At 62.1% G+C, this 114,647-nt stretch carries 112 protein-coding genes and 1 pseudogene (2 of these 113 cut by a window edge); 46 read left to right on the top strand and 67 right to left on the bottom strand.

Annotated features, from left to right (window positions below; genetic code table 11):
- The 5 genes from AC2ETI_RS07130 to AC2ETI_RS07110 all read left to right on the top strand — a co-directional run.
- Positions 1-1,641, top strand: the 3' portion of a protein-coding gene (locus tag AC2ETI_RS07130) for a serine hydrolase (RefSeq protein WP_483633715.1). The gene continues 1,719 nt to the left of window position 1, outside the view; only the last 1,641 of its 3,360 coding nucleotides appear in the window; its start codon lies off the left edge, out of view; it ends in the stop codon at positions 1,639-1,641.
- A complete protein-coding gene (locus AC2ETI_RS07125) occupies positions 1,638-2,801 on the top strand; it encodes a M20/M25/M40 family metallo-hydrolase (RefSeq protein WP_483633714.1) in 1,164 nt (387 codons plus the stop codon). Before AC2ETI_RS07130 ends, AC2ETI_RS07125 begins: the two co-directional genes overlap by 4 nt.
- Positions 2,779-3,600 (top strand): GNAT family N-acetyltransferase, encoded by an 822-nt coding sequence (locus AC2ETI_RS07120; RefSeq protein ID WP_029256203.1) that lies wholly within the window; start codon positions 2,779-2,781, stop codon positions 3,598-3,600. Before AC2ETI_RS07125 ends, AC2ETI_RS07120 begins: the two co-directional genes overlap by 23 nt.
- A complete protein-coding gene (gene menC / locus AC2ETI_RS07115; RefSeq protein WP_483633713.1) occupies positions 3,590-4,723 on the top strand; it encodes an o-succinylbenzoate synthase in 1,134 nt (377 codons plus the stop codon). The genes AC2ETI_RS07120 and menC overlap by 11 nt, the downstream gene beginning before the upstream one ends.
- A gap of 122 nt (positions 4,724-4,845) precedes the next feature.
- Positions 4,846-5,526, top strand: coding sequence for a 3'-5' exonuclease (locus AC2ETI_RS07110; protein WP_290286905.1), 681 nt, complete (start codon positions 4,846-4,848; stop codon positions 5,524-5,526).
- 2 nt (positions 5,527-5,528) lie between these two features.
- On the opposite strand, the gene AC2ETI_RS07105 is transcribed toward AC2ETI_RS07110, so the two are convergent.
- The 4 genes from AC2ETI_RS07105 to AC2ETI_RS07090 all read right to left on the bottom strand — a co-directional run bounded on the left by AC2ETI_RS07105 (position 5,529) and on the right by AC2ETI_RS07090 (position 9,500).
- A complete protein-coding gene (locus AC2ETI_RS07105; RefSeq protein ID WP_019745238.1) occupies positions 5,529-6,497 on the bottom strand; it encodes a TIGR00341 family protein in 969 nt (322 codons plus the stop codon).
- A gap of 13 nt (positions 6,498-6,510) precedes the next feature.
- Positions 6,511-6,966, bottom strand: a complete 456-nt coding sequence (locus AC2ETI_RS07100) for a DUF6069 family protein (RefSeq protein ID WP_019745239.1) — start codon at positions 6,964-6,966, stop codon at positions 6,511-6,513.
- A 125-nt stretch (positions 6,967-7,091) separates the two neighbouring features.
- Positions 7,092-8,519, bottom strand: coding sequence for an amidase (locus AC2ETI_RS07095; RefSeq protein WP_290286909.1), 1,428 nt, complete (start codon positions 8,517-8,519; stop codon positions 7,092-7,094).
- A 114-nt stretch (positions 8,520-8,633) separates the two neighbouring features.
- Positions 8,634-9,500: a helix-turn-helix transcriptional regulator gene (locus tag AC2ETI_RS07090; RefSeq protein ID WP_041815263.1), complete on the bottom strand. Its 867-nt coding sequence runs from the start codon at positions 9,498-9,500 to the stop codon at positions 8,634-8,636.
- 131 nt (positions 9,501-9,631) lie between these two features.
- Between AC2ETI_RS07090 and AC2ETI_RS07085 the strand changes: the two genes are divergently transcribed.
- Positions 9,632-11,236: an acyl--CoA ligase family protein gene (locus tag AC2ETI_RS07085; RefSeq protein ID WP_355329872.1), complete on the top strand. Its 1,605-nt coding sequence runs from the start codon at positions 9,632-9,634 to the stop codon at positions 11,234-11,236.
- Between the two features lie 15 nt (positions 11,237-11,251).
- Here AC2ETI_RS07085 and AC2ETI_RS07080 read toward each other — a convergent pair whose 3' ends face one another.
- Positions 11,252-12,619, bottom strand: coding sequence for a cytochrome P450 (locus AC2ETI_RS07080; protein ID WP_483633712.1), 1,368 nt, complete (start codon positions 12,617-12,619; stop codon positions 11,252-11,254).
- A 91-nt stretch (positions 12,620-12,710) separates the two neighbouring features.
- On the opposite strand from AC2ETI_RS07080, the gene AC2ETI_RS07075 reads away from it, so the two are divergent.
- The 6 genes from AC2ETI_RS07075 (at position 12,711) to AC2ETI_RS07050 (ending at position 17,811) form a co-directional block, all read left to right on the top strand.
- Positions 12,711-13,331, top strand: a complete 621-nt coding sequence (locus AC2ETI_RS07075; RefSeq protein ID WP_021345503.1) for a TetR/AcrR family transcriptional regulator — start codon at positions 12,711-12,713, stop codon at positions 13,329-13,331.
- A gap of 72 nt (positions 13,332-13,403) precedes the next feature.
- A complete protein-coding gene (locus tag AC2ETI_RS07070) occupies positions 13,404-14,096 on the top strand; it encodes a TetR family transcriptional regulator (RefSeq protein ID WP_355329877.1) in 693 nt (230 codons plus the stop codon).
- Positions 14,097-14,255: 159 nt separating this feature from the next.
- A complete protein-coding gene (locus AC2ETI_RS07065; protein ID WP_003939784.1) occupies positions 14,256-15,413 on the top strand; it encodes an acyl-CoA dehydrogenase in 1,158 nt (385 codons plus the stop codon).
- A gap of 92 nt (positions 15,414-15,505) precedes the next feature.
- Entirely contained in the window at positions 15,506-16,354 is an 849-nt protein-coding gene (locus AC2ETI_RS07060; RefSeq protein WP_020909078.1) for a 3-hydroxybutyryl-CoA dehydrogenase, read from the top strand.
- Positions 16,355-16,518: 164 nt separating this feature from the next.
- The gene (locus AC2ETI_RS07055; protein WP_060938011.1) at positions 16,519-17,394 is read left to right on the top strand and encodes an oxygenase MpaB family protein; all 876 of its coding nucleotides are present in this window, start codon (positions 16,519-16,521) and stop codon (positions 17,392-17,394) included.
- Between the two features lie 24 nt (positions 17,395-17,418).
- A complete protein-coding gene (locus AC2ETI_RS07050) occupies positions 17,419-17,811 on the top strand; it encodes an RNA-binding S4 domain-containing protein (protein WP_029256216.1) in 393 nt (130 codons plus the stop codon).
- A 17-nt stretch (positions 17,812-17,828) separates the two neighbouring features.
- Here AC2ETI_RS07050 and AC2ETI_RS07045 read toward each other — a convergent pair whose 3' ends face one another.
- The gene (locus tag AC2ETI_RS07045; RefSeq protein WP_211918818.1) at positions 17,829-18,461 is read right to left on the bottom strand and encodes a GyrI-like domain-containing protein; all 633 of its coding nucleotides are present in this window, start codon (positions 18,459-18,461) and stop codon (positions 17,829-17,831) included.
- 123 nt (positions 18,462-18,584) lie between these two features.
- On the opposite strand from AC2ETI_RS07045, the gene AC2ETI_RS07040 reads away from it, so the two are divergent.
- On the top strand, positions 18,585-19,769 hold the full coding sequence (locus tag AC2ETI_RS07040; protein WP_019745249.1) for a metallophosphoesterase: 1,185 nt from the start codon (positions 18,585-18,587) through the stop codon (positions 19,767-19,769).
- Between the two features lie 6 nt (positions 19,770-19,775).
- On the opposite strand, the gene AC2ETI_RS07035 is transcribed toward AC2ETI_RS07040, so the two are convergent.
- The 6 genes from AC2ETI_RS07035 to htpG all read right to left on the bottom strand — a co-directional run bounded on the left by AC2ETI_RS07035 (position 19,776) and on the right by htpG (position 26,596).
- Positions 19,776-20,462: a TetR/AcrR family transcriptional regulator gene (locus AC2ETI_RS07035; protein WP_021332017.1), complete on the bottom strand. Its 687-nt coding sequence runs from the start codon at positions 20,460-20,462 to the stop codon at positions 19,776-19,778.
- A 47-nt stretch (positions 20,463-20,509) separates the two neighbouring features.
- Entirely contained in the window at positions 20,510-21,337 is an 828-nt protein-coding gene (locus AC2ETI_RS07030) for a potassium channel family protein (RefSeq protein WP_031330822.1), read from the bottom strand.
- 46 nt (positions 21,338-21,383) lie between these two features.
- Entirely contained in the window at positions 21,384-22,301 is a 918-nt protein-coding gene (locus AC2ETI_RS07025; RefSeq protein ID WP_003940547.1) for a diacylglycerol kinase, read from the bottom strand.
- Positions 22,298-23,878: an FAD-binding oxidoreductase gene (locus AC2ETI_RS07020; RefSeq protein WP_031330818.1), complete on the bottom strand. Its 1,581-nt coding sequence runs from the start codon at positions 23,876-23,878 to the stop codon at positions 22,298-22,300. The genes AC2ETI_RS07025 and AC2ETI_RS07020 overlap by 4 nt, the downstream gene beginning before the upstream one ends.
- 92 nt (positions 23,879-23,970) lie before the next feature.
- The gene (locus AC2ETI_RS07015; RefSeq protein ID WP_019745253.1) at positions 23,971-24,510 is read right to left on the bottom strand and encodes a DinB family protein; all 540 of its coding nucleotides are present in this window, start codon (positions 24,508-24,510) and stop codon (positions 23,971-23,973) included.
- Between the two features lie 157 nt (positions 24,511-24,667).
- Positions 24,668-26,596 (bottom strand): molecular chaperone HtpG, encoded by a 1,929-nt coding sequence (gene htpG, locus AC2ETI_RS07010; protein WP_483633711.1) that lies wholly within the window; start codon positions 26,594-26,596, stop codon positions 24,668-24,670.
- 277 nt (positions 26,597-26,873) lie between these two features.
- On the opposite strand from htpG, the gene AC2ETI_RS07005 reads away from it, so the two are divergent.
- The 7 genes from AC2ETI_RS07005 to dacB are packed head-to-tail and all read left to right on the top strand — an operon-like array spanning position 26,874 to position 35,413.
- Positions 26,874-28,037 (top strand): UDP-N-acetylglucosamine--N-acetylmuramyl-(pentapeptide) pyrophosphoryl-undecaprenol N-acetylglucosamine transferase, encoded by a 1,164-nt coding sequence (locus AC2ETI_RS07005; RefSeq protein ID WP_283308274.1) that lies wholly within the window; start codon positions 26,874-26,876, stop codon positions 28,035-28,037.
- Positions 28,034-29,035 (top strand): GDP-mannose 4,6-dehydratase, encoded by a 1,002-nt coding sequence (locus tag AC2ETI_RS07000; RefSeq protein ID WP_259116760.1) that lies wholly within the window; start codon positions 28,034-28,036, stop codon positions 29,033-29,035. The genes AC2ETI_RS07005 and AC2ETI_RS07000 overlap by 4 nt, the downstream gene beginning before the upstream one ends.
- 57 nt (positions 29,036-29,092) lie before the next feature.
- Positions 29,093-29,758 carry a response regulator transcription factor gene (locus tag AC2ETI_RS06995; protein WP_133727074.1) on the top strand — a complete coding sequence of 222 codons (666 nt, stop codon included), beginning with the start codon at positions 29,093-29,095 and terminating at the stop codon, positions 29,756-29,758.
- Entirely contained in the window at positions 29,755-31,095 is a 1,341-nt protein-coding gene (locus tag AC2ETI_RS06990; protein WP_483633710.1) for a sensor histidine kinase, read from the top strand. The genes AC2ETI_RS06995 and AC2ETI_RS06990 overlap by 4 nt, the downstream gene beginning before the upstream one ends.
- Positions 31,096-31,140: 45 nt before the next feature.
- Entirely contained in the window at positions 31,141-33,063 is a 1,923-nt protein-coding gene (locus AC2ETI_RS06985; protein WP_378666878.1) for a glycoside hydrolase, read from the top strand.
- A complete protein-coding gene (locus AC2ETI_RS06980; RefSeq protein ID WP_259116755.1) occupies positions 33,060-34,052 on the top strand; it encodes a phosphatase PAP2 family protein in 993 nt (330 codons plus the stop codon). Before AC2ETI_RS06985 ends, AC2ETI_RS06980 begins: the two co-directional genes overlap by 4 nt.
- Complete coding sequence (gene dacB / locus AC2ETI_RS06975; protein WP_483633709.1) at positions 34,025-35,413, top strand: D-alanyl-D-alanine carboxypeptidase/D-alanyl-D-alanine endopeptidase; 1,389 nt, start codon at positions 34,025-34,027, stop codon at positions 35,411-35,413. The genes AC2ETI_RS06980 and dacB overlap by 28 nt, the downstream gene beginning before the upstream one ends.
- Before the next feature lie 93 nt (positions 35,414-35,506).
- Here dacB and bla read toward each other — a convergent pair whose 3' ends face one another.
- The 4 genes from bla to AC2ETI_RS06955 form a co-directional block, all read right to left on the bottom strand.
- A complete protein-coding gene (gene bla, locus AC2ETI_RS06970; RefSeq protein ID WP_054825264.1) occupies positions 35,507-36,412 on the bottom strand; it encodes a class A beta-lactamase in 906 nt (301 codons plus the stop codon).
- 416 nt (positions 36,413-36,828) lie between these two features.
- Positions 36,829-37,944, bottom strand: coding sequence for an acyl-CoA dehydrogenase family protein (locus tag AC2ETI_RS06965; RefSeq protein WP_133727077.1), 1,116 nt, complete (start codon positions 37,942-37,944; stop codon positions 36,829-36,831).
- Between the two features lie 9 nt (positions 37,945-37,953).
- The gene (locus AC2ETI_RS06960; protein WP_019745256.1) at positions 37,954-39,126 is read right to left on the bottom strand and encodes an acyl-CoA dehydrogenase family protein; all 1,173 of its coding nucleotides are present in this window, start codon (positions 39,124-39,126) and stop codon (positions 37,954-37,956) included.
- 28 nt (positions 39,127-39,154) lie between these two features.
- The gene (locus AC2ETI_RS06955) at positions 39,155-39,616 is read right to left on the bottom strand and encodes a MaoC family dehydratase (RefSeq protein ID WP_020909091.1); all 462 of its coding nucleotides are present in this window, start codon (positions 39,614-39,616) and stop codon (positions 39,155-39,157) included.
- Between the two features lie 93 nt (positions 39,617-39,709).
- Here AC2ETI_RS06955 and AC2ETI_RS06950 point away from each other — a divergent pair, with 93 nt between their 5' ends.
- A complete protein-coding gene (locus AC2ETI_RS06950; protein WP_483633708.1) occupies positions 39,710-40,363 on the top strand; it encodes a TetR/AcrR family transcriptional regulator in 654 nt (217 codons plus the stop codon).
- 6 nt (positions 40,364-40,369) lie between these two features.
- Here the strand turns inward: AC2ETI_RS06950 and AC2ETI_RS06945 are convergent, their stop codons facing one another.
- Positions 40,370-40,816: a MarR family winged helix-turn-helix transcriptional regulator gene (locus tag AC2ETI_RS06945; RefSeq protein WP_020970755.1), complete on the bottom strand. Its 447-nt coding sequence runs from the start codon at positions 40,814-40,816 to the stop codon at positions 40,370-40,372.
- Positions 40,817-40,828: 12 nt separating this feature from the next.
- Positions 40,829-41,233, bottom strand: a complete 405-nt coding sequence (locus AC2ETI_RS06940; RefSeq protein WP_019745260.1) for an EVE domain-containing protein — start codon at positions 41,231-41,233, stop codon at positions 40,829-40,831.
- Between the two features lie 142 nt (positions 41,234-41,375).
- On the opposite strand from AC2ETI_RS06940, the gene AC2ETI_RS06935 reads away from it, so the two are divergent.
- Together AC2ETI_RS06935 and AC2ETI_RS06930 are read left to right on the top strand one after the other, a co-directional pair.
- Positions 41,376-42,053, top strand: a complete 678-nt coding sequence (locus AC2ETI_RS06935; RefSeq protein ID WP_483633707.1) for a TetR/AcrR family transcriptional regulator — start codon at positions 41,376-41,378, stop codon at positions 42,051-42,053.
- Positions 42,050-42,970: a TIGR01777 family oxidoreductase gene (locus AC2ETI_RS06930; RefSeq protein ID WP_483633706.1), complete on the top strand. Its 921-nt coding sequence runs from the start codon at positions 42,050-42,052 to the stop codon at positions 42,968-42,970. Before AC2ETI_RS06935 ends, AC2ETI_RS06930 begins: the two co-directional genes overlap by 4 nt.
- Here AC2ETI_RS06930 and AC2ETI_RS06925 read toward each other — a convergent pair.
- From AC2ETI_RS06925 to prpD, 6 genes are all read right to left on the bottom strand, one after another.
- A complete protein-coding gene (locus AC2ETI_RS06925) occupies positions 42,928-43,443 on the bottom strand; it encodes a MerR family transcriptional regulator (RefSeq protein ID WP_483633705.1) in 516 nt (171 codons plus the stop codon). The genes AC2ETI_RS06930 and AC2ETI_RS06925 overlap by 43 nt on opposite strands.
- A 10-nt stretch (positions 43,444-43,453) precedes the next feature.
- A complete protein-coding gene (locus AC2ETI_RS06920) occupies positions 43,454-44,314 on the bottom strand; it encodes an SDR family NAD(P)-dependent oxidoreductase (protein WP_483633704.1) in 861 nt (286 codons plus the stop codon).
- Positions 44,315-44,374: 60 nt separating this feature from the next.
- Complete coding sequence (locus AC2ETI_RS06915; protein WP_029256232.1) at positions 44,375-45,157, bottom strand: enoyl-CoA hydratase; 783 nt, start codon at positions 45,155-45,157, stop codon at positions 44,375-44,377.
- A 189-nt stretch (positions 45,158-45,346) separates the two neighbouring features.
- A complete protein-coding gene (locus tag AC2ETI_RS06910) occupies positions 45,347-46,468 on the bottom strand; it encodes a bifunctional 2-methylcitrate synthase/citrate synthase (protein WP_047269777.1) in 1,122 nt (373 codons plus the stop codon).
- Entirely contained in the window at positions 46,465-47,382 is a 918-nt protein-coding gene (gene prpB / locus AC2ETI_RS06905; protein ID WP_317559358.1) for a methylisocitrate lyase, read from the bottom strand. The genes AC2ETI_RS06910 and prpB overlap by 4 nt, the downstream gene beginning before the upstream one ends.
- Positions 47,382-48,884, bottom strand: coding sequence for a 2-methylcitrate dehydratase PrpD (gene prpD, locus AC2ETI_RS06900; RefSeq protein ID WP_317559357.1), 1,503 nt, complete (start codon positions 48,882-48,884; stop codon positions 47,382-47,384). Before prpD ends, prpB begins: the two co-directional genes overlap by 1 nt.
- Before the next feature lie 167 nt (positions 48,885-49,051).
- Between prpD and AC2ETI_RS06895 the strand changes: the two genes are divergently transcribed.
- Both AC2ETI_RS06895 and AC2ETI_RS06890 read left to right on the top strand, forming a co-directional pair.
- Positions 49,052-50,473, top strand: a complete 1,422-nt coding sequence (locus AC2ETI_RS06895; protein WP_317559356.1) for a short-chain fatty acyl-CoA regulator family protein — start codon at positions 49,052-49,054, stop codon at positions 50,471-50,473.
- Between the two features lie 67 nt (positions 50,474-50,540).
- Positions 50,541-51,536, top strand: coding sequence for an endonuclease/exonuclease/phosphatase family protein (locus AC2ETI_RS06890; RefSeq protein WP_317830462.1), 996 nt, complete (start codon positions 50,541-50,543; stop codon positions 51,534-51,536).
- Between the two features lie 71 nt (positions 51,537-51,607).
- Here the strand turns inward: AC2ETI_RS06890 and AC2ETI_RS06885 are convergent.
- From AC2ETI_RS06885 to AC2ETI_RS06860, 6 genes and pseudogenes are all read right to left on the bottom strand, one after another.
- Positions 51,608-52,744 (bottom strand): annotated as a pseudogene (locus AC2ETI_RS06885) (HNH endonuclease signature motif containing protein).
- Between the two features lie 114 nt (positions 52,745-52,858).
- Positions 52,859-54,766, bottom strand: a complete 1,908-nt coding sequence (locus tag AC2ETI_RS06880; protein ID WP_483633703.1) for an alkyl/aryl-sulfatase — start codon at positions 54,764-54,766, stop codon at positions 52,859-52,861.
- A 68-nt stretch (positions 54,767-54,834) separates the two neighbouring features.
- A complete protein-coding gene (locus AC2ETI_RS06875; protein WP_019745273.1) occupies positions 54,835-55,155 on the bottom strand; it encodes an SHOCT domain-containing protein in 321 nt (106 codons plus the stop codon).
- A gap of 24 nt (positions 55,156-55,179) precedes the next feature.
- The gene (locus AC2ETI_RS06870) at positions 55,180-55,608 is read right to left on the bottom strand and encodes a DUF6325 family protein (protein WP_020909115.1); all 429 of its coding nucleotides are present in this window, start codon (positions 55,606-55,608) and stop codon (positions 55,180-55,182) included.
- A 70-nt stretch (positions 55,609-55,678) separates the two neighbouring features.
- Entirely contained in the window at positions 55,679-56,950 is a 1,272-nt protein-coding gene (locus tag AC2ETI_RS06865) for an MFS transporter (RefSeq protein ID WP_019745275.1), read from the bottom strand.
- 45 nt (positions 56,951-56,995) lie between these two features.
- Entirely contained in the window at positions 56,996-57,991 is a 996-nt protein-coding gene (locus AC2ETI_RS06860) for an aldo/keto reductase (RefSeq protein ID WP_069145608.1), read from the bottom strand.
- Positions 57,992-58,092: 101 nt separating this feature from the next.
- On the opposite strand from AC2ETI_RS06860, the gene AC2ETI_RS06855 reads away from it, so the two are divergent.
- Positions 58,093-58,650: a TIGR03086 family metal-binding protein gene (locus tag AC2ETI_RS06855; RefSeq protein ID WP_020970773.1), complete on the top strand. Its 558-nt coding sequence runs from the start codon at positions 58,093-58,095 to the stop codon at positions 58,648-58,650.
- Here AC2ETI_RS06855 and AC2ETI_RS06850 read toward each other — a convergent pair.
- From AC2ETI_RS06850 to AC2ETI_RS06840, 3 genes are all read right to left on the bottom strand, one after another.
- A complete protein-coding gene (locus AC2ETI_RS06850) occupies positions 58,647-59,921 on the bottom strand; it encodes an alkaline phosphatase family protein (RefSeq protein ID WP_021332002.1) in 1,275 nt (424 codons plus the stop codon). The genes AC2ETI_RS06855 and AC2ETI_RS06850 overlap by 4 nt on opposite strands.
- A complete protein-coding gene (locus tag AC2ETI_RS06845) occupies positions 59,918-61,606 on the bottom strand; it encodes an alkaline phosphatase D family protein (RefSeq protein ID WP_483633702.1) in 1,689 nt (562 codons plus the stop codon). The genes AC2ETI_RS06850 and AC2ETI_RS06845 overlap by 4 nt, the downstream gene beginning before the upstream one ends.
- Before the next feature lie 103 nt (positions 61,607-61,709).
- Complete coding sequence (locus AC2ETI_RS06840) at positions 61,710-62,051, bottom strand: hypothetical protein (protein WP_019745280.1); 342 nt, start codon at positions 62,049-62,051, stop codon at positions 61,710-61,712.
- A 143-nt stretch (positions 62,052-62,194) separates the two neighbouring features.
- On the opposite strand from AC2ETI_RS06840, the gene ilvD reads away from it, so the two are divergent.
- Positions 62,195-63,889 (top strand): dihydroxy-acid dehydratase, encoded by a 1,695-nt coding sequence (ilvD, locus tag AC2ETI_RS06835; RefSeq protein ID WP_003940201.1) that lies wholly within the window; start codon positions 62,195-62,197, stop codon positions 63,887-63,889.
- Positions 63,890-63,902: 13 nt separating this feature from the next.
- Here the strand turns inward: ilvD and AC2ETI_RS06830 are convergent, their stop codons facing one another.
- Positions 63,903-64,559, bottom strand: a complete 657-nt coding sequence (locus tag AC2ETI_RS06830; protein ID WP_007732621.1) for a S1 family peptidase — start codon at positions 64,557-64,559, stop codon at positions 63,903-63,905.
- A gap of 74 nt (positions 64,560-64,633) precedes the next feature.
- Positions 64,634-65,353 carry a DUF6319 family protein gene (locus AC2ETI_RS06825; protein ID WP_080909614.1) on the bottom strand — a complete coding sequence of 240 codons (720 nt, stop codon included), beginning with the start codon at positions 65,351-65,353 and terminating at the stop codon, positions 64,634-64,636.
- A gap of 206 nt (positions 65,354-65,559) precedes the next feature.
- Here AC2ETI_RS06825 and AC2ETI_RS06820 point away from each other — a divergent pair, with 206 nt between their 5' ends.
- The gene (locus AC2ETI_RS06820) at positions 65,560-66,660 is read left to right on the top strand and encodes an adenylate/guanylate cyclase domain-containing protein (RefSeq protein ID WP_020970778.1); all 1,101 of its coding nucleotides are present in this window, start codon (positions 65,560-65,562) and stop codon (positions 66,658-66,660) included.
- A 4-nt stretch (positions 66,661-66,664) separates the two neighbouring features.
- Here AC2ETI_RS06820 and AC2ETI_RS06815 read toward each other — a convergent pair whose 3' ends face one another.
- Complete coding sequence (locus AC2ETI_RS06815; protein ID WP_019745284.1) at positions 66,665-67,315, bottom strand: TetR/AcrR family transcriptional regulator; 651 nt, start codon at positions 67,313-67,315, stop codon at positions 66,665-66,667.
- A gap of 56 nt (positions 67,316-67,371) precedes the next feature.
- On the opposite strand from AC2ETI_RS06815, the gene AC2ETI_RS06810 reads away from it, so the two are divergent.
- Positions 67,372-68,916, top strand: a complete 1,545-nt coding sequence (locus tag AC2ETI_RS06810; RefSeq protein WP_483633701.1) for an MFS transporter — start codon at positions 67,372-67,374, stop codon at positions 68,914-68,916.
- On the opposite strand, the gene AC2ETI_RS06805 is transcribed toward AC2ETI_RS06810, so the two are convergent.
- Complete coding sequence (locus AC2ETI_RS06805; protein WP_003939810.1) at positions 68,904-69,416, bottom strand: Lrp/AsnC family transcriptional regulator; 513 nt, start codon at positions 69,414-69,416, stop codon at positions 68,904-68,906. The two genes, AC2ETI_RS06810 and AC2ETI_RS06805, sit on opposite strands and share 13 nt — an antisense overlap.
- A 195-nt stretch (positions 69,417-69,611) precedes the next feature.
- Here AC2ETI_RS06805 and hppD point away from each other — a divergent pair, with 195 nt between their 5' ends.
- A complete protein-coding gene (gene hppD / locus AC2ETI_RS06800; RefSeq protein ID WP_019745286.1) occupies positions 69,612-70,817 on the top strand; it encodes a 4-hydroxyphenylpyruvate dioxygenase in 1,206 nt (401 codons plus the stop codon).
- Between the two features lie 6 nt (positions 70,818-70,823).
- On the opposite strand, the gene AC2ETI_RS06795 is transcribed toward hppD, so the two are convergent.
- The 5 genes from AC2ETI_RS06795 to AC2ETI_RS06775 all read right to left on the bottom strand — a co-directional run bounded on the left by AC2ETI_RS06795 (position 70,824) and on the right by AC2ETI_RS06775 (position 75,777).
- Positions 70,824-71,474 carry an NUDIX hydrolase gene (locus tag AC2ETI_RS06795; protein WP_483633700.1) on the bottom strand — a complete coding sequence of 217 codons (651 nt, stop codon included), beginning with the start codon at positions 71,472-71,474 and terminating at the stop codon, positions 70,824-70,826.
- Positions 71,471-72,760: an adenylosuccinate synthetase gene (locus AC2ETI_RS06790; protein WP_483633699.1), complete on the bottom strand. Its 1,290-nt coding sequence runs from the start codon at positions 72,758-72,760 to the stop codon at positions 71,471-71,473. Before AC2ETI_RS06790 ends, AC2ETI_RS06795 begins: the two co-directional genes overlap by 4 nt.
- Before the next feature lie 9 nt (positions 72,761-72,769).
- Positions 72,770-73,756: a hypothetical protein gene (locus tag AC2ETI_RS06785; protein ID WP_483633698.1), complete on the bottom strand. Its 987-nt coding sequence runs from the start codon at positions 73,754-73,756 to the stop codon at positions 72,770-72,772.
- A gap of 5 nt (positions 73,757-73,761) precedes the next feature.
- Positions 73,762-74,793, bottom strand: a complete 1,032-nt coding sequence (locus AC2ETI_RS06780; protein WP_134999033.1) for a hypothetical protein — start codon at positions 74,791-74,793, stop codon at positions 73,762-73,764.
- A gap of 84 nt (positions 74,794-74,877) precedes the next feature.
- Positions 74,878-75,777, bottom strand: a complete 900-nt coding sequence (locus AC2ETI_RS06775; protein ID WP_020970785.1) for a LysR family transcriptional regulator — start codon at positions 75,775-75,777, stop codon at positions 74,878-74,880.
- Between the two features lie 188 nt (positions 75,778-75,965).
- On the opposite strand from AC2ETI_RS06775, the gene AC2ETI_RS06770 reads away from it, so the two are divergent.
- Positions 75,966-76,604 (top strand): hypothetical protein, encoded by a 639-nt coding sequence (locus AC2ETI_RS06770; RefSeq protein WP_021345538.1) that lies wholly within the window; start codon positions 75,966-75,968, stop codon positions 76,602-76,604.
- Complete coding sequence (locus AC2ETI_RS06765; RefSeq protein WP_483633697.1) at positions 76,601-77,377, top strand: SDR family NAD(P)-dependent oxidoreductase; 777 nt, start codon at positions 76,601-76,603, stop codon at positions 77,375-77,377. The genes AC2ETI_RS06770 and AC2ETI_RS06765 overlap by 4 nt, the downstream gene beginning before the upstream one ends.
- Positions 77,378-77,392: 15 nt before the next feature.
- Here the strand turns inward: AC2ETI_RS06765 and AC2ETI_RS06760 are convergent, their stop codons facing one another.
- Positions 77,393-78,154, bottom strand: a complete 762-nt coding sequence (locus AC2ETI_RS06760) for an SDR family NAD(P)-dependent oxidoreductase (RefSeq protein WP_020909130.1) — start codon at positions 78,152-78,154, stop codon at positions 77,393-77,395.
- Between the two features lie 198 nt (positions 78,155-78,352).
- Between AC2ETI_RS06760 and AC2ETI_RS06755 the strand changes: the two genes are divergently transcribed.
- Entirely contained in the window at positions 78,353-79,129 is a 777-nt protein-coding gene (locus tag AC2ETI_RS06755; RefSeq protein ID WP_483633696.1) for an SDR family oxidoreductase, read from the top strand.
- A 110-nt stretch (positions 79,130-79,239) separates the two neighbouring features.
- Here the strand turns inward: AC2ETI_RS06755 and AC2ETI_RS06750 are convergent, their stop codons facing one another.
- Genes AC2ETI_RS06750 through AC2ETI_RS06725 form a run of 6 tightly spaced genes read right to left on the bottom strand, consistent with a single transcriptional unit; the run spans position 79,240 to position 84,904 of the window.
- A complete protein-coding gene (locus tag AC2ETI_RS06750) occupies positions 79,240-80,061 on the bottom strand; it encodes a MaoC/PaaZ C-terminal domain-containing protein (RefSeq protein WP_483633695.1) in 822 nt (273 codons plus the stop codon).
- Positions 80,062-80,075: 14 nt separating this feature from the next.
- Positions 80,076-81,254 (bottom strand): lipid-transfer protein, encoded by a 1,179-nt coding sequence (locus tag AC2ETI_RS06745; RefSeq protein WP_483633694.1) that lies wholly within the window; start codon positions 81,252-81,254, stop codon positions 80,076-80,078.
- A complete protein-coding gene (locus tag AC2ETI_RS06740) occupies positions 81,254-81,682 on the bottom strand; it encodes a MaoC family dehydratase (RefSeq protein ID WP_003940399.1) in 429 nt (142 codons plus the stop codon). Before AC2ETI_RS06740 ends, AC2ETI_RS06745 begins: the two co-directional genes overlap by 1 nt.
- Complete coding sequence (locus AC2ETI_RS06735) at positions 81,679-82,794, bottom strand: acyl-CoA dehydrogenase family protein (RefSeq protein WP_483633693.1); 1,116 nt, start codon at positions 82,792-82,794, stop codon at positions 81,679-81,681. Before AC2ETI_RS06735 ends, AC2ETI_RS06740 begins: the two co-directional genes overlap by 4 nt.
- On the bottom strand, positions 82,794-83,741 hold the full coding sequence (locus AC2ETI_RS06730; RefSeq protein ID WP_483633692.1) for a bifunctional MaoC family dehydratase N-terminal/OB-fold nucleic acid binding domain-containing protein: 948 nt from the start codon (positions 83,739-83,741) through the stop codon (positions 82,794-82,796). Before AC2ETI_RS06730 ends, AC2ETI_RS06735 begins: the two co-directional genes overlap by 1 nt.
- Positions 83,738-84,904, bottom strand: coding sequence for an acyl-CoA dehydrogenase family protein (locus AC2ETI_RS06725; RefSeq protein WP_020970792.1), 1,167 nt, complete (start codon positions 84,902-84,904; stop codon positions 83,738-83,740). The genes AC2ETI_RS06730 and AC2ETI_RS06725 overlap by 4 nt, the downstream gene beginning before the upstream one ends.
- 130 nt (positions 84,905-85,034) lie before the next feature.
- Here AC2ETI_RS06725 and AC2ETI_RS06720 point away from each other — a divergent pair, with 130 nt between their 5' ends.
- The 4 genes from AC2ETI_RS06720 to AC2ETI_RS06705 all read left to right on the top strand — a co-directional run bounded on the left by AC2ETI_RS06720 (position 85,035) and on the right by AC2ETI_RS06705 (position 88,145).
- Positions 85,035-85,493, top strand: coding sequence for a nuclear transport factor 2 family protein (locus AC2ETI_RS06720; RefSeq protein WP_019745302.1), 459 nt, complete (start codon positions 85,035-85,037; stop codon positions 85,491-85,493).
- A gap of 115 nt (positions 85,494-85,608) precedes the next feature.
- Positions 85,609-86,466 (top strand): MetQ/NlpA family ABC transporter substrate-binding protein, encoded by an 858-nt coding sequence (locus tag AC2ETI_RS06715; protein ID WP_029256255.1) that lies wholly within the window; start codon positions 85,609-85,611, stop codon positions 86,464-86,466.
- A gap of 12 nt (positions 86,467-86,478) precedes the next feature.
- Positions 86,479-87,480 carry a methionine ABC transporter ATP-binding protein gene (locus tag AC2ETI_RS06710; RefSeq protein WP_020970795.1) on the top strand — a complete coding sequence of 334 codons (1,002 nt, stop codon included), beginning with the start codon at positions 86,479-86,481 and terminating at the stop codon, positions 87,478-87,480.
- Complete coding sequence (locus AC2ETI_RS06705; protein ID WP_021345548.1) at positions 87,477-88,145, top strand: methionine ABC transporter permease; 669 nt, start codon at positions 87,477-87,479, stop codon at positions 88,143-88,145. Before AC2ETI_RS06710 ends, AC2ETI_RS06705 begins: the two co-directional genes overlap by 4 nt.
- Positions 88,146-88,149: 4 nt before the next feature.
- Here AC2ETI_RS06705 and AC2ETI_RS06700 read toward each other — a convergent pair whose 3' ends face one another.
- Entirely contained in the window at positions 88,150-89,370 is a 1,221-nt protein-coding gene (locus AC2ETI_RS06700) for a fatty acid desaturase family protein (protein WP_003939858.1), read from the bottom strand.
- Positions 89,371-89,503: 133 nt separating this feature from the next.
- On the opposite strand from AC2ETI_RS06700, the gene AC2ETI_RS06695 reads away from it, so the two are divergent.
- Positions 89,504-90,709 (top strand): enhanced intracellular survival protein Eis, encoded by a 1,206-nt coding sequence (locus AC2ETI_RS06695; protein WP_029537021.1) that lies wholly within the window; start codon positions 89,504-89,506, stop codon positions 90,707-90,709.
- A gap of 65 nt (positions 90,710-90,774) precedes the next feature.
- On the top strand, positions 90,775-91,338 hold the full coding sequence (locus AC2ETI_RS06690) for a GtrA family protein (RefSeq protein WP_003939753.1): 564 nt from the start codon (positions 90,775-90,777) through the stop codon (positions 91,336-91,338).
- A gap of 86 nt (positions 91,339-91,424) precedes the next feature.
- Here AC2ETI_RS06690 and AC2ETI_RS06685 read toward each other — a convergent pair whose 3' ends face one another.
- From AC2ETI_RS06685 to casI, 3 genes are read right to left on the bottom strand one after another with little or no spacing between them, the layout of a single operon-like run.
- Positions 91,425-92,306, bottom strand: coding sequence for an LLM class F420-dependent oxidoreductase (locus AC2ETI_RS06685; RefSeq protein ID WP_019745306.1), 882 nt, complete (start codon positions 92,304-92,306; stop codon positions 91,425-91,427).
- Complete coding sequence (locus AC2ETI_RS06680) at positions 92,303-93,157, bottom strand: SDR family NAD(P)-dependent oxidoreductase (RefSeq protein WP_021331989.1); 855 nt, start codon at positions 93,155-93,157, stop codon at positions 92,303-92,305. Before AC2ETI_RS06680 ends, AC2ETI_RS06685 begins: the two co-directional genes overlap by 4 nt.
- On the bottom strand, positions 93,154-94,785 hold the full coding sequence (gene casI / locus AC2ETI_RS06675) for a steroid-22-oyl-CoA synthetase (RefSeq protein ID WP_483633843.1): 1,632 nt from the start codon (positions 94,783-94,785) through the stop codon (positions 93,154-93,156). The genes AC2ETI_RS06680 and casI overlap by 4 nt, the downstream gene beginning before the upstream one ends.
- Before the next feature lie 254 nt (positions 94,786-95,039).
- On the opposite strand from casI, the gene casG reads away from it, so the two are divergent.
- The 5 genes from casG to AC2ETI_RS06650 all read left to right on the top strand — a co-directional run bounded on the left by casG (position 95,040) and on the right by AC2ETI_RS06650 (position 100,167).
- Positions 95,040-96,701 (top strand): steroid-24-oyl-CoA synthetase, encoded by a 1,662-nt coding sequence (gene casG / locus AC2ETI_RS06670; protein ID WP_483633691.1) that lies wholly within the window; start codon positions 95,040-95,042, stop codon positions 96,699-96,701.
- Positions 96,698-97,168 (top strand): nuclear transport factor 2 family protein, encoded by a 471-nt coding sequence (locus tag AC2ETI_RS06665; RefSeq protein WP_483633690.1) that lies wholly within the window; start codon positions 96,698-96,700, stop codon positions 97,166-97,168. The genes casG and AC2ETI_RS06665 overlap by 4 nt, the downstream gene beginning before the upstream one ends.
- A gap of 10 nt (positions 97,169-97,178) precedes the next feature.
- A complete protein-coding gene (locus AC2ETI_RS06660; protein ID WP_069145598.1) occupies positions 97,179-98,075 on the top strand; it encodes a TIGR03619 family F420-dependent LLM class oxidoreductase in 897 nt (298 codons plus the stop codon).
- A gap of 1 nt (position 98,076) precedes the next feature.
- Positions 98,077-98,592: a nuclear transport factor 2 family protein gene (locus AC2ETI_RS06655; RefSeq protein ID WP_042952939.1), complete on the top strand. Its 516-nt coding sequence runs from the start codon at positions 98,077-98,079 to the stop codon at positions 98,590-98,592.
- Between the two features lie 78 nt (positions 98,593-98,670).
- On the top strand, positions 98,671-100,167 hold the full coding sequence (locus tag AC2ETI_RS06650) for a DUF222 domain-containing protein (RefSeq protein WP_483633689.1): 1,497 nt from the start codon (positions 98,671-98,673) through the stop codon (positions 100,165-100,167).
- Positions 100,168-100,207: 40 nt separating this feature from the next.
- Here the strand turns inward: AC2ETI_RS06650 and AC2ETI_RS06645 are convergent, their stop codons facing one another.
- Positions 100,208-100,390 carry a hypothetical protein gene (locus AC2ETI_RS06645; RefSeq protein WP_483633688.1) on the bottom strand — a complete coding sequence of 61 codons (183 nt, stop codon included), beginning with the start codon at positions 100,388-100,390 and terminating at the stop codon, positions 100,208-100,210.
- Positions 100,391-100,525: 135 nt separating this feature from the next.
- Between AC2ETI_RS06645 and AC2ETI_RS06640 the strand changes: the two genes are divergently transcribed.
- The gene (locus AC2ETI_RS06640; RefSeq protein WP_336503681.1) at positions 100,526-101,350 is read left to right on the top strand and encodes a mycofactocin-coupled SDR family oxidoreductase; all 825 of its coding nucleotides are present in this window, start codon (positions 100,526-100,528) and stop codon (positions 101,348-101,350) included.
- A gap of 31 nt (positions 101,351-101,381) precedes the next feature.
- On the opposite strand, the gene AC2ETI_RS06635 is transcribed toward AC2ETI_RS06640, so the two are convergent.
- The 7 genes from AC2ETI_RS06635 to AC2ETI_RS06605 form a co-directional block, all read right to left on the bottom strand.
- On the bottom strand, positions 101,382-102,170 hold the full coding sequence (locus AC2ETI_RS06635) for an SDR family NAD(P)-dependent oxidoreductase (protein ID WP_029256266.1): 789 nt from the start codon (positions 102,168-102,170) through the stop codon (positions 101,382-101,384).
- Positions 102,171-102,193: 23 nt separating this feature from the next.
- Positions 102,194-102,844 carry a PaaI family thioesterase gene (locus tag AC2ETI_RS06630; protein ID WP_019745318.1) on the bottom strand — a complete coding sequence of 217 codons (651 nt, stop codon included), beginning with the start codon at positions 102,842-102,844 and terminating at the stop codon, positions 102,194-102,196.
- Complete coding sequence (locus AC2ETI_RS06625; RefSeq protein ID WP_020909153.1) at positions 102,844-103,713, bottom strand: MaoC/PaaZ C-terminal domain-containing protein; 870 nt, start codon at positions 103,711-103,713, stop codon at positions 102,844-102,846. Before AC2ETI_RS06625 ends, AC2ETI_RS06630 begins: the two co-directional genes overlap by 1 nt.
- Entirely contained in the window at positions 103,713-104,915 is a 1,203-nt protein-coding gene (locus tag AC2ETI_RS06620; RefSeq protein WP_483633687.1) for a lipid-transfer protein, read from the bottom strand. Before AC2ETI_RS06620 ends, AC2ETI_RS06625 begins: the two co-directional genes overlap by 1 nt.
- Before the next feature lie 7 nt (positions 104,916-104,922).
- Positions 104,923-107,103, bottom strand: coding sequence for an acyl-CoA dehydrogenase family protein (locus AC2ETI_RS06615; RefSeq protein ID WP_483633686.1), 2,181 nt, complete (start codon positions 107,101-107,103; stop codon positions 104,923-104,925).
- Positions 107,104-107,137: 34 nt separating this feature from the next.
- The gene (locus AC2ETI_RS06610; protein WP_483633685.1) at positions 107,138-108,301 is read right to left on the bottom strand and encodes a steroid 3-ketoacyl-CoA thiolase; all 1,164 of its coding nucleotides are present in this window, start codon (positions 108,299-108,301) and stop codon (positions 107,138-107,140) included.
- 193 nt (positions 108,302-108,494) lie between these two features.
- Positions 108,495-109,121 carry a TetR/AcrR family transcriptional regulator gene (locus AC2ETI_RS06605; protein ID WP_019745323.1) on the bottom strand — a complete coding sequence of 209 codons (627 nt, stop codon included), beginning with the start codon at positions 109,119-109,121 and terminating at the stop codon, positions 108,495-108,497.
- Positions 109,122-109,274: 153 nt separating this feature from the next.
- Here AC2ETI_RS06605 and AC2ETI_RS06600 point away from each other — a divergent pair, with 153 nt between their 5' ends.
- Entirely contained in the window at positions 109,275-110,807 is a 1,533-nt protein-coding gene (locus tag AC2ETI_RS06600; protein ID WP_483633842.1) for an FAD-dependent oxidoreductase, read from the top strand.
- 79 nt (positions 110,808-110,886) lie between these two features.
- On the opposite strand, the gene AC2ETI_RS06595 is transcribed toward AC2ETI_RS06600, so the two are convergent.
- From AC2ETI_RS06595 to AC2ETI_RS06570, 6 genes are all read right to left on the bottom strand, one after another.
- Positions 110,887-111,438 carry a pyridoxamine 5'-phosphate oxidase family protein gene (locus AC2ETI_RS06595; protein ID WP_195790758.1) on the bottom strand — a complete coding sequence of 184 codons (552 nt, stop codon included), beginning with the start codon at positions 111,436-111,438 and terminating at the stop codon, positions 110,887-110,889.
- Positions 111,439-111,468: 30 nt separating this feature from the next.
- The gene (locus tag AC2ETI_RS06590) at positions 111,469-112,485 is read right to left on the bottom strand and encodes a TIGR03617 family F420-dependent LLM class oxidoreductase (RefSeq protein WP_483633684.1); all 1,017 of its coding nucleotides are present in this window, start codon (positions 112,483-112,485) and stop codon (positions 111,469-111,471) included.
- 1 nt (position 112,486) lies between these two features.
- The gene (locus tag AC2ETI_RS06585) at positions 112,487-113,368 is read right to left on the bottom strand and encodes an SMP-30/gluconolactonase/LRE family protein (protein WP_031330807.1); all 882 of its coding nucleotides are present in this window, start codon (positions 113,366-113,368) and stop codon (positions 112,487-112,489) included.
- A gap of 82 nt (positions 113,369-113,450) precedes the next feature.
- Positions 113,451-113,912: an SRPBCC family protein gene (locus tag AC2ETI_RS06580; protein ID WP_021345567.1), complete on the bottom strand. Its 462-nt coding sequence runs from the start codon at positions 113,910-113,912 to the stop codon at positions 113,451-113,453.
- The gene (locus AC2ETI_RS06575; RefSeq protein WP_003940373.1) at positions 113,905-114,264 is read right to left on the bottom strand and encodes an ArsR/SmtB family transcription factor; all 360 of its coding nucleotides are present in this window, start codon (positions 114,262-114,264) and stop codon (positions 113,905-113,907) included. The genes AC2ETI_RS06580 and AC2ETI_RS06575 overlap by 8 nt, the downstream gene beginning before the upstream one ends.
- A gap of 65 nt (positions 114,265-114,329) precedes the next feature.
- Positions 114,330-114,647: the 3' portion of a type I glutamate--ammonia ligase gene (locus AC2ETI_RS06570; protein ID WP_483633683.1), read on the bottom strand. The gene runs 975 nt beyond the window's last position; only the last 318 of its 1,293 coding nucleotides appear in the window; the start codon falls outside the window, past its right edge; the stop codon is at positions 114,330-114,332.

The following is a 114,647-nucleotide window of genomic DNA, read 5'->3' as shown; positions in this document are numbered from 1 at the left end:
GAACTTTCGCCGCTGGGGCGAGTCTCCCAGGTGACGACACCGACGCTGATACTTCACGGCGGTAGCGACGTCCGCTGCCCGGTCAACCAGGCAGAACAGTGGTTCGGTGGACTGCGTTTGGCCGGCACCCCGACCGAACTGGTGGTCTTCCCGGGCGCGTCGCATGCCTTTGTGCTGACGGGTCGACCCTCCCACCGTCTGGATTACAGCACCCGTCTCGTCGACTGGATCGAACGTCATCTCTCGCCTACGCCGGCACTGACCACGGTCGATCCCGACTACTGGCAGTACCGACTCGACACCCTGAGCGCGAAGTACGGGGTACCCGGTGCTTCGCTCGGAATTCTGACCACTACCCGCAGCGGTTTCGACCGCACCGTGGTGACGTCCGGTGTCGTCAGTACCCGCACCGGTGTCGCGGCCACTCCCGACACGTTGTTCCAGATGGGTTCGATCAGCAAGGTCTGGACGGCCACCCTGATCATGCAACTCGTCGAAGAAGGATTACTGGACCTCGACTCGCCTGTCCGGAACATTCTGCCGGGCTTCGCAGTTGCCGACGCGGTAGCCACTGAAACGGTCACCACTCGCCACCTGTTGACTCACACCAGTGGCATCGACGGTGACGTCTTCATCGACGGCGGACGCGGCGACGACTGCGTCGAGCGATACGTCGCAGCCCTGACATCGACGGTGCAGCTCTTCGCACCCGGTACCGATTGGTCGTACTGCAACACCGGCTTCGTCATCGCCGGACGAATCATCGAGGTTCTCCGAGGCAAGAGTTGGGACGCGGTTCTGCGTGAGCGGATCATCGAGCCTCTCGGCCTGACCAAGACCACGACCTTGCCCGAGGAGACGGCACTGCACCGCGCTGCGGTCGGGCATGTCGGCGGTGCCGACAATCTCGCGCAGACACCACAATTCCTCATCCCTCGCTCGATGGGCCCCGCCGGTCTCATCAACAGCACCGCCGAGGACCTTCTTCTGTTCGCGCAGGATTCGATGCGCGAGGATCCGATTCTGCTTCAGCGGTCCACCCATCTGGCGATGCTCGAGGAGCGCCGCCAGATCGGAGAGGTGTCATCTGCAGACATCATGGGAACCACGTGGCTGCTGCACAATTGGGACGGGGTGCTGGCGCATGGCCACAACGGTGGAACCCTCGGACAGCAGTCCTTCTTGCGGGTGGTCCCGTCCTGCGGCATTGCGGTAGTCCTGATGGCCAACGGCGGTGCGATGGACGCTCTCTCGGGCGACCTTCTCGCCGAGGTGATCGGTTCCATCGGCGGCGTCGCCGTGACACCGGCATTTTCGCCTGGAGACCCCGCCACCCGCACCACGTCCTCACCTGAGGAACTCGATGCGCTGTGCGGTCTGTACCGCGATGCTGCTGCCGATTTCGTCCTGGAAAGAACCGGGAGTTCCTTGACGGCCCGCCGCACTGACCACATCGACCCTTCGGTCAACGCCGAAAGCGCAGAGTCCGTCTCTCTCAGCCTGATCGAAGTTCAGCCTGGAGTATTCGCGACCCAACTACCTCAATCAGCGGGTTGGATCCGGATCACTTTCTCCGACAACGGGAGTACACAATTGCTACACGTCGGAAGCCGCGCGTATCCGCGAGTGAACAACCGATGACCATTCTCCGCGATCTGGCCGCGCGCCAACTTCCTCAGATCCTCGAGGACGCCATCGCGCTCATCGAAGTCGAGTCGCCGTCGCACGATCTCGAAGCTGTTGCCCGAAGCGCGAAGTGGACGTCAGACCTTGTCCACGATCGACTCGGAGTGACACCGGAGTCGATAGTGACGGAAGGCCGAACCCATCTGGTGACCCGTTTCGGCAGCTCACCGACGCGGCTGATGCTGCTCGGTCACCACGACACCGTGTGGCCGATCGGAACCCTGACGCGCCTACCCGCAGCGGTCACCGACGGCGCACTTCGAGGTCCGGGTGGCCTCGACATGAAACTTGGTGTCGTTCAGGCAATCCACGCCCTCGCCATCGTCCGAGAGTTGCACGGCGACGATGCACTCGACGGAATCACACTCCTGGTCACCGGTGACGAAGAAATCGGTTCGCCCACGTCGCGGTCACTGATCGAGGAACTCGCGGCGGGCGCGGTACTGGTTCTCGAGGCCGGCGGTGACGGCGGCGAACTGAAGACTGTCCGCAAGGGAGTGTCGCTGTATCGGATCCATGTTGCCGGTCGCGCCGCGCACGCCGGGCTGGAGCCGGAAAAGGGCATCAACGCTGCAGTAGAACTGGCTCGTCTCGTGATCGCGATCAACGACTTGTCCTCGCCTGCGCAGGCAACCACCGTCACCCCGACTGTCATTTCGGCCGGAACCACCACCAACACCGTTCCGGCAGAAGCCTTTGTCGATGTGGACGTGCGCGCAACCAGCGCTGCCGAGCAGGAACGGGTCGATGCGAATATCCGAGCCCTGCAGGCAATCCACCCCGAAGCCGTAGTCACGGTCTCGGGCGGCGTCAACCGTCCACCTCTCGAAGCGACGATGTCCGCACCGTTGCTGGCGTTGGCGGAACGTGTTGCGCTCGAGCATGATCTGACTCCTCCCGTCGGGCTCGCCGTAGGCGGAGCCTCGGACGGAAACTTCACTGCCGGTATCGGTATCCCCACCCTCGACGGCCTCGGTGGCGTCGGCGGCGGTGCACACGCCGAGACCGAGCATGCGCTCGTGTCCGCAATCGCTCCGAGGACGGCGTTGGTTGCGGGCCTTATTCGTTCGATCACGTCTGAAGGGGGCCCTCGTGTCGAAAAGCAAAGCGGTTGAGTTTCGAGAGCTGGTCGACAATCGCGAAATAGCCGATCTTTCCGCCGTTTTCGATGAGATCTGGGCTACCAGTCCCGGACCGGCTCATTTCGGCACGGCGATGTTGGTTGCGCTTCATCACGGTGGTCACTACGTGGTGGGAGCCTTTTCCGAAGGCGAAATGATCGGTGGTTGTGTCGGATTCTTCGTCGAGCCTCTCGGCGAGGTTCTGCACTCACACATCGCCGGAGTACTACCGGGACACGCAGGCAAGGGAATCGGCCGCGCCCTCAAGCATCATCAGCGAGACTGGTGCATCGAGCGCGGTGTCAGGACGATCCGGTGGACCTTCGATCCACTGGTCGCACGAAATGCTTATTTCAACATTCAGCGTCTCGGTGCCGCACCGACCGAATACAACCCGGATTTCTACGGTTCGATGGCAGACGGCATCAACGCAGGCGACGCCAGCGATCGTATGCTCGTCAGTTGGGATCTCGACGTCGATGGATCTCCGAGTTCTGCTGTGGCCGTGAATGATACATTCAAGGTGCTTCAACCCACCGAGGACGGTACGCCTCGAATGCTCCCGATCCCGCCCGACTGCATCGATATCGCAGTCGGAATACCCCGAGACATAGAGCATCTGAGAACAGTCGACCGCGCCTCTGCCTTTGCCTGGCGACACGCGCTTCGCGAGTACCTCGAACCATTGATCGCCTCGAAGGAATGGCAATCGACCGGCTTCGACCCCAGCGGCTATTACACGTTCACGAAAATCTGCGAGACAACCGGAGAAGAGCAAGTCCATGCACATTGAGTCCGTCGAATTGCGCGAACTGCGCATCCCTCTCGTCTCCCCCTTCACCACGTCATTCAGCACCCAGCTCGAGCGCAACACCCTCGTCCTGAAGGTGAGCGGCACCACCGACGGCCCCAACGGTCCGGTGGAGACTGTCGGCTGGGGCGAGTGCGGTTCGCTGAGCGATCCGTACTACAACTCGGAGTACACCGCTGGTGCGCGGGCGATGCTTCGCGAGTATCTCGTTCCGACGCTACGTAAGTCGCAGTCGGATCAGCCGCTCTCGGCCGAGACGGTCGGCAGCGTACTTCACCACATCGTGGGTCACCAGATGTCCAAGTCGGCTATCGAAATGGCAATTCTCGATGCTGAATTGTGCGCTCGCGGACAGTCTTTCGCTCGGTACCTCGGTGCCACTCGCACGCGAGTTCCCTCGGGAGTGTCCGTCGGCATCCAGGACAGCATCCCTCAGCTGCTCGAGACCGTCGGCAACTATCTGTCGCAGGGGTACGTGCGAATCAAGCTGAAGATCAAGCCGGGCTGGGACATCGCTCCCGTGGCTGCGGTGCGCAAGGAGTTCGGCTACGACGTTCCTCTGCAGGTCGACGCAAATGCCGCGTACACCCTCGTCGACGCGCAGTTGCTCCGTCGCCTGGACGAATTCGCACTGCTCCTCATCGAACAGCCGCTGGCCGAGGACGATTTGGTGCAGCACGCCAAGCTCGCCCAGTCCCTCTCGACTCCGATCTGCCTCGACGAGTCGGTCGAGTCGGCCAAGGATGCGGCGGATGCCATCACGCTCGGTGCCGCTTCGGTCATCAACATCAAGCCGAGCCGTGTCGGTGGATATCTGGAAGCCAAGCGCATCCACGATCTCGCCTCGGCACACGGTATCGCGGTGTGGTGCGGCGGAATGCTCGAGACCGGAATCGGCCGCGCCGCCAACGCGGCCCTCGCGGCGCTGGACGGGTTCACGCTGCCCGGCGACATCTCGGCGTCCGATCGCTTCTACAAGGAAGACATCACCGAACCGTTTGTCATCGAGGACGGCCACATCGCCGTGCCGCAGGGACCGGGCTTCGGTGTGACTCCACGTGAAGACGTCATGGATCGCTTCACGGTCGGAACCGAGACTCTGTAGGTCCACACAGTCACGCAGCAGCCACCTCCACCTTCACCCGGCGGAGGTGGCTGTTCGTCGTTTCTGTCGGTAGGGAGGTGCATAGTGATTCGGACATGACGTTCTGCACCGAAAGGCCCCCGATGAGTAGCTGGTCCGATCGCCCGATCTGCGCGTTCGACCTCGAGACCACGGGGCGGGATCCGTCGAATGCTCGCATCGTCAGTGCCTGCGTCGCGGTCATCGACGGTTCGGATGTCGAAACACGCACGTGGTTACTCGATCCCGGCGTCGATATCCCCGCCGACGCTTCGGCTATTCACGGAATCAGCACCGAGTACGCGGCGCGGCACGGCCAGAACTACGCCGAGGGCTACGAAGAGATTCGCGATGCTCTGCACAATTCCTGGGCGCGCGATCACGCCGTCGTGGCGTTCAATGCCTCCTATGATCTGACGGTCATGCATGCCGAGGGTCTGCGCATCGGCAAGCCCGCATTCGTTCCCGGGTTGGTGATTGATCCGTACGTGATCGATCGGGCGATGGATACGTTCCGCAAGGGCAAGCGAACGCTTGCGGCTGTGTGCGAGCACTACGGAATTTCATTGGAGTCGGCGCACGAAGCCGAGGCCGATGCCAAAGCGGCGGCGGCGTTGGCCCGCGAGTTGGCCGTGCGGTTCCCCGACCTCCTGGGGCTCGACCTCATGGTCGATCAAGCCGATTGGCACGCCGAGCGCCAGCGTGATTTCGCCGAGTACCTACTCAGCCAGGGCCGGGATGTGGGAGACGTCAACGGTCAGTGGCCGATTCGCGTTATCGCCTGACCTCACCCCGCCGCGATCCTCGTCCCGACGGTATGGACGATCTGCACGTCCGGGTTCCACGGAATCAGCGCGTCGATCGACGCCTCCAGTTCATCCAGTGGGGGAAGGGTTTCCGGGCCGAGCACGTCTATGGTGGCGGTGCTGCCCTGCCAGGTGACATCGGTGACCTCGGCTCCCGGAGTGTCTGCGAGCCACTGTTGCGCCGCGCTCCCGATCTGCCTCGCCCACAACGACGACAGGGAGTTGCCGACCATCGGAATCGCGACGACGATCAACAGAGCGGCAAGCACGAGGTATGCCCGCCGCCGCGACGTCTTCAAGATCCCGGCGTCGCGCGCGTACCCAGCTGCGACGAACACGCCTGTCGCAGTGATGATCATGGCAACCACGTTCGATGTGAACAGTACAAACGCGCCCACAGCCAAACTCGGTGACCCCGAGCCGAGACAGACACCTACCACCGCCAACGGTGGGACAAGCGAAATTGCAATGGCGACACCGGGAAGTACGTCGCCGACATCTTTGCGCGCGATCGCGATGGCCCCGACCAAACCGGTCGCAAGTGCCGCCGTCAAGTCCATCAACGTCGGCGAAGTACGCCCAAGCACTTGGGAATTGGTCAGCACGTTGGAGGGATTCGGCAATACCTGAGCGAACGCGACACCCAATACGACGACGAGGCAGATACCACCGACCACATAGACCAGGCTCCGCCCGACCAAAGCGCCTTGGCCAGTTGTGATACCCAGCCCGACCCCGAGAATCGGCGTCGACAAGGGAGCGACGATCATCGCCCCGATGACGGTTGCCGTGGAATCGCCCACGACACCGGCCACGGCGATCACGGCAGACAGCGTCAGCATCACCCAGAAGGCGGATCGCTTCGAATCTCGGTCCCCCACCGAAAAATTGAGCTTTTCGTCGAGCTCCGCCAATGTGCGCCGTTGTGCTTGCGGAACCACCCCGTTCACGGTCGATACTCCGTCACACGCCGATACGGCGAGTGGTCTGCGCTGACCCTGCGACCCCAGTGAGCAACGAGACGATCGCGATGCCGACGACGAAGTAGATTGCGGCGCTGGCGACTCGCGATGCGGTGGTCGCTGCGATCGTGAACGGCCACAGCGCGGTGGCGATCGTTGCGAGGATTCCGATCCACGCGAAGAAGTTCGACGCACGTGGCGTCGACACCATCAACGCATGCAGAAGTGCGGTAGCGACCAGCGCTGCGATCGCGGCGCTGAGAGCAAGCGAGCCGGCTTGGGAATTCCCCGGCATCCGCTCCGGTGTGATGACCGGAGTGTCGAGGATTCCCCGCACGATCAGTAGTCCGACGACCGCGGCCAGGGCCGCGACGAGCGCAGTTGCGGCCCCGCCCGCCCACAGTCGTTTTGCATTGACGGCGGGAGTCGCCGGACTGTCTGGTTGGAACTGGCTCATCGAGAGACTCCTTCACCGATACCGGATAGGGCTGTCCTTCCGAACTGTATGCGTTTCGGGACGGCCCACATTCACCCTCGACGGGTGAAAAGTACGGTGTTCTCGACTCTTCGACGGTGCCGGGGCTACGCCGGGACGGGCGGCCACACTGGGGCAATGCTCCACGGGCGCGCCACCTCGAGCTGCGACGCAACCCGGATCAGCAAATCTTCACGCCCGAACGCACCCACCAACTGCACGCCGATAGGAACGCCGGCCGTGTCATGACCCATCGGCAAGGAAATCGCGGGCTGACCTGAACTGTTGAACGGACTGGTCAAACCGCTGTACCCGGCCGAATGCTCCCAGATCGACATGGGATTTGCCGTATCGAGCAGACCGAGCGGAGCTGCCGGTCGAGCCATCGTCGGCGTCAGCAACAGGTCGTGATCGACAAAGAACGCACCGATCACCTGGGCGGCCCGCTCGAGTTCCTGCAATGCCTTGACTACGTTCGTCGCACTTTCGGACTTCGCGCGGTCGTAGATCATCCGAGCCATCGGCTCGAGGTCGTCGTCGCGGATTGCGCGGTTCAGGGCCTCGAGTCGTTCGTCGACCTCGATCGTCATCGGAATGCCCATCAACACGGAAAGCCCGGCAGTGAGCGCATCGAGCGGAAAGTTCGGGGCACTCTCGGTCACATCGTGACCGAGGTCTTCGAGCAGGCCGGCAACACTGGTTGTGACGGCCGAGCACTGCGGGTCCACCGGGGTGCCATCAGGAAGAGTGTTACTCAGACCGATCCGCAACCGTCCGGGATCCGCACCAACTTCCTCGACGTACGGCCGCTTCGGCGCCAGGATCACGTAAGGATCGCCGACAGTCGGTCCGGCGGAGAGATCGAGAAGCAGTGCAGTGTCGCGGACACTTCGGGTGAGTGCGTGATGAACACTCATCGGCGACGAGAACAGCGTGCGCGCCGGTGCCGTCGGAGTACGTCCACGGCTGGGCTTGAGGCCTACCAAGCCACAGGCCGATGCGGGAATACGGATCGATCCACCGCCGTCACTGGCATGGCCGCCGGGCACGATCCCGACGGCAACAGCTACAGCTGTGCCACCCGAAGATCCGCCGGGTGAACGATCAAGGGCATAAGGGTTGTGGGTAGGCCCGAACAGCGCAGGTTCGGTACTCGCATTCTTACCGAACTCCGGGGTGTTCGTCTTGCCGATGACAACCAGACCAGCCTCACGGTACCGCTCCACGAGCGTCGAATCTTTCTCTGCCACAGCATCGGCGAACAATCGAGATCCGTTGGTGCTCGGCAATCCTGCGACGTCCATGCCCAGGTCTTTGATCACGAACGGGACGCCGTGCAGTGGACCTTCCGGCAAGCCGCCTGATACCTCGTTGCGTGCCTCCTCGCGACGCTCACTGATCACCGCGTTGACTGCCGGGTTGCGCTCGTCGAGTCTGTCCAGGCTGAACTCGAGAACTTCCTTGGCGGAGACGTCGCCGCTCTTGATCGCTTCGGCCAGGCCGGTCATGTCGTTGTTGTCGAACAAATCCTGCATCGATGCCCTCATCACTCGTGTCGAACTCTGCCGATAGTGAGGTCCGTCATACCAACCATGGCGAAGGCGTAGCTTTGAAATTCCGCTTGGCGGGACCGGCCCACCGATTCAGCCTTACAGAATCAAGCCCTGCCGCCGCGCTTCCACAACTGCTTCGTGCCGACTGCGGACGTCGAGTTTTCCCATCAGATTCCGCATGTACGTCTTGATCGTTTCGACGCTCAGGGACAACCTCTCGGCGATCTCGGCATTGCGCAGTCCCAGAGCTACGTAGCCCATCACCTCCCGCTCGCGGGGCGACAGGACAACGGTGTTCGCGACTGGAGTGTTCGCGGAAGGGTTCGGCGACGCCAACGCCCGCAACTTTGCCTCGACGGCGAGGACCTGCGCGCTGAGAGCCATGTCCTCGAGGTTCGCCGCGATCTCGCCGAGCGCCAGGACGCTCTCGGTCAATCCTTCGGATATCTGGGCATCGCGATTCGAACCATGTTCCACCGCAGCGGTATCGAGCATCGCCACCCGACGATCCACTTCGTCGCGAATCTCGAATTCGCGGGCCAACGCGTACGACGATCGCATCATCGTCTCGGCGATCACGTCGCCGATCGGCAGGTTGGCGCGCAGTCCTCCGTAGATCGCTCCGCGAGTAACCCCGCGTACGACGATCGGGACTGCCATCAAGGATTCGATGGCTTCGGTGCCCACTTCGTAGTCGTAGTCGTGGGTGATGTGCGACGAGTTCGCGTAGTCCTGCACCGCGCCCGGTCGTTGTTCTGCGATCGCACGACCACCGAGTCCGCATTCGGCGTCGATCTTCAAATTTCGCAGGATGTTGCTACGAGTCCCGACGTAGCCGGTGATGGTCAGCGACCGGTCGTCGACACAACCGCCGAACAGAACCGGCAACTCGGTTCGGGGGTGCAGTCGACGCAGTTCGGCGCGCAACGCGTCGTCGTCGCTCGGTCTCAGTACCCTGCTCACTCTCACCTCCACATACCCAATTCAGAGGGTAGCGGCACCTTTGACTGGGCAATAGCGTGCATCCAGGCCATTTGTAGTGCCGATCACAACTACCGTGACACCAACCGTGTCACGTCGCCTTCGGAGGAACCGTGTCTGTCTCGACAGCTCTCGCAGCCAACAACACCCCGCTCAGTCCGCTGCGCTTTCTCGAGCGCAGCGCTGCGGTGTTCCCCGATCGTACCGCCGTCATTCACGGCGACCGGAGCTACACGTACCGAGAGTTCGGTGACGAGGTCGCAGCGCTGGCCCGCGTCCTGCGTCAACGCATTCAGCCCGGTGACCGCGTTGCGTACCTGGCGCCGAACGTTCCCGAGATGCTGTTCGCGCATTTTGCCGTCCCACTCGCCGGCGGAGTCCTGATCGCCCTGAACTCACGCCTCGCCGGTCCCGAACTCGAGTACATCCTCGATCACTCGGGAACCACGATCCTGTTCGTCGACTCCGAATTCGTCGGCTCGGTCACCTCGTCCAAGGCGAACGTGACGAGCCTGCGCGAGATCATCGAGATCCCGGACTCCACCGTGCCCTACCCGGAGGTCCCCACCGGAATCGTCACCGGGCAGTACGCCGATCTGATTGCCGAAGGTGAAGCTCTCGCCGATCAGCCACTGTACTGGGGCGTCGACGACGAGCAGCAGTGCATCGCCATCAACTACACCTCTGGCACCACCGGAAAACCCAAGGGCGTCATGTACTCCCACCGCGGGGCATACCTGAACTCGCTCGGCGAGACATTCCACAACGGCTTCGACGGAGCGACGAAGTATCTGTGGACACTGCCGATGTTCCACTGCAACGGGTGGTGCACGCCGTGGGCCGTCACTCAGGCCGCAGGCACACACATCTGCCTGCGCGCGGTCCGCGCCGACGCGATCTGGGACGCCATCGACAATCTGGGCGTGACGCATCTGTGCGGCGCTCCTACCGTCTGCTCCACCATCGCCGACGCGGACCAGGCCCACAAGGTCGACGCCCTGCACATCACCACCGCCGGCGCTCCCCCGTCACCGACGATCATCGGAAAACTCGAAGACATCGGTGTCACCGTCGTCCACGTCTACGGCCTCACCGAGGTATACGGCCCTTACACGATCTGCGAGTACCAGGAAGCCTGGGACGACAAGCCGCAGTCCGAGCGCGCCGCACTTCTCTCCCGTCAGGGAGTCGGCATGGTGCAGGCCGAAAATGCTCGCGTTGTCGATGCCGAGATGAACGACGTTCCCGCCGACGGCCAGACCATGGGTGAGATCGTGCTCCGCGGCAACAACGTGATGCTCGGTTACTACCGTGACGAGGCCGCGACCGCCGAAGCATTTGCCGGTGGTTGGTTCCATTCCGGCGACCTCGGCGTCATGCATCCCGACGGTTACGTCCAGCTCAAGGACCGCGCGAAGGACATCATCATCTCGGGCGGCGAGAACATCTCCACCGTCGAGGTGGAGCAGGCGATCATGAGTCATCCTGCCGTGATCGACGTGGCAGTCGTCGGCGTTCCCGACGAGAAGTGGGGCGAGCGCCCGAAGGCATTCGTGGTGCTGGGCAAGGGATTACAGGCTTCCGCCGAAGACATCGTCGAGCACACCCGTGCATTGCTGGCCGGGTACAAGGTTCCCCGCGACATCGTCTTTCCACTCGACCTTCCTCGCACCCCGACCGGCAAGGTTCTCAAGTTCCAATTGCGTGCGTCGAAGTAATTCGGCCGTAGGGTCTCAGCGCACCGAAGTGTGACGCCGGCGCAGATCGACAGGTTGCCCGTCCGAAGGGAACGGCAAGGACGTGAAGTCGAGCGGAGCGACGTAATCTGCGTCGACGTTCCAGTCGAAGCGCATGAGGAAGTGGTGCATGATTGCCTTGATCTCGGCGCCGGCGAAGTGCATTCCCAGGCATTTGTGCACTCCACCTCCGAACGGTTCCCACGCGTACCGATGAACCTTGTCTTCGCGTCGATTCTCGGCGAAACGTTCGGGATCGAAACGCTCGGGATCAGGCCAGTACTGCGCCATGTGGTGCGTGAAGTGAGGGGCGACAGAAACATACGTTCCCGCAGGCACGAAGTGACCCCGTACTTGAGTGTCGCGGACCGCTCGCCGCGCCATGACCGGTACGGGAGAGACGAGTCGGAGGCATTCCTTCATCACCAGGTCAAGGCTGCTTAGGCCGTCGAGATCTGCATAGCTGGGCGTCGAGGTCCCCAGAGCGAGCGACTCGGCACGGCACCTGTCCTGCCACTTCGGATGTTGACCTAGATATTGCATCATCGTGGAAAGGGTGATCGTCGAAGTGTCGTGTGCGGCCATCAGGAGGAAGATCATATGGTCGATCACTTCGTCGTCACTGAAGCGTTGTCCCGCTTCGGATTCGATGTGACAGAGCACGGAGAACAGATCATCGGTTGCGCGAGCTCGACGCGCCGGCAGGTAGCGACGAAAGAAGTCTTCCAGGACCCGGCGGCCGTCGAGTCCTCGCTTCCATCTGGTCCCCGGCACGCGGTAGCGGACCAGAGAAGTAGCCGCCTGCACACAATCCACGAAAGCCTTTTTCACCGAAGATATTTCGCTTTCGGTACTTCCTTCCGCACCGCCCATGAAGATGTCGGTGGCGAGATCGAGGGTGAGTGTCTTCAGTGCTGTGTATGCACGAAATCCGTCAGTGGGGGTCCATGTGTCGAGCGCCGAGTCGATTGCCGGATTGAGAACGTCGACAGACTTCTCGATCCGAGTCCGAGTGAACGCCTGCTGCATGATTCGACGATGCCGTAGATGTTCTTCCGAATCGAGAAGCATCAGCCCACCGTGAAAAAAGGGGCCGATAAGCACCGACCAGCCGTCGCTGTTCACAAAAGCCCGATCTTTGTTCTGCAGCACTTCCTGGCACGCGTCGGGTCCGAGAACAGCGATCCACTGCCGACCGACCATCGAGAACCAAGAGACCTCGCCGTATCGATCCCAGTTCTCTTGCATCAATGCGAGTGGATCGCGGATGTATGCAAGAGCGTGCCCGACGAGAGGCAGCCCGGAACGGCCCGAAATCGGGTGCAACTGCGAGTTCACGGGGGGACGAGCCAGGATCTTGGACACTGCGACCTCTACTCTCGCTCAATCTGACAGTGCATCCTGTCAGATGGACTGTAGTCTGCGTCACAGTGGTTGCGTCTGTCAATATCGACCTATGACTTCTCCGACGCCGCGGCGGTATGCCGGCCTCAGCGGCGACCAGCGCTCAGCATTGCGGCGCGAGAGCTTGCTAGAGGCAGGGCTGGAACTATTCGCTGTCGCAGGCAGTCGAGGCGCCACGATGACCGCGATCTGTGCGCGAGCCAAGTTGACGGAACGCTACTTTTACGAAAGTTTTTCCAGCAGAGACGAACTGCTGAAAACAATCCTGGACGGAATTGCCGACGAGGTTCGCGACGCCGGCCTGACCGCACTACGAGCGAGCGACGGAACGCTCGAGCAGCGCGTACGAGATGCCATCACGTCGTTCGTCACCCTCCTCACCGACGATCCCCGCAAGGGGCGTGTGGCAATGATCGAATCCGCTGCATACGAGCCCCTTCGCGCACACCGGCGCGCGGTACTGCACGGCTTCGCGCAAATGGTCGCGGACGAAGCCTCGCGAATGTACGGCGACCGAGCTTGGCCATCTCATCAAGGTCAGATCAACGGACTGCTCTTCGTCGGGGGCCTTGCCGAATTGGTCACCGCGTGGCTGAACGAGGAGATCGCTATTACCCCTGACGAGATCGTCGAGGCGGCAACCTACCAATTCACGTCCACCGCACACCGTTGAGATGGAACCGATCGGCATGCGGTTGCTGCCCGCCACACCGGGATGGCGCGAACAGGCGCAATACTTGTCCCCATGAGTGAACGCGCAGACCTGCCCGGAACTGACCCCGCACAGTTTCGGGTACACGTCGCGTCTCAAGCGATCCGGTTGTTCTCGGAGAACGGGTACGAAGCCACCACCGTCGAGCAGATCGCCGCTGCCGCCGGTGTGTCGCGCCGGACGTTCTTCCGGCAGTTCCGCTCCAAGGAAGACGTGATCTTCGCCGATCACGAGTCCCTCCTCGAACACGTGGCCGAGTTCCTCGCGTCCGATTCCGCCGACCCCTGGGCGTCGGTGTGCGAGGCCGCGGGACTGGTCTTCGATTTCTTCCGCCGGAACCGTGACCTTTCGATGCGGCGATACCGCGTCGTACAGCATGTTCCGGCTCTTCGCGACCGCGAACTCGTCACCGGATTCCGCTATGAGCGCCTATTCGTCGACTACCTGCGCAGCGCTGTTCCCCGCGAACCGGTCCTCGAGGTTGTCGGTTTTGCCGCAGCTGTCACCGCGTGCCACAACTACCTCTTGCGAAGCATGATCAAAGGCGACGAAGACGCCACAGCCGAAGCGCTGAGCCAGGCATTGCTCGACGTTCGGCGGACGTACGGCGTGGCACCCGGGTCCAAGACCAGCACGCCAGAATCGAAGTCTGTGCTGGTAGTGGCATTTCCCCCGGGCACCTCCGCCGATGAGATCAGCAGAAAAATCCACGAACAACTCGGCTGACACCGATCGTGCACCGGAACTTCACACGCCCATCCCTTGACCTGGCACTCAGTGCCGTGTTTGACTGGGGTCATTGGCACCGGTCTGTCCGCGAATCTCGTCGGTAACGCCGGAGCCGCACCAACCGCCTTCAAGCCACCTTCACCAAGGAGCGTTCCCATGGCAGGAAACCCGGATTTCAATCTCTTCGCGTTGAACGAAGAGCACGACGAACTGCGGGCTGCTATCCGCGGACTCTCCGAGAAGGAAATCGCGCCGTACGCCAAGGACGTCGACGAGAACGCACGCTTTCCCGAGGAAGCACTCACCGCTCTCAACGCGTCGGGCTTCAACGCAATCCACGTTCCCGAGGCTTACGACGGCCAGGGCGCCGACTCCGTCGCCACCTGCATCGTCATCGAGGAAGTCGCCCGCGTCTGTGGCTCCTCCTCGCTGATCCCCGCCGTGAACAAGCTCGGCACCATGGGCCTGATCCTCAAGGGTTCCGAAGAGCTCAAGTCCAAGGTGCTCCCGGACCTCGTGAACGGCGGAATGGCGTCGTACGCACTGTCCGAGCGTGAAGCCGGATCCGACGCCGCTTCGATGCGTACCCGCGCGAAGGCTGACGGCGACGACTGGATCCTCAACGGCTCCAAGTGCTGGATCACCAACGGCGGCAAGTCGACCTGGTACACCGTCATGGCTGTCACCGATCCCGACAAGGGCGCAAACGGCATCTCCTCCTTCATGGTCCACAAGGACGACGAGGGCTTTGTCGTCGGACCGAAGGAAAAGAAGCTCGGCATCAAGGGCTCCCCCACCGCTGAGCTGTACTTCGAGAACTGCCGCATCCCCGGTGACCGCATCATCGGCGAACCGGGCACCGGCTTCAAGACGGCACTCGAGACCCTCGACCACACGCGTCCCACCATCGGCGCTCAGGCTGTCGGCCTGGCCCAGGGCGCACTCGACGCAGCTCTGGCATACACCAAGGATCGCAAGCAGTTCGGCAAGTCCATCAGCGACTTCCAGGCTGTTCAGTTCATGCTCGCGGACATGGCAATGAAGGTCGAAGCCGCACGTCTGATGGTCTACACCTCCGCTGCTCGCGCCGAGCGCGGCGAGAAGAACCTCGGTTTCATCTCCGCTGCGGCGAAGTGCTTCGCTTCCGACGTTGCCATGGAGGTCACCACCGACGCCGTACAGCTGTTCGGTGGCGCCGGCTACACCACCGACTTCCCGGTCGAGCGCATGATGCGCGACGCCAAGATCACGCAGATCTACGAAGGCACAAACCAGATTCAGCGCGTCGTGATGTCGCGTGCGCTACTGAAGTAGGGCCTCCGGCCCTGTGCGCGGTCAGGCAGTCCATAGACTCCTTAACCGCGCACGGGGGCTTGACCCCTGTCTGAAGAATCTTGAGGAGAATCGTGGAACTCGTAGGCGTAATCGGCGGCGGCACCATGGGTGCCGGCATTGCCGAAGTTTGTGCAAAAGCCGGTAGCTCGGTACTGGTGCTCGAAACCAAGGAAGAATTTGCCGCCGCTGCTCGCGAACGGATCGCCAAGTCGATCAACCGCGGCGTAGCCAAGGGCAAGATCACGCAGGAAGACGCCGACGCCGCCATCGCACGCGTTCGCGTCACCCTGGACATGGAAGAGTTCGCCGATCGCGACCTGGTGATCGAGGCGGCTCCCGAGATCGAAGCTCTCAAGTACGAGATCTTCGGCAAGCTCGACAAGATCGTCAAGCCTGCAGGCATTCTGGCGACCAACACCTCGTCGATCCCCGTCATCAAGATCGCCAAGGCCACCTCGCGCCCCGGCCAGGTTGTGGGCGTTCACTTCTTCAACCCCGTGCCGGTCATGCCGCTCGTGGAGATCGTGGTCAGCCTCACGACGTCCGAAGAGACCGTCCTCGCCGTCACCGACTACGCCAAGAACACGTTGCGTAAGAAGACGGTTCGCGCGGGCGACCGCTCGGGCTTCATCGTCAACGCTCTGCTCATCCCTTACCTGTGCCAGGCAGTCCGGATGCTCGAATCCGGCTACGCCACAGCAGAAGACATCGACGAGGCCATGAAGGGCGGCTGCGGCTACCCGATGGGTCCGCTGACGCTGCTCGACACCGTCGGTCTCGACATTGCCCTCGCAGCGGCAGAGTCCCTGTACGCGGAATTCGCAGAACCGCACTACGCTCCGCCGGCGCTGCTTCGCCGCATGGTCGACGCCGGTCGTCTCGGCAAGAAGACCGGTCGCGGGTTCTACGAATACGCCTGAGTCCGACCGCTTCACTCTTCCGGCCCCTCACCTGTTGCAGGTGAGGGGCCGGAGTTGTTTTCGGACAGATCTTGTCGAATCGATTGACAAATTCGCGTAGCGCAGTAAAAGTCATCGTGTGACAACAACCGTTGTCACACGATGGCAGGCGGAGGGGCACCCAGATGAGCAGCGACGCAGACACGGGCACTCGTCGATCGAAGCCTCGAGAACTACTAGCCGATCCGATCGGCCCCGGTTCCCTGACATGGACACACTTCGGCGACGTTCGCGGCCTGCTGTACCTCGGACGCGCAGGCACCCTGCAGAACATGCACCCCGCGGTAAGCGGAGCGCTGCAAGATCATTCGAATTTCTTCGACAACCCGCTCGACCGCCTGTTCCGCTCACTGCCGCCCATCTACGGCGTCGTGTACGACCGGACCGAAGAGGGCACAGGCACGCTCGTTCGCAACTTCCACACCGATCTCAAAGGAATCGACGAAACCGGCGGGCGCTACCACGCCCTCACTCCTGACACTTTCTGGTGGACACACGTCACGTTCTTCGAGGTGATTCTCGATTTCAACGAGCGATTCGCGTACAAGAAGTTCACGCAGGAGCAGAAGGACCAACTTGTCCGTGAGGCCGTAACCTGGTGGCGCTGTTACGGACTCACCGATCGACCGGCTTTCGACGACTACGCCAGCTTCCGCACGTATTGGGAAGACATGCTCGACAACCACCTGATCAACACCCACACCACAAAATGGTCGACGCGCATCGCCGAGCACGACATCGCACCGGCTCCGAAGGTTCCGACGTGGCTGTGGCGTCTTAGCTCTCGCCCCACGATGGCCGTGGCGAACTGGATCGGCAAGGCACTGATGCCGGAGAAGGCACGCAAGACCCTTGAATGGGAATGGACGCCGCGCGACGAACGGATGTACTTCTGGTTCGCCCGCTTCCTGACATTGACAGATCGGTTCTGGCATCTGCTGCCGCTACGACTGCGGTATGCGCCGCGCGCCTACTCGGGCATCCGCGCGCAGGGTCTGTGAGCACTCGTCGGTAGGCTGGAGTGCGTGCCAGCCCAACTCCCCTCCGACGCGATCAGTGTCCGCGTGGACAGCTGGACGTGGGCGGTTCGGCTGTTCAAGACACGCTCGCAGGCGGCGACGGCCTGCCGATCGGGACACGTTCGGGTCAATGGAACGTCGGCAAAGGCGGCTCAGCAGGTGAAAGCCGGCGACGAGGTGCGGGTGCGTGTATCCGGCATCGAACGCATTGTCGTCGTGGTCAAGCCGATCACGAAGCGAGTCAGCGCGGTGCTGGCCGCCGATTGCCTGCAGGACAATTCGCCGCCCCCACCACCGCCCGAACTGATTGCGTCCATTCCGCGACGTGATCGCGGCGCCGGCAGACCGACCAAGCGCGAGCGACGTGACCTCGAGAAGTTGCGCGGCCTCGAGCCGTAACCACCGCCTCGAACGCGTCACGACCTCGAAACAGGCTGACGCAGAACCGTCTTCAGTTTCTCGGGCGGCGTCCGGCGCGCATCACTGAGGTAGATCTCGTGATGATCGCCGTTGAAACTGAAGCCGTTCGACGGGATGAACGTGTTGTGCAAGCGGTCCAAGGTGGGGGCCTCGTCGTCGTAAGAACCTACGTGAAGAATCTGGACGGACAGGCCCTCCTCCAATTCGAGGAACCGCACCTTGTCCAAAGCCGCCACGTTCTTCTTGGCGCGGACCGCTTTGGCTCGAACTGAGGCGATCGCCGCAGACAGTTCGGCCTGAGCGATCCATTCCGGTTGCGAGATCATCATCGTCCAATCCCAAGCCGCCTTGTCCCGTGTCACGAACACCTCGGGATCATCTGCCCGCCACAACCCTTCCAGCGGGCCAACGACGAAGTCGCGATCCAATTCCTTCTTGCTAGCGAATTTTGCCGAGTAGGACACCGAATACAGCGCTTCGAGCGCCTCGGAGTACTCGGTGGCAGTGTTGGGGTCGCCGTGACCGTCGACGGCGAAGTAGCCGAAGCGGGGAACGGTCACGAGGGCAAAATCGCGGCGCCCAGGCGAGTAGAGATCCTTGTATGCCTTCTTGACGTCGTACTTCTCCATGCGCCACCCACCTGATCACTGGCCGAGTTTCAACGTTCGGAAACCTATCCGAGAACACCGACATCCCGATAGCGGACCACTGTCCCCTTGTTAATAGACCAGTGGACCTTTACTCTGGACGGGGTGACTACACCCCAGGCGACCGACGTCGCTCGAGTTCCGCGCCGCAGACCGTTGCGGATCGTTGCCATATCCGCGATTGTCGCGTCGATCTTGGCTCTGTTGGTCGTGTACCCATGGTGGAGCTTGTTCATCCGGCCGGACTGGCCGACGGCGGTGGCAGTTTTCGGCACCGTTCTGTTTGCCGCCCTCTTGATCGCCCTGCCTGCGAGCATGGTGCTCAGCCACGGACACACCGACCGCGATCCAGTTCGCCTGATCGGCGACGCACTCCTCGGAATCATCTGGGTCGTGTTCGTGTGGACCCTACTCGGCGAAGTTCTGAGGCTCGGACTGCTCGTCGGCGGCGTGGATGACCCGCTTCGATCGAGAATTGTCGCCGTTGCCGCACTGATCATCTCGGCCCTTCTGCTGATCTGGGGCTACCGGGAAGCCATGAGACTGCCACGGATCAAGCAGGTCGACGTCACCATCCCCCGCCTTGGTGCGGGGATGGACAAACTTCGGGTAGTCGCGATCACCGACACTCACTTCGGGCCGATCAATCGCGAGAAGTGGTCCGAGCGCGTGATCGCGGCAGTCAACGATCTCGACGCCGACATCGTGGCCCACGTCGGTGACATCGCCGACGGAACGGTAGAGCAGCGCCTCGGCCAAGCGACCCCCCTCGCATCGGTCGAAGCCGGGCTCGCTCGCGTCTACGTGACCGGCAATCACGAGTACTTCCACGAGGCTCAGGAGTGGCTCGACTACATGACCTCGATCGGCTGGGACGCGCTGCACAACCGCCACCTCGTCGTCACCAAGGGCGGAGACAGACTGGTCATCGCCGGAGTCGACGATGCGACAGCGTTGGGATCGAAACTGGACGGGCACGGCGCGAACTTCGACATGGCCCTGGCCGGCTCCGACCCCGAATTGCCGATCCTGATGCTCGCCCACCAACCGAAGCAGGTTACTCAGTCCGCTTCCGCGGGAGTGGATCTGCAGCTCGCCGGTCATACCCACGGCGGACAGATCTGGCCCTTCAACTTTCTGGTGAAACTCGATCAACCGTCGGTGCACGGGCTTACCAGGCACGGAGAACGTACGCAGCTGTACACCAGCCGGGGAACCGGATTCTGGGGTCCGCCCTTCAGGGTGTTCGCACCGAGCGAGATAACCGTTCTGACGCTTCACAGCGCCTGATCGTTCTCAGCTCGTTCGGGTTGCCGCTCGCGCCGACAACCCGACGAGCTGGTTGATCAGACCTTCACGCAGGCCGACTGCGAACATGTCGGAGGCCGGGGGCGCCTGCATCTCGTTCAGTACGACGACCATGGATTCAGTCGGCTCGGCAGTCGGCCATAAGCCGGCAACGATCACCAGGGTTACCTTGGCGAATTGAGCGGCGTCGCCCTCCGAGAGATGGGGCAGTTGCGAATGAACCAGCGACGCAAACCTTCCCGAGTTGACCGTCGCCCGCTTCTTGAAGTCACGGGCGAAGTCGACGGAGATGTTTCTTTCGAGGACACCGGCCATGACACTCATCAACTCGCACAGTAACCGCTGTGAGACAAGCGATTCCGCAACCGCGGATGCCACATGAATTTCAGCGGCAAACGGTGAGTCGTCACTGGTCGGAGTCAACGACTCGGACAACCCGTCCAGCCACGCTACCCAGTTCTCGTCGAGCACTTCGAGAAAGATGGCCTCGCGACTGTCGAAGTACCGGAGCACGTTCGACTTCGCGAGGCCGACGCTCTCACTGAGCTCACGCAGACTGATGTCTGCGACTGGCTTGGACCCGAGCATCGCGCGAGCTGCGTCGAGAATCGCGCACCGACGTGCTTCGATCTGCTCGGGCCTGCGCGCGCGCTGGAATCCATGGGTCGCCACCATCACGCAAGATTATCAGACCATCGTTCTATTGTTTGCTGTACTGCGGGTCAATTGTCCGAAGGTGCATGCTGCGCCACGACTCCCCTCGACGCCAGTTCGCGACGCAGCGAATCGGTATCGACGGACGCGAGATCGACTCGGTGCGTGCGGGTGGCCAAAGCTCGGACCTCCACGGACAGATCTGCCACCTGCTTACGCGTCGCGGCCTGCCCTGCCTCGTCCTGTTCCGCCACTCGCTCGACCAACCAGGAAGCGAGTGTGGCAGTCACGATGCCCAGCAATGCAATTCCGCCGATCATCAACGCTCCGGCGATCAGGCGCCCGGTTGTAGTGACAGGAGCCATGTCTCCGTAACCGACGGTCGTAACCGTCTCCATCGCCCACCACAACGCCGTCCCGTACGACGTGATGGCGGCGCCCTCAGCGTGCCGCTCGGCGTCGAGCATGGCCAGTGCCGCGACACCGATCAGCAAGGCCGTAGCCCCGGTGGCGTAAACAACCACTCGTCCACGCAAGCTTTGCCCGCTCGAGCGGTGGACTATTGCAAGCAGGGTGACCAATCGAAGGAGGCGCAAGGGACGCAGCATGGGTAGCACCACCATCGCCAAATCCAAGAGATGCCTGACGAACCAGCGACCGCGTGCAGGAGCCAACCACAGGCGAACTGCGTAGTCGACGGCAAATACGAACCACGCGGCCCACATGATCCATTCGGTCAGGCGATGCGGGAAGTCAGTCGGTTGCGCCAGGACTTGGTACGCGTACGCCACCAAGAACAGGCAGGCCGCAGCGGTCAAGGGGATGTCGGTGGTGAGCTGCCACCGCTTCGACGTCCACGCAGTGCGGTGGTGCACCGACCTCCTTGATTCGTTCATCCGAGAAGTCTTACACCACTGCTACCGCGTGACCGGCAGAACCAACTCAGATCCGAGTGTGCGTCAAGATGTTGAGCGCCATGGGAACTGCCTCGATCGTGATGGGCAACGGCCCCACCCGATCGCCGTCCGCGTAGGCGATGATGCCCTCGGAGACCAACCGGACCTTCTTCGACCGATACGTCTGTACCGCATCCAAGGAGACGTGAGTTCCCTTGTACACCCGCGGAAACAGGCGCACCAGACGCAACCTCGAACCGTGCCCGACGACGGTCAGATCCAGCAACCCATCAGACTTCGACGCGCCCGGAGTGATGAGCATGCCGCCACCGTACGAGCGGCCGTTGCCGACAGCCACGAGCGTCGCGTCCACCGTGATGACCTCGTCGTCGAGTTCGATCCGGTACGGCAGCGGCTTCATCTTCGCCAACTCGGCGAGCATCGCCAAGTTGTAGCGCATCGGTCCCTTGGGCCACGACATCCGATTGGCCCGTTCACTGACCAGCGAATCGAATCCGCTCGCGATGATCGTTCCCGACCAGACGACGGAACCGTCGGCAAGCGTGATCTTCGCCAGGTCGGACTGCTGCACGACGCCGTCGGCGATCACATCGGCGGCTGCCTCGGGATCGCCTGTGGGAATGCCGAACTCACGGGCGTGATCGTTACCGGTGCCCGCCGGGATGAGTCCGATAGGAGTATCGGTCAACGCGGCAGCCTGCAATCCGATGCTGATGGCACCGTCACCGCCGACCACCACCAGCGCGTCGGTACCCTCCTCGATCGCACGACGCGCCAACTTCTTGGCGTCGTCGGCATCGGTTCCGATGATCTCGGTGACGGCAACTCCCCGAGCACGCAGTCGCGCAACACCTTTGCGTCCGGCCGCAGGCGCGTGACCATGTCCCGCCATCGGATTGATCAGGACGGTAACCTTCTCGATCTGACTGCGGGTTTCGGTCACGGAATCAGCTTTCCAGGATTGAGGATGCCGGCAGGGTCAACTGCATTCTTCACTGCGCGAAGGATATTCGCGCCCAAGTCGCCGATCTCGTCCTTCATCCACGGGCGATGGTCAGCTCCGACTGCGTGATGATGGGTGATCGTGCCACCGGCGGCGATGATCGCATCGCCAGCGGCAGTTTTCGCCTTGTGCCACTGAGCGATCGGATCCTCGGTCTGCGCGCTGACTACTGTGAAGTACAGCGAAGCGCCGGTCTTGTAGGTGTGAGAAATGTGGCACATGACGAGCGGCTGAGTCCCCTGCTCGACGAGAGCCTTGGTCAGCGCTTCGGTGACCGAGGAGCGCAGGTTCGCGAGGTTACCCCAGGTGGTTGCTGTCTCGAGGGTTTCACACAGTGCGCCGACGTCGAGAAGAGCGTCACGCAGATACGGCGCATCGAATCGCCCGTGTTCCCAACTGTTTCCGGGCTCCTCACCGAGCGAAGTCCCACCGTGAGCGGTGAGAATTGCTCGGGCCTCCGCCACCCGTTCAGCGGTGTGCGAAGCGGTGCCCTCGTAGGTGGTGATGCCGAGGCAACCACCGGTGAAGGCGTTCTCGCCGATCTTGTCGGTGGTCGCCAGATTCACGCCGCTCTCGGCCTCGTCGGACAATCGCAGTACGGTCGGAGCCGATCCTTCCTGGACCAGCTCACGCAATGCTGCTGCGCCGGTGGCGAAGTCGGGGAAGCTCCACCCTTCGCGCACGGTGGTCTCGGGCAGGCGGTGAACCCGCACACGCACGTGCGTGATGACGCCGAATGTCCCCTCGGAGCCGACAAAAAGCTCACCCAGATCGGGGCCTGCGGCAGAGGCCGGCGCACGCCCGGTCTCGACCACACCGCTCGGGGTGACAACGGTGAGGCCCTGGACCATGTCCTCGAAGCGTCCGTATCCAGCCGACGCCTGCCCCGAAGACCGGGTGGCGGCAAACCCGCCCAGAGTGGCGAACAGGAAGCTCTGCGGGAAGTGCCCGACCGAGAAACCGTGCTCACGCAGAAGCTCCTCGGCCCGTGGGCCGGTGGTTCCGCCGCCGAACGTCGCAATGCCCGATTCCTCGTCCAACCCGACGAGCTGATCGAACCTGCGCAGATCGAGAGATAGAACTGCGTCGAACCCGTCACGAATGGGATCGAGCCCGCCGACGACGCTGGTGCCACCACCGAACGGGACCACTGCGATCCGGTTGGCAGAGCAGTATCGGAGAACCTGCTCGACCTCTGCGTCTGTCCCTGGAGTGACGACTGCGTCCGGTGCGTCCTGCGGCTCGGCGCTACGACGGCGAAGCAGATCCGGGGTGCTCTTGCCACCGGCCCGAAGGATTCGATCCGAATCCTCGGTGCTGACGTACTCGGCCCCGACCAGCCCAGCCAGCGCCTCGACGTGCGACTGAACCAGGGCGGACGGAGTCACCTGAACGTCTTCGATGGCGAGGCGCGAGCGAGTCGGTGCGGACACACCGAGAAATCCGGTCAACAATGATGTGACTGCGTCCGACAGTTCACGCTTCTTGGCCGGATCGCCCCAGGCGTCCCACTGCATCGGCGGTTGCAAGGCAGACTTTTCGGTGCTCATAGACACTAGTGTTACATATTTGTGTGATGTGTAAACATCCCGGTTGATCGAGCTGTCGATCAACCCATCGTCTTCGAGCCGTCGATGGCTTCACGAAGCATGTCTGCGTGGCCCGCATGCTGGGCCGTCTCGGCGATGATGTGCAGCAATGCGCGCCGCGCTGACCAGCGAGCGCCGGCTTCGAACCACGGAGCGCTCGGAAGTGGATGAGAGATGTCGAGGCTGTCCAGCGAGGCCACCAACTGGTCGGTCCTGGCCGCGATCCCTTCGTACTCGGAAACGATGCTTGCCAAGGTTTCACCCTCGATCATGGCAAATTCGTTCGCCCGTTCCTGTTGCATCTCTTCCGACCACTGGGTCGGGTCGAAGTCCCCGCCAAGTCCGGCCGGGCCTTCCAGAATGAAGTCGACCCAACCCTTCTCCGCCTGACCCACATGCTTGATCAATCCGCCTAGGCACAGTTCGCTCACGGTCGGCCTCGAAGCAGCCTGCTCGTCGGTGAGGTCCTTGACCGTGAAGAGAAGGAATTCACGATGTTGACGCAGGCTCTGGAGGAGATCCGCGCGCTCGCCGGTGACGGTGGTGGTCGGTGCGTTCATGATGTTTTTCCTTCGCTCGTGGGTTATTTGCCCTGTGAGAACTACGTTAGAAGTCATTGCGGACAGAAACGGTCCTCAATAGAAAACGATCAAGAAAAAACTCCCGGCACCCACCGATGAAGGTGGATGCCGGGAGTTCGAGCCAGCTAGGACCAGATCAGACTGTGCGAGCCAAACGATCGGCCAGCAGACGCGTGAAGTGCGCCGGGTCGCTCAACTCGCCGCCCTCGGCAAGCAACGCCATGCCGTAGAGCAACTGAGCCGTCTCAGTCAGGTTCTCCGCATTGTCGTTGGCGGTCTGCGCCTCCCGAAGACCCGAGACAAGCGGGTGCTCCGGGTTGAGCTCGAGGATGCGCTTGCTGTGCGGAACAGGCTGACCCGAAGCCTTGTACATCTTCTCGAGCGTCGGAGACATGCTGAACGCGTCGCCGACGATGCAGGCAGCCGACGTGGTCAGGCGCGTCGAGAGACGCGTTTCCTTGATGTCGTCGGACAGGGTTTCGGTCAGCCACGTCAGCAGCTCGCCGAATTCCTTCTCCTTCTCTTCGCGCTCGGCCTCGGCCGCCTTCTTCTCGTCCTCGGTGTCCAGGTCGACCTCGCCCTTGGCGATCGACTGGAAGGTCTTGCCGTCGAAGTCCGAGACAGCGTCGACCCACATCTCGTCCACCGGGTCGGTGAGAACCAGAACCTCGAGGCCCTTGGCCTTGAAAGCCTCCATGTGCGGAGAGCTTTCGATCAGGTGACGAGATTCGCCCGTCATGAAGTAGATCTGTTCCTGGCCGTCCTTCATACGCTCCACGTACTCGGCGAGAGTGGTCACGCCCTCTTCGCTGTTGGTCGAGGCAAACGAAGAGATGTCGAGCAGCGTCTTGCGGTTGTCGGCATCGGCCATCAGGCCTTCCTTGAGCGCGCGTCCGAACTCGGTCCAGAAGGTCGAGTACTTCTCCGGCTCGTTCGCCTTCATGTCCTTGATGGTCGAGAGGACCTTCTTGGTCAGACGACGACGGATGGCAGCGATCTGCCGGTCCTGCTGCAGAATTTCACGAGAGACGTTGAGCGAGAGGTCTTGTGCGTCGACGACACCCTTGACGAAGCGCAGGTAATCGGGCACCAACTCTTCACAGTCGTCCATGATGAAGACGCGCTTGACGTAGAGGTGGATGCCGGCCTTGCGCTCACGCATGAAGAGATCGAACGGCGCCGTCGACGGAATGAACAGCAGCGCTTGGTATTCGAAAGTACCTTCGGCCTTCATCGGGATGACCTCGAGAGGCTCGTCCCAGGCGTGGCTGACGTGCTTGTAGAACTCCTTGTACTCGTCCTCGGACACCTCGTCCTTGGAACGAGTCCACAGAGCCTTCATCGAGTTGATCGTCTCGGTCTCGATGGTGACCTCGGGCTCCTCGCCCTCGGCCGGCGTCGACGTACGAGCGACATCCATGCGGATAGGCCACGCGATGAAGTCGGAGTACTTCTTGACCAGTTCCTTGATCTTCCATTCCGACGTGTAGTCGTGCAGGCCGTTCTCGGAATCCTCGGGCATCAGGTGCAGGGTCACGGAGCTACCCTGAGGCGCCTCGTTCACATGCTCGAGCGTGTACGTGCCTTCGCCGGTCGATTCCCAGCGCGTCGCGTGATCTTCACCGGCGCGGCGGGTCAGCAGCGTGACCTTGTCCGCGACCATGAACGTGGAGTAGAAGCCGATGCCGAACTGACCGATCAGTTCTTCGGATGCCGCTGCATCCTTGGCTTCCTTGAGCTTGCGACGGACCTCGGCGGTGCCGGACTTGGCGAGCGTGCCGATCAGGTCGACGACCTCGTCACGCGACATGCCGATGCCGTTGTCGCGGATGGTCAGGGTGCGTGCTGCCTTGTCGATGTCGATCTCGATATGCAGATCGGAGACGTCGACGTTGAGGTCTTTGTCCTGGTAAGACTCGAGGCGGAGCTTGTCCAGCGCGTCCGAAGCGTTGGAGATCAACTCACGAAGGAAGCTGTCCTTGTTCGTATAGATTGAATGAACCATCAGATCCAGCAGCTGACGTGTTTCTGCTTGGAACTCGAGCTGCTCGGTATGCGCGGTCACTTCGATCCCTTTCTCTTCTCGGACTGATCACAGGAATTTTACTTGACCTCGAATACCGAGGGTCGGCGCCCGCACGGACAAAGGGAGGTCACCCGAACCTGTTCGTCCAGTTGGATTCGAGTCGCGGCGATCTCGGCCCTTTCGGCGGTGAGTTTGCCGGGTTTCTCACATCCTGCCCTGCAGGCGGGGTCACTGTGAACCGCTGGACTCAACTCACCCTGACACACAGAGCGTCGGCGCTAACAGAGTTCTAATCTCGCTCACGCACAGTGCCGATATGACAAACGAACCGCGATCGACTCTGCGAGTCGCCATCGGAGCGGGTGGCACCGGTGGACATATTTATCCGGGACTCGCTGTAGCCGAGGCCTTGTGTCAGATTCCCGATGCCAATGTCGAGATCGACTTCTTCGGCGCGAAAGGCAGACTGGAAGAGAGAATTGTGCCCGCGGCCGGCTACCGACTGCACACAGCCGAGATCGAAGGCCTTACCGGTGTGCGCGGTAGCGCAAGAGCAGCGACACGACTCGCACGGTCCGGCATTCAGTGCGCCAGAACGATTCGTGAACTCGATATAGACGTCGTGTTCGGTACCGGCGGGTATCCCAGTCTGCCAATCGTGCTGGGTGCGCACCTCGCCGGAATACCGACACTGATCCACGAATCCAATGCCGTGGCAGGACGGGCAAACCGACTGTGCGCGAACTTGTCTTCCCGGGTCGCAGTAGCATTTGCCGAGGCTGCGCCGGCATTCAAGCGCAGTGAGGTTCGGGTAGTCGGAACCCCGCTGATGAGGGAGATCGCCGGCCTCGACAAACATGCGCTCCGTGATCAGGCACGTGCCAGTTTCGATGCGGCGGCAGGACAAGCCCTCGTCATCGTCTGCGGCGGCAGCCTCGGATCTCGCCGAATGACCGATACCGCACTGTCACTGGCGCGCGAGTGGCGCGGCCGCAACAACATCCGCCTGGTTGTGAAGGCTGGGCCCGAGTACTTCTCCGAGGCCTCCGCCGCTGTCGAAGACCTCGACAACGTGCTGGTGTTGCCGTACTTGGACCGGATGGATTTGGTATATGCGGGCGCCGACGTCTTTGTCGGGAGATCCGGAGCGATCACCGTCGCCGAGATTTCGCATGTAGAGGTGCCCAGCGTCCTCGTGCCTTACCCACACGCGATCGGTGACCATCAGCGACACAATGCTCGAGCTCTCGTAACTCGCGGCGGCGCCCGAATGCTGGGAGACGCGGATCTGACCACGGCAAACCTGGCGAGCGCGATTGACGACCTTCTCGGAGATTCCGCTGAACGTGCGACGGCGGCAACCGATCTCACTCCGGGACTGAGCGATTCCGCACGAACAGTAGCGAACTGGCTACGGGAGCTCGCCACCCGCAAACACGCGACGCCTGAAAACGTCAATACGAGAGAAGGAATCAAATGAGTGAAATTGTGCAAGTCAATGGATTCTGGTTCGGACGAAAGGTCTTGGTCACCGGCGGCGAAGGCTTCATCGGCAGCTCCCTGGTTGAGCAGTTACTCAGGCAAGGCGCGCACGTACGAGTTCTCGCGCACTACAAGCCCTACGCATCGGCCGGCTTTCTTTCGGATCACCTTCCCGATATCGAGATGATCGCAGGAGATGTCCGTGACAGCGGACAAGTCCTCGATGCGGCAGAGGGGATCGACACCATCTTCCACCTCGCGGCACTGATCGGAATCCCATACAGTTACCAGGCTCCACAAACGTATCTGGAGACGAATGTCCTTGGTACCCAGAATATTGTGGACGCCGCGCGCCGTCACGGCGCGCGGCGGGTGGTGCACACGTCAACCAGCGAGGTCTACGGAACTGCTCGGGAAGTACCTATATCCGAAACTCACCCGTTGCAACCCCAGTCTCCCTACTCCGCATCCAAGATTGCGGCGGACATGGTCGCGTTGTCCTATTTTCACTCGTTCGATACGCCGGTTTCGATCTGCCGACCGTTCAACACGTTCGGCCCGCGGCAATCGACACGCGCCGTGATTCCTGCGATCCTGCACCAGTTGCATTCCGGTGCAGGCGAGATCGCTGTCGGCGCGCTGACCCCGACTCGGGACTTCACCTACGTCGACGATACTGCCCGGGGCTTCATGGAGATCGCGGAATCCGAGCGAACGCTCGGATTGACCTTGAATCTCGGCACCGGCCACGAGATTTCGATCCGCGACCTGATTGACATGCTGATCGAGATCACGGGGTCTTCCGCATCTGTCACAACCGAAGACTCACGTAACCGTCCAGCAGGCAGCGAGGTTCACCGCCTGGTGTCCGACAACAGTCGAGTGCGTGAGTTGACGGACTGGAGCCCACAGGTCTCCCTGAAAGCAGGACTCACGCGCACCTCGGAGTGGATCAAAGCTCATCCGATCACCGATCCTCGCCGCTACCGTGTGTGATGCGAGACGTCGCACGGGTTGTATCCGTATCGGACTCATGTCAGGCACGATAAGTAGATGATCCTAGTCGTCGATGATGATCCGTCGGTCCGCGAAGCGGTAGTGACAACTCTCGAATCCGACGGGTACGAGGTGCAGGCGGTTTCCGACGGTTCGAGCGCTCTGGCCGCGGTCTCCGAGCATTCGTTCGATGCGATGGTGCTCGACGTCATGATGCCGGGAATCGACGGTCTCGCCGTATGTCGAATCTTGCGTGAGCAGGGCAATCGGATCCCCATCCTGGTTCTGACGGCACGCTCGGAGGTAGGCGATCGGATTGCGGGGCTCGATGCGGGGGCAGACGACTACCTGCCGAAGCCCTTTGACATCGACGAACTCGGCGCGCGGGTACGTGCCCTGCTACGGCGGGCAGCGCCACCGGAACCCGAGGTGCAGTTCGGGGATCTTTCTCTCGACCCGCAGACACGGCGCGGCGTCAGATCCGGCCGGAGCATGGACTTCACTGCAACCGAGTTCGCGCTGCTGGAACTACTCATCGCGAACTCCGGCCAGACGCTCACCCGTGAGGTGATCAGCGATCGGGTGTGGGGTCAAGATTTCGGGCCTCAGTCGAATTCCATTGCCGTATATATTAATTACCTGCGCACGAAACTAGAGGCGGGCGGCGAGTCACGCATTATTCATACGGTTCGCGGGATCGGATACCGGCTGGAGTTGCCGTGACGCGTACGCGATTGGCCATCCGAACGAGAATGGCCATCACCACGTCGATTGCCGTGGCTGCGGTGGTGCTGCTTTGCGCGGTGGGGGCGTACTGGATCTGGTCACGGGAGGTGTACCGAAGCCTCGACATCGGTCTCATCCGGGAAGCGACGGCGATCCAATTACGGATCGCCGGTGGCCAGGAGTTGGGCAGTGGCGCCGAGTGCGCCTATCTTTCCTCGCCGGCTTGCTTCGAGGTCCTCGATGCGACAGGCGAACCGAGTGCCACAGACGAACCCGCCACTATCCTGCCGAAGCCCCCTGCCCTCGATGCCGTCCTCGACGGCGAGTCAGGGCCTTTCCTCGCGAACATCGACCTCGCGGGTCTACCCGGACGGATGTATGTGACACCGCTCGAGGACGGTGGTGCGCTCCTTGTCGGAGTCCGTGCCGATCAGCAACACCGGGCGCTCGATCGGATTGCATGGTTGTTAGCGCTGTTGTGCGGTATCGGCATCATCATCAGCGCTATCCTCGGCTACGCAGTCGCCCGCTACACGCTGCGTCCCGTTGCCAGACTGTCCCGCGAGGCCGAAACTGTTGCAAAGGAACGGGATCCGAGCCGAAAGATCACAGTAGAGGGATCGGACGAGCTTGCCAGGCTCGGGGAATCGATCAACACCATGCTTGGTGCACTCGATGACTCCGTCCAATCGCAGAAACGGTTGGTTTCCGACGCCTCGCACGAGCTGCGGACGCCACTGACGGGGATCATCGCGAACGCGGAACTTCTGGCCCGAAGCGACACGCTGACAGACGAACAGCAGAAGAGGGTACGGGCTGCGCTCGCTCGCAGTACTGCAGATATGCGAAGGTTGATCGACGACATCGTAGATATCGCACGGGGCACCGAGCCGGACATCGAGAGGGAGGATGTCGCGTTCGAGCGCGTCGTCGAGCAGGTAGTCGAGGCGGCACGTGCCCATTGGCCGAAGATTGATTTCCACTGCGCGACGAATCCGTACACGGGAGGCGGTAACGATGTGCGGCTCGCGAAGATGGTGTCGAATCTGGTTGACAACGCGGCAAAATTCACTCCGCCGGGTGGGACGGTGAACGTGAGCCTGACAGGCGGTGTTCTCACCGTTTCGGACAACGGACCCGGCATAGACGAAGCGGATTTGCCTCGGATCTTCGAACGCTTCTATCGGTCACCCCGTAGTCGGGGCACCTCCGGCTCCGGACTGGGACTGGCTATGGCCCAACAGATCGCGCATGCCCACGGCGCCTCGATCAGCGTGGGCAACAACCCCGGCGGTGGAGCGGTGTTCACCGTGCGCCTGCCGGCCCGAGAGTAAGTCACTCTGATCTTGTTCTAATGTTCGGCGCTTACTTTTCGAACTATGAGAACACAGGCATTGACTTCTATCGCTGTGGGCACCGTGTTGGTCGCGCTTGCCTCCACGGGGTGTACCGCGAGTGCGGCGGACCCTGCGGTGCGGGTGGATGGAAGCACCATCACGGTGCAGATCGAGGGCGGCGAGGCCAGGATCGATGTGAACGACCTACGCGTGGACAGCGACGTCGAACTGTCAGCCGCCGCTGGGACAGACCTCGGAGTTCCCGGCCAGGTGTCAGTCGAGAACGACAGTGCCCGTTGGTCATACCCCGACCGCGGCCTCGACGTGACGGCGGTTGCTCAGGCCGGCCGCCTGGTGATCGACCTGACCAGTTCGCGAGATCAACTCGTGTCGTGGCCGGTCACCGGGGCCGGTGCACGAGATCTGCAACTGCCCCAAGGCGAGGGGCTGAGTATCCCGGTCGACGACGTATTCTGGAACAACCCCGATATCGGATTGGTCGGGGACGAGGGGCAACGATTGCAGGACCTGACGATGCCGTTCTGGGGGTTCAGCGCGGGCGCTGTAGGGGCGAGCTATCTGGTGCCGACCGACTTGGGTACCTCCCTGAACTTCGCCTCGGTTGAAGGCCGCCTGCGCAGCACTGCAACACACGAGTTCAGCCAGGAAAAGGGCACCGGCACCTACACGGTTGCCCTGTCAGTCACCGACGGGTCCCCGATTGCCCCTGCACTGGATTACCGCAGTCTGCTCGGGGAACAGGGCGGACTGCGCACACTGCAGCAGAAGATCGCGGAGAACCCGGACACTGCCAAGCTGATCGGTGCCTTTCACGCCTATCTGTGGGGAGATGCGCGTACTCCCGAAGCGATACGCCAACTCCATGACCTCGGCATCACCAAGATGTGGCTCGGCTACGACTCCGACGATCAGCCGATGACCCGCGAGGCCGTCGAAACTGCCACGAACTACGGCTTTCTCGTCGGGCCGTACGACACCTTCGCCAACGCGCAGGACCCGTCCGGCGAGGTCGACAATCCCTCGTCTTCGTGGCCCGACGGGATTTGGCCCGACGCCTGCGTCGTCGGCAAAAGTGGTGACCTTGAAGGCGGATTCAGCGGCCGTGGCTGTTACCTGAGCTCCGAGGCATTGGCTGCCGACCCGGAGCTTGTTGCCTCTCGCGTCGCCGCAAAGTTGGGTAACGGCGTGAACAGCTACTTCCTGGACGTCGATGCGACAGGCGAGGTATTCGACGACTACAACCCGGACCACCGGATGACCCAGTCCAAGGACCGGCAGAACCGCATCGACCGCATGAAGGTGATCGGCAAGGATCTGGTGCTGGGATCCGAGACAGCCGGGTCGTGGGCCAACAGCGTTGTGTCCTTCAGTCACGGATCGAGCACGCCGGTGATGAACGGCCTCTGGAAAGCGGAACGAGACAAGGCGAACTGGGGTGCGTACTGGGGGAAGAACGGCCCGGCTTTCTTCTTCAAGTCCGTCGCGCTTTCAGCAGAACTGAAAATTGGCATGTTCGATCCGAAATACCGTGTGCCGCTGTACGAGACGGTGCTGCACGATTCGGTAGTCAGCACGGATCGATGGGAGTTGTCCTTCAACAAGCTGCCGGCCGAGCAAACCGATCGCGCGTTGTTGGCAATGCTGTACAACACGCCACTGAACTACACCCTGAACGCGCAAATCATCGCGGAGGAAGGTCCGAGGATGGCGACCATGCAGAAGTTCTTCGCCACCCTGCAAGAAGCGGCTGGAACTGAGCCCATGACGGACTTTCAATGGTTGTCGGATGACAGAATGGTGCAGCAAACCAATTTCGGGGAAGGAAAGCTGTTGGTGACAGCCAACTTTGGCGACAGCACTTTCCATGACCCCGACGTCGGCGATATCGGCCCGGGCTGCGTCAGTGCATCCATCGACGCCGCGAGCACGACGCTGTGCCCGTGACCGAATCCGCCCCGATGACGCCCGCCGTACGCAACAGACCACGGTGGACAGTGATTGTCGTCGGCATGTCATTCGCCGCGGGTGCGGCGGCCGTATTCCTTCTGATTGTTGGTACCGCCGGCGGTCAACGACTCGACCGGCAAGTATTTCAGGCTGCGAAGTCGGCGCAGGACGGCATACCGGTGCCCGACGTCCTGCGGCTGGACATCATGACCAATCCGCTCATGTGGATCTCTGTCGCAGCCGCGATCCTGTTGACAGGAAATGTGGTTCGTCAGCCGCTCTTTACTGCGGCGACGCTTGCAGTTCCCGTCATGTGCATAGTGGCGGCGAGAACGCTTCGCCTCGAAGTTCTCGAGCGGCCTCAACTCGATCAGGATGTTCCCTGGCCGACGGCGAACACGTTTCCGAGCGGTCATGTCGCCGGCGCGATGGGTATTGCCCTCAGCCTGCTCCTGGTCGCACCGTCGTGGATGCGCCTGGTCGGAGTCGTGCCCTGCGCGGCGTGGGTGGCGCTGGTCAGCCGCGACATCATGGGCGAGGGATGGCACCGCCTCAGCGATGTCGCGGGATCCGTATTGCTCGCAGCCGCAATCGTCAGCCTCTTCGCAGCCGTCTTCGTAGTGGGTGGTCGCCGAATACGGGGGTTCACATTGGTGTCCACGCTGGTGGGCGGGCCGGTAGCGACGACGGTGATCGTTCTGGCCCTCGATTCACGACCATACGGTGTGCTCACCGGTGTACTCGCGGCAACGGTGGCGGTTCCAATGACTGTCTTCGTCTGCGCGATATCGCAAACTCCGAACTGCTCGCGTGACAGAGAGCGCCGGACAAGCCGATTTCGAGTCTGCCACGCCCATTGCTTAGAGTTGTCAGCCAGGGCGACAACACACGTCAGATCAATGATCACCACAATCAGATCGCCGAACCGTAAGAAGTGCGGCAACGAGGTTCACATCGAATGTCGAAGAAACGACACAGAACAATGACGAACAGACGGTCTGGATCCCTTCTCGTATGCGCAGCAGCAACGACAATGGCGGCGGTTTTCACTGCCGGGTGCAGTCAACACGACCCCACGTCCGCCCCTGCCCCGACCGTGACGGCCCCACAACTGATTACCCCGCACCCGAAAATCACGCCAGTGCCAGCGGATGCCCCCTCACCCAGCCCTGAAATACTCGCGGCAGTGCTCCAACCCGCACTCGACAACCCCGATCTCGGAAGTTTGACAGGTCACGTCACCGACGCCCAGACCGGCGCAACACTGTGGCAACAACAGACCGACACCCCGCAAGTGCCTGGTTCCATAGTCAAAGTTCTCACGACCGCCGCCGCACTACTGACACTGCCGGCCGATCACCGAACCACAACAACGGTCGTCCAAGGCGCCACCCCCGGCCAACTGGTGCTCGTCGGCGGCGGCGACCCGACACTGACCGCGAAACCTACCGGCACGCAAGGCTATTACACCGACGCACCGCATCTCGACGACCTGATCAGCCAGATCCACCGTTCCGGTATACACGTCAGCAGCCTCATGGTGGACAACACAATATTTGCGGGCCCGACAATCGCCCCCGGATGGGACACCGCCGACATCGCCGGCGGCAGTATCGCCCCCATCGAATCGGTCATGCTCGACGGCGGCCGCACAGACCCCTTGGCGGACTACTCCCCGCGCACCCACACCCCCGCACTGGACACCGGCCGAGCCCTCGCCGAACAACTCGGACTGGACCCGGCATCGGTCACCGAAGGCATCACACCTTCTACTGCCACACCAGCAACTCCCGTAGTGGCCTCGGTTCAATCTGCTCCGCTGAGCACACGCTTGCGCGACCTGATGGTGCACTCCGACGACGTACTCGCCGAGACCGTGGGGTTCGAAATTGCACTCGCCCGAGGGTTACCCGCAACTTTCGACGGAGCAGTCGACGCCATCACTCACACACTGCAAGAGAGCGGATTCGACACCACCGGAGCACAATTGCGAGACGCAAGCGGATTATCGACCGATGACCGCATCTCGGCACACCTCATCGATCAGGTGCTCACCGCGGCAGCAGGGCCCGACACCCCCGAACTTCGCCCACTGCTCGACACACTCCCCGTCGCCGGAGCGACAGGCACCTTGGTGGATCGATTCAACCCGCCCTCCCCGGCGGCAGGGTGGGTGCGCGCGAAAACTGGCTCCCTCTCCGGTGTAAGTTCACTGGCAGGTATCGTCGTCGACAACGACCGGCGAGTCCTGACATTCACGCTCATGTCCAACGGCACCGCACCCGAGGCAGCAAGACCCGCCCTCGACGCCGTAGCAACGGCGCTACGCGGTTGCGGGTGCCGATAAACCCCCGAGACCTCGGGATCGTTCATACAACGTGCGGCAAGACGCATGCCCACTCAGCTCACATCGTGGCGACGACGTTGTTGATCTACGACGTCAGGTGAGCGCTGAGACGACGAGACGTGTGGCGTCGGCGATGATCGCTTTGTCAGCGGCGTCGTCTCTATCCGACCGTGTAGTCAGGATAGAAATCGTCACCGCATCCGAAGTATCCGTCCACGCGACACCGACATCGTTGCTGGTTCCGTAGTCGCCGCTGCCAGTCTTGTCGGCGACCGTCCACCCTTGTGGAACACCGGCCCGTATCTGCTCCGCACCAGTGGTATTGCCTCGAAGCCAATCCGCGAGCACCTCACGCTTGTCCGGCGTCAGCGCATCGCCGAGGACAAGACGCTCATAGTCCGTACCAATCGCCCGCGGGGACGTCGTGTCACGATCATCGCCTGGAATGGCGGTATTGAGCTCGGGTTCGATCCGATCCAGCCGAGTCACATCATCACCGATACTGCGTAGATACGCATTGACGGCGGAAGGTCCGCCAAGCATCTGCAGCAGGAGGTTGGCGGCGGTATTGTCACTGTATTGCACTGCTGCGGAGCATAATTCACCAACCGTCATCCCGGTATCGAGCTTTTGCTCCGCGATCGGGGCGTACGACTGCAGATCAGCGGCAGTGTAGTGGACTACTGTATCGAGATAACTCAATGGATACTTACCCAATACAGCTGCGACAGCGAGGGTTTTGAATGTAGAGCAGAACGCGAACCGCTCGTCGGCGCGATACTCCACCACCCTCCCGGTGTTCGAACTACTCGCATACACACCCAGCCTCGCATCGTATCGGCCTTCGAGTTCGACCAGAAGATCACTCGGATCTCCCCCGCCAACTTTCGACGGCCCGGCATCTGCAATCTGATTACTCTTCGCCGAACATCCCACGACCGGAATCAACACCGCCGCAACCAAAAACGCACGTCGCGTGACTGCCCCACCCTCAACCATCACTGCCGACAACCCTTCACAAACAAACTGGTGGAAACCCAAAATCCATTCCACACAACAACATACGTGAGACGAAGAACGCTCGCCGACGCACGTTCGCTGTGTCTGAGCTCAGCGCGATGGCCACTCCCCGGCCCCGACGTTACTAGGTCCGCGGACGAGGTGCACGATTTCCTCGGCCCAAACGGCGCCAGAAAAGTCCACCACCATCCGAAGCCTCCTCGGCACCCATACGGGCCACCTCCGGCCAAACCCACTACTCGGGTTTCTTTCAGGATCCCTACTCCACTCGAGAACCCTTAAGGCAACGGCGGCAGTACGCGTCCGGCGACATCGGTGCTGACTCGGTGTCTGTCACCACAGTTGCATTCGTAGAATCCGCTGACCGGCCTTTCTGTCCCAGACGGTAGGCCTGCTCATCGACACTTCGAGACGCCGCCGGCCAGCACCCGAAGGTGATCGTCCGAGCCGCCCAAAGTGTGTTCGATGGCCACCAGCCGCGAGACGTAGTGCCCGACCGGATACTCGGCTGTCATTCCGATACCACCGTGCATCTGAATCGCTTCCTGTCCGATCTGATGCGCGGCGCGACCGACAGTCAGCTTCGCGCGCGACGCGATGGTCGGATCGATCACGCCGTCGGCGATGGACATGGTGGCGTACAGACTCATGCTGCTCGCCAGCTCGAGCGCCACGTACATGTCGGCAGCCCGATGCGTCAAAGTCTGGAACTTCGCGAGCGGAACGCCGAACTGCTTGCGCTGCTTCAGGTAATCCGTCGTCAGTCGCAGCGCTTCGGTCATGATCCCGATCGCCTCGGCGCACAGAGCTGCCTGCGCCCGGACCTCCGCTTCGACGATCGCGGCCGTGACATCGCCGCCCTCACCAAGTGGTTCGGCCGCGGCATCGGTGAACGTGAACTGCGCACCGCGACGGCCGTCGTGGGTGGCATACGTGCTCCGTGTGACACCTGAGCCCTCCGCATCCACCAGGAAGAGCCCGGTGCCGCCGCCTGGAAGTGTGGCGCTGACGACCACGACGTGCGCGCTGTCGCCCTGCAGGACCGGGTTCTTGACGCCGGTGATAGTCCACCCCGATCCCGACTGCGTCGCCGTGGTCGTGACGGTGGCGACCGGCCAGCGCGTGCCGGGTTCCGTATGCGCGAAGGCCGACAGAGTGGTCCCGTCGCTGAGCGCCGGCAGGAGCCGCGCCCGCTGATCTGCCGAACCGACAGCCGCGATCAAACCGCCGGGGATCAGAACACCACCCAAGTACGGCTCGGGTGCAAGCGCTCGGCCCAGTTCGGTCATCACGACCATGGTCTCGACCGGTCCAGCGCCCATTCCGCCGTCAGACTCCGCGAACGGCAGGCCGAGCAGCCCAAGCTCCGCGAACTGCTTCCACACCGCGGCATTCCATCCCTCGTCAGTAGCCGAGGTGGCGTTGCGCTTCTCCGCGTCGTAGCTGCGGTTGAGCAATTCACGCGTCGTGTCGCGAAGCATCGTCTGCTCGTCGTCGAGTTCGAAATTCATGTCAGATGCTCACAATCCGAGAATCGAGGAGGCAATGATGGAGCGCTGCACCTCACTTGATCCGCTGTAGATGGAAACCTTCCGGTAGTTCAGGTAGCGCGGCGCCGCTTGCTGCGCCCACTCCGGCGAGTCGATCTCGACCGTATTCACCGGCAACGAGTCCGGACCCGCAACATCCATCAGCAATTCCGTTGCTGCCTGCTGCAATTCGGAGCCGCGGAGCTTGAGCAGCGAGGACGCCGGGTTCGGCTTGCCGTCTGCCGAACTCGCCACAACTCGCAGTTGAGTCAGATCCAGCGCAAGCAAATCGTTTTCCAGCTCAGCCAACCGAGCCGCGAACAACGGATCATCGAGGAGGGTGCCGGTTCCGACGCGAACCTCCCGCGCCTTCTCTTTTGCCGTGGCGACAAGAGTTTTGGAGAACCCGACCCGCGTGACGCCCGTGCGTTCGTTGCCGAGCAGGAACTTGGCGTAGTCCCAGCCCTTGTTCTCCTCGCCGACAAGATTTTCCGCAGGAACACGGACGTTGTCGAAGAACACCTCGTTGACCTCGACGCTGCCGTCGATCAGTTTGATGGGACGAATCGTGATGCCGGGAGTCGCCAAATCGATGAGCAGGAACGAAATTCCTGCCTGACGCTTCTGGGCACTGGCATCTGTCCGAACCAGACAGAAGATCCACTCGGCGTGCTGCGCGAGAGTAGTCCACGTCTTCTGACCGTTGACGATGTAATCCGCGCCGTCACGGACAGCAGCCGTCTTGAGTGAAGCGAGATCCGAACCGGCTTCTGGTTCCGAAAAACCTTGGCACCACCAGATATCGGCGTTAGCCGTCGCCGGGAGAAACTTTTCCTTCTGCTCCTGCGAGCCGAAGGCTGCGATAACGGGCCCAACCATGCTCACGTTGAACGGCAACGGGTTGGGTACCGACGCCAACTGCATTTCCTCGGAATAGATGTGGCGCTGTACCGGAGTCCAGTCCTTGCCACCCCATTCGACCGGCCAGTGCGGAACCGCCAGTCCGTGTGCGTTCAGAATCTGTTGGCCCGCAACGATGTCTTCACGCGTCAGCTTTCCGAATCCCGCTGCACGTGCACGAAGTTCGGGCGAGAATTCGGTGGTGAAGAACTTTCGCATCTCCTCGCGGAACGCAACTTCCTCACCGGTCAATTCGAGATTCATATGGAGTCTGCTTTCTTCTGGCAGGATTTCAGAACAAGATTCGTGCGACGGTCTGCGCAACAACGGCTGGCTTGTCCACGCCTTCGATCTCGACGGTGTTGGTGATCTGACTCTGCAGCGAACCGTTCGGCAACTCTTCAATCGCGGAGAGCACTGCAGTGTTTCGAACCTTGGCTCCGACCGGCACCGGACTCGGGAATCGAACCTTGTCGGACCCGTAGTTGATGACCATCTTCGCCCCGTCGATGCGGTACACGGACTTCGACAGAAGCGGCAGGAGCGAGAGAGTCAGATACCCGTGGGCAATCGGACCGCCGAAAGGTGATTCACGCTTTGCCCTTTCGTCGTCGACGTGAATCCACTGATGGTCACCGGTCGCGTCGGCAAATTGATGGACCATCTCGCGGGTGACCTCGACCCACTCGCTCGAGCCCAGCGTTTCACCGACCGCCCCCAGGAGATCGGCCTTGTTCTCGAACACCCGCGTCATCTGATCCTCCACGTTCCCGAACACTGTTAGGTTAATTGGATAATAAACTCACGGTGTAAGGTTGTCCAGTACTTTCACACGAAAGGGTGTGCGATGGCGCGACCGCGGATTCCACTACTGAGCAAGCCGATCATCAGGGACACCGCCCTGAAATTGGTCGACGAGCACGGTTTGACCGACTTCTCGATGCGCAAACTCGCCACCGTTCTCGGCGTGCAAGCACCATCGCTGTACAGCCATTACGCCAACAAGGACGAGCTACTCGACGACGTCGCGAACGTCATCATGGAGTCCGTCGACGTGAGCGGCTTCGACTCTGACGATTGGCGCGGTGCGCTTCGCACGTGGGCGCGGTCCTACCACGCTGCCCTGGGCAAGCATCCCAATATCGTTCCCTGCTTGGCCTACGGTCCGAGCGTCAGGCCCATCGCCCTTGACCGCGCCAACGCCATCCACGGCGGGCTGGTGCGCGCCGGATGGCCGCAGCGCACGGCAACGCTGATCGGCGCTTCCGTCAAGTACGTGGTCATGGGTGCTGCGACAGCGACGTTCTCCGGCGGATTCGTAGACGATCCGGCGATCTACGCCGAGCGTTACCCGCACCTCACGCGAGCACATCTGTTGCGCGAGCGTGCTACGGAAATCGACGGCGCCAGTTTCGAACTCGCGCTGGAATCCCTGCTGGACGGGCTGGAAGCCAAATATGCACTGCTGCAGACCACTTCAGAGTTATCCCTTGAAAACTGAGGGTTGCTACTTTCGGTCAAGCACGCCGAGCATCGCAACAAAGGCCGCCTGACGATCCCCGAGAGCGGCAAAGAATTCCCGATCCGATGCTTCGACCGCACGATTTGCCTTGCCTGCCAGGGCCGCACCCGCCTGGGTCACCACCACCGAGCGTGCCCGAGCGTCCGTCGGGTGTGGACGTCGTTCGACTAGTTTCTTGGATTCGAGGGTCCGTATCACCTGTGACGTCATCATCGGATCAGTGCGCGCATACTCGGCAAGATCGCGTTGAGTTATCGGTGTTTCCGCGTCCAGCCACGTCAGCGCGGCGAGCAGAACGAACTGCACGTGAGTCAGGTCGAAAGGCCGCAGCGCCGCGCGAATCGAGGCCTGCCACGCGTTGGTGACACGCCACAACATCAGACCCGGACTGTCGCCAGCATCCTCGAAGTCGGTTTCCAGTTTCTTCACCACAGCGTCAGTGTGTCAGCTCGTTGTCGAGCGCAGAATCTCGACGTCGTTGCCATCCAACGGAATCAAGCCTCGGCGGAGCTGATACCCCCAGTTCGGTGTCGAGGTCAATGCCAATCGACTCCGTACGTCGCCGAGAGGAACGGGCGTGAACGGCTCGTATCGCACTCGACGCCGAAACGGCTTGAAGCACCCCTCGTCCGCCTGCCAGATCTCACCCTCTTCGATCACACCGAGGGCTGTGAACTCGCGCAACGGATCTCGATCACCAATGGACTCGACCGGCGAATAGTAGACAAGCACATCGCCCGCCTTCATCCGCGCCAATCCGGACCTCTTCCCGTGCCCGATCTGCGCGATCCCAAGATCCACTGCGCGACGCACATGTTCGGCCGAGACAACCCCTAACCAGGCGTTCATCGCCGACCACCTGGCGAACCGATCGCAAGTTCAATCATGAATTTAGTATGCGCGCTTATTATCTTCCTCGCAACAGATCAACTCTTGAACGTGTTCAACTTCAGGTACGCTGAACTTGAACACGTTCAAAGAAGGGGAGCCCATGAGCAGTCGCGGGATCGAAACCAGGGAAAAGCTGGTGGAAACAGCTTTGCGGCTCTTCCGCGACGAAGGCTTCGCAGCGACGACCATGCGCAAGATCGCGACTGAGGCAGGTGTCTCCCTCGGGAATGCCTACTACTACTTCGCCAGCAAAGACGAACTGGTTCACGAGCTGTATCTCGTCATCCAACGTGATCACCGAGAGCGTGCGCTCCCACTCCTACGCAAAGGTGGCTCACTCGCGGAAAATCTCGCGATCGTTCTGCACACCGGACTCGATGTCATGGGGCCCTATCACGGGTTCGGTAGCGCGTTTCTGCACGTCGCCCTGCCCACCGAATCGCCGTCCAGCCCGTTCTCGGCCGAGTCGAGTGATGCGAGATCGATGGCCGTCGAATTGATGCGCGAAGCACTGGCGGCGTCGAAGCAGAAGACGCCGGCGTCCTTGGAGACCCAGCTCCCCACACTCTTGTGGCTCAGCTATCTGGGCGTGACGCTGCACTGGGTCACCGACTCGTCTCCGGGGCAAACTCGTACCCGATCCCTGGTCGACGGCCTGGTCCCGATCATCGCGAAAACACTCGCCCTCGCCCGGCTACCGGTGGCCCGCGGCCTGGTCGGTGACGTCGCCGCCCTGATGACCAAAGTCGTTTCTCCAGAGGGGAACACAAAATCATGAAGACTGTCGTTGTATCCGGTGCGTCGGGCTACATAGGGCAATCTCTCGTTCGAGCGCTCGAACCCAACGGGGTGGACGTACGAACGATCGGCCGGGGAGGAACGAGCGATGCCACCTGGTCCGACGAGCAAGGTGTCGCCGACGTACTCAGCGGCGCGGATCTGCTGGTCAACCTCGCCGGACGCTCTGTGAGCTGCCGATACAACAAGCGCAATGCCGACGAAATCTTCTCCTCCCGCGTGGAAACGACCGCACTGTTGGGTCGCGCACTGGCCCGTACACCGCAGCCACCCTCGCTCTGGGCGAACGCCAGTACCGGCACGATCTACCGAGACGCGAGGGATCGACCGATGGACGAGAAGAACGGAGAACTGGGTAAGGGATTCTCCGTCGCTGTCGCGCGGGCGTGGGAGCACGAATTGTTCTCAGCCCCAACCCCCGTTCGCAAAGTCGCGTTACGAATGTCGATCGTTCTCGGCGCCGGCGGCGGAGCAATCAACCCCTTCGTGAACCTGGCCCGAACAGGCTTCGGCGGAAGAATGGGCGACGGACGACAAATGTTCAGTTGGATACATATCGCCGATGTCGTTCGCTCGGTCATCCACATCTACGAGCATCCGGAGATCTCAGGCCCGGTCAATATCGCATCCCCGTATCCGGTAACCAACACCGACATGATGCGGATGGTACGAGCGAAACTTGGCCGACAATGCGGGTTTCCGACGCCGGGCTGGATGCTCGAGTTCGGCGCACGAATCATCCGCACCGAGGCTGAACTGGTGACGAAGAGTCGCTGGGTTTTACCAGGGGTGCTCGCGGACAGCGGCTTCCAGTATCAATTTCCGACGTTGGAGTCTGCGCTGGAACAGATCGCTCAGGAGACCCCGCGAGGGCTGCTTCCGGTGACACTCGGCTGAGTATCCTGCTCTCCGGTCCGCCCGCCGTACGTCGCAATCTTGTACTCCGTCGCAGCCAAAGACAATGTGAGCTCCTTGATCTGCCGACGAACGGTGTCCCGGTGCTCGAGCAGCATGTCGAGCCTCTCCGGAACTGTCCCTTCACCGGCGTCGACCAGTTCAACGTAGTGCTGCAAGTCGCGAATCGCCATGCCCGAGATACGCATGCGGGTCAGAAACACCAACCTGCGAACAGTTTCCGGGCCGTATACACGATGTCCGCTCGAGTCACGATCGACCGTGACCAAGCCGATCTTCTCGTAATAGCGCAGGGTATGTGCCGAAACATCCAGCAGGTCTGACACTTCGGCGATCGACATCGGGTCCTGAACATCCCCTGGATCGACGAGTCGATGGATCACCTCGATCGACATGGGCCCGTCCACTTCCCCAAGTGCCTCGAGTGCCTTGCGCATCAAGTCTTCGGTAGCCATGCTTCTCAGCCTAGAACGGACGGACGGGTCCGGCAGCATCCGCGAAGTCGGCACTGCGAGCCAGATCAGCCCAGACTGCTACCTCGGCCAGATTCTTCCGATACGACGCGGATATCCGCTCCACGGCTTCCTTTCCCAGCAGCAGACGCAGTGGCACGTTCTCACTGTGTACCAGCGCATTGATGATTACCGCTGCTTTCTCCGGATCGCCCTCCTGAACACCGTCTGCCGCCGCCATGTCACGCAGAACCGGATCGAGCACTTCACGGTAGTCCGATGAAGATTCGGCGAAACTCAGAACGCCGGGGGTGTTGAATGCCGTGCGGAATCTGCTGGGCTCGACGATCATCACTCGGATGCCGAACTGCCCGACCTCACCGGCGAGAGCCTCCGACCAACCCTCGAGCGCGAACTTCGACGCCGAATACGCCCCGACGCCGGGAAACGACATGCGGCCGCCTTGACTGCTCATCTGCACGATCGTTCCACTGCCCTGCGCTCGCATCGAAGGGAGGACGGCGCGCACCAACGCGGCGGGTCCGATCAGGTGCAGTTCCATGAGATCCCGCAAGGTCGAATCGTCCACCATCTCCGCCGCGCCGACCATCCCGCGACCGGCATTGTTGACCAGCACGTCGACACGACCGAAATGCTCGAGCGCATGTTCGACGACGCTGGGTGCCGCCGCGGTGTCGCGGACGTCGAACGTCACCGCCGAGAACCGATCCGGATGCTCCGACGCGATATCTGCAACGGACTCGGGCCTACGAACTGCCGCGACTACCGCGTCCCCGGTTCGAAGTGCGGACACTGCAAGTTCGCGGCCGAAACCCTGAGAAACTCCAGTGATGATCCAGGTTTTTGTTGTCATGGTCGGCAACGCTAGGGGTTAGAGCGCGCTCCAACGCAAGCCTTTGGTTCTACAGCCGAGCTACACGCCGGCCCAAACCGGTCGCTCGCCGCGAAGGAAACCGTCGACACCGGCTTTGAAGTCGTCACTGCTGTAGATCATGCGCATCAGATCATCGTTGTCGGTGATCGATCGGGTCCTGATGCGGCGCAGGGACTCTCGAATCGTCCACACGGTCATCGGGGCAGCCGCAAGGAGTTCCCGCGATACCTGGGCAGTCAGGCTCGCGAACTCTGTCTCTGTTGCACAGTCGCTGAGGAAGCCGTTCCGCAGAGCCTCGTCGCTCGACATGACCCCCGCCCGAGCGACCAACGACATCAGACGCGAACTGCCGATCCTGTCCGCCAGCAACGCCACGGAATGGACCGACAACGAGTTTCCGAGCGTGCGCGCGATCGGGAGGCAGAAGCGGGACCCGTGCGTCGCGATCCGCACATCGCACGCTGCCGCTAACAACAGCCCGGCTCCCGCGCACACACCGTCGATGACCGCCAGCGTGGGAACCCGCACTTTCTCGAGTTCGGTCAGCACGCCGACGAACCGACTTTCGTAGTCGAGCCCGTCGTGAAAACTCGAGAAGGTCTGAAAATGGCCTATGTCGGAACCCGCCGAGAACGCCTCTCCCCCAGCACCTCGGAGAGTGAGTAACCGGATCTCGCGGTCGGAGTCGGCGCTTCGGCAGGCTCCGGCAATGGCGTCGTACATCTGAGGAGTCAATGCGTTGTGTTTTTCCGGCCGGTTGAACACGACGTCAAGCGTGTCGCCATGACGAATGATCGAGATGTCTTCGTGCGTTTCAGTCATGACACTGACGCTATTACCGGCAAGGAACAAACGAAACACATTGCACTCGAGTATCTTTGCGAATATTCGGTGCGAAGTTGCAGATAGTGCGAACGGAGAAGCGTCGACGAGGCCAGGAGACGGTGATGCCAGAACCGAACCTCGCCGACGCAGCATTAGTGGGGTGTCATGCCACGATTGTTGAAAGCGTTATGCCACAACGGTCCGCTGCGGCACACCGGAGTACTGACTCAGCGGCCTGATCAGTGCATTCGACTGCCCCTGCTCGATGATGTGCGCCGTCCATCCGGTGATGCGGCTCATCACGAAGATCGGCGTGAACATCTCGACGTCGAAGCCCATAAGGAAATACGCAGGGCCCGTGGGGAAATCGAGATTCGGCTTGATTCCGGTGGCACTGACCATCGTCTTCTCGAGGATCTCGTACATCTGCACCCACTTCTCGCCGTCCGTCGCTGCCGCTACGTCGAGGAGCGCCTGCTTCATGGTCGGAACACGCGAATCACCGTTCTTGTAGACACGGTGTCCGAAGCCCATGACCTTCTCCTTGGCGGCCAACTTCTCCGACATCCAGGCTTCCGCGCGGTCTGGGTCGTCGATCTCGAGCATGTCGTGCATGACGGCTTCGTTTGCGCCGCCGTGCAGTGGGCCCTTGAGCGTGCCGATCGCAGCCGTCACTGCGCTGTAGATGTCCGAAAGTGTGGACGTCACAACACGAGCGGCAAAGGTCGAGGCGTTGAAGGAGTGCTCCGCATACAGGATCAGCGAGACCTCGAAGGCCTTCACGATCGCCGACTCCGGAACAGCACCGAAGCACATGTTCAAGAAGTTTTCGGCGAAACCCAGGTCCGACTGCGGCGCGATGGGATCCTGACCACGCCGGCGGCGGAAATCGGCTGCGACGATGGTCGGCAGCACGGCCGTCATCCGCAGTGCCTTGGCTAGATTGGCCTTCTCGGAGTTGTCGTCCTCCGCCGGATCCTCGGCGCCGAGGTAGCTGATCGCCGTCCGGACCACGTCCATCGGGTGGCAGTTGTCGGGCATCTTGGTCAGGAGCGAGAGCAGTGAGCGATCGGCACGGCGAGCCGCACGCTCACGCAGACAGAGCAATTCGAGCTGCTCGGGTGTCGGCAGTTCGCCGTACCACAGCAGGTGCGCAACTTCTTCGAAGCTGCAATTCGCGGCGAGGTCCTGCACTGCGTAACCGCGATACGTCAACGAATTCGTCTCGGGCACTACCTTGGAGATAGCCGTCGTGTCGACGACAACTCCGGCCAAGCCCTTGTAGATCGTCGGAATCTGTTCGGTCATGTCCTACTCCCCTCCAAGCTGAAATTGAAAATGCCACTGTCGAATTCGTTGTAACGCTCGTACTCGAGAATCTCGTACAACCTGCTGCGGTGCTGCATCTCACCGAGCAGCCCTTCTTGCGTGCCCTCCGCAAAAATCTCGCGCAGGCCCTTTTCGATGGCGAACATCGCCAACCGAAGAGTGGTCACGGGGTAGATGACGGCGTTGAAACCGATCTCTTCCAACGTCTTCGCCGAAATGAGATTCGACTTCCCGAACTCGGTCATGTTGGCGAGCAACGGAGTGTCGACTGCTGCGCGGAACTTCTCGAAGTCTGCTTCGGTGGCAAGAGCTTCGGTGAAGATCAGATCGGCACCGGCATCCGCGTAGGCCTTTGCTCGCTCGATCGCTGCGTCGATACCGTCGATTCCGGCAGCATCGGTGCGCGCGCAGATGACGAAGTTCGGGTCGCGACGTGCCGAGACTGCAGCACGAACTCGGCGAACCATGTCTTCGGTGGGCACGATCGCTTTGCCGTCGAGGTGCCCACAGCGCTTGGGGTTGATCTGATCCTCGAGGTGCAGGCCGGCTATACCGTCGTCCTCGAAGATCGTGACCGTGCGGGCAGCGCTCATGGGTTCACCGAAACCGGTGTCGGCGTCGATGAGCGTCGGGAGGTCGGTGACCCGCGCGATCTGCTTGCTGTGGGCGGCGACCTCGGTCAACGTGGTCAGCCCGATGTCGGGAAGCGCCAATCCGGCGGAATACGCACCACCCGAAACGTAGACACCTTCGAACCCGATTTCCTGAATGAGCCTGGCTGTCAACGGATTGATCGCACCGGGGAGTCGTTGAATCTTTCCGGACGTCAGCCCGGCCCGGAAGGCTATCCGCTTGTCGGCTGCAGACGTCGATGCGGCAATGAGGCCCGTCATCAGAAGAGTCCCTTGGCGACCTTGGGGGCCCGAGCGAGAACGTCTTCGGAAACGGTGAAGGTCAGCTGATCGAGTTCGCCTGCCTTCAATTCGGCGGTGCGCTGTGCCGCGTCGAGGAAGCGATCCTGTTCGCTCGGCTCGATGACGCCCTCGGCGAGGGTGCGGAACTTCGCGACGTACTGATCGCGAGCGAACGGACGTGCGCCGAGCGGGTGCGCATCGGCCACCGCAAGCTCGTCGACGATGACCTCGCCGCTCTTCAAGGTGATCTCGGCGCGGGCACCGAAAGCCTTCTCGTCCGGATCCGTCGAGTGGTAACGGCGTGTCCATTCGGGATCTTCGCGCGTGGAGATCTTGTTCCACAGCTCGATCGTGTCGGGGCGCTGTGCACGCTCGGGCGCGTAGGAATGCTCGTGGTGCCATGTACCGTCCTGCAGCGCAACGGCAAAGATGTACATCACCGAGTGATCGAGAGTTTCGCGTGATGCGGTGGGGTCGAACTTCTGCGGATCGCCGGAACCGGTGCCGATGACGACGTGGGTGTGGTGACTGGTATGCAAGACGATCGAGGCGATCTGGTCGAGATCGCCGACGCGAGAACGCATCCGGCGAGCGAGGTCGATCGGCGCCTGGCTCTGGTACTCCGCGGAGTGTTCCTTCGTGTACGAGTCGAGGATGGCGCGCTTCGCCTCACCAGAACCCGGAAGCGGAACGTGGTACTCCTTGTCCGGGCCACCGAGCAGCCAGGCGATCACGCCGTCTTCGCCTTCCCAGATCGGTGAAGGTGCACCTTCACCGCGCATCGCACGGTCGACTGCCTCGACGGCAACCTTGCCGGCCAGCGCCGGCGCGTATGCCTTCCAGCTGGAGATCTCGCCCTTGCGGGACTGCCGTGTAGCCGTCGTGAGGTGCAGCGCCTGGCCGATTGCCTGGTAGACCGTCTCGGTCTCCAGGCCGAGCAAGGTTCCGATACCTGCCGCGGCCGAAGGGCCGAGGTGTGCGACGTGATCGATCTTGTGCTCGTGCAGGCAGATAGCCCGAACCAGGTCGATCTGGATCTCGTAGCCAGTCGCCAGACCGCGAATCAGGTCTTGACCGTCACGCCCGGCGTGCTGAGCGACGGCAAGGATCGGCGGGATGTTGTCACCGGGGTGCGAGTACTCGGCGGCCAGGAACGTGTCGTGGAAATCGAGTTCACGAACCGCTACGCCGTTTGCCCAGGCGGCCCATTCAGGCGAGAAGGTACCCGAGATACCGAACACGGTGGAACCGGGCGTGTACGGATGAGACTGCGCCTGTGCACGCGCATTCACTACGGGGCGGCGCACCAGGGAAGCTGCGGCAACTGCCGCGTTGTCGATGATCCGGTTGACGATCATGTCGGACGTGGCGTCGGTGACCTCGACGGAATCCGTCGCAACTTCCGCGATCTTCCACGCGAGGTGGTCTTCCTTGGGGAACTCTTCGGCAGAGCGGTGGGTGCGTACGAGATGCGTCTTCATCGATCCTCTTCTCACGTGCTTCGGTATCTATTTGCACGCTACGCAGCTCGTTCACCTCGGGATAGGTCCTCGCAATTGCCTATTTGTGCAATAACAATCCTGCAATGTTGCGAATGTTGCGAATGGCTTCTCGGTAGGGTGAACCCGATCGGCACCGAGGAGATTCGATGAAGAAGATGTACGCGGGAGCGCGGCTGCGACGACTGCGGGAAGAACGAAACCTGTCACAGTCCGCACTGGCGAAGGCGCTCGAACTCTCCCCCAGTTATGTCAATCAGCTCGAGAACGATCAACGACCGCTGACCGTCCCCGTCCTTCTCAAGCTCAACGCCGAGTTCGATCTCGACGTGCAATTCTTCGCTTCCGATTCCGACGCACGACTCGTTGCGGACGTTCATCACGCCTTGGCTGAAACCTCGGAATCCGGGGACGTATCGCTGGCAGAGGTGGACGAATTGGTGGCCCGAATGCCGGCGGTCGGACGCACCCTCGTGATGTTGCACCGCCGCCTTCACGCCGCAACAGAGCAATTGGACCAGTTCTCGACGCAATTGTCCGGCGAGGCAGCATCTGACGTGTCGCTGGTGCCCATGCCTTACGAAGAAGTTCGGGACTTCTTCTACGACCGAAAGAACCACATCGCCGTTCTCGACGACGCTGCCGAGCGGATGTTCGTGGACAACGGGTTGTCCGTGGGAGCAGTGGATCTGCAGCTGGCACGACTGCTTCGCGATCAGCACGGCGTCACCGTGACGATCCGCACGGACGAACCAGACAAGCTCGGGCCCAAGCGCTTCTACGATCGGGAGAAGTCGATCCTGACCCTGGCGCGGCGTCTGTCGGCAGGCCAACGCGCATTCCAGATCGCGATGCAGTTGGCCTTCTTCACGCAGGCCGACGTGATCGATTCCCTTGTCGCCGAGGACGAATCGTTGAGTGCCGAGTCCGCGGCACTGGCTCGAATCGGACTCGCGCACTACTTCGCCGGCGCACTGCTACTCCCGTACACCCAATTCCTGGAATCGGCCGAGGCTCTGCGGTACGACATCGATCTGCTCAGCCTCAAATTCGAGGTCGGCTTCGAAACAGTTTGTCACCGGCTGTCCACTCTCCAGCGTCATGGCCAACGCGGCATCCCCTTCTTCTTCGTCCGAACCGATCGCGCCGGAAACATCTCGAAGCGTCAGTCTGCTACCGCTTTTCACTTCTCCAGAGTCGGCGGCAGTTGCCCACTGTGGGTCATCCACGAGGCATTCGCGAGCCCTGGACGCATCCTCACCCAGGTCGCGAAGATGCCTGACGGCCGGACGTACCTGTGGGTGGCGCGCACCACCCACAGCGGCGGACTCGGGTACCTCGCGCCCGAGCGGAACTTCGCCGTCGGACTCGGTTGCGACATCGGCTACGCCGATCGCATGGTCTACTCCCACGGAATCCAGACCGACGACCCCGCGACCATCGTGCCGATCGGCGCGGGGTGCAAAGTCTGTGACAGACCAGCGTGCTCTCAACGCGCCTTCCCCCAACTCGGCCGCTCGATCTCCGTCAGTGAGAACAGCAGCAGCCATCTGCCGTATCCGCAACAATAGGACGCAAACAATAGGGCGCACCGACTCCACCTGCGGTTCCTCTGCGCTACGACGCTCTTCTGCTTCCATGGACGTCATGCACCCCGATACCGTGACCCCTCGTCGACTGGTTCTTCGCCGCCTTTCGGCCGTGGTCGGCGTGGCCGGAATCGTGACTGGTGTGGTTGCCTTGATCGCAACTCAGCTGGACGTCGATCACAACATCGTGATCGTTCTGGCATCAGTGGCACCCTTGTTGATGATTGCTCCGCTGATCGGTGCCGTCGTCTCGGGTATCGGGCGTCAGTGGATCGTATGCGCCGCATCCCTTGTCGTCCTTGCACTGTTCGGATGGTCCGTGAGCCCGCTGTACATCAGCGGAACTGGCGAGTCGACGTCTGCGAACGGCCCGTCGATTCGGATGATGCAGGCCAACTTGATGATCGGTACAGCGGATCCGGAGTCGCTTGTGGCGATGGTCCGCGAAAGCAACGTCGACGTGGTGACGGTCCAGGAGTTGACGTACCAGGAAGTCGACGCGCTCGAAGCCGCCGGGCTCGAAGAGGTTTTGAGCCACCAGTTCCTGGTCCCCTACGCCGACGGCGGTGGCGGGGCCGGAATCTACAGTCGCTTTCCTCTCTCCAATCCACGTAGCCTCGACGGGTTCTCACCCGAAACGCTCTCGGCAGAGCTGAATGTCGGCTTGGCGCGGCCAGTTACATTGTTCGCCGTGCATCCGGCACCGGCGTACATCTCGCCGGCTTCGGTGTGGGCGGCCGAGCAGCAAAGGCTTGGGTCTTACATGAACGAAGCCGCCGGGATGGACAATGTGATAGTCAGCGGCGATTTCAATGCGTCGTACTCGAACAAGCAGTTTCGGAATCTCCTCAGAAACGGATATACCAGCGCCGCCGATCAATTGGGTTCCGGTCTGATCCCGACCTACCCGACCGACAAGTCGTATCCGGCGATGGTCGGTATCGACCACATCATCACCAAAGGCGCTGTGGCGACGTCCCTCGAACGGATCGAGATCAAGGGATCCGATCATCACGGACTGATCGCCGACATCACGTTGTCTTGAGTAAATACTGGATTGAGCACGCACCGGGGGCATGGTTATGCCCCGGTGCTCACGTCTTCAGTTGTCGCGGTTCACGCCGCTGTGGGTGGGCTGTTCCCGCCGATCGGCTGCTGATACGGGTCGATCGACATCGGCGGATAAAACGTCACTCCGTGTGGTGCAACGTCCGATGATGATGACCACACAACAAGATCAGATTATCGAGATCCGTTGGGCCACCATCATTCCAATGAACAATATGATGAGCATCGCACCACCCCGACGCCGTCCCACACCCCGGAAACGCACACCCACCATCCCGAACCGCCAACGCCCGCCGCTGCGGCACCGTCGCCGTTCTCGCTTCCTTACCGCACTCGAGCGGAACACCATTCTCATCCAACAAGATCCGCGTGATCGTGCAGTCGCACGCCAACATCCGGGCAGTGTCGATACTGATCGGACCTACCCAATCCGTCCACGCGAACCCCAACTCCTCAGTGGACGGCAACAGATCCTTCAAGGCTTTGAGGTCGGTCATGTCCTTCGCCGACGCTGTCACCGTGATGTGCGGTTTCACCCCACCCTCGATCGGACCCAACCCCGCCCGCTCGTACCGGCGCAACAACTCGCAAAACCCGTCCGCGCGCCGTAAAGCCGGAGTACGCGTGTCCTTGGCGCCGTCCTTCTCCGGTGTTGGAGCCGACAGGCTCGACAACAACGTGATCAACCGCGCCCCGTTCACCGCATCCAAATCACCCTTCACGGTCACCCGCCCGTACAAGCCTTTCGAGGCATAGAACTCATTGCGCTCAGAGTCTTCCCCGACCGGAACACCGTCCTCACGGTTGCCGTACTGCTTCTCGATCCGCCGAATCGCCGCCCGCACCGCATCACAATCCGCAATATTCTTCGACGCCAGATCAAGCAGAATCCTGCGAGCCTTGTCCACATCGGCACGATGAAACGCATCGCCCACCACGGGTTCGAGCATCAACAACCGCGCCAACCCGACCCAGCAGACTGCACTCACCGATCTCCAGATTCGTCGACCCGTGCAACCACTGCGCGATCGCCCGAAAACCCCTCCCGCCGAGAACCTCCCGGGAAAACATCTCCACGATCAGCAACACCATCCGCGACTGCAATTCGTGCCGGACACGCACCAGATCCAGAACCTCCCCCTCGAGGTCCTCACCATCCAGCTGCCACGAGCCCCGACTGCCCATACCGAAAGCTTAATCGAACACACTTTCGGCAACCAGGGACATGACGGACAACTTCAGAAGCGCCCAGAACTCGAGACTCGTTGAAATACATCATCATTGAACTGTCTCACGCCGCTAGGTCGGCGTGACTATCGCAAAATTCGGATCAGGCTCGTCAAGGTGCCCCGCAAGTTCTGCGAGTTTCGCCGGGTCGCCGGCAACCGAGATACTGCCGTTCGCAATCTCGGCGCCCAGGTCCGCACCACCGAGCAGCACACCGAGTAAGCCGAGACGACTCACACTGAACGTCGCATCCACAGACCCAGCATCTGCAGACCCACCTTCCACGTCGAAGTGGATCAGCACGCCGTTGCTCAGTTCCGTTCGGTGCACGATGTTTTCGTCGGTGATGTTCCAGTCGATGACGATGTGGGAATTCGCTGCACTCACTCCGTCCACGCGGAGCGACACAGCGTCGAACACCTGCTTCACCGACAACGCTGCGGTGATATCAGGAGCTGCAGCAACTGTGGGCGTACCCACCGAACCGTTGCGCAGTTCGTATGCACCGGTGAGGTAGAAGTTTCGCCAGGTGCCGTTCTCTGCGCCGTACCCGAGCTGCTCGAAGGTATCGGCCTGCAGGGTCTTGGCCTCGGTGTTGCCCGGTTCAGCAAAGATGACGTAGTTCACCACCTGCGCGACCCACCGAAAGTCGCCGCTCTCGTATGATTCCCGAGCTTTTCGGAGCACCTCTGCCGATCCGCCCATGAACTCCACGTGACGTTTTGCCGATTCGACGGGTGGATGCTCCCACAGATGCGCAGGGTTACCGTCGAACCATCCCATGTAGCGCTGGTAGATGGCCTTGACGTTGTGACTGACGGAACCGTAGTACCCGTGCGTGTGCCATGCCTGCGCCAATGCAGGTGGCAGTTCGATCGATTCGGCGATCTCGAGACCGGTCCACCCCTGATTGATTCGACGAAGTGTCTGATCGTGAAGGTACCCGTAGAGGTCGCGCTGCAATGACATGAACTCGGTGAGCCGTTCGGTCCCCCACGTCGGCCAGTGGTGGGACGCAAACAGAACGTCGGATCGTGAGGCGTAACGATTGATCGATTCGGTCAGGTACGCAGACCAGACGTGAGGATCTCGTACCAGGGCACCCCGTAGCGTGAGCAGGTTGTGGAGAGTATGAGTTGCGTTCTCCGCCATGCACAGTGCACGCAACTCCGGGAAGTAGAAGTTCATCTCGGACGGGGCCTCGGTTCCGGGCGTCATCTGGAACTCGATCCGAACGCCGTCGATCGTCTCCGTGTGACCTGTCGTCGAGATCGACACCGTCGGCGAAATGAGCGTCGGGGTCCCGGTTGAGGTGGTCTGCCCCAGCCCGGCTCCGACGGCACCGCGAGGACCTCGGGGCAATGCAGCCCCGTACATATAGGCCGCACGTCGAGCCATTGCCGTTCCCGCATAGACGTTTTCCTCGACGGCATGCTCCACGAGTCCAGCGGGGGCGACGATTACGCATCGCCCGGCAGCGACATCGTCGTCGGTGGTCACCCCTTTGACCCCACCGAAATGGTCGATATGCGAATGCGTGTAGATCACCGCGACAACCGGTCGATCACCACGATGCTCCCGATACAACGCGAGACCAGCGGCCGCGGTTTCCCGAGAAATCAGTGGATCGACGACGATGATCCCGCTCTCCCCCTCGATCAACGTCATGTTCGACAGATCGAGGCCGCGTATCTGATAGATCGAATCCGTCACCGCAAAGAGTCCCTGCTTGGCGACCAACCTCGACTGACGCCACAAGCTCGGATTGACGGTCGGCGGGCACTCCTCATCCAGGAATGAGTAAGAGTCGTTGTCCCACAGCACTTTTCTGTCCGGACCGGATACCACGCCGGGATCGAGCGCGCCGATGAACCCCCGCTCGGCATCGGTGAAATCGGTCTTGTCGGAGAACGGCAGGGTCTCGGCGACTCGGGCGTTCGCCGCTTCGACTGCGGCCGATGCTGCGCGTGGATCGATCATAGATCAGCCTTTCATCTTCAATTGTCCAGTGTGGTAAACCCGTTCAAGACTCCAATAATCAGCGGGGACTAGCTCAACAGCTGCGACTTTGCCGCGGCGAACTCCGCGTCGGTCAACACGCCGGACTGATGAAGCTGACCCAGCTCCTGCAGCTTGGAGACCAGATCGTCCGCGCCAGAAGGGGGAACGGACTGCACGGGTGCGACCTGCGGCGGCGGCTGTTGCTGCTGGTACTCCTGCTGGTATTCCTGCTGCTGCTCGCTGGCCTTCCGTTGACTCCGTCTATCCATGGCGTTGGACGTCGCTTTTGCGGTTCCAGCCACTACCGCAGTGCGCGCCACCGTGCCGAGCAACCCCGGCCGCCCTCTGCGTCCACCTCGAAAAACCATGCCGAACTCCTTGGGTAATTGTCGCTACTGAAATGCTGCTTCGACCGCTGCGACGACTACCTCGCGCGGTATCTGAACGTGAAGGACTACATCGCCGCCGCCACCGCGAACCGTCGACGCGAGCTCACGCGCCCACGTCTGCTCGTAGACGATGACTGCGGCGGACGTTCCTGGTTCGAGTGACTCACGGACCACGTCCAGATCCTCGTCACTGATCAATGCCTTGGCTTCGATGGACAGAATCGCCAGTCCGATCTCTGTGAGATCTTCGTCGACGTCGATCTGCGACACCTGTCCGTCGGCGTCCTTGGCGATGTACACGAGGTCGAGCAGGGTGACAAAACCTCGTTCCACCACGTTTTGCAGCGCGGCGACGGCTTCAGGATCCACAGTGGAACCTGGGAATGCCAGCACCACGAGCTCGACCGGTCCGATGTTCATTGCGTCGTTCATCCATCAAGCCTGGTGGCTCGGACGCTTGGGAACCTCACCCGCAGGGGATGAATTACCCGATGCGATCGAGTTATTTGTTGCGACGAATGACTTCGCGAATCGGCCGTACGTGTACGCCTTCTGCCGCGAGGGCTCGCCGGGCTTTGCCTCGGGTGACGAGCACACCGACGATACCGAGAACCCAGACCGGATATTGCACCATCCAGGCGACGCGGAATCCGTCGAACGTGTACCCGCCCATGTGTCCGAGGATTACGCCCATCACTTGAATCACGATGAGGGAAGCGAGGAATCCCCCGATGTTGACCATGCCTTGCGCGGTGCCCATCGCCGAACTCGGGTTGGACGTACGCGCGTAGTCGAAGCCGATCACCGAACCCGGTCCACCCACCGAGATGACGACCACCAGGATCGTCAACAACCAGAGCGGAGACGGTTCGCTTCGTGAAAGCACGATCGTCCACATGAGCGCGCTGGCCACCATGATGGTGAGAACCAACCACGATCGACGCATGGGATAGCGACCGGTGAGAATGCCGAGGATCGGGCCGGCCACGATTGCCGAGATGACCGACAGCGTCAGCAGCGAGCCGACCGTCGTGGAGTCGAGGCCTTGAGCCGATTTCAGGTACGGCACACCCCACAGCAGCGCGAACGTCGTGATCGAGAACTGAGTCCCCATGTGGCTGAAGAACCCGAGGCGGGTGCCGGGCCGCATCCACACCGTCTTGATCTGTCGCCCGATCTCCTTGGCACCGGCCGGCACGGCGACCACGTCGGCACCGGGAGGAGCGTCGCGGATGACACTCAACGCCAGTGCAAACGCCAACAGTCCGACAGCGGCAGCGCTGCCGTAGGCAAAAGTCCAGCCCGGTCCGGACAACAGCAACATGAACGGGAGCGCAGACATCACCTGGCCCAGCTGACCGAGGATGCCCGTGAACTGCGAGACCAACGGCACCTGCCGGGGCGGGAACCACTGCGGTACCAACCGCAACACCGAGATGAACGTGAGTGCATCCCCGGCACCGACGGCAATACGTGCACCGATCGCGACGGGCAGCGATTCGGTGAAGGCGAGAGCCAACTGCGCGGACATCATGATGAACGCACCGACTGCGATCATGATCCGCGAACCGTAGCGGTCAAGGAGAACTCCCGCCGGAATCTGCATACCGGCGTACACGACGATCTGCAGCACGACGAAGCTCGACAGAACGCTGGGCGAGATCGAGAACCGATCAGCAGCAGACAGACCCGAGACACCGAACGAAGTGCGGTGAAGCACGGCGATCACGTAGGCAAAAACACCGACACCCCAGACCAACCACACTTTTTTCATCGGGTCTGTATGTTACTCCTGTCTTTCGCAAGGCTCAGGACATGATTATTCGCGGCCCTGAGAGACCCAATTCAAATCAGCCGAACGGAAGCCTTCGGTGATCGCGGCGAGGGAGTCGAGGCGAGCGATCTGGTCTTCGCTCAGAACGATGTCCAACGCTCCGGCGTTTTCCGTGACTCGTGCAGCGAACCGCGTGCCGGGAATCGAAACGGAAGGCAACCCGTACTGACGGCCCTTGGCATCGAGCCATGCCAGGGAAACCTGTGCAGGCGTCGCGCCGAGCTCCTCACCGACGGCGCGGACCACGTCGAGAACCTTCTGATTAGCAGGGAGCGCGGAGTCCGAGAAGCGTGGGAAGCGTCGGCGTAGGTCGTTGTCACCGAGCGTCTCCGCGTCGAACGATCCCGCCAGGAAGCCTCGGCCCACAGGTGAGAAGGGCACGAATCCGACTCCGAGTTCCGCGGCGGTGGGTACTACCTTGTTCTCGACGTCCCGACTCCAGATGCTCCATTCGGACTGGATCGCCGCGATCGGATGCACCCCGTACGCACGACGCAGTTCATCGCCGGTCGCCTCGGAGAGGCCGATGTTGCGGACCTTGCCCGCCTTCACCTGCTCTGCGATCGCGCCGACGGTGTCTTCGATCGGAACGTTCGGGTCGACCCGGTGCAAGTAGTAGAGGTCGACATGATCGACGCCGAGTCGTCCCAGAGATTCGTCGAGTGCCTGCGGTACGTAGGCCGGGTCTCCGTTGATCCCGCGCTGACCGTTGGCGATGTTGCCGACCAGACCGAACTTCGTCGCCAACTGCACTTCGTCCCGGCGGTCTTTGAGAAGCTTTCCCACCGCACGCTCGCTCGAGCCCTCGCCGTACACGTTGGCGGTGTCGATGAACGTGATCCCGATGTCCACCGCATGGTGCAATGTGGCAAGCGCCTCGGCCGGATCCACCGGGCCGTAGACAGGGGCGACGGACATCGCGCCGTATCCCTGGGCGCTGACAGTGAGACCTTCGGCCAGAGTGACGGTGGGGACGGTCATGAAAACTCCTCGATTCGACTAAGCGACAACCTCGACAGTCTTCACCGAATCGAAGCCTCACGCACCGATTAACGTCACGCTGATCGGGTTACCCTCGAGTGATGGCATTCGATTGGCTCGAACTCGTGCTCACCGCCCACCGCGAATTCGGTTCACGACTCGCCGCAGTCGAGGACTGGAACGCACCCACGCCCGACTCCGACTGGCACGTCGAACACCTCGTCCGCCACGTCATCGAGGAGCAGCAGTGGGTACCGCCGCTCCTGGCCGGGCTGACGGTCGGCGAGGCGACACCGGACATCGTTCCCGTCGGGGACGACTTGTGGACCGAATGGCAGAAGTACTCCGATGCCGCCATCAAAGCGTGGAAATCGACGGACCTCAGTGCCCACGTTCACCTCTCGTACGGCACGGTGAAGGTGGAACCCTATCTGCGCCAGCAGACCTCGGACGTCACCATCCACACCTGGGATCTCGCGCGAGCGGTCGGAGCAGACGAGCGACTCGATCCAGACCTCGTCGAGGCCGTCTGGTCCGACCTCGACGGGCAGCGCGACATGCTCGCCGAGAGCGGCCTGTTCTCCGCTCCCGTCGATCTTCCTGACGATGCGTCGTTGCAGGACAAGCTGATTGCCCTGACCGGCCGCGATCCTCGTTAGACGTTCAGCGTCACGCCCGTCGTGCGGGCGACGCCGTCCCAGCCGCCGGCAGGTGCACCGAGGCCGAGCAGAGCCGCAACCGTCGGCGCGACGTCGATCGTGCGAGCCTGCGTGTCGATCTTCCGTCCACCGTCGAGAGCGGGATGCCCGCCGCTGAGGAAGAACGGGATGGGCAGTGTCACGAAATGGCCGTGGTTGCCGGGAATCGGGTTGGACAGTGGAGTCGGATCACTGAACCGCCAGCCCTGAGCGCAAAACGCAACGACGTCACCGGCATTGGTGCCGAGATCGAATTCGGCGGGGAGGTGGCTGGATTCGACGCCGTCCACACCATCCACGATCTGCTGAATCCGGCTGACGGCTTCCGCCCGTTCGCCATCGGGTCCGACGAAGTAGATCAGGTCTGCGCCACCGTTCTGGGCGATTCGAATCTTGCCTGCCAGCAACGGGTCCGCGTTCAGCGGTCGATCGAGTCCGATGAGCCGCGCGGGCTCCGACCAGTCCATGGAGTGGTCGGCCAACACGATCAGAATGCTCCGATTCCAGCGACCCGTGTCATGAAGGAAGTCGACGAAGCGGCGAACCTGGTTGTCGGTGTTCTGAAGTGCGGCCGTGCGAGCGATCCGGATGGACGGACCGGACAGATCCAGGTGCCCAACCCGATCGACGTCACCGAGGTTGGTGAACGAGAGCCGCGGCGAGTTCCCGCCGACGATACGGATCAAGGCGTCGATCGTGAAGTTGTCCGGCGCGTGCTCCGTGCCGGGAACGAGCGGCTGGGGATCCCACACCAGTGAGGCGCGGTCACCGAACAACCCGTGAAGGTAGCGCTTCGACAGCACACTCGCAGTGGTCAATCCGAGTTCGGCGCGCACCCGATCCAGAACCGTCGATGCCTGCAGGTCGGAAGGCCGATCGAGGTCACGCTTCTTGTCGATGGACGGATCGTAGACGGAGTTTGCAGGCACTCCCGAACGCGCCGGCAGCACTCCCGTCATCATCGCCGTGTGATTCGGCAGCGTCTCCGCGATCGTGATGGCGCTGGCGTCCGGGTAGTGAATACCGCCGGCCGCAAGCCCGGTCAGCGTCGGGGTGAGCTCCGATCGCAACTCGTCCGGACGCATGCCGTCGACGACGATGACATGCACGTCCAGGTCTGGGATGCCTGCGCTGGTGGGAACGCTCGCGCGAGCGGGCGTTCCGAGCAATGCCGTTCCGGCGACAACACTTCCACCGATCAGAACGCTACGACGCGAAACTTCGATACTCACTGGTCGACTCCTGGTCGGTACGAGGCCTGATCGAGGGCGGCCGAAGTGGGCGAGACTCTACTGCCCGCGCCTGCCGGTAGACGGTAGCTCACGGCATAGTGCGCATTGCTCTGTGGATTGGTGAGATCGTCGACGTAGTACCAATCCATCTGAGTACCTTCGCGGGCGATTTCGAATACGCCGAAGCCGTGCGAGTCCAGTTCGACGTACCGCACGTGTCGGTTCACTGCCTTGAATGCTTCTTCTGCCGCAACGGTTACCGTTCGCGGCGGCACTTTCAGCATGTCGTCGATGTTGGGCGACGTCACCGACGGGACGACGAACTCAGCGCCGACAGTCGGCCCGCCTGGGTAATTCGCGGCATTGGTCGGTAGGTCGCAAGCCCACGACGTGTGGATGTCACCGGTGATGAAGACGGTGTTGTCCACACCGTTCGAGGTGATCGCATCGAAAAGCCTGGTGCGGTCGGCGGTGTACCCGTCCCACTGATCCGTGTTGTACGGGACACCGGCCTGCGGCACTCCCACCAGTTCGGTCAACGCCGCGGTGGTCGCCGGTTCCAGCGGCGGGAACACGCAGGGCGTGATCATGACCGGATTGCCGACGATCTTCCACTGCGTCGGGGAGGTGACGATTCCGCTGGTCAACCAATCCATCTGTGCGCGTCCGGTAATGGTGCGTGACGGATCGTCGACCTGCTTCATCGTCGGCTGCTCGTCGCGGTAGGTACGCAGGTCGAGCATCGAGATCTCGGCCAGATTCCCGAAGCGGAACCGTCGATACAGCTGAACGCTCGAACCACTACCCGACGGGCGGACGGGCATCCACTCGAAATATGCCTTGGCCGAGTTCGCCTTTCGATCTGCCCAATCGCCTTCGATACCGGGAGTGTGATTTTCGGCGCCGTCCCGGTACGCGTTGTCGGCCGATTCGTGGTCGTCCCACGTAGTGATGAACGGGAGTTTCAGGTGAAGAGCAGCCAGATCCGGGTCGGTCTTGTACTGCGCGTGCCGAATTCGGTAGTCGGCCAGCGAAATGATCTCGTGGGCCGGCTCGTGAAGGCGAACAGATCCGTTTCTCGCGCCGTACTCCCCCTGCCCGTACTCGTAGATGTAGTCACCGAGATGAATGATCGCGTCGAGGTCTTCGCGGAATGCGAGGTGGCGATAAGCACCGAAATACCCTGCTTCCCAGTTGGAGCAGGACACGACGCCGAAGCGGAGACGATCAAGATCTGCCGAGTTCGACGGTGCCGTACGGGTGCGGCCCACCGGAGAAACGGCCGAACCCGCAACGAATCGGTACCAGTACGTCGTCGACGGATCGAGTCCGGTGACGTCGACCTTCGCGGTGTGATCGGAATCCGCCGAAGCAGCAACACTTCCCGACGCCACAACGCTTGCGAACCCCTCATCGGTCGCGACCTGCCAGTTGAGCGTCACCGCCGGCCCGACGCCCGAACCGGGCGTCGCCTCTGCCGTCGGGGTGATGCGGGTCCAGATGATCACGGCATCCGGCAACGGGTCACCGGATGCCACGCCGTGCGCGAATCCCGGGCTGCCACCCGGAACCTCGGCACCGGCGTGGCTCGCCGAAGCGACACCGAGACCTACTGCGCCGGCGAGAGCCGCCGATCCCTGCAGTAGGCCACGTCTGGATATTCGATCGAAGGCATTCGTGTGCACGCTAGGAGTGAACCCGCACCTGAACGGCCGTTCAAGAGAGCTTCGGGATGTTCACCCAGGCTTCGCCTGCGATTCTCTGAAAGTTTGACCGAGTCGATCCCGATCACAACCGGTAGTCGAGGGCCGAGCCTCGAACCACACCGACCTTGACTCCGATGTAACCGCCGAGTGCACCCCCGGCCGCGATCAGGATCCAGAACGCCGGCGGAATCAGTGCCTCGGACCCGTCGATCTCGGAGAACGCGGAATAGCCGGCGATCAACGCACCGAACAGCACAGGCAGTATCAGCAGTGCGGCAAAGAAAGTCACCCACACCGATACGAAGCGGCCCTTCCACCGGGCAATCTCGTGCAGAACCGTCAGAACAACCAGGAAGACACCACTACCGGTCAAGACGGCCGCCAGAACTGCAAACCCGAAAGCTGAAATCAGTTCCGACTCCACCTGAATCCCCCTGTATTTGAATCGCCCAGCACACCCAGCCCCAACTGTGATGCGGCGAGTCTATTCACGACGGGCGACGTCTGTTGGCAACTCGAGTCGCTCGTCTGCCGGAAAGACATCCTGCTGACGCCTATGCTTGGAAAATGACCGAACCCGACATCAAGCCCAGAAGTCGTGACGTCACCGACGGACTCGAAAAGACCGCAGCGCGCGGCATGTTGCGTGCAGTAGGAATGGGTGACGACGACTGGGTCAAGTCGCAGATCGGCGTCGCCTCGTCCTGGAACGAGATCACACCGTGCAACCTGTCCCTCGATCGCCTGGCCAAGGCCGTCAAGGAAGGTGTCCGGGAGGCCGGTGGATTCCCCCTCGAATTCGGCACCATCTCCGTTTCCGACGGCATTTCGATGGGTCACGAGGGCATGCACTTCTCCCTCGTCTCCCGTGAAGTGATCGCGGACAGCGTCGAGACCGTCATGCAGGCCGAGCGCCTCGACGGATCGGTTCTTCTCGCCGGCTGCGACAAGTCGTTGCCCGGCATGATGATGGCGGCGGCCCGCCTCGACCTCGCCAGCGTGTTCCTCTACGCCGGTTCCACCCTCCCCGGCGTCGCCAAACTTTCCGACGGCAGCGAGCGGGAAGTCACCGTCATCGACGCGTTCGAGGCTGTGGGCGCCTGCTCGCGCGGACTGATGAGCCGCGCCGACGTCGACACCATCGAACGGGCGATCTGCCCGGGCGAAGGCGCGTGCGGCGGCATGTACACCGCAAACACGATGGCCAGCGCCGCCGAGGCCATGGGAATGTCGCTGCCCGGCAGCGCTTCACCGCCCGCACCGGACCGTCGCCGCGACGGATTCGCCCGCGAGAGCGGCAAAGCCGTTGTCGAACTCCTTCGTCGGGGCATCACCGCCAGGGACATCCTCACCAAGGAAGCGTTCGAGAACGCCATCGCAGTAGTCATGGCGTTCGGCGGATCCACCAATGCGGTGCTCCATCTCCTCGCGATCGCGCACGAAGCGTACGTCCCGCTGACGCTCGACGACTTCGCTCGCGTCGGCGCGAAGGTCCCGCACCTCGCCGACGTCAAGCCCTTCGGAAAGCACGTCATGACGGACGTCGACCGTATCGGCGGCGTCCCCGTCATCATGAAGGCATTGCTCGACGCGGGACTCATGCACGGAGATTGCCTGACCGTCACCGGCAAGACTGTTGCGGAGAACCTGGCGCACATCACCCCGCCCGATCCGGACGGCAAAGTCCTGCGGGCGATGAACAAGCCCATTCACCCGACCGGAGGCATCACGATCCTGAAGGGGTCACTTGCGCCCGGCGGCGCGGTGGTCAAGTCGGCAGGATTCGAGTCTGATGTATTCGTCGGCACTGCAAGGGTTTTCGAACGTGAACGCGCCGCAATGGACGCGCTCGAAGACGGGACCATCACTGGTGGCGACGTCGTCGTCATCCGCTACGAGGGCCCGAAGGGTGGTCCCGGAATGCGTGAGATGCTGGCCATCACGGGCGCGATCAAGGGTGCGGGTCTCGGCAAGGACGTCCTGCTGCTGACGGACGGACGATTCTCGGGCGGCACCACCGGCCTGTGTGTCGGACACGTTGCGCCCGAGGCCGTCGACGGCGGTCCCATCGCGTTCGTTCGCGACGGCGACCAGATCCGGCTCGACGTGGGTACCGGACAACTCGAGTTGTTGGTCGACGACTCCGAATTGGAAGCCCGCAAGAAGGGCTGGGAGCCGTTGCCGCCTCGCTACACACGTGGTGTGTTGGCCAAGTACTCCAAGCTCGTGGGATCAGCCTCGGGTGGAGCAGTGTGCGGCTGATCCCAGCTCGCAGCTAGATGGGCCGGTACCCGGCGCCGACGCCTCCGTGGGCATTGATCGTGTCCACGATGGAGGTCATGTTGGTGCCGAGTTCCGGCCCCAGGCACGGCACCCAGAGGTAGGCGTTGACCATCGCGACCAGCGTCGTGCCGACCGTAACCGGGGCCCCCGAATCACCGTGGTCGACGCAGATCTGAGTCCAGGTGGATGCGTCGGCGCTCAGGTCTCCCCAGACGACGCCGCAGGTGGTGCCCGTCGTACGGCCTTCCTTGCAGGCTGTAGCCGGGAAGCTGGCCGGAGCGCCGATCGAGGTGATGGTTGCCGCGCCCACCGTTCGAACTGGCGTGACCTTGCCCGGATCGAACTGGATGACCCCGTAGTCCAGGTCCGGGTTCGACTCGACGAACGTGCCGACCACGCCTGCGTCCTCGTTGCTTTCCGGGATCACGAACGATCCAGGACCACCGCAGTGACCTGCGGTGATACCCACGAGTCTGCCGCCGTTGTCGTGCCCGATAGTGGTCAACGTGCAGACCAGCTGATTGTCGATGATGATGCCCGAACCACCACCCATGGGCGTGGGTGCAGCAACCGCGTTGCTGCTGACGATGAACCCGAGTCCGAGTGCCAAGACCAACGCTGCCAGAGCCGAAACAATTCGCTGCAACATCACAATCTCTCCGCCGGTAATCTCCCCGCTGCAAAAAACGCATACCCCGGAAAGTGCGGACCTACGCAGCGTTTCTAGTCGGTAGCTCCGAGCGCTTCGAGCATCTTGCGTGCCTCCTCGAGCTGACGACTCAACTCGTCGACTCGCGCTGCAGCCATGTCCCGTGCAGCGACGATGATGGACTCGACAGCCTCGATGGCGGTGGGCTCACCCAACTCGCGGACAGCTCGCTCGACCGCATCGGGTGCGACCGGAACTGCTTTGCCCGGACGCTTGGCGCCCTGTGTGACCGTCACGCTCCAGTCGTTGTCCGCGCCCGCATGGATGGTGACGCTGATTCCGGCCGGCAGTTTCTTCGCACGCTTGACGGCCGGACGAGGTGTCGCGGCAGGGGCAGCAGTGGTAGTCGGTACCGGAGCGGGTGCAGGCTGCGCACGCGGCTTCGGTCGAACAGGCTCTACGAGTGGCTCCATCAGGGGCTCGGACTCCACAACTGGTTTGGGCCGTGGCGCCGGTCTGGCCGGCGCCGCGGAGACGCGGTTGATGCGCAATTCCTCTGCCTCGAAAGGCAATTCGTCGTTCACGCCCTTGGGGCGGATCATCACGGTGTTGCCGTCCACCGACACGACTTTCGCCGAGGTACCGGCTTCGATCCCCAGGCTGGGAGTCGCCTCGCGCAGATAGACGGTGGCGCGCTTGCCTTCGGCGACAGCCGTGGCGAGCGCTGCCAGATTGTCCGCAGTGAGGTGATCCGGCGTTGATGCGGCAGCGCCGGAACGTCTACGGGGTGGCATGCGCAGGTCCTTTCAGAAGTATCTCGTGCATTTCAGTATCGACAGTGCTTTTCTCGGGGCAACTCTTGCACAAGCCACCGACGTGTTGACTCTCACCGCCCGCCTGGGCCCGAGGATCCGTAGGCGGTTCGGCCAATTCAGTACTGTTCTCGGGGCACCGCGTGGAAGATGGTGGACAGAAATTCGTTGCGGCAAGAAGGAGCACGGTGAGCAGTTCGGAGTCAGAGTGGATCGACGAGGTCACCGAACCCGCCCCTGCTGAATCTAACGCTGCTGAATCTCACGCTGCTGAGCCGATCGACGTCGATGCTCATCTGCTCAGCCGGATTCAAGCCGACATCGAGGAGTCCCTCCTGGGCGGACCGCGCTGCTTCACACAGTCGCAGATCGCGGATTTCGCCGGGGTGACACGCGAGCGCGCCGATCGTCTGTGGGTGGCGATGGGCTTTGCCGTCGACGAGGATCCCGACGCCGTCATGTTCACACAGCAAGACGCCGACGCCCTCAAGACCATCACCGACATGGTCAATCGAGGCGTCATCTCACAGAACAGTGAGGTGGCAGCTGCCCGTTCTCTCGGACAGTCGATGTCGAGGTTGGCGGAGTGGCAGGTATCGCTGATCAGCACACACATCATCGATCAGCTTGCGGACTCGGTGGATCACGAACCCGACGCCATCAGAAATGTCGTTCTGAGCCTCGGCGCCGAGATCATTCCCGCTGTCGAATCTCTGCAGACGTACGTATGGAAGCGTCACGTCGCGTCGTCGACGGGCCGCAACGTGGGAAACCCGGGCGAAGAAGTCGCGAGTCGTGTTCTGGTGGTGGGTTTCGCCGACATCGTCGGGTACACCTCGCTGACTCGCGGACTCGACTCCGCCGAACTCAACGATCTGCTCGAGCGGTTCGAGTCCGCGTCCACCGAAATCATCGGACGCAACTACGGCTGGGTGGTCAAGACCGTCGGTGACGAGGTCATGTTTGCCGCCGAGAGTCCTCATCACGCCGCCGAGATCGCCTTGCAGATCCAGCAGGCGGTCCTCGCCGATCACGACGATCCACAGCTTCGGGTAGGCCTGGCCATGGGTCCGACGTTGGTTCGCTTCGGAGATCTCTACGGTTCGGTGGTCAACAAGGCCGCGCGCCTGACCAGCTCCGCTCGCCCCGGCACCGTGCTGATCGACTCCGAGCTGGCCACCCAGCTCGGCTCGGACGCCAATTTCAAACTGCGACACCTTCGTCCGCGACGAGTGCGCGGCATCGACCGCCTCGAGCAGTACGTGCTACGACGCAATCTGGAGCCGTGAGCTGTCAGCTCGACACTCCGCGTGCAGCCAGAAAATCGTCCACGATCTGCTCACACGCGGCCTCCCCGAGAGGCGTCAGCGTGGCCAGCTTGGTGAGCACCAAAGGTCCGACCAACTGAGCAAGTGCGACGTCGTAGTCGTACTCCCCCAACGCTTCGATCGCATCCGGCGAGCGCAGGATCCGATCGAACGCGTGACGGTACTGCTCGAAGACCGTCTGGCGCAACGATCGCAATTCGGGCTTGTCCGTCGACAGGGCGTCGACGCTCGAGTAACCCTTCAGCTCCGGCCCCAAGCCGAGCCAGCACATGGCCGTCACCTGGATCGGTGCGCTTTCGATGGCCTTGGCCTGACTGGTCAACAACTCGAGCAATTGCGCGCGGAGGTCACCTTCCCCGGACATCTCGGGCACCGGCGGTAAGAGGCGAGCAAATGCCGCGGCGAGTAACTCCGTGCCGCTGTCGAAATGCCGATACAACGTCGCACGTGCGACGTTGGCCAATTTGGTGACGGCATCGATCGTCACCGCGTCCACGCCGCCTTCTGCCAGCAGCTTGGTCGCCGCGTCGAGCAACCTGGACCTGGAACGCTGTTTACGCGGATCCTCGTCGCTGACCTGCTTGTCGATTTCCTGCTTGTCGATTCCCGCCGTCACAACCTCAGTTATACCCACTTGGGGGTTGTGGAACTGCTGTTCTTGTAACGATACTGATGGTCTTGTTTCTATCGGGAGGTTTCGTGAGTAGCGATACGACGCTCGAACAGTCCACGTGGACCATCCGACAGATCTGGATGCTGACGGTCGCGTGCTGCGCCGTCGCGCTGGTCGTCGCAGCGATGGCCGCTCTCAACACGGCCCTTCCCGACTTGGCCCGCGATACCGGTGCAACACAGAGCCAGCTCACGTGGATCGTGGACGGGTACACGCTCACGCTGGCTTGTCTCTTGTTGCCGGCGGGCGCACTCGGCGATCGATACGGTCGACGAGAACTGCTCATGTTCGGACTACTCGTTTTTGCTGCCGGCTCGTCGATTCCGGTCTTCGCGGACGAACCGTCGTGGATCATCGTCTCCCGCGTGATCTCCGGCGTCGGCGCCGCATTTGTCATGCCGGCGACGCTGTCTCTACTCACTGCAGGTTTCCCGCCGGCGCAGCGTGCCCGTGCCGTCGGAGTCTGGTCCGGCGTCGCAGGGTCCGGTGCAATCGCCGGACTCGTCGTCTCCGGGCTACTCCTCGAAAAATGGTCCTGGCATTCGATTTTCGTCAGCCTGGCCGTCGTCTCGGTCCTCATCCTCGTGGTGTCGTTCACGATCGTGACGTCGAAGGACACGGAGGCAACTCCACTCGATCTACCTGGTACAGCGCTGATCGCCGGCTCGATCGGACTGTTCGTCCTGGGGATGATCGAGGCGCCGGCCCGTGGTTGGCTCGATCCGGTAGTTCTCGCGTTGCTGGTCGGCGGAATTGCCATGGCCGCGGTATTCAGCTGGGTCGAATTACGTACTCGCCATCCACTTCTGGACGTGAGACTGTTCGCCAATCGCGCATTCGGCAGCGGCGCAGCGTCACTGACCCTGCAATTCCTGGCGACTTTCGGCTTGTTCTTCCTGATCGTGCAGTATCTCCAACTGGTGCTCGACTACTCCCCACTGCAATCGGCGCTCGCCCTCATGCCGATCGCTGTGCCGGTGATGGCGCTGTCCGTGGTTGCTCCCCTACTGATTCCGCGTATCGGCCTTCGCGCTCTCACCGCCACCGGTGTTGCCTTCCTCGGAACCGGAATTGCGCTCTTGACGCGCTTGGACGCCAGTTCGACCTACGCCGAGGTCTGTGTCCCCTTGGTAGTAGCCGCTATCGGATTGGGCTTGTCGACGACCCCCGCCACTGCTGCGATCGTCTCCAACGCACCAGACTCCAAACAGGGTGTTGCCTCAGCAGTCAACGACGCAACCCGGGAGATCGGCTCTGCCATCGGCGTTGCACTGGCGGGAAGTATCCTCGCCGCCGGCTACGGCAATCACGTCCAGCCCGCGGTCGACTTGCTGCCCGAACCCGCCAAGGAACCGGTATCCGGTTCTCTGGCCGCCGCTCTCCATGTCGCCGAAGCAGCCGGGCCGCAGGGTGCCCAGTTGGCCGAATTCGCCCGTGAAGCCTTCATCAAAGGCATGGATCAAGGAGCACTCACGCTCGCCGTGATCATGTGGGTATCCGCGATCGTTCTGGGATTCTGGGCTCCGGGTCGTCAGCGAGACTGACCGCCTCGTCGGTATGCCGGGGCCTTGGTCGTCTGCTCCGATTGCAGAGTCTGCAGTAGGGGCATCGACCGGAGCGGCACCACAACCGAGAGAACCATGACGCTGGTCGACCGGGTGGCTATCCCCGACCGATTCAGTTCGAGCAGCGTCGCTTGCAAATCCTCGTGCGACGCAGCGGCAATCCGGCACAGCACGTCGCCGGAGCCTGTGGTGGCAAAGGCTTCGAGCACACCGGGGATTGCCTCGAGTTCCGCTGTGACGGTGTCGAGCGCCCCCTGGGCGATCTGCAAAGTCACGAATGCTTGTACTCCGAAACCCGCTGCAGCCAAATTGATGTGCGGCGCGTATCCGGCGATGACGCCCGCATCTTCCATCCTTTTCAATCTCGCCTGCACTGTCGCCCGCGCAACCTTGACCTGACGCGAAAGCTCCAACGCACCGGCTCTCGGGTGCTTGTTCATCGCGTCCAACAGAGCCAGATCCACTGCGTCGAGATTCACGTCCGCTCCACTCGTCGTTCAACTATGCAAATTGCCCACAAAACAGTGCCACTATCTTCGCATTCCGGCGCTGTGTCTACTTTCAACTACCTCCGTTGACTACCCAACCTCTGAAGGACTTATCTGTTTGTACTGGCAGTGCCGAACATAACTCGAGCACCGCGCTGTGTACATCGCACTCAGAGGGGACTCATCATGACCGTCGAACAGACTCTCACCGACGACGAACAGCTGGCCGGCCTGGATCTGGAGCAATTGCGCCAGTTGGTCGGCTTGGTCGAGTACGACAGCGATCACGATCCCTTCCCCGTGAGCGGTTGGGACGGCCTCGAATGGATCGTCGGAAATGCCACGCAGACTTCACATTTCTTCCAGTCCGCGTTCGGCATGGAATTGGTGGCCTATTCAGGCCCGTCGACGGGAAACCGCGACCACCACGCGTTTGTACTCAAGAGTGGGGCGGTGCGGTTTGTCGTCAAGGGCGCTGTGGATCCGGCAAGTCCGCTGATCGAACATCACAGCCGTCACGGCGACGGTATCCGCGACATCGCGCTCAGCGTCCCTGACGTGGACAAGTGCATCGCACACGCCATCACCCAAGGCGCGACGGTGTTGAGCGAACCGCACGACATCACCGACGAGCACGGCACCGTTCGCCTGGCCAGCATCGCGACGTACGGCGAGACTCGGCACACCCTCGTCGACCGTTCCCGCTACACCGGCCCTTACCTTCCCGGATACGTTGAACGGACGTCGTCGTACCGCAAGCGTGACGGCGCGCCCAAGCGAATCTTTCAGGCCCTCGACCACGTCGTCGGCAATGTCGAACTCGGCAAGATGGACCAGTGGGTCGACTTCTACAACCGGGTCATGGGATTCACCAACATGGCCGAGTTCGTGGGCGGCGACATAGCCACCGACTACTCCGCGCTGATGAGCAAGGTCGTCTCGAGCGGCAATCACCGAGTCAAGTTCCCACTCAACGAACCTGCCATCGCGAAGAAGCGGTCACAGATCGACGAGTACCTCGAGTTCTACCAAGGTCCCGGCGCTCAGCATCTCGCGCTTGCGACCAACGACATCCTCGGAGCAGTCGATGCTCTGGTCGACGAAGGAATCGAGTTTCTCTCTACTCCTGCTTCGTATTACGAGGATCCCGAATTGCGCGCGCGTATCGGAGAGGTTCGAGTTCCGATCGAGGAATTGCAGAAGCGAGGCATCCTCGTCGACCGCGACGAGGACGGCTATCTTCTTCAGATCTTCACCAAGCCGATCGGAGATCGTCCCACCGTGTTCTTCGAGATCATCGAACGCCACGGCTCACTGGGATTCGGACTGGGAAACTTCAAAGCCCTGTTCGAAGCGATCGAGCGTGAGCAGGCCGCGCGGGGCAACTTCTGAGGTAGGTCAGCTGTTTTCGGTCCACGCCCAGACCACCGCGGGTCGCCCGGTGGCACTGACCCGGACTCGTTCGTCCGTACGTTCCAGCCCTGGCAACGCTTTGAGCGTCCGGTTCAAGTTGCCCGGGTCCGGACGCACACCGGAAAGCTCCTCCGCCACGGCCAGCGCGTACGACGCCGGAAACGACGGACCCAGTAGTGCCCGCGTGAAAGCCTGATCTCGCCACAACAGGGTGTCAGCAAGGATCGGGCGGGTATCGGCGACTATCCGATTGTGGTCGAACGCAAGGTCCCCCGGGTTGTCCCAGCTCACCCATTCGGCCGAACCCGGCACCTCGTCCGACGAGATCACTGCCCACATGGTCACCGAGAGCGTCGGACCGCGGGGGTCGCGATTGGGTTCGTCGAACACGGTCAATTGACCGCTGACGAGGATCTTCTCGTCGGGAATTCCGAGCTTGGTGGTCACGGCTCGCCTGGCGGCCTCCTGCAGCCGCTCACCGGCGCCCAGCAGTACACCGGGCAGCGCCAACTGCCCGGTGTACGGCTCCGCTTGCCGCGGAGTGACGGCAAATCGCAACATCCCGGGTTCCGGATTGCCGAACCGGAGCGCGATGACATCGATCGAGACAAGTGACTGGTCCACACCGTCCATCATGCAGGCACTGGGCATCGCATCTGACGATCGACCCGGTCGGCACCGTTCGCGGTCAGCACTACCGGCGCACCCATTTCCTCGCTCAGATACCGGGCGAAATCCTCCGGGTCGGCCGGAAGTTCCTTCGGCACGACCCCTACGGCTTTCAGGGAATCTGTCAGCGCCTGCTGGTGATCGAGATCCTTCCACTCTCCGACGGGAACGAACGGCAATCCTTCGTACGCGTGCACCCCGTGGATCGGGATGCCTGCAGCCCGCGCGCGATCCATCGCATCGAGATGAGTAAGCGCTAAGCCGTCGACGCCACCGCTCACCTCGATTGCGTAGTGCAACAACAACTCGTCGAGGTGGCCCGTCCGGAATCCGCCTTGATACTCACCCGTCCCGTTGTGCAGCTCGGGCAACACCTTCGCCAGCTCCGGATCCTCCGTCGGGAACGGCCCAGCTCCGTGTCGTGTCATGTAGGTGCGGGTGACGCCGAGTACGTAACTGTCCCGGCCCAACTCGTCGATCATCGCTCGCGCGTTGGACGGCTCGACCGTCGACCACGTGGTGTGTGGGTGAAACCCCCGCCATTCGTCGAGAAGGACACCTTGTGCCCCCTCGAACACCAGACGACCACCGGCACCCAACGCGCCCAGCGCATCCGGGTCGGAGATGTCCACGACGGCACCGAATTCGGCGTACATGTCGACCATGTCGTCGATCGGCGGAAAACCGTGGCGACTCTCCGCGATCAACGGTCCGTAGAATGTGGCCAACGCCGACAACTTACGACGCAAGGACTCAGGTCGCCGGCAGTCTCCCACCGTCGGCGCATCGGCAACTTCGAGCGCATACGCCGCGGTCTCACCGATCCCCTTGCCACACGAGCCGTGTCGGTTACCGCCGCGAGCATCCTCACGGGCCCTGTTGGCGGCCACGTGGATCGGCGTCGTCAACAATGCGCGCGCGTCGATCCGTATCAGGTCGAACGGATTTCGAACTCCGAGCGCTTCCAGTGCACGTGCTTCCCGTGCGAGCGCGATGGGTTCGACCAACACGAATCTCGAGAGAAACGTCGGGACGCCGGACAGCGATCCCGAGCCGAACTGCGAAAACGTGTGGTGGCGCTCGCCGACCGTCACGTTGTGCGCTGCCTGTGCCCCACCGTTGAAGCGGACCACTGCGGCCACATCCAGATCGGCTCGATCGGAGCAAAGCCAATCGACGGTTGCTCCCTTCCCTGCATCTCCGAACCCGAGGTCTACGACGACGATATCGCGGTCTTCGAACGGCTCCATCATGTTCTCCTTCTAGGCGAAATCGACATCGTCCGTGCCAGTTCCGAGATCGCGGGGCAACCCGGCCACCGTCGCGGTGCTGCGCCCTGGAATCAGGGCGAGAGCCTTGCCGACAGTCTCGGCTTCAGCTCTTGAACCGATGGCGCGGAGATCCGCCAGTCCGTCACGCAGGTCGATGCGGTCCTCGCCGATTCCGACCGTCAGCGCGATCAGTTCGCACACCGCGGCGGGATCGTCGAGTTTGACGAAGCGTTCACCGAGCAACGTCTTCCAGTGATCCGCGATTTCCGGATCGTTGAAGTACGACGACTGATCCGGCAGAACGAAGTAGACGTTCCATCTTTCCTCGAGTTCACGGTAGATCGACGGCACCGACACGTCCTGACGTACCTTGTCCCCGATCACCGAACGGATGTGACGAGCCGAGAGCCGCGGCTTGTTCAGCTCGTCGCCGATGATGAAGAGGTAGCCTTTCCTTCCGCGCTTCTCCCAGGCATCCGTACTGGTGTGACGTGCCATGAAATATGCTGCCAATTCATAGCTTTCCGACTTCTGACCACCACCGTTGCCCTCGAGGAAGATGGTCCGAAGCTGCTCGTCCATCGCGTTTCCCGACTCGAACTGGCCGACTTGTAGTGGCACCTGATCGGAATCGGCGTCGCCGACACCACCGAACAGGATCTGCGGATCATCCGCATATCCCTTGCGTTGCAGCAGCCCGTGCAGCTTTCCGAGCTTGTCCTGCATGATTCGAGGAACGGCGCCCATCGAGCCGGTGACATCGAAAAGCACTGCTATCGGGAGAGAATCGGGGTGCCCGTCCGAGTCTCGGCATTCACGCTTGTCGACGCCGAAGGGGTCGAGGGTCGGGTCCGCTTTCCAACTGCTTCGCGGACGCGACCGAAGCGAATCGGTGTAACCGAAATCGTCGACACCGCGTGCGGCACGAAAAGTCTTGCCCGCCAGATAGGTGTTGTCGTCCCAGTATCCGTAGCCCATGACAATCACTGTCCTTTCGTGGATGGAACGGCGAACGGACGAAATGTCCGCTGGCCATAGAGAAGATCGAGGAGTTCGTCGAACTCGCCAAGTAGGTCGACCGCGTCGGGACGCAATCTCGGGTTGTCCTGCATGCAGCCGTCGGCAAACGCCTTCATCCGTTCGTGGGTCTGCTCGCCCAGCATTCGGAGCATCAAATGATGAGCCATGTAGACGTCCCAGGCCGGAGACGCTCCTTCGCCGAGTTCCGGTGGGTACGAATCACGATCGGAACCGATCGTCGCCACCGGGCGGCTGCCCGTACGGGTGGCAAAGGACCAGCCGGCCAGCACCACCCCGTGCCGATCAGGCTCAATCAGCACGTTCTCCGCGGTAATCGCGGTGTGCACCCAACCAGTCGCATGCGCTGCTGCCAGAGCCCGAAGTAGCCGTCGGTGCATCCACGCCCAGTCCCGTGGATCGAGGCCACCTGGATACGCCTCACGGACGTCGGCGAGACTCACAAAACCTTCGGTCAGATCGTCCAACACATCGATCTGACGTCTCGTGCCGCTGCCCACATGGGTGATTCGATCGATCAATCGCGGGAAGTACGAGACTGCCCAACCGGCTTCGCACGAATTCTCGATGTCCGTCAACACATTCCGTTCGGCCTCGATCATCGAGTTCGCCCGAGGGTTTCGCGGAATCTTCAGTACGACACCGGCATCGGACCGGTACAGGTTAGCGACCGAGCCGCGCGCTACCAGTCCACCCAACGTGTACTCGCCCCGCTCGCCGACATAAACGGGTCGAGAATCTGCCGGTTCGAACTCCGCTGCCCAACTGCGGTAAAGCTCGTTCAACCGAGATGTTGCGGCCGAGTATCGCACCCGATCTTCGGGCTTCGCCCGGTCCGGATGGATGGCGGAGGCGAGCCGATGAAAACGACGCTTTGCAGCGCGACGGGTGTCGAGATCGCTGGAGTCTCCCCCGAACACATCGGCCGAAACTCGTGCCGCCTCGACGATTTCAAGTGCCGTGCTGATCGTTTTCATGGTTTTAGTCTAACTGACTAAAACGAAGACGGCAAGAATGCGTATTTCATCCGAGTACATGCGCATCACATCAGGACACGGCAATCACCTGGCGGCACCGAGGGCTGAAACAGCTTTGCGTAGCTCGATCACTGCCGGACTGCTGTCGCCCTCGCGGGTACACAGATCGATCGAACACTGCTCGATGTCGGAAATGCGCACGAAACTGATATCCGAGCGGGTGTAGTACTCGGCAATGGTTGCTGCCGTTATCACCACCGCCCGACCGTTGGCGACAACCTCGAGCGCTTCGTCCATCGTGCGGACCGAGGGACCGTACCGGACGGGTACACCACTCGGGCGCGGGTCCACCGACCACCATTTCACCCATTCGGGTGGTGCGCCGTCACTCGAAACCTGCACAGTCCCATCTATTTCAGAAATTTCGATGCTCGCGCGACCCGCCAGTTGGTGCCCTCGAGGCAGAGCCACCACCCGCGGTTCGACGCCTATCCGTTCGAGCACCACACCGTCGAGCACCGGCAGTGGCGGTCGCACGAATGCCGCGTCGACGGTCGCGCTCGCCACCGCCGAAACCTGTTGGGACCAATCCAACTGGACGAGCTCCACCTCCGCATGCAACGAATCGATCACCGCACGCCCCAAACTCCCGGCAGCCCCGTTGATGAATCCGATCCGCAACCGCCTGGCCCGCCGACGCTCGAGTGCGTCGAGACCGTTCATCGCGCGAACGGCAAACTCGAGAGCGGGCCGCGCATCCGCGACGAACACCTCACCCGCGGCGGTGAGCACCACCGGATGCGAACTGCGATCGACCAACTCGACTCCCACCTGCTCCTCGAGTCGACGAATCTGTTGACTGAGGGCGGGCGCGGTGACGAACAGCCGGTCTGCCGCTCGCCCGAAGTGCCCTTCCGCCACGACGACGAGCAACGAGGACACCAAACGCAGATTCAGATCTTCGCCTCTTCTCGCCTTCTTCATTACCGTCCATTCGGTTGTTTTAGGCCCGCCGCTCGACTTAAAGTGACGACCATCACGGTATCTGAACAGCGGAGTTAAGCAAACTGGCAATTCTCGAACGAAGATCTACATGTACAGCGAATGCCTCGCCAGGTCACAGTTGTCGCAGATCCGGACAGCCCGCCGAATCCGCGAAACCAGGAGATGTGATGAGCAAGTACGAGCACGAATTCGTCCACATGATGGATGGCGTCGAAAAGCAATTGGAAACCATCGACAATCCGCGGCACCAGAAGATCCTCCGTAACTACCGACGCCACGCCTTGCTCGAGGTCTCCGGTCGCTACAAGGAAATCCTCTCGCCGGACATGACCGTCGAAGAACCCGTCTACCGGTTGTTCGAAGACGGTCAGTCGATTGTCCTCGACGGCATGGACGCCGTCACCAACTTCTACCAGTCACTCGCCGAGACGGACACCCTTGTCATGTGGACCGGGAAGTCCGACTTCGCGGTATCGGACAGCGGGTTCTCGGGTGAGACACTCTTCAGTCAATTCGTTCCTGGATCGATCCTCGGAGACGGGGTGTTCGGCGCGGTGCACGAATCGGGCGGATCCACGTCCGCAGCCCCTGAACAGTCGTCGGGCATCGACTCCGACGGTTGGTATCTCGTGCGTCGGACCTTGGCATTCGTCTGGCCGTACGACGAGCAGGGTCGACTCATCGGTGAGCACGTCTACGAAGATTCTGCTTCGAAAGTCGTCACCAAGGTGGATCCGAGCGAGGTCATCACGGCAGCGCGCGCAGCCGAACTGCTTGCCCCACTGCTCGAAACGCACCTGCCGTGAGCGCGCCCGTAGCCATTGTCACGGGCGCAGCGGCCGGGTTAGGCGCCGCTATTGCCGAGCGGCTTGCCGAGGACTTCGGCACCCTGCTACTACTCGACATCGAAGAGGCTGCACTCGCCGACACCGCAGCACGCCTGGAAAGCCTTGGCGTAGCAGTCCACACGGCACGATGCGACGTTCGACGTGAAGGCGACGTCAAGAACGCGTTCGACGTGGCTGCGTCGGTCGGAAGTCCGACTGCGCTCGTCAACGGTGCCGGCATCGGCGTCTTCACGCCGTTCCTCGAGATCACCGAAGACCAGTGGGACAACACCTTTGCAGTGAACACCAAGGGCAGCTTCCTGATGTGCCGCGAATTCGTCAGTAGAACCGAAGGTCCGGCAGCGATCGTCAACATTGCGTCGATCGGTGCCCGCTTGGGCGGTGACATGCTCGCGCACTACGGACCGTCGAAGGCCGCCGTGATCGAGATGAGTCACAGCGTCGCCCGGATCGGCGCGACTCGAGGGCTCCGTTCGAACACGGTCATGCCCGGACTGATCCTCACCGACATGTGGCTGCGAACCATCAAGGAACTGCGTCGGCGCGATCCTGCACTAGCGGGCGTTTCCGATGCTGATGTCTTCGATTCTTTTGTTGCCCAAATGGTTCCGATGGGTCGAGCCCAGACGCCCGGAGACATCGCCGAGATGGTCGCGTTTTTGCTCAGCGACAAGGCTCGCAACGTCACCGGGCAGACGATTGCCGTCGACGGCGGCGCCGTGATGACCTGATCGGGTCGATGGCGGTCAGCCCCAGCGCGACTGACCGCCGTCGAGCGGGATCGTGGCACCCGTCAGGTAACCGGCGTCTTCACTGACGAGGAAGACGACGGCACGACCGATGTCGGTCTCGGGATCTCCGACGCGTCCCAGCGGGATACCCGCGACAAAAGCCGCCGCCTCTTCCGGATTCTTGTCCATCCACCACTGCAACGCGGGGGTCTTGGCGTGCGGGGCGACGTTGAGAACTCGAATGTTGTCCTTGCCCCATTCGCAGGCGGCAGCGCGGGTCAACGAGCGCATGCCTTCCTTGATGGAACCGTAAGCGCCGTAGTTACTGGCATCCCAGCGCACGGCTGCCGAGGTGACCATGTTGATGATGACGCCGCCCCCACGACTGTTCATGTGCGGGTACGACGCCTGCATCATGCGCAGGGTGGCGAGTGGGCCCGTCGCGAAAGAACGCTCGAAGTCTTCGTCCAGCACGCTCAAGAGCGGGCCGGGCTTGCAGTCGTTGGCGTTGTTGACCAGGATGTCGATTCCGCCGAACAGTTCGACGGTACGGTCCACGGCTGCCGTGATGTCGTCCTTCTTGCTGACGTCACAAACCACGGCCTCACCGCGCGCACCGATGTCAGCGAGTAGTCCGCAGGTGGTGTGCAACTTGGATTCGGTGCGACCGGCAACGGCGATCACGGCGCCCTCTTTGGCCAAGGCCAGGGCAATCCCCTGCCCGATTCCCTGACCCGCACCCGTGATGAGTGCAACTTTGCCTTCGAGCTTGCCCATGTGACTACTCCAATGTCTGTCGACGCAGAGGTCCCATTGCGGGAAGGACCGGTCGATTCTGGTGACTGCCGCCGTTTGTCGTCTACACTCGACCTACAAAACAACCAAGCACTTGCTTGACCCTAAGGTGTGCGACCACGTCGCGTCAATCACATTGGGCGGCAATTCAGCTCGGCACCGCACCAGGAAGGCTCCACCGTGACACTGCCCAACCCCGTCGATTTCAGCGGACGCTCGGTGATCGTCACCGGCGGCACCAAAGGCATCGGCTACGTCATCGCCGAAACCTTCCTCGCCGCGGGTGCGAACGTGCTGGTCTGTGGCCGTAACGAGCCCGAAAACCTACCCACCGCCGACGGCCGTAGCGCAGCCTTTCGCGCCACGGACGTCCGCGATCCCGCCGACGCCGCAGCCCTCGTCCAGGATGCCGTCGAGCGCTTCGGCCGTCTGGACGTCCTGGTCAACAACGCCGGCGGCTCCCCCGATGCCGATGCTGCGACGGTGTCACCCCGCTTCGTCGAGAAGATCGTGGCCCTGAACCTGTTGGCACCCTTCAACGTTGCCCAGGCCGCCAACGCAGTGATGCAGACTCAGGACGACGGCGGTGCCATCATCAACATCGGCAGTGTCTCGGCAATCGATCCGCAGCCCGGAACCGCGGCGTACAGCGCAGCCAAGGCCGGCCTCCTCGTTCTGACCAAGGCATTGGCCCTCGAATGGGCGCCGAAGGTCCGGATCAACCACATCACCACCGGCCTGATCCGTACCGAGGCTGCCGCCGAGGTCTACGGCGCCGACGGCGGCGCGGCGGTCACCAGGACCATTCCGATGGAGCGCATGGCCGTCCCGGCCGATATCGCAAACTCCTGCCTGTTCCTGGCGAGCCCACTCTCCTCGTACGTCAACGGCGCCGACATCGCCGTTCACGGCGGCGGTGAGTACCCGGCTCGCTACATGGCGACCCATCAGCACTAAACACAAGCACAGAGCAGCCCCTGAGCGAATCGCTCAGGGGCTGCTTCTTCGTGCAAACAACTGCGGGGCGCGACAAGGGGTCAAGCACCCCGCAGTTGAGTCTGGAGGGACTAGTGAGCGGAGAAGCTCACTCGTGCACCGGAAATCGCTACCTGATCACCCTTGGTGACCTGGAAAGCCAAGTCGTCGGGAGTTCCCCACGCAACGATGGACGGCGACTCACCCGGATGGATCGCCGCAGCGAATCGGCCCTCGAGACTGACAAGATCAGCCGGATGCACTCCGGCGACCCGAGCAAGCTCGAGTGTGCTGGCGGCCAACGTGCACAGCCCGTGCATGATCGGACGCGGCTGGTTGATCCGCGCCGCAGCCTCGGGATCGATGTGGATGTGGTGTTTGTCGCCCAGGAGCCGGTACATCGCCGTCTGGTTCTTCGCTGTGGTCAGCACACCGGTCAGCGAAGGCTCACCGGTCGGCTCCGCCGGACGTGAGGGTCCACGTTCTCCGCCGAATCCACCGGCACCGGGAGCAAAAAGTGACCAGGTCGCGACGAAGTACTCGCATTCCACCTTTACTTCGAACACCGCTGCTGCGCCCTTGTCCCACACCTCGCCGACCGAAGCCTTCAACGTCACCTCACCGCTACGCGGAAGCGGAGCAAGCACTTTCAACTCTTGCGAGCCGTGCAGTGCCGTCGAGGTGTCGAAGGCGCCCGCCGAGCCCAGAGCGTCGGGAGCCCACTGTGCCAGCGTCAGAGCAAAAGTCGGCAGTACCCGAAGCTGATCCTCGAAGACGAGGTCCAGCTCGGTTGACTTGGCGCCCACGGCGAGTGCGTACAAGATCGCGTCGCGCTCGGTGTACGCCACGGTGCGGGTGCCGAGATCGGCTCCGCGCCAATCGCCGGCGGTCTTCGCAGCTTCCGAAGTTGTCACTGTCATTTCCTCTCTTAAACAGCGCCTAGAACGAGACCGCTGGTGGGCACTGCCGTTCCGGCTGTGACCAAGACGTTTTCGACGCCATCGGGCTGATTGGTCGACGTTCCTCGGACCAGTCGCACACCTTCGGCAATTCCGTTGACGCCGTGCAGGTATGCCTCGCCGACCTGACCACCGTGAGTGTTGGACGGCAAGCGTCCACCGATCTCGAGGTTGCCTTCGCGAATGAAGTCCTTGGCTTCGCCTGGCTTGCAGAAGCCCAGTTCTTCGAGCTGCGGAAGCACCAACGGGGTGAAGTGGTCGTACAGAATCGCGGCGTTGATGTCATCAGGGGTCAGGCCGCTCTGGCCGTACAACTGACGAGCAACCAGGCCCATCTCCGGGATACCCGAGATGTCAGGACGGTAGTAGCTGGTCATCATGTGCTGATCCCTGCTACTGCCCTGAGCGGCGCCCTTGATGATGACGGGCTTGTTGGCCAGATCCTTTGCACGCTCGGCAGAGACGATGACCAATGCCTGGCCGCCGTCGGTTTCCTGGCAGCAGTCGAGCAGGTGCAGAGGCTCGGCGATCCAGCGCGAGTTCTGATGGTCCTCGAGTGTGATCGGACGCTCGTAGAACCAGGCAGCCGGGTTGTTGGCGGCATGCTTGCGCGCCACCACTGCAACTCGTCCGAAGTCCTCACTCGTCGCACCGTACTGGTGCATGTAGCGGCGGGCGAACATGGCGACCCACTGAGCGGGAGTCGACAATCCCTGCGGAGTCATCCACGCATATGCCGCGCGATCCGCGGTGCTGTCCATGGGTCGATCGTGCTGCCCAAGGCCGTAGCGCACACCGGAGCGCTCGTTGAAGGCGCGGTAACAAACCACGACGTCGGCAACACCCGTCGCAACGGCCATGGCCGCCTGCTGCACGGTGGCACACGCGGCGCCGCCGCCGTAGTGAATGCGCGAGAAGAACTTCAGCTCGCCGAGGCCACAGTTGCGAGCCACAATGGCTTCGCCGTTCGTCTCCGACGTGTAGGTGGACAGACCGTCGACCTCGGACGGGTCGATACCGGCGTCAGCGAGTGCCGCGACGATGGCCTCACACGCCAACTGCAGTTCGGTGCGGCCGGAGTTCTTGGAGAACTCGGTGGATCCGATGCCGACGATGGCGGCGGTTCCCGAGAGTGGGCTGATCGCCATCAGGGCCTCTCCTCTTCCTTGAAAGCGACTGCGACGGTACCGGATGCATGATTGCCGAGGCTGTTTGCACCCTGCACCTTGACCACGACCACTCCATCTTCCTTGGACACGACCTCACCGGTCATCGTCATGGTGTCACCCGGGTAGTTGGGCGCCCCGAGACGAATGGCGATGCGGCGCAGGGTCGATGCAGATCCGGCCCAGTCCGTGACGTATCGACCGACAAGACCGTTGCTCGTGAGGATGTTCATGAAGACATCCTTGGAGCCGCGCTCCTGGGCCAGGCTCGGATCGTGGTGCACGTCCTGGAAATCGCGGGTGGCGATTGCGGTGGCGACGATCAACGTACGGGTCAACGGGATCGCCAACTCGGGCAATGCCTCTCCGACAACGACGTCTGCGTAACTACGACCGGCAAGAACGGTCATGCGAGCACCTCCACACCGGATGCGAGCTGCGCACCCAGACGCGCGAGATCGGAGCTGGAGCCGCCGAGGGTGGCAGCAATCTGCTTGCCCCACAAGAGGTGACGGTGAACCGGGTAGTCGGTGTCGACGCCCATACCGCCGTGGACATGCGTGGTGCGATGCACGACGCGCTGTCCGCCGTCGGTTGCCCACCACTTGGCGACCAGTACCGAGGTGCCGAGATCCAATCCCTCGGAGATACGCCAGGCGGCCTGCCACAGTGTCACCCTCATCGCTTCGAGATCGATGTAGCAGTCAGCGAGTTGATGATTGACGGCCTGGAAGGTCGCCAGCGGACGGCCGAACTGCTTGCGGCCGTTCAGGTACGTGACAGCCTGCGCGACTGCACCCGAGCCGACACCCCATTGAATTGCGGCCAATGCCAGCTCAACTCGGTCGATCAGCCACGGAACCGTGGTGCCGTCAGCCGCACCGATCAGCTGCGCGGGGGCACCGGCAAAGGTGACGTTGGCACAGATCTCCCAGTTGGTGGACTGCGTCTGTTCGAGCGTCACTCCTTCGGCATTCAGGTCCACAAGCAGCAGTGCCGTACCGGTGGAAGCGGTTGCCGAAACGAGAGCAAGGTTCGCGACGTGAGTCATCGGCACTACTGCCTTCTCACCCGTCACGGTCCAGTTGCCGTCGGCATCCTGCTCGGCCGTGGTCAGTGGGTCGCCGCCCGTGTACGGACCGAACTCTTCGAGACCGACTGTCAGGAATCGACTGCCGTCGGCAACACTCGGAAGGAGCTCGGCACGAAGGGAATCGGAGCCGAATTCATTGACAGCCAATGCCGCAAGGGTCGTTTCCCAGATCGGCACGGCGGCAACGTGACGGCCCTGCTCCTCCAGCAGTGCGTACAGCTCGGACAAGCCGAGTCCGCCGCCGCCGAACTCCTCGGGCAGGGCGATACCGAGCAGGCCGGTGGTCGCGAGTTCGCGCCACAGTTCACGGTCGACGCGCTCGGCGGAGAGTTCGATCTCCTTGGTGCGCTCGATCGTTGCCTTGCTGGTGAAGACCTCGTCGGCCAGTGAGCGAATCGCGTCCTGCTCTTCGCTGAAATTGAAGTCCATCAGTGCTCCTCGCGTACGGCCGGCCGGAACGCGGGAAGCGTCAGATCCGGGTCGGCGTCGATCCAGTCAAGTTCCACGGGCATGTCGACCACGACATCTTCGGGCGCGATACCCACCATGTTGGCGATCAATCGGGTTCCCTCTTCGAGTTCGATTACCGCAACGATGAGCGGGTAGTCGAACGCGTCGATCTTGGGGTGATGATTGACCACGAAGCTGTACACCGTGCCCCGCCCCGACGCGTCGATCGTGTCCCACTCGAGTGACTGGCACTCCCCGCACATCGGGCCGGTGGGATGACGCAACGTCTTGCAGGACGTGCAGCGTTGGATCACCAGACGGTGCTCTTTGGCCGCTTCGAACCAGAAAGCATTGTCCGCGTTGAGAGCCGGACGCGGACGCAATGCGCGCGGAGCCTCCGGAGCCTTGGCTTCCTGCGGCTTGAACCGCAGTGTCCGCCACCGCTGCGTGCCGACAACTTCGTCGTCGCCGTTGCGGTACGTCTTGAGCGTCGTCACGAAGTGTCCGACGCCGAGGCCGGTCTTCTTTTCCGGGGAAATCGACTCGATGACCTCGGTGTAGTTCACGCGATCGCCTGGGCACAGTTCGGCGAAGAACTCCTGATCGGAATCGGTGGCCACGACGGAGCTGTAGCCGGCTGCGTCGAGGGTGGCGATCAGATCGGTCCACACCTGCGACGGGTCGTTGCCCGCCATCTTGTCGGTGAACGTCCGCATGATCCAGACCTGGAGCATCTGAGCGGGAGCGACGACGCCGTCACGGCCGGTGGCGCGGGCAGCGTCGTCGTCGAGGTAAACGGGGTTGGTATCGCCCATGGTCTCGGCCCAATGCCGGATCATGGGGATGTTGACCTCGTCTGGCCCCCAGGTTGTGGGAACAAGCGTCTGGCCGACAAAAGCGTCGAGTTGCGCCGAATTGTCGCTCACTTGACCCTCTTTTCGCGAACGAGTCCCAAGCCGATGGTGCCGACCATGTCACGCAGAACCTCGTTGACGCCGCCGCCGAAGGTGTTCACGACACCCTGACGCGAGATCTGCTCGATCTGACCGGCAAGCAAAGCGCCCGGAGACTCGGGGCGGATGCGTCCGGCGGAGCCGAGAATTCCGAGCAGGGTGCGGTAGACGTCGACGTGAGTCTCGGTCCCGTACGTCTTGGTAGCGCCGGCGTCGGCTCCGGAGAGCGTGTCCTGTGCGACGGCTGCCGTCATCTTCCAGTTCAGCAGGCGCATGGCCTCGAGCTTGGCGTGTGTACGAGCGAAGTCCTGCTGCACCCACGGGATGTTGATGGCACCGTTTTCCTTGGCCCAGTCCAGAACCAGGTTCCACAGACCGTAAGTGCGACCACCGATGGCCGCCAAGCCGATTCGCTCGTGATTGAGCTGAGCCGTGATGAGCTGCCAGCCGCCGTTGACCTCGCCGACAACGTCCTTCGACGGAACACGAATGCCGGAGTAGTACGTCGACGTCACCATCAAACCGCCGACGGTGTTGATCGGTGACCACTCGAAGCCTGCGTCCTCCGTGGGGACGATCAGGATCGAGATGCCCTTGTGCTTGGGGGCGTCCGCGTCGGTGCGGCAGGCCAGCCACACGTAGTCGGCAGTGTTTGCGCCACTGGTGAAGATCTTGTTGCCGTCGACGATCCACTCGTCACCGTCGAGAACCGCACGAGTCTTGAGTGATGCGAGGTCGGTGCCGGCCTCGGGCTCGGTGTAGCCGATGGCGAAGACGATGTCGCCGGCAAGAATGCCGGGCAGGAATCGTTCCTTCTGCTCTTCGGTGCCGTACTTCATCAACGTCGGTCCGACGGTATTGACCGTCACGAAAGGGAACGGCAGACCCGCGCGCTGAACCTCGTCGAAGAACACGAATTGCTCTTCGATGGAGCGTCCCTGGCCACCGAATTCCTTGGGCCAGCCGATGCCGAGCCAGCCGTCCTTACCCAGCAACTTCACGATCTCGCGGAAGTACTCGCCGCCCACACCTTGCTCGCCGGCCGCGCGACGCTTCTCTTCCGGCAGCAGCGCCGCGAAGTACGCGCGCAACTCCTTGCGGAGCTCCTGCTGCTCGGGCGATTCCCTCAGATCCATCGCTGTTTCTCCTATGGCATTCATGGCTGGCAACTCTTGGTCTGGACGCTAACCAGATGCCCAGGTGGGCGCTGTGAATGTCTCGTTGAGCGGGAAGCCGAAACATGAGCGGCGTCACATAGGGTGAGATATGCGCATGGACTCCTCGGATCGCGTCGCTCTCACCGACTTGGCCGCCAGGTATGCACAGGCCGTCGACCGCCGAAACACCACCGCGCTTGCGGCTCTCTTCACTGACGACGTGGCATTCGTCTTGCCGCCGGCATTGAACGGAACGGATGCGCCGACGGAGATACGTGGGAACACCGTCGTCAGTAGTTCGGTGGTCGATGCCGTCTCACATCTGCACTCGACCCGGCACATTGTCGAGCAGCAGATCCTCGACCTCGACAGCCCCACCACCGCGCACGGTGAGGCCTACTGCTCCGCGCACCACATCTATCCGCGGGGCGAGGGCCACCGGGACAACCGGATCGAGATTCGTTATCAGGACAGCTTCGAAAAGGTCGACGGCACCTGGTTGTTCTCGCGTCGCGAATTGGTAGTCGATTTTGCCGAGGACGTTCCGGTCATCCTGCTCGGACAATAGGTACAGGAAAAAATCGCGGTGATTCTGTATCTCCTCACGGGAGGTTTACCGGGCTAGCGTTCAGCAACTGTCACGCCATCTCGGCGTGACGTTCGGCTATGTCTTGGAGATTCACATGTCACGCTCGCGCACCAGAAGATTCCTCGCTGCCTTCGCAGTGGCCGCCGTCGCAGTCGGAACCGTCGCAGCGTGCTCGAGCGACAACTCTTCCGATGAGAACGCGCCCCTTCGCATCGTCGCTTCTTCGGTTCCGCACGCCGAGATCTTGAAGTTCGTCGAAGAAAAGGGCCTGCTCGGCGACACCAAGATCGAGGTCAGCGAGATCACCGGCGACCTCGACGCCAACGAGGTGCTCGAAGCGGGCGACACCGACGCCAACTTCTTCCAGCACGTGCCGTACCAGGAATCGTGGTCGAAGGAAAAGGGTGTCGACGACCTGGTCGCCGTCGCGAAGGTCCACGTCGAGCCCCTCGGTGCATATTCCAAGAAGGTCACCAACCTGGCCGACCTGCGCCAGGGCGCAACGGTCGCTTTGTCCAACAACGTGACGAACTTCGCCCGTGGGCTGTACCTGCTGCAGCAGGCCGGTTTGATCAAGCTCGATCAGCAGTTGGGCGCCCCCGGCACCGACATCACGCAGATCAGCGAGAAGAACATCATCGACAACCCCAAGGGACTCACGTTCACCCAGGTCGATCCCCCGCAGCTTCCGCGCACTCTCGACGACGGAAATGTCGATCTCGCAATCATCAACGGCAACTACGCAATCGAAGGCGGCCTCAATCCCGCCAAGGACGCACTGGTGCTCGAGAAGGCCGAGGGCAACCCGTACGCCAACGTCCTGACGGTTCGCACCTCCCTCGAAAACGATGCGCGAGTGCAGAAGTTGGCCGAGGCATTGACGTCCACCGACGTCGCGACGTTCATCGAGCAGACCTACCAGGGCTCGGTCATTCCGGCCAGCGCTACCTGATCGAGACCCGTCATGGTCTTCTCGATCGAATCGGTCTCCAAGGAATACGGCAGCGGCACAAAAGTTCTGCATGCACTCGATTCCGTGTCCCTGAAAATCGAAGACGGCGAGATCTTCGGCATCATCGGCAAGAGCGGCGCCGGTAAATCGACTCTGCTGCGCTGCCTCAACCTGCTCGAACGCCCGACCAGTGGCCGGATTCTGTTGGGTGACACCGATCTGACCGCGTTGAGCCCGGCGCAGTTGCGCGATGCACGCAAGCGGATCGGTGTCGTGTTCCAGCATTTCAACCTGCTGCACTCCCGCTCGGTCGCCGCCAACATCGCCTTTCCTCTCGAAGTGGCGGGGTACTCGCGGGCAGATCGCCGTGCCCGCGTCGACGAGCTGATCGAGTTGGTCGGCCTGGAAGACCGACGTGACGCCTTCCCTTCGCAACTGTCCGGCGGACAGAAACAACGGGTCGGGATCGCGAGGGCCTTGGCGGCTTCTCCCGATGTCCTCCTGTGCGACGAAGCCACGAGCGCCCTCGACTCGGATACGACCGATTCGATCCTCGACCTGCTCGCCGACCTCAATCGACGTCTGGGTGTGACCATCGTTCTGATCACCCACGAGCTCAACGTGGTTCGACGGATCTGTCACCGCGCCGCCCTGATCGACCAGGGACGCATCGTCGACGAGGGAACGCTCACCGAACTGGTTGCGGACCCGGACTCACCCCTCGGCGAGGCGCTACTGCCGACCGGAACGGTGCGAACGTCCCCGACCGGAATTCCGGCACTCCTCACCTTTGTCGATTCGCTGTCGACCTCGCCCGTGATTTCCCAACTCTCGCGTGATCTCGATGTCGACGTCACCGTGATCTCCGGCGGTATCGAGGACATCGGAGCCCATCAGGTCGGCCGCCTTCGCGTGGAGTTCGCCTCGCACACCGGACTCGCCAACGACGAAGAGACAAGAAAGTCTGTCGAAGAACATCTTTCGCAGCGCGGAGTGAAGGTGACGTTCTCATGAACAAGACGTCCTGGCAGGATTCCCTGGGCGAAGCATGGGAAGCCCTACTCGACACGCTCTACATGGTCGGCGTCTCGTTCGTGCTCACCGTGATCATCGGTATCGCCCTCGGCGTTCTGTTGCACGCGAGCGCGCCCGACGGAATCCGTCCGAACCGCGTTCTCAATTCGGTACTGGGCACCGTGGTGAACATCGGCCGTTCGCTGCCGTTCGTCATTTTGTTGGTCCTCCTCATCCCGGCGACGCGGGCGATCGTCGGAACAGCGCTCGGGGCGACGGCAGCGATCGTCCCGCTGACCATCGGCTCGGTGCCCTTCTTCGCTCGCGTCGTCGAGAACGCACTGCGTGAGGTCGATTCCGGACGCGTCGAAGCAGCACGATCCATGGGCGCCACCGACAAGGACATCATCGTCAAAGTGCTACTGCCCGAATCAGTTCCGGGATTGGTAGCCGGAGCAACCCTGACGGCGGTGATGCTGATCGGTTTCTCGGCCATGGCAGGCGCCATCGGCGCCGGCGGTCTCGGCGACTTCGCGATCAAGTACGGCTACCAACGATTCAACACCCCTGTGTTGTTCGTCGCTGTCGTGATCTTGATCGTGTTGGTTCAAGCAATCCAGTCGACCGGCGATCTCGTAGTTCGTTCGATGGCACACAAGCGGTAACCGATCAGCTCGACACCATCGCGATCGCAGTTCGCAGGCCGCGCCGCTTACCGGTCTGCGGATCGACGCCGAAGACTTCCTTGATTCCGCCGCGGATGCGGAACTTCAACTCCGAGTGCGTCTCCGGAGCATCGTCCTGGGACGCGGAGAGAAACCTGTTGGGCAGCGACAACTTCCAGATGGTCCTCAGCGTCAATCCGTACTGCTTCCACAGCGGCCCGGTGGTGTACGGGAGGTCGTACTTGTCACACAAGTCCCGCAGCGGCACCGCGATTTCCGAGTACCGATTGCTCGGCAGGTCAGGGAAGCAGTGATGCTCGATCTGGTAGCAGAGGTTGCCGCTCATGAAGGCCATGACGGGGCCGGCATGAAAGTTGGCGGACCCCAGCATCTGTCGTAAGTACCACTGAGCGCGGGATTCGTTCTCGAATTCCTCGAGCGTGAACTTCTCGGCACCGTCGGGGAAGTGCCCGCAGAAGATGACGGCGTAACTCCAATAGTTGCGGATGAGATTTGCAACGGCGTTGGCCGTCAACGTGGTCTTCCACGCCGGGCCGGTCAGGGCGGGGAACAGGATGTAATCCTTCGCCACCTGACGCGCGATCTTCTTTCCGACGTCCTTGGCCATCTCCGATTTCTCGGACCACTTCACCTCGCCCTTGCGAAGCTTGTCGGTCTCGAGGTGATGCAGTGCGACGCCCCACTCGAAGAGGGTCGCCAGCACGAAATTCGTGATCGGTTGGAAGAGATAGTCGGCGTGCCACTTCTGATCGCGCGTGACGCGCATGATGCCGTAGCCGACATCGTTGTCGAGGCCGACGATGTTGGTGAACTTGTGATGAGTGAAGTTGTGCGAGTGCTTCCATCCCGAGGACGGGCAGGTGTTGTCCCACTCCCAGTTGCTCGAGTGAATCTCGGGATCGTTCATCCAGTCCCACTGACCGTGGATGATGTTGTGGCCGAGTTCCATGTTCTCGATGATCTTGCCGACCCCCAGCAGCGCAGTCCCCAGAATCCAGGCAGGCTTCTTCTTGCTGGCGAACAAGACGATGCGGCCGGCCACCATCAGAGAGCGTTGAAACGCGATCGTCCGCTGGATGTATCGAGCATCGTGCGCGCCGCGCTTCTCCTCGATGTCGAGCCGAATGGCGTCCAACTCGCGCCCGAGCGCTTCGACGTCTTCCTCGGTGAGATGGGCATATTCCTTGATGTCGGTGATCGCCACAGTGTTTCTCCGTATCGGTTTTCTCCGTGCCGCAGGACTGGTCCGTCGGGCGGTACCCCTGGGAGCCGGTGCGGAAACGTCAGCCCCGATATTCATGTGCGTCTTCACGCAATCTATGCCAAAGTCGATATACGTGAGCCCCGAAAACAAGATCACCATCCGCACCGCTACCGAGAGCGACTGGCCGGCTCTCCAACTACTCGACTCGGTGGGGTTCGGTTTTCACCCGTCTCCCGCGGTCAGCGAACTGACGAAGGCGCTCTACAAGCCCGAGGACATCATCCTCGCCGTCGACGGTGACCTACCCGTCGGCGTGGCCATCGAAATCGACATGGAATTCACCGTGCCCGGCGGACGCCAACTCCCCACGCGCGGAATCACCTGGGTATCCGTCGCACCGACTCACCGTCGCCGTGGCGTCCTACGCTCGATGTTCACTGCACTTCACGCCCACATCGAGTCGACCGGAGCACCACTTGCCGCCCTGACGGCCAGCGAGGCCGGCATCTACAACCGCTTCGGATACGGCCCGGCCACCTTCAGCGAGGGCATCACCCTCGATCGCCGCTTCGCGCGGTTCCGCCCCGAGGTGCCCGACAACGGTGGCGTGTCGATCGTCGACGTCAAAGCTGCCTCGACGCTTCTACCCGAGATCTACGACCGCTGGCGACTGCTGACACCCGGCGCTCAATTGCGTCCGCAACCGCTCTGGGACCACATGTTCGCCGACCCGTCCGAGGATCGTGACGGCGCCTCCGGACTGTTCTTTCTGACACACGCGGACGGATACATCGCTTACCGGCACACGAGCGAGGGCCGCGACAGCATCGCCCGGATCGACGAGTTCGTGACGATCACCGAAGACGCGCACGCGGCGCTGTGGCGCACGATCTGCGGCCTCGACCTCGTCACCCGGATCGAGACACGCCAACATCCTGCCGATCCACTCCGGCTGATGCTGACGGACTACCGCCTTGCCCGAACGACGACGCGCTCCGATCGACTGTGGCTGCGCATCATGGACGTGCCCGCGGCTCTCGAGGCTCGCGAATATGCTGCTGACCTGGACACCGTCATCAAGGTCGAAGATCCGTTCCTGAAGGCCGGCGGAACTTTTGCACTTCAGGTCAAGGGTGGCAAGGCCACCTGTACGGCCACTGACGCGGAGCCCGCGATCACGATGCCCTCTGATGTCCTGAGCAGCTTGTACCTGGGCGAGCACCAAGCCAAGACCTTCGCGGCGGCGCACCGACTCCACGCGTCCGATCCGCGGGAGATCCGGAATTTCGACTTCGCTTTCAACGCAGAGAAGCCCGCAATTCTCGGGTACGGATTCTGATGATCTTGCCGACACGGGCATCGACGATTTGTGCCGTCGGTCGTATTCAGGGTTAGCCTCGAACAATGGCGTTTGTCGAAAAGATGGTCAATAGGCTTCCTGAGCGGGTTCTCGTGCGCGTCCTGCCGCACGCAGAAATGCTCAAGTTCCTGGTGGTCGGCGGCATCGCCTTCATCGTCACCACGGTGCTGTTCTTCGGCATCAAGTGGACGGTTCTGCCTCAGCACCCGGTGACGGCCAACATCCTTGCGGTCCTGATCGCGACGGTTCTGTCCTACGTCCTCAACCGCGAATGGTCGTTTGCTCAGCGCGGTGGTCGACAGCGCCATCACGAGGCCGCTCTGTTCTTCATCGTCGCGGGTATCGGTTTGGCCATCAACCAGGTACCTCTCTGGACCTCCAGGTACGTGTTCCACCTGCGTCAACCCGAGGTGTCGGTGTTGATGGAGAACTTCGCGGACTTCATCAGCGGATCGATCATCGGGACCCTGCTGGCGACGGCCTTCCGCTGGTGGGCCATGCGTCGGTACGTCTTCCCCGAAGAAGCCACCGACAGCCAGGTCGTTCTCGACATCGAAGCGACTCCCGGCACCAAGACGCCGACAACCGACGCCACCGCCCTCGACTGACTTCCCGGATCGACGCACCCGATCGCTCGCGCTTCGTGGGCGCGATGGTCCTGAACGGGCTGGCGCATCCCTGATCAGACGAAGGACTACGCGCCGAGCCCCAGCCGCTTCGAGCATTCAGCCATTTCGTCGATGATCAATTCCAACGACGTGCCACGACGGCTCGCGGACAACACGATTCGATCGGCTCCCAACCCGCGTGCCCACTCGAGTTTCGCTTCGTCGAGCCTGGGCAGTGTCGCACCGAGTACCAGCGAGACGTCGGCAGGATCTCGATCTGCCTTCACCGCAGCAGCTTTCATCGCTGCTACGGCCTTGTCGAGATCTTCACCGGCCAGTCCCAGCGGCTGGAAACCATCACCCAACCGGCCTGCTCGCCGAGCAGCAGCGAGACTGTGTCCACCGATGTAGAGCGGAACTCCGGATTCGCGGTGCGGCTTCGGCCAGCTGTACGCACCCTTGAACGAGAAGTAATCGCCGTCGAAATCGACTGCTTCCTTGCCCTCCCAGAGTGAACGCATCACCGCGATGGCCTCATCGGCTACCTTGCCGCGGCGCTCGAAGTCACCGCCGCACGCTTCGATCTCTTCCTTCATCCAGCCCAGACCGAGACAGATGCGCAATCGCCCACCCGAAAGTCGATCCAGCGTCGCCAAGCGCTTGGCAAGCACTACCGGATTGTGGTTGGGAAGCACCAGAACTCCGGTGGACAGACCCAAAGTCGTTGTGGCGCCGGCAACAAATGACAGTAGTTCCAGTGGATCCGGGATGTCACAGTCATCGGGTAGGTGAGATTTTCCGGTCGGAGAGTACGGGTATTCGCTCGCCGTATCCGCGATGACAACCGAGTGTTCCACGGCCGAGATCTCGTCGAAACCCAACGATTCGGCGGCACGGGCGAATTGCAGAATCCAGTCGGGATCTCCACTTCGACCCAATTCGACCGGAACAACTACGCCGAGCTTCATACCGTTTCCTCCAGTGTCGCCATCAATTTCGGACCGTCCACGACGCGACCGAGGAACCGGTCCGCATCCGGATCTGTTGCAAGCCACACCGCAGCAGCGGCGGGCACGGATGCCGGTGTGGCCGCAAATCCGGCTTCCACTATCGCGTCCGCGCCACCACGGGCTTTCCCTGATTCCGTGATGACAAATCCCGGACTCAGGTTGAACGCTTTGATTCCGGCGCCTCGGTACTCCGAGTTGATCGCTCCGGCGATACGTCCGAACGACGCCTTCGACGCGGCGTACGACAAACCCCAACCACCCTCGCCGGGAGGCGCAGGCGGATCCAGGGTCGCCGAACCAGATGCGAGGTTGACGACCACCCCGTTGCCGCTCTTGATCATCGACGGCAGTATCACCTGAATCAACGCAAGCTGGTGCAGATAGTTGCCGATCGCCATCGCCTGGGCGTCGTCGATCTCGATGTCGAGCACCCGGTCCATGTTTCCGACCGTCTGGGCGTAGGCGTTGTTCACCAACACGTCGACATGTCCCCACTCCGCCAGCACCCGTTCACCGGCGCCGCGGACGGATGCCAGATCGAGCAGGTTCATCGGAACGGCCAAGGCGCGCACACCGAAGGACTCGATCTCGGCAACCGTCGTCTCCAGACTGCCGGGTACCGGAATGACCTGCTCCCCCTGCCTCGTTCGCGGGGCCGCCCGCCCTTCGCCTTCACGAACGGTGCGAGCAGTGATTGCAACGTCGAATCCGGCGCGCGCGAATGCCAGCGCGCACTCACGGCCGATCCCCCGGGAAGCGCCGGTAACCAGCGCAACACCACTCACAGGAACCGCGTGCGGCCGTGTCATAGGAACCGCGTGCGGCCGTGCGTCTCGAACTCCTTCTCCAGGTCCACCACGTCAGCTTCGGTCATCAACGTGTATTCGGGAGTACCGCGGCCCACCCAGTGGAACACTGGTTCGTCGGTCCGCCAGCGGTCGGCTTGAAGTTCACGTTTGAGTACCTTGTTGGAGCCCGTGACGGGCAGATCAGTCGAAACACGAACAAATCGCGGCGCTGCCTTGGTACCCAAATCCGCCTGCGCGGCAAGGTAGGCGGCGAACTCGGCCGGATCGAAATCGGCAAAGTCGGCGACCTCGACAGCTGCCATCACCTGATCGCCCGAACGCGGATCCGGTACCGCGAAGACACCCGTGGCAATCACTTTGGGGTGCCGACGCAGGATGTGCTCGATCATCAAAGCCGAGGTGTTCTCACCGTCGACGCGGATCCAGTCACCCTTACGTCCGGCGAAGTAGATGAACCCGGCCTCGTCGACGTAGCCGAGATCGCCTGTCCAGTACCAACCGTGGCGAATCTTCTCGGCAATGGCGTCTTCGTTCTTGTAGTACCCCTCGAATTTCTTCGATCCGGCCTTGTCGACCATCTCGCCGATGGATTCGTCGGGGTTCAGCACGTGACCGTGCTCGTCGAGAATTGCGCGGGGTCGCTCTTCGCGGGTATCGGGATCGACGATCACGATGTTCTCGCTCGCGGGACGGCCAAGCGCGCCGGCAGGTTGGTTCGGATCGAGCACGACCGAACCGGCACCTTCACTCGAACCGTATCCCTCGAAAAGCTGGGCACCGAAACGGCGGATGAACTCTGCCTTGTCCCCCGGCGACGCCTCGGTCCCGAAGCCGTGCGTGAGGGTGTTCTCGATGTCGTCGGGCAGTTCCGGCGTCGCCATGAGATACCCCAAGGCCTTACCGACGTAGGTGAAATATGTTGCGCCGTAGAACCGAACGTCCGGCATGAATCCCGAGGCGGTGAACTTACGAACGAGGCAGACCGTAGCTCCCTGCGAAAGGGCCGGCGCCCACAGAGCCATCAACGCGTTGCCGTGGAAGAGCGGCATGCAGCAGTAGCAGACGTCGTCGCGGTCGATGTCGTACTTGGCGCAGTTCGCGTAGGCCAACCGCGTCAGACGCCCCTGGCTGCACCGCACCGCCTTGGACATTCCGGTGGTGCCCGAGGTGAAGAGAAGCAAGAACAGCGTCGACGCGTCGACGCCGAGGTCGATCTGAGGCGACTCGACCTGGTGAGCGGAAATCTTGTCCGGGTATGACGCGTCGTCGACCAGAACAAAACGATCTTCGGTCAGTCCGAGGTCAAGGCCGGACAACTTCTCGTAGCCCGCTTTGTCGGTGACGATCAGCTGGCAGTCGACGTACCGAACCTCAGCCTCGAGTTCAGCTCCACGCCTGGTCGGATTGATGCCGACGATCGTGGCCCCGGTCAGGGCCGCGCCGCCGAGCCAGAACAGGAACTCGGGATCGTTCTCCAGAAGTACTCCGATGTGAAACGGTCCAGGCGCGCGAAGCGACTTCGCAAGCGAGCCGCGCGCCGCGCTCTCGCGCACCACCTCTTCCCAGCTCCAGTCCTGCGTCCGCGTCCGCAGACCCAGGTGCTGATCACCGAGACGGTCGATCAACATCTGCGCGACGTCCTCGCGCTGAGGAGCTGCAAGAGCTGCATTCGAAGATGCTTCGGTGGCGGTGTTCGTCATCGTGTCCTGTGTCCTAGTCGATATCGGAATGTCGATTACTCCAACTGCGATACGACTCGAACGTATCGACGCCTCAATGCCGGAACCGTCCCAGTCTCGCTCAGTGGTAACCGCCGCCACAGATATGATTTTCTCGTGAGATTTTGTGACGTGAAAAGCGCCACAATACGAAAGGCCATTCCATGACTGCCCCCGCAGATCCGCAGTTGCTTCTGGACCAGGCGGTCTCACGCCTCACCGGTCCAGGTGGGCCATTCGAGATCGTCGAAGAAGAGGTTCTCGGCACCGTCATGCCCGTGATGAAGAACCGTGATCACGCCATCGGTGAACTCATCTCGGCATCTCGTGCCTGGGGCGACGGCGACTATCTCGTCACCAGCGATCGTCGAATCTCGTTCACCGAGCACGCTGATTCCGTCGCCGCGCTGGCAACTGCTCTGCGGGACAAGTACGGAGTCCGCAAGGGCGACCGTGTGGGCATCCTCGCTGCCAACACTCCCGAATGGGTCATGACGTTCTTCGCGACGCAGGCGCTCGGCGCGATCGCTGTCGGTCTCAACGGTTGGTGGGTTCCGCGCGAGGTCACCCACGGGATCGAGCTCTCACGCCCGAAGGTTCTGGTCGTGGACGCCAAGCGCGGCGCCGCCCTCCCCGAACTGCCGGCAGACATCACGGTCCTCACCATGGAAGAGGATCTGCCCGCGCTCATCGCGGAATATGCAGGCTCCGACGTGCCGAGCACCGACATCGACGAGGACGACCCCGCCGTCATCCTGTTCACCAGTGGTACCAGCGGCCGCCCCAAGGGCGCACTCCACTCGCACCGCAACGTGATGGCCGTCGTCGACTACCACAAGTACAGCGACGCGATCGGCGCTGCATTCACCGGCCGTGAGTACGACGCTTCCAAGCCGAGCCCACTGCGTTATCTACTCACCTCCCCGCTCTTCCACATCGCCAGCCTGCACAATCTGGTGGTCCCCCGTCTCGCGACAGGCAGCGCCGTCATCCTGACCGAGGGCGGCTTCGACGTCGACAAGGTGCTCGGGTTGGTCGAACGCGAGCGCGTCACCAACTGGGGTGCTGTCCCCACGATGGCATCGCGGCTACTCGAACACGGCAACATCGCCAAGTACGACGTCTCTTCGTTGACTGCATTCTCGCTGGCGTCCGCGCCGTCGTCGCCCGCGTTCAAGGAACGCCTCAAGGAGCAGGTGCCGTTCGCACGCAACGCTCTGGTCGACAGTTACGGCCTCACCGAATGCAGCACCGCAATTGCGGTCGCCGTCGGCGCCGAACTCGAAGAGTTCCCAGGTACTCTCGGACGTCCGATCATCACCGTCTCGATGGAGATTCGCGATCCCTTCGGCGAGTGGCTGCCGGACGGCATCGAAGGTGAAGTGTGCGTGCGCAGCCCGTTCGTCATGCTCGGATACTGGGAGAACGACGAGGCGACCGAGTCTGCAATTGCACCGGGACGCTGGCTCCGCACCGGCGATTTCGGCGTCATCGAGAACGGACGTCTCCGTCTCACCGGTCGTCGTTCCGATCTGATCCTGCGTGGTGGCGAGAACGTCTACCCCACCGAGATCGAGCAGACGCTCGACGAACACCCCGACGTGATCGAGTGCGCTGTCATCGGCATGCCGCACCCCGACCTCGGCCAGGAAGTGTCCGCCGTGGTTGTACTGCGTCCCGGGGCTGCCACCACGGAGGCGGAGCTGCGCGACTACGCCGCCGAGCGACTTTCCTACTTCAAGGTGCCGTCGAAGTGGCGCATCACCAGTGATCTGTTGCCTCGCAACGCAACCGGCAAGATGGTTCGGCGCGAGATCACCGTATGACCGCGGAGCTGTCACGGATCGTCGCCGAGTCTGCGATCCGTCACCTGCTCTGTGAGTACACGCATCTGATCGATCAGGGCAGATTGGGTGAAGTCGCTGCATTGTTCGCCCAGTCCGACTACGGGCAGTGCGGACCGGACGGGGTTGCCACCACTCTCATTTCGTCCGACGCCGACGCAGTGTTCGCAGCCTGCAGCGGCTTCATTCGGATGTACGGAGATCCGCCGGTTCCACGCACCAAACATCTGCTGACCAACACGCGAATCTCGGTCGACGGTGAATCAGCGACGGCGCTCTCGTACGTAACGGTCATACAAGGTACCGAAGATCTTGCCCTGCAACCTATTTTGTCGGGGCGCTACTTCGATCGCTTCACGTGCATCGACGGGTCGTGGCAGTTCAGCTCGAGGCTCTTCTGTTTGGACAACATGGGCGACATGTCCGCTCATGCCAAGCGGGCACTGTAGAGGAACGACTGTGGAAATCGGTGTCAACGTTTTGGGTCTCGAGGCCCTGTTCGACGGCAAGGTCCGCCCGGTCCTGGACTTCGCCGCGCGTGCTGACAGTGCCGGGATCGATCTGATCTGCACCGGCGACCACCTCGGGTTCAATGCCGACGCTCACGCCCAGCGGGTAGTCGAACACAACTTCCTGTTCCCGTTGGATCACCCTTGGTACGAACCGATTTCATTTCTGTCTTCGATCGCCGCGGTGACGGAACGAGCTCGCCTCGGAGTATCGGTTCTGATCGCCACTGTTCGCCCGGCGGCCCTGCTTGCAAAGCAGGTTGCCACTCTCGACTCATTGTCCGAAGGTCGAACTGTCATGGGTTTCGGCGTTGGATGGCAAGAAGCTGAATACACCGCCACCAACATGCCTTTCGACGCGCGATTCGGGCGCATGGAGGAGACCGTCGCAGCCTGCCGCGAACTGTGGACCAATGCACCGGCCACCTTCAAGGGACGCGACTTCGCTTTCGAGAACTACCACAGCCTCCCGCTGCCGATCCAACCCCGAATACCGGTGCTCTTCGGTTTCGGACCAAGCCGGCGGAACTTCGACCGCATCGCACGCGTCGCAGACGGCTGGACCGTGAACCCGACCGATCTGGGAACGTTCACCGACAGTGTTGCACTGTTGCGCAACACGTTCGAAGCCCACCAACGTGACCCGGAGTCGGCGCGCGTGCAAGTGTCTGCGGCGCCGGTTCGACGCGACAACGGGTCCGTCGACCTCTCGGCAACCGCAGACAAGGCCCGGGACTGGTTCGCCCGCGGCGCGTCCGTCGTCGTTTTTCGACCCGCCGTATTCGATTGCGCTGCCGAAGAACTACCAGAACTACTCGACTGGATGACCAGCATCAAGGAGGCGTGACATGGACCGGGCACTGCAAGATCTCATCGACAAGCAGGCAATCCGTGAGGTGGTTCTGACGTACTGCCGTGGCATCGACCGCCTCGACTTCGATCTCGTCCGCAGCGCCTACCACCCGGATGCGATCGACCATCACACCGGATTCGACGGCAACATCGACGAGTACATCGCCTGGGTGACACCAAAACTCTCGGCGATCGGCGGCACGATGCATCACATCGGCAACCATCTGGTCGAACTGCACGGCGACCACGCGATCAGCGAGGCGTATTCGATGTCCACACACTGGGGTGGGCCCGAAGGCATCGGGATGATCAACTTCACCAGCGGTGCGCGATTCATCGACCACATGGAGCGTCGCAACGGTCGCTGGGCGATCAAGGAGCGATGGGCCGTACGAGAGTGGACTCGCTCGGACGAGGGCCGCTTCGTCAACCCAGAAGGGCCTGGTCCGCGTGGGCGTCGTGACGCCTCGGATCCTCTGAGCGCACTACGACAGGCCTTGGAAATTCGCTGAGAATCAGAAAACTCGGACTATTCCGACCGATTTGAGAATTCAGTTCATATCGAACACACATTCGAATAGAATGGATGCATGTTCAACCCGACAACAGAGCTCTTCGGTATCTCAGCGCAGCTGACCGGTACCGAAACTGATTGTGCACTGGTTGATCTCATGACAGATCTGCACGCATGTGAGGCGATGCTGGTCGAACGCAAGCTCGCTGTGATTGCCGAGTTCTTTTCGCGGCGAAGCTCAGAGCATGCCGCCAGTGGTGCGTGGTCGTCGACCGCACACGAGTTGGCTGAATCAGAAGTCGGTGCGTCACTGACGATGGGCCGCGCGGCTGCCGGCAAGCTGATCGGGTTGGGGTTCTCGTTGAAGACTCGTTTGCATCGCACTCGAGCGGCGATGGCGCGTGGCGAGTTGGATCTGTACCGAGTTGGTTTGATCGATTCCGCGACCGCGAACGTGAAAGACGAATTGATCGACGAAGTGGAACGACTACTGCTCGAGCAGGTTCTCGCCCCACCAGTAGCCGGCGGAACGGGCTTGACGGGAAGGCGACTGACAGCGGCGATCGATCGGATCGTGGCGATGGTGGACCCGGAAGGTATGCGAGAACGTCGACGCCGTGCTCTCACCGATCGGTTCGTCGGGGTCAGCGCTGCCGAGGACGGGATGGCAAAGATCTTGGGCAGCATTCCGGCAGAGCAGGCTCGGGCATTCGACGGCCGACTACGCGAGTTGGCAATGTCGGTATGCCGAAACGACTCTCGAACATACGAGCAGCGACGAGCCGACGCGCTCTTCGAGTTGACCAACGGATCACCGTTCTTGCCGTGCAACTGTGGCCGAGCTGATTGCCCGCAGGATCGTAGCGGTGGTGTTGTCGTTCGTCGGCCCGTGGTTCACGTCGTGATGACTGATTCCACTCTGCGCGGAGGCGGCGAGCCCGCTCACCTCGACGGGTACGGGGTGATCAGCGCTGAGCATGCTCGCGACATCGCCCAAGACGCCGTAATTCGAAACGTCCGAGTACCCGCTGATACCGCCACCGAACAGGTGCCCGGTTCGGCGTACGTCTACCGGCCGGGTTCAGTTCTCGATACCTGGTTGCGGATCATCGCGGGCAGCTGCCAATGGCTGCATTGTGATGTCCCGGCCTGGAATTCCGATCTGGACCACAATGAACCGTTCCATCATGGCGACCCCGAACGCGGCGGCAAGACAGTCGAATCGAATATGAGTGCGTTCTGCCGCAACCACCATCGCCTCAAGCATTCCGACCGGTGGCAATTCGCGTCGAACCAGGATCGGACCATGTCGCTGACATCGCCGACTGGGCATTGCTACCGAACACGCCCCGCAGGGTTGATGGCCGGGCCGCACGGCCCGATGCCGCCGCAGTGCGGTCGAGATCGGCGGACCCAGGCGGAGAACAAGGCCGCCCGTATCCAGTCCGAACGCAATCGTCAACGCCGACGGATACAGAAACGAGCTGAGGAGCACGTTCAATGCAAGCGGCGGAAATCACCGCGAGCCCACCGAGAACCCATCGACTACGGGGACGACCCGCCACCGTTCTGAGATACCGAGCGGCGTCGAGGCGCGTCGACGTGTCGCAGGGTCAGTCCGAGGCCGGCTTGGTGTCGTCATTTCCCGCTGACAGATCGTCTCCAGCAACCGGGTCCGGATCGTCTTCACCAAACGGATCGATGGTGTCGACACCTTCGAGGACGGTCAGCTCTTCTTCAACCTCGGCCAGGAGGCCCTTGGCTTCAGCTTCGAACTTCTTCTCCCAATCGGACATACCGAGCCTCTTCTCTTCCGAAGCGAGTTCCCGCTGTATCTGAACTCAGACTACGTCGCCGGCGACGAGTTTCGCCGTCCCCTCGAGTCAGTACTCATGACCGAGTACTCATGATTCACGACGGACGGAGCACCCATGCCCGGACAGTTGGAAGGCAAAACCGCGCTGATCACCGGAGCCGCCCGAGGTCAGGGCCGAAGCCATGCCGTGCGATTGGCGCAGGAGGGTGCGGACATCATCGCACTCGACATCTGCCGCCAGATCGAATCGGTGGCCTACCCGATGGGTACCGCCGAGGATTTGAGGCAGACAGCGGCAATGATCGAGGCTCTCGGGCGAAATGCCGTCGCGCTAGAAGTCGACGTTCGCGATTTACCCGCGCTGGGAGCTGCAGTGGCCGAAGGTATCGCAGTGTTGGGCAGCCTCGACATCGTCCTGGCCAACGCCGGTATCGGCATGATGTCCCCGGACATCGACGATGCCCGCGCCTTCCGCGACCAGATGGAGGTCAATCTTTTCGGCGTCTGGAATACCGTCCAGGCCGCAGCGCCCGCGATGATCGAGCAAGGGACAGGCGGCGCAATAGTCCTGACCGGATCAACACTGGGACTTGTCGGCCGCGGAGGTGATGGAACCGGCGGATCCGACGGCTACTGCGCGAGTAAACACGCCATCGTCGGGTTGGGGCGCACGTGGGCGCACTGGCTTGCTCCCCACAACATTCGTGTCAACTCCGTGCATCCGGCGGGAGCGAATACACCGATGGTCGTCAACGATGCCGTCGCGAAACTGTTCGCAGACTCCCCCGCATCGAGCGGAGCCGATGTCGGCAATCTCTTGGACGTCGGGCTGATCGAAGCTTCCGACGTCAGCAACGCGATAGCCTGGTTGGTCTCGGATCAGGCTCGATACGTCACAGGTATCGCGTTGCCGGTCGATGCGGGATTCACGGCCAAATAGACGCCGGATTCTCGAGCCGAATTACTGCCGATCAGTCGACGGTCGGCGCCCACTGCACACCGTTGATGTGCCCACCACCGTCGACGAAGAGAGTGTTGCCGGTGACGTAACGGCTGTCGTCGCTCGCCAGGAAGGCCGCAACGGGGCCGATGTCGTCGAGGGGATCGCCGATCCGCCCCATCGGGTTCTGTGCGGCCATCACTGCCGCGTTTTCCGGATTGGCTTCGGCGACACGCTTGTACGCCGCACTCTGCGCACCGGGACAGATGACGTTGCAGTTCACGTGCTTGGGAGCCCACTCGCGGGCAGCAGTGCGAGTCAGCGTTCGCAATGCTTCCTTGGCCGCGTTGTACTGGACCGAGTACATGTGAGCATTCACGCCGTTGAGGCTGCACATGTTGATCACGCGGCCGGTGCCGTGACGCTCGAGTTCCGGCAACGCAGCCTGCATGGCCCAGAAAGCGGCCATCACTGCCATGTCGAAACCGCCGCGCAATTGCTCGTCGGTCATCTTCTCGAGCCGAGCGAAACCGAAAGTCCGCCAAGCATTGTTGACCAGGATGTCGAGGCGTCCGAACCGCTCGACGGACTTGTCGACCATGGCAACAACCTGCGCTTTGTCGGTGACGTCGGTCCGGACGAATTCCGCCTCCGCACCCCATTCGTCCCGCAACCACTGGGTGGTTTCGAGGCCCGCTGCCTCGTCGATCTCGGCAACCAACACCGACGCGCCTTCACGCGCGAACGCGCCTGCCACTCCGCGCCCGATGCCCATACCGGCACCGGTGACCACTGCTACACGTCCGTCGAGCTTGCCCACTGGGCCCTCCTTCGTCAGAACCCCTACCTGGGGCGCGGCACGGTCTTGTCGATGAACAATCCCTCTACCGACACACACAATTCGCCGTCCGCAGTCTTGATCTCACCGACGGTGTGAATCTTGCGGCCGTCCTTGGAAAGGAATTTGCCGCTGATCGTGAGGGGCTCGAACAGTGGAGTCGGGCGATGGTACCGAGTGCTCAATTGTGCTGTCATGCCCGAAGTTCCACCCCAGGCGTTCGCGACGCCAAGAACGTGATCGAGCAGCAGCGCCGAAACACCGCCGTGTACATGGCCGGGAGGGCCCTGGTACGGCAGCGTCAACGTGACCACTCCCTGCACCGACCCGTCAGCGAGCCCTTCCAGAACCAGCGGCGGCGCAATGGCATTCTCGGGGCCGGTCACCGGATCGTGACGAGTCACGCCCTCACCGTTCCACATGTCGATCAAGCGCTCGGCCACCTCGGGCGAGTGCTGCTCGAGGTGCTCGGCAATGCTGTTGAGCTCCTCCGCAACCCGATCCAGATTGGCGTTTCCGCGGTCGGTGCGCAGCATCGCGTCGACAACGCGACGCGCTGCTGCCGTGGCCCGGTCGACCGGGGCGTCCTGCGGCGGCGACGTCAAAATCGTGCCGCCCGGGTGTGTGGCTGCCGTGGGGTGCGTGCCGAGGTCCATCAGTTGATCTCCATTGTTGCGTGTGTGAGAACCGGGGAGTTCTCGCGCTCGGGGCACGTCGCCGCCAAGGTCAGTGTGTTGCCGTCCTGCCATACCGATGTGGTGATGGATTCGCCGGGGAACAGCGAACCGGCGAACCGCACCGAGTAGTTCTTCACCCGCGTCGGATCTCCGTCGAGAATTCCGTCGACCACCGCCTTGCAGACGATGCCGTACGACGCCAGACCGTGCAGAATCGGAGCGTCGAATCCCGCCATCTTCGCGAAGGAGGGATCAGCGTGCAGCGGGTTCATGTCTCCACTGAGTCGGTACACCAGAGCTTGTGAGGTACTCGTGCTCGACGTCAGTACCTTGTCGGGCGCCCGGTCAGGCACCCCGGCAACAACTTCGGGACCGGCGCTGCCGCCGAAGCCACCTTCGCCGCGGGCCCAGATCTGCATTCCGGTGGTCCACAACGGATTCCCGTCAAGGTCCTCGGCCGCCGTCTCGAGCACGATGACGGCAGCCTTGCCCTTGTCCCACACGTCAGCGATGCGAGTGGAAATACGAGCAGCACCCGTCGACGGGATCGGCGCGTGAAGTGTCAGCGACTGCCCACCGTGCAAAATCTTGCGCAGGTCGATGTCGATTCCCGGCATACTCATCGACGCTGCGGGCAGTACACCCGCCGAAACTCCCTGGCCTGCAACCATTGCAAAGGTCGGGAGCACTTTCAGACCCTTTTCGTACACCCAGGTGAGCTCGGCGGGATCCAGAGCGTTCACGCCGGCGCCGAGCCCCAACTGGTAGAGCATGACGTCGCGGTCCGTCCACGACGCTTCGCGCACAGTCGGTTCGGCGGACAATGCCACCTCGAGATCGATAGCCATCAGTTCTCCAAAGTTCCGGCTCGGTAGACGGTCACGACGCACGCGCCGCCCAGTCCGAGGTTGTGCTGCAATCCGATTCGTGCGCCTTCGACCTGGCGAGCGTCTGCGGTCCCGCGAAGCTGCCACGTCAGTTCGGCGCACTGTGCCAGCCCGGTGGCACCCAGCGGGTGGCCCTTCGAGATCAGACCGCCAGACGGGTTGACGACCCACTGGCCGCCGTACGTAGTGGCACCGGATTCGACGAGCTTTCCGCCTTCACCGGCGCCACACATTCCGAGACCTTCGTAGGTGATGATCTCGTTGATCGCGAAGCAGTCGTGCAGTTCGATGACATCGACGTCGTCGATGCTGATGCCGGCTTCGGCAAAGACCTGCTCGGCGGCCGCAGCCGTCATCGGCGCGCCGACTACGTCGATCATCGACTTCTCGGCAAACGCTGCCGAGGTGTCGGTGGTCATGGCCTGAGCGACGATCTCGATCGCACGGTCCTCGAGTCCGTGCTCACGGACGAACTTCTCACTCACGACGACGGCAGCACCGGCACCGTCCGAAGTCGGTGAACACTGCGAGCGCGTCAGCGGCTCGTGAATCATCTTGTCGCCGAGCACCTGTTCGAGGGTGTACTCGTCACGGAACTGCGCATACGGATTGTTGACCGAGTGCTTGTGGTTCTTGACCGCCACGGCCGCAATCTGCTCGACCGTGGTGCCGTACTTCTTCATGTGCTCGACGGCGGCATTACCGAACAACTGAGCGGTCATGGGCGATCGGGCGAAGCCGTAGTCCTCGACCATGATCTTCAGCTGCGAGTCCAAAGTGGTGACCTTGGGCATCTCACCGGTTCCGGTCAGCGCCGTTTTGGTCATCTTTTCGAAGCCGACGGCCAGTGCGCAGTCCGCTTGTCCGGCCTGTACCCACTCGCGCGCCGTCATCAGTGCCGTCGAGCCGGTGGCGCAGTTGTTGTTGACGTTGAAGATCGGGATACCGGACAGACCCGTTTCGTACAGGGCACGCTGGCCTGCTGTCGACGCGTTGAACACGTAACCGACTGCAGCACGCTGGATCTGGTCGTAGCTGATCCCGGCATCGATGAGTGCATTCGAGACGGCTTCGGTCACCATGTCCGGGTAATCCCAGTCGCGGGTCTCGATCTTCTCGAACTTGGTCATGCCCACGCCGATGACGAAGGTGCGATTGCTCATGTGCAGGTCACTTTCCCGGTTCGGGGTCGCGAGGCAGACCCAGGATTCGCTCACCGATGATGTTGAGCTGAACATTGGTTGTACCACCCGCGATGGACATGCACTGCGAGTTCAAGAACATCTGGGTTGCAGACATCCGATGCTGTTCGCCCAGAAGTGAACTCGGCCCGGCCCACTCCATTGCCACATCCCAGACCTGCTGGATGTGCTCGACACCGATCAACTTCGCCACCGAGGATTCGGCCCCCGGCTGCGCGCCGGTGAGCGAGCGCAGCGTGGTGCGCAGACCGAGCAGACCGCCGGACTGCGCGTCGCACAGCACCTTTCCGAGCACCGTCAGCTGCTCGTCGTCGATGCCACCGGGTAGTCCGTCGACCAGGCTCAGAAGAGCCTCACCACCCGATCCGAGAGACGAGTCGTTGGACAGCGAGACACGCTCGTTGGCCAGTGTGGTGCGAGCGAGCTTCCAGCCGTCGCCCGGCTCGCCGACCAGGCACTCGTCGGGGACGAAGACGTCGTCGAAGAAGACTTCGTTGAACAGTGCTTCACCGGTGATCTCGCGAAGCGGGCGAATGTCGAGGCCGCTGTTCTTGATGTCGATCAGGAAGTAGGACAGGCCCTTGTGCTTGGGGGCGTCGGCGTCGGTGCGCGCGAGGCAGATTCCCCAGTGCGCGTCGCGTGCCATCGACGTCCACACCTTCTGGCCCTGCAACTTCCAGCCACCGTCGACCTTGGTGGCCTTGGTGCTCAGAGCCGCGAGGTCGGAACCTGCGCCGGGCTCGGAGAAGAGCTGGCACCAGACGATATCGCCGCGCAGTGACGGCGGGACGAACTTGGCGAGCTGCTCTTCGTTGCCGTGCGCGATGAGCGTCGGGATGACCCAGTTGCCGATGATCATGTCGTGCGGCTTGATCTTCGCAGCGCGCAGTTCTTCGGCGATGACCAGCTGGCTGACGGCATCGGCGGACTTGCCCCACGGAGCCGTGAAGTGCGGTGCGGTGTAGCCCTTTTCCGCGAGGTACGTCTTCTGCGCGGCACCTTCGAGTTCGAGCGCAGGAGCGAGCTCGGCGCGAACGTCGGCGCGGACCGCCTCGGCCTCGGGCGGCAACTCGATGCTGAGCACGCGACGGGTGCCGGCAATGGTCAGCTCGGCAACGCGACGACGCCAGGATGCCGTGGAACCCAGCAGAATTCGCAGGGACTGCGCGCGGCGCAGGTACAGGTGCGCGTCGTGCTCCCACGTGTAGCCGATTCCGCCGAGCACCTGGATGCAGTCACGCGTGACGGAGAAGCCTGCTTCGAGGGCCGTGGCTCCGGCGACGGCTGCTGCGAGAGAAGCCTCTTCGGCACCGACGCCGTTGGCGGGCGTCAGTGCGCGCGCAGCGTCCCACGCGCAGACGCGCGCCTGCTCGGCAAGAGCGAGCATCCGAGCGGCCTTGTGCTTGACGCCCTGGAACTGGCCGATCGGGCGACCGAACTGCTGACGCACCTTCGCGTAGTCGGCCGAGGTCGTGACGGCCCAGTCGGCCAAGCCTGATGCCTCGGCCGCGAACAGTGTTGCGGCAATGTCGAGTACACGCTGCGTATCGATGGTGAGGATCTCGGAATCAGCGAGGACCAGTCCGTCGACGGTGATCTCGGAGTTACGACGTACGACGTCGTAACTGGCCAAGTCCGTGACCTCGAGGCGGTCACGTCCGAGCAGAACGAATCCGCTGTCCGTCGCGAGCAGGAACTGGTCGCCGACATGGCCACCGAGAATCTGGCTGGAGGTTCCGCTGAGGGTGGCGGTGTCGCCGTCGCGGGCGATCTTCAGCGAACCCGGCTGCAGTGCAACGGCTCCGAGCGTGCTGCCGTCGACCAGTCCGGCCAGCGGAGCGGTGACTCCGGCGTCGCTGAGAACGGCGCTGACCACGACTGTCGGCAGGAACGTGCCGGGAACCATGGAGCGCCCGAGTTCCTCGACGACGATCGCGAGCTCGACCAATCCGTATCCAGCGCCGCCGAATTCCTCGGCCACGTGTAGTCCGAGAAGTCCCTGCTCGGCAAGCCCGCTCCAGAGTTGGGGGCGAGTTTCGACCTTCGCCTCGACCGCTTCACGGATAGCGGTGGGTGTTGCGTGACGTGCCGCCCAGCCCCGTACGGAGTCGCGGAGGTCACGATCTTCTTCACTCAATCCAATGGTCATGTCTACCTCGTCAATTCGACAGTGTGAGTACGGGTCAGATGCGTTCGATGATGGTGGCGGTAGAGAGAGCGCCACCGGCGCACATCGTGACCAGCGCCGTGGACTTGTTCGAGCGCTCGAGTTCGTGCAGCGCGGTCGTGATCAGACGAGCGCCGGTCGAACCGACGGGATGCCCGAGTGCGATCGCACCGCCGTTGACGTTGACCTTGGACAGATCTGCGTCGTGAACCTGCGCCCAGGAGAGCACTACCGAGGCGAACGCTTCGTTGATTTCGACGAGATCGATGTCGTTCAGAGTCATTCCGGCCTTGTCGAGCACCATCTGGGTGGATTCGATCGGTCCGTCCAGGTGATAGAAGGGATCGGATCCGACCATGCCGGACGCGACGATCCGCGCGCGGGGCTTCAATCCCAGTTCCTGTGCGCGCTCTTCGCTCATCAGCAGTACCGCAGCCGCGCCGTCACTGATCTGCGACGAGTTGCCGGCGGTGTGGATATGGCCTTCGATGACCGGCCTGAGTCCGGCCAGCGCCTCGGCTGTCGTCGCGCGCAGGCCACCGTCGCGGGTGACAGTGGCGATCTCACCGGTCGGCACACCTTCCTTGGTGACGACGGGAGCCTTGACGGGCACGATCTCACGGTCGAAGCGTCCTTCGGCCCAAGCCTGGGCTGCGCGGCGCTGCGATTCCAGGCCGAAGGCGTCGACGTCGGCGCGTGTGATGCCACGCTTCTCGGCGATACGCTGCGCAGAGGTGAACTGGTCACCCATGTCGATGGTCCAGTCGTCCGGGTACGGGTTTCCCGTACCGGGCGCGTTTGCCTGGCCCAGGAACACACGGCTCATCGCCTCGACGCCGCAGCCGATACCGGCTGAGATCTGACCCGAGGAAATCAGGCCGGAAATCAAATGCACTGCCTGCTGGGCAGATCCACAGGCGCAGTCGACGGTGGTTGCCGCTGTGCTGTACGGCAATCCGGCGTGCAGCCACGCTTGCCGCGTGACGTTGTTGGACTGCTCACCTGCCTGGGTGACACAGCCACCGATGATCTGCCCGATGTCTTCCGGTGCGACGCCTGCCCGTTCGAGAACGCCGAGTTGCGCTGCTCCCAGAATCTCGGCGGGGTGCAGCCCCGCCAGGGCGCCGCGACGACGGCCGATCGGTGTCCGAGCGGCCTCGACGATGACTGCATGACCCATGATGTGCGCTCCTTCGTGGAGTTTTCGGTCGGTGAGCTGACTCACCGTCAACTTTTCTGTAATGTATTCTATTGTTGATGTCAGGGCAATGCCGGAATGAACGTCATCTTTGAACCAAGTCTGACTCAAATAATAGAATTGATTTCAATTTTGAAGACACGACGAACCCACCCCGAGAAGGGGCGAGGTCACGTCAGTGTCGTGAGAGATTCACCAGAAGCAGGTCGCACCCCTTGCGGATGTCGTACTCCGCATCCGGGATGGAAATTCGACCGTTGAGGCACGATTGGATGACCCCGAACCACAGCTGCATCAGCAGACGCAACCCGGTGTTGTCTTCCTCGGTCGGGTTCTCGATCCCGGCCGCATCGAGGATGATCTGCCGGAAGCCGCGATCGATCTTGCCCACGTCCGGCACCGTCGCGACGTTGGCGGTACTGGACGACTGCAGCATCGCAGTCGAAAGGGCCGGCCGACGCAGTAACCCGCGAGTCGCGCGCACCAGGACCTCGTACACGGCGTCCTGCGGATTGGCCGACTGCACCTGATGCTTGGCAAAACTGTCGCCGATCTGATCGATCTGCTCGACCATCACAGCGACGAAGAGGTGCGTCTTCGAAGGGAAATAACGGTAGAGAGTGCCGATGGCCACGCCTGCCCGCTTGGCGACTTCGTGCATCTGAACCCGCGAGAGTTCTTTCTCGGTCCCCAATTCGGCGGCCGCTTCCAGCATCCGCACATGGCGCGCCCGCTGCTCGTCCGAACTGGGCTCAGCAGCGTCCCTGACCTCGGCAATTCTCGGCAACGTCGCCCCCATCATCGATTATGTGTCCCGGCCGCGAACGACCGCGCTAATTCTCTCACCTGGACCACCCATCTCGGCATATTGCCCGCTCAGTGGGACCTGGCATGGCCTTCCAGTGCCGTGCGGTATTCCGTGGACACCCCACCCTCTTGGAGTAAGGACGCAATGATGCAGGACTGGACCAGCGAGTGCGACGTGTTGGTAGTCGGCTCCGGCGGCGGAGCGCTGACCGGCGCATATACCGCCGCTGCTCAGGGATTGACGACGATCGTCCTCGAGAAAACCGATCGTTTCGGCGGGACCTCCGCCTACTCGGGCGCCTCGATCTGGCTCCCAGGTACCCAGGTGCAGGAACGCGCCGGACTTCCCGACTCGACCGAGAATGCCCGCACCTATCTGCGCGCGTTGCTCGGTGACGCCGAGTCCGAGCGCCAGGACGCCTACGTCGAGACCGCTCCCGCTGTCGTCGCTCTACTCGAGCAGAACCCGAACATCGAATTCGAGTTCCGTGCGTTCCCCGACTACTACAAAGCCGAAGGCCGGATGGACACGGGACGCTCCATCAACCCTCTCGATCTCGATCCCGCCGACATCGGTGACCTCGCCGGCAAGGTGCGTCCGGAACTGGACCAAGACCGCACCGGTCAGGATCATGCTCCCGGCCCGATGATCGGTGGGCGCGCACTGATCGGCCGTCTGCTGGCCGCAGTTCAGAGCACCGGCAAGGCAGAACTTCGCACCGAATCCGTCCTCACCTCCCTGATCGTGGAAGACGGCCGGGTTGTCGGCGCCGAGGTCGAATCCGGCGGCGAAACCCAGCGAATCAAGGCGAACCGCGGTGTCCTGATGGCAGCAGGCGGCATCGAAGGCAACGCCGAGGTGCGTGAGCAGGCAGGCACCCCCGGCAAGGCGATCTGGAGTATGGGTCCCTTCGGCGCCAACACCGGCGACGCGATCTCCGCCGGAATTGCTGTCGGCGGCGCAACAGCCTTGCTCGATCAGGCGTGGTTCTGCCCCGGCGTCGAGCAGCCCGACGGCAGCGCCGCCTTCATGGTCGGCGTTCGCGGTGGGCTCGTCGTCGACAGCGCCGGTGAGCGCTACCTCAACGAGTCGCTTCCGTACGACCAGTTCGGACGAGCCATGGATGCTCACGACGACAACGGTTCTGCCGTGCCGTCGTTCATGATCTTCGACTCGCGCGAGGGTGGCGGACTGCCCGCCATCTGCATCCCGAACACGGCGCCCGCCAAGCACCTCGAAGCCGGAACCTGGGTCGGTGCCGACACTCTCGAAGAACTCGCTGCCAAGACCGGACTACCGGCCGACGCATTGCGCAGCACTGTCGAAAAGTTCAACGATGCCGCAAAACTGGGCGTCGACGAAGAGTTCCATCGCGGCGAAGACCCGTACGACGCGTTCTTCTGCCCACCCAACGGTGGTGCGAATGCGGCACTGACGGCCATCGAGAACGGTCCGTTCTACGCGGCCCGCATCGTCCTCAGTGACCTCGGCACCAAAGGCGGATTGGTCACCGACGTCAACGGCCGAGTCCTGCGTGCTGACGGCAGCGCCATCGACGGCCTGTACGCCGCCGGCAACACGAGCGCGTCACTGAGCGGCCGCTTCTACCCCGGCCCCGGAGTTCCACTCGGCACGGCCATGGTCTTCTCGTACCGAGCAGCTCAGGACATGGCGAAGTAACCAGCACAACGAGGACGTGGGGCAGGCAATGTCAGAATCACCTGCCCCACACTCTTTCGCACGGCGACCCGATTTTGTATCACTCCAGGTCGAGACCGGGCAACCCGTCCACACTCTTCGCGTTCTTCTCGGCGCGATAGGCGATGAGCCGCTCCGGACCCCTCTTCTCCGCTACGCGGTCGAGCACGTCACGATCGGATTGGTAGTCCATCAGCGGTACTGCGTATCCGCACGAATCCGAAATGCGCGTCAGATCGACCACGACGATCGACCGCAGTCCCGGGTGCTCGGGGAACCTACCGACAAGCTCGTTGAACGGTTCCGACCCTGCGGGCAGAACTTGTCCGTGACCGTGCAGTCGAACGATCTTCGGTGGTCCGTCAAATGCCATGAACATCAGGGTTATTCGCGAGTTCTCGCGCACGTGCGCGATGGTTTCCACACCGCTGCCAGTGAGATCGAGGTACGCCACGCGGGTGGATGTCAGCACCACGAACGATCCGACTCCCCCTTTGGGTGAGCAATTGATCAACCCGTCAGGAGACAACGGTGCGGTAGCAACGACGAACAGCGGTTGGGCCTGCAACCACGTGGTGAGCTTTTCATCGATGCCTTCGTAGACGCGCCCCATGTCGAGAGTGTAGTTCGCGCCGACTGGACGTCACGAGGCAGACGCTGCGGCGGCTCGAATCTCCTCACACATCGCTGCGAAGGCGCGGTCGTCGGCGGGATCCGTCGGCACTGCCAGTGCAATGCCGTCGCAGAGACTCGCGTATTTCGAACTCAGCACCCCGGGGAGTTCGGCGTAGGTGCATTGCGTGACCAAGATGTCGAGAACATCGTCCGTGAGCACAGCTGGTAGTCGAGCCCAATCACCCGTTCGTGCCATCGCAGTCAGCTTCTCGCCGATCCCCGCCAAGCCGAGAACCTCGAGCGCGGTTCGATATGCCGGTGTGGAGTAGAGAAAGGCAAGTTCACTGCGTACCGCTTCTCGTCGAGCAAGTATCGCGGCACGATCTTTGCCGGTGATCGTAGTCGGAACGGCAATCAGCCGCGGCTTCCTTCCTCCTGCCGTCAATGATGGAATGATCCTCTCCGCGAGCACCTTCGGATGGGAGCTGGTGGGGTGAGCAACAAAGCCGTCGGCGACGGCTCCTGCCAGTGAGCACATGCGGGAGTTCACTCCCCCGGTCCAGATCTCGGGAGCTGGAACGTCGAGCGGCCCCGGATTGAAGTAGGGCTGCAGTCGGTTGAAGGTGTAGTGCGAGCCGGCATAGTCGAGTTCGCCGCCCGTCTGGAACGCTTGAAATATCTCCCTTACAGCACTGACGTAATCGCGCAGTTGTGCAACAGGATTGGTCCACGGCATCGAGTACCGCCCGACGATGTTCCCGCGCACCTGCGTTGCGAGCCCCAGTTGAAATCGCCCACCCGAGAAACCTGCAAGATCCCAGGCAGCCAAAGCCGTCACCATGGGACTGCGCGCAAACGCGACAACCATCGACGTCCGGACAGTGAGAGTACTGCTGTGCTCGACGGCCAGTGCCGCCACGGCAAAGGGGTCGCGAATGGTCTCGGAGATGTGCACCGTGTCGAAACCGAGGTTCTCGATGCGTTCGACGTGCTGAGCCACCTGCCGCAGCGGAGTGTCGGCAGGTAGCGAGGTCACCAATTCCATGTCAGCCCAAAGGCTCCAGACGAATCGACAGCAGCTTTCCTTCTGTTGCCACCTTGCGAGCGTGTTCGTTGAAGTCCGGGGCGGCACAGACGAACAGCGTACGACCGTCGGAACCGCCGAGCCCGCAAGCGAAGACGCCGCTGTCGAAGGCAATTTCATCGATTATCTTGCCAGACGGGTCGACGTGGAGAATTCGACTTCCGAGTGCGTCGGCCACCCACATCGAATCGTCTCCGTCGATGCAACATCCGTCGGGCGCAACGACGATCTCAGCGAGGGTGGTCTCCATCTCGGGTCCACCAGGTACCGGCCCGAACGACGCCCAATCACGGCGTTCGCCCAGAGAGCCGTCGGGCCGGACGGCAAACGCACTGATTCGATTTCCCAGCGTTTCGTCCACGAGCAGATCTCCGGTCGACGTCAGAGCCATCCCGTTGGGGAAGTGGAGATCTCGCGCCACGACGTGCACCGATCCGTCCGGGTCGACGCGGAGGAGATCTGCCGTCTCGACGGGGGCCAGGTTCATCAGGTCGAACCCGAAGTTGCCCACGTACGCTCGTCCCTGCGCGTCGACCAGCATGTCGTTGACGTTGGCACTCACGTACCCGGACAAGTCTGCGTGCACCACCAAATCGCCATCGAATTCTCGCCGCAGAATCTTCTGGTCCCGCATGGAGACAACCAGTAATCTGCCGTCCGGAAGCCACCCCAACCCGGACGGCTGCCCTGGAATCTCCGCCTCGACGCGTACGTCGGTCCCGTCCTCACGGGCCGAAATCACCTGGTAGGTATAGAAGTCCGACACCCAGATTCGGTCCTCGTGCCAGCGCGGGCATTCGAAGTAGGTATATCCCTCGAGAACTACCGCAACCTCTGGTGCCATCAGGCTCTCCCACGTCGGTGATTGAATGGTGTGTTCACTCCATTCAATCACCGGTGCCCCGGTGGCGGTGTCCGATTCCCGACTACTCGCCGCGGTATACCTTGTCCAGCACGTCGAACGCGGATTCCCACCCGTCGTAGACGTTGCCGTCGCCCTTGAAACCCGGGATCCCGACCAGATGGAATGTCATCTCGGTCTTGTCTCCCCGATCTGCGAGCGTGACCGTGATTCGAGGCGCGGTGTCCACCGAATCTCCCGGATCCCCCCAGGTGAAGACTAGCTTCTTCGGCTCGTCGACCTCGAGATAGGTTCCACCGGTAGGAAACTCGGCACCATTCTCGTCGTTGATCATCAGGTAGCGGTACGTTCCGCCAACTCTGGGGTCGATCGTGACGTGCTCCCGAGGGCTGCTGACACCCTCGGGGTGCCACCACCGCGCCGCCTCGTCGGGATCGGTCCACGCTTGCCAGACAAGGTCACGCGGCGCATCGAAGATCCGGGTGATGGTGAATTCTGCGGTGGCATCGGCATTCTGGTCACTCATTGTCCTTCTCCTTCTTCGGTCGACGTTGCTTCAGCTCACGTAGACGCTCGTCGAGGAGGTCGAAGCGTTCGTTCCAACCGCGCCGGTGTTCGTCGACCCATGCGCTGGCGTCGTCGAGCCCCTCTGCTCGAAGGGTGCAGGTGCGCCATTGCGCGGTGGCGGTTCGTTCGATGAGACCGGCTCGCTCGAGCACCTTCAGATGCTGCGAGATGGCGGGCCGACTCATCTCGAACGGCTCGGCCAGCTCACCGACGGTCATCGAACCATCCGTCAGGCGAGAGAGCATTTCACGCCTCGTCGGGTCGGCCAGTGCGCTGAACACTGCATCGAGTCGACCACTTCGCTCGTCCATGTAAGCAACTCCTTAATTAAGGAATAACTTAAACATAGAACTCACGATCCTAAGCGTCAACCCCTTCAACTCCAGGTGTATCGAAGCCTCTCGACGGTTGTCGCCTCGTCCATCTGGGAGAACGTCTCCTGCTCAGCTCCCTTCACGGACACCATCGCTTCGATGATCGACTCCCCGAAGATTTCCCTCGCCACCGAGGAGGAGTTGAACTTCTGCACGATCTCGCCGAGATCGGTGGGGACTCGGGTCACCCCGCGCTCATCACGTTCCGCCTCTGTGAGAGTCGACGGGTTCACCACGATTTCAGGCGGCAATGGCGCGGCATTGTCGATACCGATCTGCGAAAGACCGAGTACCGCAGCGGTGGCCAGATACGGATTGGC

It is taken from the genome of Rhodococcus sp. MurmanLake-1, from assembly GCF_056945715.1.
This window is presented reverse-complemented; position numbering and strand designations above follow the sequence as displayed.

Bases quoted from the DNA above. Each gene is read 5' to 3' on its own strand.
- prpB (WP_317559358.1), bottom strand. From the start codon at position 47,382: ATGACGGGCCTCATTGCCGCATCGACGTCTGCAGCCGACAAGCGGATA.
- AC2ETI_RS06810 (WP_483633701.1), top strand. From the start codon at position 67,372: ATGGTCTTGTTTCTATCGGGAGGTTTCGTGAGTAGCGATACGACGCTC.
- AC2ETI_RS06830 (WP_007732621.1), bottom strand. From the start codon at position 64,559: ATGTTGCAGCGAATTGTTTCGGCTCTGGCAGCGTTGGTCTTGGCACTC.
- AC2ETI_RS06605 (WP_019745323.1), bottom strand. From the start codon at position 109,121: ATGATGGGGGCGACGTTGCCGAGAATTGCCGAGGTCAGGGACGCTGCT.
- AC2ETI_RS06875 (WP_019745273.1), bottom strand. From the start codon at position 55,155: ATGGTTTTTCGAGGTGGACGCAGAGGGCGGCCGGGGTTGCTCGGCACG.
- AC2ETI_RS06630 (WP_019745318.1), bottom strand. From the start codon at position 102,844: ATGGACCTCGGCACGCACCCCACGGCAGCCACACACCCGGGCGGCACG.
- AC2ETI_RS06790 (WP_483633699.1), bottom strand. From the start codon at position 72,760: ATGATGGAGCCGTTCGAAGACCGCGATATCGTCGTCGTAGACCTCGGG.
- AC2ETI_RS07110 (WP_290286905.1), top strand. From the start codon at position 4,846: ATGAGTAGCTGGTCCGATCGCCCGATCTGCGCGTTCGACCTCGAGACC.
- bla (WP_054825264.1), bottom strand. From the start codon at position 36,412: ATGGTTGAGGGTGGGGCAGTCACGCGACGTGCGTTTTTGGTTGCGGCG.
- AC2ETI_RS06985 (WP_378666878.1), top strand. From the start codon at position 31,141: ATGAGAACACAGGCATTGACTTCTATCGCTGTGGGCACCGTGTTGGTC.
- AC2ETI_RS06910 (WP_047269777.1), bottom strand. From the start codon at position 46,468: ATGACCGAACAGATTCCGACGATCTACAAGGGCTTGGCCGGAGTTGTC.
- AC2ETI_RS06665 (WP_483633690.1), top strand. From the start codon at position 96,698: ATGACCGCGGAGCTGTCACGGATCGTCGCCGAGTCTGCGATCCGTCAC.
- AC2ETI_RS06965 (WP_133727077.1), bottom strand. From the start codon at position 37,944: ATGAATTTCGAACTCGACGACGAGCAGACGATGCTTCGCGACACGACG.
- AC2ETI_RS06855 (WP_020970773.1), top strand. From the start codon at position 58,093: ATGGCATTCGATTGGCTCGAACTCGTGCTCACCGCCCACCGCGAATTC.
- AC2ETI_RS06585 (WP_031330807.1), bottom strand. From the start codon at position 113,368: ATGGCACCAGAGGTTGCGGTAGTTCTCGAGGGATATACCTACTTCGAA.
- AC2ETI_RS06735 (WP_483633693.1), bottom strand. From the start codon at position 82,794: ATGGACTTCAATTTCAGCGAAGAGCAGGACGCGATTCGCTCACTGGCC.
- AC2ETI_RS06720 (WP_019745302.1), top strand. From the start codon at position 85,035: ATGCGCATGGACTCCTCGGATCGCGTCGCTCTCACCGACTTGGCCGCC.
- AC2ETI_RS06895 (WP_317559356.1), top strand. From the start codon at position 49,052: ATGAAGAAGATGTACGCGGGAGCGCGGCTGCGACGACTGCGGGAAGAA.
- AC2ETI_RS06960 (WP_019745256.1), bottom strand. From the start codon at position 39,126: ATGAATCTCGAATTGACCGGTGAGGAAGTTGCGTTCCGCGAGGAGATG.
- AC2ETI_RS06930 (WP_483633706.1), top strand. From the start codon at position 42,050: ATGAAGACTGTCGTTGTATCCGGTGCGTCGGGCTACATAGGGCAATCT.
- AC2ETI_RS06590 (WP_483633684.1), bottom strand. From the start codon at position 112,485: ATGGAATTGGTGACCTCGCTACCTGCCGACACTCCGCTGCGGCAGGTG.
- prpD (WP_317559357.1), bottom strand. From the start codon at position 48,884: ATGAAGACGCATCTCGTACGCACCCACCGCTCTGCCGAAGAGTTCCCC.
- AC2ETI_RS06715 (WP_029256255.1), top strand. From the start codon at position 85,609: ATGTCACGCTCGCGCACCAGAAGATTCCTCGCTGCCTTCGCAGTGGCC.
- AC2ETI_RS06950 (WP_483633708.1), top strand. From the start codon at position 39,710: ATGGCGCGACCGCGGATTCCACTACTGAGCAAGCCGATCATCAGGGAC.
- AC2ETI_RS06770 (WP_021345538.1), top strand. From the start codon at position 75,966: ATGAGCAAGTACGAGCACGAATTCGTCCACATGATGGATGGCGTCGAA.
- casI (WP_483633843.1), bottom strand. From the start codon at position 94,785: ATGTTGATCGACCGTCTCGGTGATCAGCACCTGGGTCTGCGGACGCGG.
- AC2ETI_RS06745 (WP_483633694.1), bottom strand. From the start codon at position 81,254: ATGGCGATCAGCCCACTCTCGGGAACCGCCGCCATCGTCGGCATCGGA.
- AC2ETI_RS07065 (WP_003939784.1), top strand. From the start codon at position 14,256: ATGGCAGGAAACCCGGATTTCAATCTCTTCGCGTTGAACGAAGAGCAC.
- AC2ETI_RS06615 (WP_483633686.1), bottom strand. From the start codon at position 107,103: ATGACCATTGGATTGAGTGAAGAAGATCGTGACCTCCGCGACTCCGTA.
- AC2ETI_RS07045 (WP_211918818.1), bottom strand. From the start codon at position 18,461: ATGGAGAAGTACGACGTCAAGAAGGCATACAAGGATCTCTACTCGCCT.
- AC2ETI_RS06595 (WP_195790758.1), bottom strand. From the start codon at position 111,438: ATGGGGCGCGTCTACGAAGGCATCGATGAAAAGCTCACCACGTGGTTG.
- menC (WP_483633713.1), top strand. From the start codon at position 3,590: ATGCACATTGAGTCCGTCGAATTGCGCGAACTGCGCATCCCTCTCGTC.
- AC2ETI_RS06860 (WP_069145608.1), bottom strand. From the start codon at position 57,991: ATGACCGTCCCCACCGTCACTCTGGCCGAAGGTCTCACTGTCAGCGCC.
- AC2ETI_RS07055 (WP_060938011.1), top strand. From the start codon at position 16,519: ATGAGCAGCGACGCAGACACGGGCACTCGTCGATCGAAGCCTCGAGAA.
- AC2ETI_RS06915 (WP_029256232.1), bottom strand. From the start codon at position 45,157: ATGACTGAAACGCACGAAGACATCTCGATCATTCGTCATGGCGACACG.
- AC2ETI_RS06690 (WP_003939753.1), top strand. From the start codon at position 90,775: ATGGCGTTTGTCGAAAAGATGGTCAATAGGCTTCCTGAGCGGGTTCTC.
- AC2ETI_RS07005 (WP_283308274.1), top strand. From the start codon at position 26,874: ATGACAAACGAACCGCGATCGACTCTGCGAGTCGCCATCGGAGCGGGT.
- AC2ETI_RS06710 (WP_020970795.1), top strand. From the start codon at position 86,479: ATGGTCTTCTCGATCGAATCGGTCTCCAAGGAATACGGCAGCGGCACA.
- AC2ETI_RS07095 (WP_290286909.1), bottom strand. From the start codon at position 8,519: ATGCAGGATTTGTTCGACAACAACGACATGACCGGCCTGGCCGAAGCG.
- AC2ETI_RS06775 (WP_020970785.1), bottom strand. From the start codon at position 75,777: ATGAAGAAGGCGAGAAGAGGCGAAGATCTGAATCTGCGTTTGGTGTCC.
- AC2ETI_RS06955 (WP_020909091.1), bottom strand. From the start codon at position 39,616: ATGACGCGGGTGTTCGAGAACAAGGCCGATCTCCTGGGGGCGGTCGGT.
- ilvD (WP_003940201.1), top strand. From the start codon at position 62,195: ATGACCGAACCCGACATCAAGCCCAGAAGTCGTGACGTCACCGACGGA.
- AC2ETI_RS07020 (WP_031330818.1), bottom strand. From the start codon at position 23,878: ATGCAGTGGGACGCCTGGGGCGATCCGGCCAAGAAGCGTGAACTGTCG.
- AC2ETI_RS06870 (WP_020909115.1), bottom strand. From the start codon at position 55,608: ATGAACGACGCAATGAACATCGGACCGGTCGAGCTCGTGGTGCTGGCA.
- AC2ETI_RS06655 (WP_042952939.1), top strand. From the start codon at position 98,077: ATGGACCGGGCACTGCAAGATCTCATCGACAAGCAGGCAATCCGTGAG.
- AC2ETI_RS06995 (WP_133727074.1), top strand. From the start codon at position 29,093: ATGATCCTAGTCGTCGATGATGATCCGTCGGTCCGCGAAGCGGTAGTG.
- AC2ETI_RS07125 (WP_483633714.1), top strand. From the start codon at position 1,638: ATGACCATTCTCCGCGATCTGGCCGCGCGCCAACTTCCTCAGATCCTC.
- AC2ETI_RS07030 (WP_031330822.1), bottom strand. From the start codon at position 21,337: ATGAACGAATCAAGGAGGTCGGTGCACCACCGCACTGCGTGGACGTCG.
- AC2ETI_RS07015 (WP_019745253.1), bottom strand. From the start codon at position 24,510: ATGAACGCACCGACCACCACCGTCACCGGCGAGCGCGCGGATCTCCTC.
- AC2ETI_RS06725 (WP_020970792.1), bottom strand. From the start codon at position 84,904: ATGGATCTGAGGGAATCGCCCGAGCAGCAGGAGCTCCGCAAGGAGTTG.
- AC2ETI_RS06680 (WP_021331989.1), bottom strand. From the start codon at position 93,157: ATGACACGGCCGCACGCGGTTCCTGTGAGTGGTGTTGCGCTGGTTACC.
- AC2ETI_RS06645 (WP_483633688.1), bottom strand. From the start codon at position 100,390: ATGTCCGATTGGGAGAAGAAGTTCGAAGCTGAAGCCAAGGGCCTCCTG.
- casG (WP_483633691.1), top strand. From the start codon at position 95,040: ATGACTGCCCCCGCAGATCCGCAGTTGCTTCTGGACCAGGCGGTCTCA.
- dacB (WP_483633709.1), top strand. From the start codon at position 34,025: ATGTCGAAGAAACGACACAGAACAATGACGAACAGACGGTCTGGATCC.
- AC2ETI_RS06825 (WP_080909614.1), bottom strand. From the start codon at position 65,353: ATGCCACCCCGTAGACGTTCCGGCGCTGCCGCATCAACGCCGGATCAC.
- AC2ETI_RS07070 (WP_355329877.1), top strand. From the start codon at position 13,404: ATGAGTGAACGCGCAGACCTGCCCGGAACTGACCCCGCACAGTTTCGG.
- AC2ETI_RS07100 (WP_019745239.1), bottom strand. From the start codon at position 6,966: ATGAGCCAGTTCCAACCAGACAGTCCGGCGACTCCCGCCGTCAATGCA.
- hppD (WP_019745286.1), top strand. From the start codon at position 69,612: ATGACCGTCGAACAGACTCTCACCGACGACGAACAGCTGGCCGGCCTG.
- AC2ETI_RS06880 (WP_483633703.1), bottom strand. From the start codon at position 54,766: ATGATCGATCCACGCGCAGCATCGGCCGCAGTCGAAGCGGCGAACGCC.
- AC2ETI_RS06795 (WP_483633700.1), bottom strand. From the start codon at position 71,474: ATGATGGACGGTGTGGACCAGTCACTTGTCTCGATCGATGTCATCGCG.
- AC2ETI_RS06650 (WP_483633689.1), top strand. From the start codon at position 98,671: ATGTTCAACCCGACAACAGAGCTCTTCGGTATCTCAGCGCAGCTGACC.
- AC2ETI_RS06780 (WP_134999033.1), bottom strand. From the start codon at position 74,793: ATGAAAACGATCAGCACGGCACTTGAAATCGTCGAGGCGGCACGAGTT.
- AC2ETI_RS06610 (WP_483633685.1), bottom strand. From the start codon at position 108,301: ATGGGTCATGCAGTCATCGTCGAGGCCGCTCGGACACCGATCGGCCGT.
- AC2ETI_RS06575 (WP_003940373.1), bottom strand. From the start codon at position 114,264: ATGGACGAGCGAAGTGGTCGACTCGATGCAGTGTTCAGCGCACTGGCC.
- AC2ETI_RS07075 (WP_021345503.1), top strand. From the start codon at position 12,711: ATGACTTCTCCGACGCCGCGGCGGTATGCCGGCCTCAGCGGCGACCAG.
- AC2ETI_RS06920 (WP_483633704.1), bottom strand. From the start codon at position 44,314: ATGACAACAAAAACCTGGATCATCACTGGAGTTTCTCAGGGTTTCGGC.
- AC2ETI_RS06620 (WP_483633687.1), bottom strand. From the start codon at position 104,915: ATGAGCAATCGCACCTTCGTCATCGGCGTGGGCATGACCAAGTTCGAG.
- AC2ETI_RS06760 (WP_020909130.1), bottom strand. From the start codon at position 78,154: ATGGGCAAGCTCGAAGGCAAAGTTGCACTCATCACGGGTGCGGGTCAG.
- AC2ETI_RS06925 (WP_483633705.1), bottom strand. From the start codon at position 43,443: ATGGCTACCGAAGACTTGATGCGCAAGGCACTCGAGGCACTTGGGGAA.
- AC2ETI_RS06740 (WP_003940399.1), bottom strand. From the start codon at position 81,682: ATGACCGTTCTTGCCGGTCGTAGTTACGCAGACGTCGTTGTCGGAGAG.
- AC2ETI_RS06935 (WP_483633707.1), top strand. From the start codon at position 41,376: ATGAGCAGTCGCGGGATCGAAACCAGGGAAAAGCTGGTGGAAACAGCT.
- AC2ETI_RS06625 (WP_020909153.1), bottom strand. From the start codon at position 103,713: ATGGCTATCGATCTCGAGGTGGCATTGTCCGCCGAACCGACTGTGCGC.
- AC2ETI_RS06940 (WP_019745260.1), bottom strand. From the start codon at position 41,233: ATGAACGCCTGGTTAGGGGTTGTCTCGGCCGAACATGTGCGTCGCGCA.
- AC2ETI_RS07035 (WP_021332017.1), bottom strand. From the start codon at position 20,462: ATGGTGGCGACCCATGGATTCCAGCGCGCGCGCAGGCCCGAGCAGATC.
- AC2ETI_RS06890 (WP_317830462.1), top strand. From the start codon at position 50,541: ATGGACGTCATGCACCCCGATACCGTGACCCCTCGTCGACTGGTTCTT.
- AC2ETI_RS06580 (WP_021345567.1), bottom strand. From the start codon at position 113,912: ATGAGTGACCAGAATGCCGATGCCACCGCAGAATTCACCATCACCCGG.
- AC2ETI_RS06865 (WP_019745275.1), bottom strand. From the start codon at position 56,950: ATGAAAAAAGTGTGGTTGGTCTGGGGTGTCGGTGTTTTTGCCTACGTG.
- AC2ETI_RS06785 (WP_483633698.1), bottom strand. From the start codon at position 73,756: ATGGGCTACGGATACTGGGACGACAACACCTATCTGGCGGGCAAGACT.
- AC2ETI_RS06685 (WP_019745306.1), bottom strand. From the start codon at position 92,306: ATGAAGCTCGGCGTAGTTGTTCCGGTCGAATTGGGTCGAAGTGGAGAT.
- AC2ETI_RS07000 (WP_259116760.1), top strand. From the start codon at position 28,034: ATGAGTGAAATTGTGCAAGTCAATGGATTCTGGTTCGGACGAAAGGTC.
- AC2ETI_RS06640 (WP_336503681.1), top strand. From the start codon at position 100,526: ATGCCCGGACAGTTGGAAGGCAAAACCGCGCTGATCACCGGAGCCGCC.
- AC2ETI_RS06705 (WP_021345548.1), top strand. From the start codon at position 87,477: ATGAACAAGACGTCCTGGCAGGATTCCCTGGGCGAAGCATGGGAAGCC.
- AC2ETI_RS06600 (WP_483633842.1), top strand. From the start codon at position 109,275: ATGCAGGACTGGACCAGCGAGTGCGACGTGTTGGTAGTCGGCTCCGGC.